The sequence below is a fragment of the Acidiphilium sp. AL genome (assembly GCF_025499445.1).
GTDB lineage: Bacteria > Pseudomonadota > Alphaproteobacteria > Acetobacterales > Acetobacteraceae > Acidiphilium > Acidiphilium iwatense.
The window spans coordinates 113,267-225,540 of the sequence record NZ_JAIMBZ010000003.1 but is presented as its reverse complement, the minus strand read 5'-3'; the positions used below and the strand labels follow the sequence as shown (position 1 = coordinate 225,540).

The 112,274-nt window shown below is 63.9% G+C and carries 107 protein-coding genes and 1 pseudogene (2 of these 108 running past the window's edge); 42 read left to right on the top strand and 66 right to left on the bottom strand.

Annotated features, from left to right (window positions below):
* A protein-coding gene (locus tag AiwAL_RS04015) for a penicillin-binding protein activator (RefSeq protein WP_235703088.1) crosses the window boundary here: on the bottom strand, positions 1–762 show its 5' portion. 537 nt of this gene lie to the left of the window's left edge; only the first 762 of its 1,299 coding nucleotides appear in the window; it begins with the start codon at positions 760–762; its stop codon lies beyond the left edge, outside the window.
* Between AiwAL_RS04015 and rsmI the strand changes: the two genes are divergently transcribed.
* Positions 747–1,646, top strand: coding sequence for a 16S rRNA (cytidine(1402)-2'-O)-methyltransferase (gene rsmI / locus AiwAL_RS04010; RefSeq protein WP_235703166.1), 900 nt, complete (start codon positions 747–749; stop codon positions 1,644–1,646). The genes AiwAL_RS04015 and rsmI overlap by 16 nt on opposite strands.
* On the opposite strand, the gene AiwAL_RS04005 is transcribed toward rsmI, so the two are convergent.
* Genes AiwAL_RS04005 through dapD form a run of 3 tightly spaced genes read right to left on the bottom strand, consistent with a single transcriptional unit; the run spans position 1,621 to position 4,180 of the window.
* The gene (locus AiwAL_RS04005) at positions 1,621–2,226 is read right to left on the bottom strand and encodes a hypothetical protein (protein WP_235703089.1); all 606 of its coding nucleotides are present in this window, start codon (positions 2,224–2,226) and stop codon (positions 1,621–1,623) included. The genes rsmI and AiwAL_RS04005 overlap by 26 nt on opposite strands.
* On the bottom strand, positions 2,223–3,344 hold the full coding sequence (gene dapE, locus AiwAL_RS04000; protein WP_262312162.1) for a succinyl-diaminopimelate desuccinylase: 1,122 nt from the start codon (positions 3,342–3,344) through the stop codon (positions 2,223–2,225). Before dapE ends, AiwAL_RS04005 begins: the two co-directional genes overlap by 4 nt.
* Positions 3,341–4,180 carry a 2,3,4,5-tetrahydropyridine-2,6-dicarboxylate N-succinyltransferase gene (gene dapD, locus AiwAL_RS03995; protein WP_235703091.1) on the bottom strand — a complete coding sequence of 280 codons (840 nt, stop codon included), beginning with the start codon at positions 4,178–4,180 and terminating at the stop codon, positions 3,341–3,343. The genes dapE and dapD overlap by 4 nt, the downstream gene beginning before the upstream one ends.
* Positions 4,181–4,289: 109 nt before the next feature.
* Between dapD and AiwAL_RS03990 the strand changes: the two genes are divergently transcribed.
* The gene (locus AiwAL_RS03990; protein ID WP_235703092.1) at positions 4,290–5,258 is read left to right on the top strand and encodes a hypothetical protein; all 969 of its coding nucleotides are present in this window, start codon (positions 4,290–4,292) and stop codon (positions 5,256–5,258) included.
* A 15-nt stretch (positions 5,259–5,273) separates the two neighbouring features.
* Here AiwAL_RS03990 and kch read toward each other — a convergent pair whose 3' ends face one another.
* From kch to AiwAL_RS03920, 14 genes are all read right to left on the bottom strand, one after another.
* Positions 5,274–6,512 carry a voltage-gated potassium channel protein gene (gene kch / locus AiwAL_RS03985; RefSeq protein WP_235703093.1) on the bottom strand — a complete coding sequence of 413 codons (1,239 nt, stop codon included), beginning with the start codon at positions 6,510–6,512 and terminating at the stop codon, positions 5,274–5,276.
* A gap of 80 nt (positions 6,513–6,592) precedes the next feature.
* Positions 6,593–6,832, bottom strand: a complete 240-nt coding sequence (gene purS / locus AiwAL_RS03980; protein WP_235703094.1) for a phosphoribosylformylglycinamidine synthase subunit PurS — start codon at positions 6,830–6,832, stop codon at positions 6,593–6,595.
* Positions 6,829–7,593, bottom strand: coding sequence for a phosphoribosylaminoimidazolesuccinocarboxamide synthase (purC, locus tag AiwAL_RS03975; RefSeq protein ID WP_235703095.1), 765 nt, complete (start codon positions 7,591–7,593; stop codon positions 6,829–6,831). Before purC ends, purS begins: the two co-directional genes overlap by 4 nt.
* Before the next feature lie 94 nt (positions 7,594–7,687).
* Complete coding sequence (locus AiwAL_RS03970) at positions 7,688–8,209, bottom strand: F0F1 ATP synthase subunit B (protein WP_235703096.1); 522 nt, start codon at positions 8,207–8,209, stop codon at positions 7,688–7,690.
* A 12-nt stretch (positions 8,210–8,221) separates the two neighbouring features.
* Entirely contained in the window at positions 8,222–8,785 is a 564-nt protein-coding gene (locus tag AiwAL_RS03965; protein ID WP_235703097.1) for a F0F1 ATP synthase subunit B, read from the bottom strand.
* Between the two features lie 28 nt (positions 8,786–8,813).
* Entirely contained in the window at positions 8,814–9,047 is a 234-nt protein-coding gene (locus tag AiwAL_RS03960) for a F0F1 ATP synthase subunit C (RefSeq protein ID WP_235703098.1), read from the bottom strand.
* 82 nt (positions 9,048–9,129) lie between these two features.
* Positions 9,130–9,885: a F0F1 ATP synthase subunit A gene (locus tag AiwAL_RS03955; protein WP_235703099.1), complete on the bottom strand. Its 756-nt coding sequence runs from the start codon at positions 9,883–9,885 to the stop codon at positions 9,130–9,132.
* A 14-nt stretch (positions 9,886–9,899) separates the two neighbouring features.
* Positions 9,900–10,220, bottom strand: coding sequence for an AtpZ/AtpI family protein (locus AiwAL_RS03950; protein WP_262312161.1), 321 nt, complete (start codon positions 10,218–10,220; stop codon positions 9,900–9,902).
* Between the two features lie 85 nt (positions 10,221–10,305).
* Positions 10,306–13,803 carry a chromosome segregation protein SMC gene (gene smc, locus AiwAL_RS03945; RefSeq protein WP_235703101.1) on the bottom strand — a complete coding sequence of 1,166 codons (3,498 nt, stop codon included), beginning with the start codon at positions 13,801–13,803 and terminating at the stop codon, positions 10,306–10,308.
* A gap of 7 nt (positions 13,804–13,810) precedes the next feature.
* On the bottom strand, positions 13,811–14,455 hold the full coding sequence (locus tag AiwAL_RS03940) for a DsbA family protein (RefSeq protein WP_262312160.1): 645 nt from the start codon (positions 14,453–14,455) through the stop codon (positions 13,811–13,813).
* A 189-nt stretch (positions 14,456–14,644) separates the two neighbouring features.
* Positions 14,645–15,748 (bottom strand): ABC transporter ATP-binding protein, encoded by a 1,104-nt coding sequence (locus AiwAL_RS03935; protein ID WP_235703103.1) that lies wholly within the window; start codon positions 15,746–15,748, stop codon positions 14,645–14,647.
* On the bottom strand, positions 15,748–16,584 hold the full coding sequence (gene ugpE, locus AiwAL_RS03930; protein WP_235703104.1) for a sn-glycerol-3-phosphate ABC transporter permease UgpE: 837 nt from the start codon (positions 16,582–16,584) through the stop codon (positions 15,748–15,750). The genes AiwAL_RS03935 and ugpE overlap by 1 nt, the downstream gene beginning before the upstream one ends.
* A complete protein-coding gene (locus AiwAL_RS03925) occupies positions 16,581–17,462 on the bottom strand; it encodes an ABC transporter permease subunit (protein WP_262312159.1) in 882 nt (293 codons plus the stop codon). Before AiwAL_RS03925 ends, ugpE begins: the two co-directional genes overlap by 4 nt.
* An 18-nt stretch (positions 17,463–17,480) precedes the next feature.
* Entirely contained in the window at positions 17,481–18,809 is a 1,329-nt protein-coding gene (locus AiwAL_RS03920) for an extracellular solute-binding protein (RefSeq protein WP_235703106.1), read from the bottom strand.
* A gap of 155 nt (positions 18,810–18,964) precedes the next feature.
* Here AiwAL_RS03920 and AiwAL_RS03915 point away from each other — a divergent pair, with 155 nt between their 5' ends.
* The 6 genes from AiwAL_RS03915 (at position 18,965) to msrA (ending at position 24,840) form a co-directional block, all read left to right on the top strand.
* Positions 18,965–19,480, top strand: coding sequence for an adenine phosphoribosyltransferase (locus AiwAL_RS03915; RefSeq protein WP_262312169.1), 516 nt, complete (start codon positions 18,965–18,967; stop codon positions 19,478–19,480).
* Entirely contained in the window at positions 19,481–20,575 is a 1,095-nt protein-coding gene (locus AiwAL_RS03910; protein ID WP_235703107.1) for a hypothetical protein, read from the top strand.
* A 35-nt stretch (positions 20,576–20,610) separates the two neighbouring features.
* Positions 20,611–22,014, top strand: a complete 1,404-nt coding sequence (radA, locus tag AiwAL_RS03905; protein ID WP_235703108.1) for a DNA repair protein RadA — start codon at positions 20,611–20,613, stop codon at positions 22,012–22,014.
* The gene (locus AiwAL_RS03900) at positions 22,011–22,577 is read left to right on the top strand and encodes a CvpA family protein (protein ID WP_235703109.1); all 567 of its coding nucleotides are present in this window, start codon (positions 22,011–22,013) and stop codon (positions 22,575–22,577) included. The genes radA and AiwAL_RS03900 overlap by 4 nt, the downstream gene beginning before the upstream one ends.
* A gap of 81 nt (positions 22,578–22,658) precedes the next feature.
* Complete coding sequence (gene purF / locus AiwAL_RS03895) at positions 22,659–24,140, top strand: amidophosphoribosyltransferase (RefSeq protein WP_235703110.1); 1,482 nt, start codon at positions 22,659–22,661, stop codon at positions 24,138–24,140.
* A 76-nt stretch (positions 24,141–24,216) separates the two neighbouring features.
* Positions 24,217–24,840 carry a peptide-methionine (S)-S-oxide reductase MsrA gene (gene msrA / locus AiwAL_RS03890; RefSeq protein ID WP_235703111.1) on the top strand — a complete coding sequence of 208 codons (624 nt, stop codon included), beginning with the start codon at positions 24,217–24,219 and terminating at the stop codon, positions 24,838–24,840.
* Positions 24,841–24,877: 37 nt separating this feature from the next.
* On the opposite strand, the gene AiwAL_RS03885 is transcribed toward msrA, so the two are convergent.
* Together AiwAL_RS03885 and AiwAL_RS03880 are read right to left on the bottom strand one after the other, a co-directional pair.
* Positions 24,878–25,135, bottom strand: a complete 258-nt coding sequence (locus AiwAL_RS03885; RefSeq protein ID WP_235703112.1) for a DUF1150 family protein — start codon at positions 25,133–25,135, stop codon at positions 24,878–24,880.
* A 5-nt stretch (positions 25,136–25,140) separates the two neighbouring features.
* On the bottom strand, positions 25,141–25,641 hold the full coding sequence (locus AiwAL_RS03880; protein WP_235703113.1) for an Hsp20 family protein: 501 nt from the start codon (positions 25,639–25,641) through the stop codon (positions 25,141–25,143).
* 126 nt (positions 25,642–25,767) lie between these two features.
* Between AiwAL_RS03880 and def the strand changes: the two genes are divergently transcribed.
* The 5 genes from def (at position 25,768) to AiwAL_RS03855 (ending at position 29,285) form a co-directional block, all read left to right on the top strand.
* A complete protein-coding gene (gene def, locus AiwAL_RS03875; RefSeq protein WP_235703114.1) occupies positions 25,768–26,328 on the top strand; it encodes a peptide deformylase in 561 nt (186 codons plus the stop codon).
* Positions 26,328–27,230 carry a methionyl-tRNA formyltransferase gene (fmt, locus tag AiwAL_RS03870; protein WP_235703115.1) on the top strand — a complete coding sequence of 301 codons (903 nt, stop codon included), beginning with the start codon at positions 26,328–26,330 and terminating at the stop codon, positions 27,228–27,230. Before def ends, fmt begins: the two co-directional genes overlap by 1 nt.
* Positions 27,227–27,997, top strand: a complete 771-nt coding sequence (gene truA, locus AiwAL_RS03865) for a tRNA pseudouridine(38-40) synthase TruA (RefSeq protein WP_235703116.1) — start codon at positions 27,227–27,229, stop codon at positions 27,995–27,997. The genes fmt and truA overlap by 4 nt, the downstream gene beginning before the upstream one ends.
* Positions 27,998–28,090: 93 nt before the next feature.
* Positions 28,091–28,630 carry a translation initiation factor IF-3 gene (infC, locus tag AiwAL_RS03860; protein WP_235703168.1) on the top strand — a complete coding sequence of 180 codons (540 nt, stop codon included), beginning with the start codon at positions 28,091–28,093 and terminating at the stop codon, positions 28,628–28,630.
* A gap of 13 nt (positions 28,631–28,643) precedes the next feature.
* On the top strand, positions 28,644–29,285 hold the full coding sequence (locus AiwAL_RS03855) for a hypothetical protein (protein ID WP_235703117.1): 642 nt from the start codon (positions 28,644–28,646) through the stop codon (positions 29,283–29,285).
* Here the strand turns inward: AiwAL_RS03855 and AiwAL_RS03850 are convergent.
* From AiwAL_RS03850 to AiwAL_RS03825, 6 genes are all read right to left on the bottom strand, one after another.
* Positions 29,263–30,069 carry an exodeoxyribonuclease III gene (locus tag AiwAL_RS03850; protein WP_235703118.1) on the bottom strand — a complete coding sequence of 269 codons (807 nt, stop codon included), beginning with the start codon at positions 30,067–30,069 and terminating at the stop codon, positions 29,263–29,265. The two genes, AiwAL_RS03855 and AiwAL_RS03850, sit on opposite strands and share 23 nt — an antisense overlap.
* Positions 30,066–30,749, bottom strand: a complete 684-nt coding sequence (locus AiwAL_RS03845; protein ID WP_262312158.1) for a fumarylacetoacetate hydrolase family protein — start codon at positions 30,747–30,749, stop codon at positions 30,066–30,068. Before AiwAL_RS03845 ends, AiwAL_RS03850 begins: the two co-directional genes overlap by 4 nt.
* A 16-nt stretch (positions 30,750–30,765) precedes the next feature.
* A complete protein-coding gene (locus tag AiwAL_RS03840) occupies positions 30,766–31,539 on the bottom strand; it encodes a gamma-glutamyl-gamma-aminobutyrate hydrolase family protein (RefSeq protein ID WP_262312157.1) in 774 nt (257 codons plus the stop codon).
* An 88-nt stretch (positions 31,540–31,627) separates the two neighbouring features.
* Positions 31,628–32,227 carry an outer membrane lipoprotein carrier protein LolA gene (locus AiwAL_RS03835; protein ID WP_235703121.1) on the bottom strand — a complete coding sequence of 200 codons (600 nt, stop codon included), beginning with the start codon at positions 32,225–32,227 and terminating at the stop codon, positions 31,628–31,630.
* Positions 32,228–32,269: 42 nt separating this feature from the next.
* Entirely contained in the window at positions 32,270–32,659 is a 390-nt protein-coding gene (locus tag AiwAL_RS03830; RefSeq protein WP_235703122.1) for a MarR family transcriptional regulator, read from the bottom strand.
* A gap of 215 nt (positions 32,660–32,874) precedes the next feature.
* A complete protein-coding gene (locus tag AiwAL_RS03825; RefSeq protein WP_235703123.1) occupies positions 32,875–34,263 on the bottom strand; it encodes a M17 family metallopeptidase in 1,389 nt (462 codons plus the stop codon).
* 120 nt (positions 34,264–34,383) lie between these two features.
* On the opposite strand from AiwAL_RS03825, the gene AiwAL_RS03820 reads away from it, so the two are divergent.
* On the top strand, positions 34,384–35,127 hold the full coding sequence (locus AiwAL_RS03820) for a DUF1223 domain-containing protein (RefSeq protein ID WP_235703124.1): 744 nt from the start codon (positions 34,384–34,386) through the stop codon (positions 35,125–35,127).
* 11 nt (positions 35,128–35,138) lie between these two features.
* On the opposite strand, the gene AiwAL_RS03815 is transcribed toward AiwAL_RS03820, so the two are convergent.
* Complete coding sequence (locus AiwAL_RS03815) at positions 35,139–35,801, bottom strand: TetR/AcrR family transcriptional regulator (protein WP_235703125.1); 663 nt, start codon at positions 35,799–35,801, stop codon at positions 35,139–35,141.
* 371 nt (positions 35,802–36,172) lie between these two features.
* On the opposite strand from AiwAL_RS03815, the gene uvrC reads away from it, so the two are divergent.
* Both uvrC and AiwAL_RS03805 read left to right on the top strand, forming a co-directional pair.
* Entirely contained in the window at positions 36,173–38,047 is a 1,875-nt protein-coding gene (uvrC, locus tag AiwAL_RS03810) for an excinuclease ABC subunit UvrC (RefSeq protein ID WP_262312156.1), read from the top strand.
* Between the two features lie 110 nt (positions 38,048–38,157).
* Positions 38,158–40,446: a Hint domain-containing protein gene (locus AiwAL_RS03805; protein WP_262312155.1), complete on the top strand. Its 2,289-nt coding sequence runs from the start codon at positions 38,158–38,160 to the stop codon at positions 40,444–40,446.
* Here AiwAL_RS03805 and AiwAL_RS03800 read toward each other — a convergent pair.
* The 5 genes from AiwAL_RS03800 to rfaD are packed head-to-tail and all read right to left on the bottom strand — an operon-like array spanning position 40,367 to position 44,817.
* Positions 40,367–41,299, bottom strand: coding sequence for a hypothetical protein (locus tag AiwAL_RS03800; RefSeq protein WP_262312154.1), 933 nt, complete (start codon positions 41,297–41,299; stop codon positions 40,367–40,369). The genes AiwAL_RS03805 and AiwAL_RS03800 overlap by 80 nt on opposite strands.
* Positions 41,296–42,045, bottom strand: a complete 750-nt coding sequence (gene pgeF, locus AiwAL_RS03795) for a peptidoglycan editing factor PgeF (RefSeq protein WP_262312153.1) — start codon at positions 42,043–42,045, stop codon at positions 41,296–41,298. Before pgeF ends, AiwAL_RS03800 begins: the two co-directional genes overlap by 4 nt.
* A complete protein-coding gene (locus tag AiwAL_RS03790) occupies positions 42,042–42,992 on the bottom strand; it encodes a class I SAM-dependent methyltransferase (protein ID WP_262312152.1) in 951 nt (316 codons plus the stop codon). Before AiwAL_RS03790 ends, pgeF begins: the two co-directional genes overlap by 4 nt.
* 20 nt (positions 42,993–43,012) lie before the next feature.
* Entirely contained in the window at positions 43,013–43,840 is an 828-nt protein-coding gene (gene lgt, locus AiwAL_RS03785) for a prolipoprotein diacylglyceryl transferase (RefSeq protein WP_235703131.1), read from the bottom strand.
* Positions 43,837–44,817: an ADP-glyceromanno-heptose 6-epimerase gene (gene rfaD, locus AiwAL_RS03780; protein ID WP_262312151.1), complete on the bottom strand. Its 981-nt coding sequence runs from the start codon at positions 44,815–44,817 to the stop codon at positions 43,837–43,839. Before rfaD ends, lgt begins: the two co-directional genes overlap by 4 nt.
* A gap of 54 nt (positions 44,818–44,871) precedes the next feature.
* On the opposite strand from rfaD, the gene AiwAL_RS03775 reads away from it, so the two are divergent.
* On the top strand, positions 44,872–45,198 hold the full coding sequence (locus AiwAL_RS03775) for an accessory factor UbiK family protein (protein ID WP_235703133.1): 327 nt from the start codon (positions 44,872–44,874) through the stop codon (positions 45,196–45,198).
* Here the strand turns inward: AiwAL_RS03775 and AiwAL_RS03770 are convergent.
* The 8 genes and pseudogenes from AiwAL_RS03770 to AiwAL_RS03735 all read right to left on the bottom strand — a co-directional run bounded on the left by AiwAL_RS03770 (position 45,189) and on the right by AiwAL_RS03735 (position 51,017).
* Entirely contained in the window at positions 45,189–45,779 is a 591-nt protein-coding gene (locus AiwAL_RS03770; protein ID WP_262312150.1) for a nucleoside triphosphate pyrophosphatase, read from the bottom strand. The two genes, AiwAL_RS03775 and AiwAL_RS03770, sit on opposite strands and share 10 nt — an antisense overlap.
* 4 nt (positions 45,780–45,783) lie before the next feature.
* Positions 45,784–46,791 carry a zinc-binding alcohol dehydrogenase family protein gene (locus AiwAL_RS03765; protein WP_235703134.1) on the bottom strand — a complete coding sequence of 336 codons (1,008 nt, stop codon included), beginning with the start codon at positions 46,789–46,791 and terminating at the stop codon, positions 45,784–45,786.
* A gap of 50 nt (positions 46,792–46,841) precedes the next feature.
* On the bottom strand, positions 46,842–47,585 hold the full coding sequence (locus AiwAL_RS03760; RefSeq protein WP_262312149.1) for a M48 family metallopeptidase: 744 nt from the start codon (positions 47,583–47,585) through the stop codon (positions 46,842–46,844).
* The gene (locus AiwAL_RS03755; RefSeq protein ID WP_235703136.1) at positions 47,549–48,019 is read right to left on the bottom strand and encodes a YcgN family cysteine cluster protein; all 471 of its coding nucleotides are present in this window, start codon (positions 48,017–48,019) and stop codon (positions 47,549–47,551) included. The genes AiwAL_RS03760 and AiwAL_RS03755 overlap by 37 nt, the downstream gene beginning before the upstream one ends.
* 38 nt (positions 48,020–48,057) lie before the next feature.
* A complete protein-coding gene (locus AiwAL_RS03750) occupies positions 48,058–48,786 on the bottom strand; it encodes a lipid-binding SYLF domain-containing protein (protein WP_235703137.1) in 729 nt (242 codons plus the stop codon).
* A 56-nt stretch (positions 48,787–48,842) separates the two neighbouring features.
* Complete coding sequence (locus AiwAL_RS03745; protein WP_235703138.1) at positions 48,843–49,469, bottom strand: histidine phosphatase family protein; 627 nt, start codon at positions 49,467–49,469, stop codon at positions 48,843–48,845.
* 15 nt (positions 49,470–49,484) lie between these two features.
* Positions 49,485–50,288, bottom strand: coding sequence for an ABC transporter permease (locus AiwAL_RS03740; protein ID WP_235703139.1), 804 nt, complete (start codon positions 50,286–50,288; stop codon positions 49,485–49,487).
* A pseudogene (locus tag AiwAL_RS03735) lies at positions 50,285–51,017 on the bottom strand (ABC transporter ATP-binding protein). Before AiwAL_RS03735 ends, AiwAL_RS03740 begins: the two are co-directional and overlap by 4 nt.
* A gap of 121 nt (positions 51,018–51,138) precedes the next feature.
* Between AiwAL_RS03735 and AiwAL_RS03730 the strand changes: the two are divergent.
* Positions 51,139–54,555, top strand: coding sequence for an FAD-dependent oxidoreductase (locus tag AiwAL_RS03730; protein ID WP_262312168.1), 3,417 nt, complete (start codon positions 51,139–51,141; stop codon positions 54,553–54,555).
* Positions 54,556–54,578: 23 nt separating this feature from the next.
* On the opposite strand, the gene AiwAL_RS03725 is transcribed toward AiwAL_RS03730, so the two are convergent.
* The 9 genes from AiwAL_RS03725 to AiwAL_RS03685 form a co-directional block, all read right to left on the bottom strand.
* Positions 54,579–55,697 (bottom strand): acyl-CoA dehydrogenase family protein, encoded by a 1,119-nt coding sequence (locus AiwAL_RS03725; RefSeq protein WP_235703141.1) that lies wholly within the window; start codon positions 55,695–55,697, stop codon positions 54,579–54,581.
* 11 nt (positions 55,698–55,708) lie between these two features.
* Positions 55,709–56,920: a pimeloyl-CoA dehydrogenase large subunit gene (pimC, locus tag AiwAL_RS03720; protein WP_235703142.1), complete on the bottom strand. Its 1,212-nt coding sequence runs from the start codon at positions 56,918–56,920 to the stop codon at positions 55,709–55,711.
* Positions 56,921–56,930: 10 nt separating this feature from the next.
* Positions 56,931–58,112, bottom strand: coding sequence for an acetyl-CoA C-acyltransferase (locus tag AiwAL_RS03715; protein WP_262312148.1), 1,182 nt, complete (start codon positions 58,110–58,112; stop codon positions 56,931–56,933).
* 9 nt (positions 58,113–58,121) lie between these two features.
* Positions 58,122–59,813, bottom strand: coding sequence for an AMP-binding protein (locus AiwAL_RS03710; protein ID WP_262312147.1), 1,692 nt, complete (start codon positions 59,811–59,813; stop codon positions 58,122–58,124).
* Entirely contained in the window at positions 59,810–61,915 is a 2,106-nt protein-coding gene (locus AiwAL_RS03705; protein ID WP_262312146.1) for a 3-hydroxyacyl-CoA dehydrogenase NAD-binding domain-containing protein, read from the bottom strand. Before AiwAL_RS03705 ends, AiwAL_RS03710 begins: the two co-directional genes overlap by 4 nt.
* A 196-nt stretch (positions 61,916–62,111) precedes the next feature.
* The gene (locus AiwAL_RS03700; protein WP_235703146.1) at positions 62,112–62,912 is read right to left on the bottom strand and encodes an ABC transporter substrate-binding protein; all 801 of its coding nucleotides are present in this window, start codon (positions 62,910–62,912) and stop codon (positions 62,112–62,114) included.
* Positions 62,913–62,914: 2 nt separating this feature from the next.
* Entirely contained in the window at positions 62,915–63,289 is a 375-nt protein-coding gene (locus AiwAL_RS03695; protein ID WP_262312145.1) for a gamma-glutamylcyclotransferase family protein, read from the bottom strand.
* 9 nt (positions 63,290–63,298) lie between these two features.
* Complete coding sequence (locus AiwAL_RS03690; protein WP_235703148.1) at positions 63,299–64,666, bottom strand: tetratricopeptide repeat protein; 1,368 nt, start codon at positions 64,664–64,666, stop codon at positions 63,299–63,301.
* Complete coding sequence (locus AiwAL_RS03685) at positions 64,663–66,525, bottom strand: tetratricopeptide repeat-containing sulfotransferase family protein (protein ID WP_262312144.1); 1,863 nt, start codon at positions 66,523–66,525, stop codon at positions 64,663–64,665. The genes AiwAL_RS03690 and AiwAL_RS03685 overlap by 4 nt, the downstream gene beginning before the upstream one ends.
* A gap of 214 nt (positions 66,526–66,739) precedes the next feature.
* Here AiwAL_RS03685 and mbfA point away from each other — a divergent pair, with 214 nt between their 5' ends.
* The 4 genes from mbfA to AiwAL_RS03665 all read left to right on the top strand — a co-directional run bounded on the left by mbfA (position 66,740) and on the right by AiwAL_RS03665 (position 70,528).
* A complete protein-coding gene (gene mbfA, locus AiwAL_RS03680; protein ID WP_235703150.1) occupies positions 66,740–67,696 on the top strand; it encodes an iron exporter MbfA in 957 nt (318 codons plus the stop codon).
* A 31-nt stretch (positions 67,697–67,727) separates the two neighbouring features.
* Positions 67,728–68,684: a nitronate monooxygenase family protein gene (locus AiwAL_RS03675; protein ID WP_235703151.1), complete on the top strand. Its 957-nt coding sequence runs from the start codon at positions 67,728–67,730 to the stop codon at positions 68,682–68,684.
* A 24-nt stretch (positions 68,685–68,708) separates the two neighbouring features.
* Entirely contained in the window at positions 68,709–69,449 is a 741-nt protein-coding gene (locus AiwAL_RS03670) for an AraC family transcriptional regulator (protein WP_235703152.1), read from the top strand.
* A 71-nt stretch (positions 69,450–69,520) separates the two neighbouring features.
* A complete protein-coding gene (locus tag AiwAL_RS03665; protein ID WP_262312143.1) occupies positions 69,521–70,528 on the top strand; it encodes a DMT family transporter in 1,008 nt (335 codons plus the stop codon).
* A 17-nt stretch (positions 70,529–70,545) separates the two neighbouring features.
* Here the strand turns inward: AiwAL_RS03665 and AiwAL_RS03660 are convergent, their stop codons facing one another.
* Both AiwAL_RS03660 and AiwAL_RS03655 read right to left on the bottom strand, forming a co-directional pair.
* Positions 70,546–71,211 (bottom strand): glutathione S-transferase, encoded by a 666-nt coding sequence (locus AiwAL_RS03660; RefSeq protein WP_262312142.1) that lies wholly within the window; start codon positions 71,209–71,211, stop codon positions 70,546–70,548.
* A 10-nt stretch (positions 71,212–71,221) separates the two neighbouring features.
* On the bottom strand, positions 71,222–72,043 hold the full coding sequence (locus AiwAL_RS03655) for a folate-binding protein YgfZ (protein ID WP_262312141.1): 822 nt from the start codon (positions 72,041–72,043) through the stop codon (positions 71,222–71,224).
* A 57-nt stretch (positions 72,044–72,100) separates the two neighbouring features.
* Between AiwAL_RS03655 and AiwAL_RS03650 the strand changes: the two genes are divergently transcribed.
* Genes AiwAL_RS03650 through AiwAL_RS03635 form a run of 4 tightly spaced genes read left to right on the top strand, consistent with a single transcriptional unit; the run spans position 72,101 to position 77,092 of the window.
* Positions 72,101–72,997 (top strand): glycosyltransferase family 9 protein, encoded by an 897-nt coding sequence (locus tag AiwAL_RS03650; protein WP_235703156.1) that lies wholly within the window; start codon positions 72,101–72,103, stop codon positions 72,995–72,997.
* A 14-nt stretch (positions 72,998–73,011) separates the two neighbouring features.
* Entirely contained in the window at positions 73,012–74,019 is a 1,008-nt protein-coding gene (locus AiwAL_RS03645; RefSeq protein WP_262312140.1) for a glycosyltransferase, read from the top strand.
* Complete coding sequence (gene asnB, locus AiwAL_RS03640) at positions 74,019–75,761, top strand: asparagine synthase (glutamine-hydrolyzing) (protein WP_262312167.1); 1,743 nt, start codon at positions 74,019–74,021, stop codon at positions 75,759–75,761. The genes AiwAL_RS03645 and asnB overlap by 1 nt, the downstream gene beginning before the upstream one ends.
* A 2-nt stretch (positions 75,762–75,763) precedes the next feature.
* Complete coding sequence (locus AiwAL_RS03635) at positions 75,764–77,092, top strand: dihydroorotase (RefSeq protein WP_262312139.1); 1,329 nt, start codon at positions 75,764–75,766, stop codon at positions 77,090–77,092.
* Here the strand turns inward: AiwAL_RS03635 and AiwAL_RS03630 are convergent.
* Together AiwAL_RS03630 and AiwAL_RS03625 are read right to left on the bottom strand one after the other, a co-directional pair.
* Positions 77,089–78,261 (bottom strand): pyridoxal phosphate-dependent aminotransferase, encoded by a 1,173-nt coding sequence (locus tag AiwAL_RS03630; RefSeq protein WP_262312138.1) that lies wholly within the window; start codon positions 78,259–78,261, stop codon positions 77,089–77,091. The two genes, AiwAL_RS03635 and AiwAL_RS03630, sit on opposite strands and share 4 nt — an antisense overlap.
* Positions 78,262–79,632 (bottom strand): gamma-glutamyltransferase family protein, encoded by a 1,371-nt coding sequence (locus AiwAL_RS03625; RefSeq protein WP_262312137.1) that lies wholly within the window; start codon positions 79,630–79,632, stop codon positions 78,262–78,264. It abuts the gene before it with no gap.
* Between the two features lie 431 nt (positions 79,633–80,063).
* Here AiwAL_RS03625 and AiwAL_RS03620 point away from each other — a divergent pair, with 431 nt between their 5' ends.
* From AiwAL_RS03620 to lpdA, 9 genes are all read left to right on the top strand, one after another.
* On the top strand, positions 80,064–81,482 hold the full coding sequence (locus AiwAL_RS03620; RefSeq protein WP_262312136.1) for a cytochrome ubiquinol oxidase subunit I: 1,419 nt from the start codon (positions 80,064–80,066) through the stop codon (positions 81,480–81,482).
* Positions 81,483–81,489: 7 nt separating this feature from the next.
* Positions 81,490–82,518 (top strand): cytochrome d ubiquinol oxidase subunit II, encoded by a 1,029-nt coding sequence (cydB, locus tag AiwAL_RS03615; RefSeq protein ID WP_262312135.1) that lies wholly within the window; start codon positions 81,490–81,492, stop codon positions 82,516–82,518.
* The gene (locus AiwAL_RS03610; RefSeq protein ID WP_235703163.1) at positions 82,502–82,651 is read left to right on the top strand and encodes a DUF2474 family protein; all 150 of its coding nucleotides are present in this window, start codon (positions 82,502–82,504) and stop codon (positions 82,649–82,651) included. The genes cydB and AiwAL_RS03610 overlap by 17 nt, the downstream gene beginning before the upstream one ends.
* A 51-nt stretch (positions 82,652–82,702) precedes the next feature.
* A complete protein-coding gene (zapE, locus tag AiwAL_RS03605; RefSeq protein ID WP_235703164.1) occupies positions 82,703–83,854 on the top strand; it encodes a cell division protein ZapE in 1,152 nt (383 codons plus the stop codon).
* Between the two features lie 146 nt (positions 83,855–84,000).
* On the top strand, positions 84,001–85,197 hold the full coding sequence (gene sucC / locus AiwAL_RS03600) for an ADP-forming succinate--CoA ligase subunit beta (RefSeq protein WP_235706271.1): 1,197 nt from the start codon (positions 84,001–84,003) through the stop codon (positions 85,195–85,197).
* Positions 85,197–86,072, top strand: a complete 876-nt coding sequence (sucD, locus tag AiwAL_RS03595; protein ID WP_262312134.1) for a succinate--CoA ligase subunit alpha — start codon at positions 85,197–85,199, stop codon at positions 86,070–86,072. Before sucC ends, sucD begins: the two co-directional genes overlap by 1 nt.
* A gap of 306 nt (positions 86,073–86,378) precedes the next feature.
* Positions 86,379–89,234 carry a 2-oxoglutarate dehydrogenase E1 component gene (locus AiwAL_RS03590; protein ID WP_262312133.1) on the top strand — a complete coding sequence of 952 codons (2,856 nt, stop codon included), beginning with the start codon at positions 86,379–86,381 and terminating at the stop codon, positions 89,232–89,234.
* 24 nt (positions 89,235–89,258) lie between these two features.
* Positions 89,259–90,533, top strand: coding sequence for a 2-oxoglutarate dehydrogenase complex dihydrolipoyllysine-residue succinyltransferase (gene odhB, locus AiwAL_RS03585; protein WP_235703172.1), 1,275 nt, complete (start codon positions 89,259–89,261; stop codon positions 90,531–90,533).
* A gap of 10 nt (positions 90,534–90,543) precedes the next feature.
* The gene (gene lpdA, locus AiwAL_RS03580; protein WP_235703173.1) at positions 90,544–91,935 is read left to right on the top strand and encodes a dihydrolipoyl dehydrogenase; all 1,392 of its coding nucleotides are present in this window, start codon (positions 90,544–90,546) and stop codon (positions 91,933–91,935) included.
* 3 nt (positions 91,936–91,938) lie between these two features.
* Here the strand turns inward: lpdA and AiwAL_RS03575 are convergent, their stop codons facing one another.
* The 4 genes from AiwAL_RS03575 to AiwAL_RS03560 are packed head-to-tail and all read right to left on the bottom strand — an operon-like array spanning position 91,939 to position 97,217.
* Positions 91,939–92,661, bottom strand: coding sequence for a metallophosphoesterase (locus tag AiwAL_RS03575; RefSeq protein WP_235703174.1), 723 nt, complete (start codon positions 92,659–92,661; stop codon positions 91,939–91,941).
* Positions 92,658–94,070 (bottom strand): deoxyribodipyrimidine photo-lyase, encoded by a 1,413-nt coding sequence (locus AiwAL_RS03570; protein WP_235703175.1) that lies wholly within the window; start codon positions 94,068–94,070, stop codon positions 92,658–92,660. The genes AiwAL_RS03575 and AiwAL_RS03570 overlap by 4 nt, the downstream gene beginning before the upstream one ends.
* Complete coding sequence (gene pdeM / locus AiwAL_RS03565) at positions 94,070–94,738, bottom strand: ligase-associated DNA damage response endonuclease PdeM (protein ID WP_235703176.1); 669 nt, start codon at positions 94,736–94,738, stop codon at positions 94,070–94,072. The genes AiwAL_RS03570 and pdeM overlap by 1 nt, the downstream gene beginning before the upstream one ends.
* 28 nt (positions 94,739–94,766) lie before the next feature.
* Positions 94,767–97,217 carry a ligase-associated DNA damage response DEXH box helicase gene (locus AiwAL_RS03560; RefSeq protein WP_235703177.1) on the bottom strand — a complete coding sequence of 817 codons (2,451 nt, stop codon included), beginning with the start codon at positions 97,215–97,217 and terminating at the stop codon, positions 94,767–94,769.
* A 55-nt stretch (positions 97,218–97,272) separates the two neighbouring features.
* On the opposite strand from AiwAL_RS03560, the gene AiwAL_RS03555 reads away from it, so the two are divergent.
* Together AiwAL_RS03555 and AiwAL_RS03550 are read left to right on the top strand one after the other, a co-directional pair.
* The gene (locus AiwAL_RS03555) at positions 97,273–98,289 is read left to right on the top strand and encodes a ligase-associated DNA damage response exonuclease (protein ID WP_235703178.1); all 1,017 of its coding nucleotides are present in this window, start codon (positions 97,273–97,275) and stop codon (positions 98,287–98,289) included.
* The gene (locus AiwAL_RS03550) at positions 98,286–99,872 is read left to right on the top strand and encodes a cisplatin damage response ATP-dependent DNA ligase (protein WP_235703179.1); all 1,587 of its coding nucleotides are present in this window, start codon (positions 98,286–98,288) and stop codon (positions 99,870–99,872) included. Before AiwAL_RS03555 ends, AiwAL_RS03550 begins: the two co-directional genes overlap by 4 nt.
* A gap of 19 nt (positions 99,873–99,891) precedes the next feature.
* Here the strand turns inward: AiwAL_RS03550 and AiwAL_RS03545 are convergent, their stop codons facing one another.
* From AiwAL_RS03545 to AiwAL_RS03535, 3 genes are read right to left on the bottom strand one after another with little or no spacing between them, the layout of a single operon-like run.
* Positions 99,892–101,034 carry a 5-(carboxyamino)imidazole ribonucleotide synthase gene (locus AiwAL_RS03545; protein ID WP_235703180.1) on the bottom strand — a complete coding sequence of 381 codons (1,143 nt, stop codon included), beginning with the start codon at positions 101,032–101,034 and terminating at the stop codon, positions 99,892–99,894.
* A complete protein-coding gene (gene purE, locus AiwAL_RS03540) occupies positions 101,031–101,540 on the bottom strand; it encodes a 5-(carboxyamino)imidazole ribonucleotide mutase (protein WP_235703181.1) in 510 nt (169 codons plus the stop codon). The genes AiwAL_RS03545 and purE overlap by 4 nt, the downstream gene beginning before the upstream one ends.
* Complete coding sequence (locus AiwAL_RS03535; RefSeq protein WP_235703182.1) at positions 101,537–101,740, bottom strand: YdcH family protein; 204 nt, start codon at positions 101,738–101,740, stop codon at positions 101,537–101,539. Before AiwAL_RS03535 ends, purE begins: the two co-directional genes overlap by 4 nt.
* A 202-nt stretch (positions 101,741–101,942) precedes the next feature.
* On the opposite strand from AiwAL_RS03535, the gene AiwAL_RS03530 reads away from it, so the two are divergent.
* Positions 101,943–102,113: a YdcH family protein gene (locus AiwAL_RS03530; RefSeq protein WP_235703183.1), complete on the top strand. Its 171-nt coding sequence runs from the start codon at positions 101,943–101,945 to the stop codon at positions 102,111–102,113.
* Between the two features lie 51 nt (positions 102,114–102,164).
* Here the strand turns inward: AiwAL_RS03530 and AiwAL_RS03525 are convergent, their stop codons facing one another.
* Entirely contained in the window at positions 102,165–102,752 is a 588-nt protein-coding gene (locus AiwAL_RS03525; protein WP_408851181.1) for a DUF1013 domain-containing protein, read from the bottom strand.
* Between the two features lie 186 nt (positions 102,753–102,938).
* Between AiwAL_RS03525 and moaA the strand changes: the two genes are divergently transcribed.
* Entirely contained in the window at positions 102,939–103,925 is a 987-nt protein-coding gene (gene moaA / locus AiwAL_RS03520) for a GTP 3',8-cyclase MoaA (RefSeq protein WP_235703185.1), read from the top strand.
* Between the two features lie 162 nt (positions 103,926–104,087).
* On the opposite strand, the gene AiwAL_RS03515 is transcribed toward moaA, so the two are convergent.
* The 5 genes from AiwAL_RS03515 to miaB form a co-directional block, all read right to left on the bottom strand.
* The gene (locus AiwAL_RS03515) at positions 104,088–104,786 is read right to left on the bottom strand and encodes a hypothetical protein (protein ID WP_262312131.1); all 699 of its coding nucleotides are present in this window, start codon (positions 104,784–104,786) and stop codon (positions 104,088–104,090) included.
* Positions 104,787–105,026: 240 nt separating this feature from the next.
* Entirely contained in the window at positions 105,027–105,881 is an 855-nt protein-coding gene (locus AiwAL_RS03510; RefSeq protein ID WP_262312130.1) for a hemolysin family protein, read from the bottom strand.
* The gene (gene ybeY / locus AiwAL_RS03505; protein WP_262312129.1) at positions 105,878–106,360 is read right to left on the bottom strand and encodes an rRNA maturation RNase YbeY; all 483 of its coding nucleotides are present in this window, start codon (positions 106,358–106,360) and stop codon (positions 105,878–105,880) included. Before ybeY ends, AiwAL_RS03510 begins: the two co-directional genes overlap by 4 nt.
* Positions 106,360–107,349 (bottom strand): PhoH family protein, encoded by a 990-nt coding sequence (locus AiwAL_RS03500; protein ID WP_408851212.1) that lies wholly within the window; start codon positions 107,347–107,349, stop codon positions 106,360–106,362. The genes ybeY and AiwAL_RS03500 overlap by 1 nt, the downstream gene beginning before the upstream one ends.
* Positions 107,350–107,354: 5 nt before the next feature.
* A complete protein-coding gene (miaB, locus tag AiwAL_RS03495) occupies positions 107,355–108,725 on the bottom strand; it encodes a tRNA (N6-isopentenyl adenosine(37)-C2)-methylthiotransferase MiaB (protein ID WP_262312127.1) in 1,371 nt (456 codons plus the stop codon).
* 180 nt (positions 108,726–108,905) lie between these two features.
* On the opposite strand from miaB, the gene AiwAL_RS03490 reads away from it, so the two are divergent.
* From AiwAL_RS03490 to AiwAL_RS03480, 3 genes are all read left to right on the top strand, one after another.
* Complete coding sequence (locus tag AiwAL_RS03490) at positions 108,906–109,682, top strand: IclR family transcriptional regulator (protein ID WP_235703191.1); 777 nt, start codon at positions 108,906–108,908, stop codon at positions 109,680–109,682.
* A gap of 3 nt (positions 109,683–109,685) precedes the next feature.
* Entirely contained in the window at positions 109,686–110,852 is a 1,167-nt protein-coding gene (locus AiwAL_RS03485; RefSeq protein WP_262312126.1) for an acyl-CoA dehydrogenase family protein, read from the top strand.
* Positions 110,853–110,914: 62 nt separating this feature from the next.
* Positions 110,915–112,274, top strand: partial view of an MFS transporter gene (locus AiwAL_RS03480; RefSeq protein WP_262312125.1) — the 5' portion only. It continues 20 nt past the right edge of the window; only the first 1,360 of its 1,380 coding nucleotides appear in the window; it begins with the start codon at positions 110,915–110,917; its stop codon lies beyond the right edge, outside the window.

Here is a 112,274-nt window from a genome sequence, read left to right as displayed (position 1 = left end):
CCCGGCTTCGGTATCCTGATCGCGCGCCGCGCGGATTTTCGCCTCGATGCTCGCCCCCCTGCTGTCGAAGGCGGAGACGCTGCGCACCGTCTGAGTCAGGCTCGCGAAGGAATGGCCGAAGTAACCGATCTGCGGCGAGGGGCCGCCGAGCGCGTTCACCTTGGCCCGCAGCGCGCTCGCCATCATCCGGCCAAAGGCGTTGTCGGGAAGGATCGCGGCGGTGCGGGTGCGGCCATGATCGGCGGCATAGGCAACGACGCGCCGGACCTGCTGTCCCGGCGAGACGCCGAGCGGCCAAACGCCGGGAGCGCCGACCGTCTCGTCATTGGTGAAGGCAAGTACGTTGACATTGGCGGCGCGCGCGATCGGCGCGACCGCCTGGGTGTCGCCGGCGGTGAGCGGCCCGAGGATCAGCCCATCGCCCGCTGCGATCGCCGCCTGCGCCGCGGCGGCGGCGCCCTGCGGCGTTCCGCCGGTGTCACGCACGTCGAGAGGCGGCGCGCCGGGTGCGGCGAAAGCGAGTTTGACCGATTGTTCGAGCGACTGGCCGATCGGCGCCAGCGGCCCCGACAGTGGCACCAGAAGAGCGACCGGGCCGCTGGTCTTGCCGATATTCGGTATTTCGGCGGACGGTCCCATGCCACCGATCGGGCCGAGACCCGGCAGGCTCGGCATCGGCTCCGAACAGGAGGACAGGAACAGCGATGAGGCGAGCACGGTTGCCAGGGTGAGCGTCAGAGGCGTTAATACGCGGCGTGACATCTGAAACTCCTATACAAACAGCCGAGTCCGTAGCGGATCGCCAGCCCGCCCTTGTGCTGGTTTCCACGCCGATCGGCAACCTCGGCGATATGACACCGCGCGCGGTCGCGGCGCTGCGGGATGCCGATACCATATTGTGCGAGGACACGCGCGTTACAGGGATCTTGCTTGCCGTTCATGGACTGTCGGCACGGTTGCAACCGCTGCACGACCATAACGAGCAGGACCGGATCGCTCCCCTGATCGAGGCGATGCGCGCCGGGCGGCGGTTTGCCCTGGTCAGCGACGCCGGCGCACCGCTGATCGCCGATCCGGGGTATCGGCTGGTGCGCGCGGCGATCGAGGCGAAGCTCGATATCAGTGCGATTCCCGGCCCGAACGCGGCGGTGATGGCGCTCGCCTTGTCCGGCCTGCCGCCGCATCCGTTCCTGTTCGGCGGGTTCCTGCCGCCGCGCTCGGCGGCTCGCCGGTCGGCGCTGCAACGGCTCGCCGATGCCGAGCGAGCGGGGCTGAATGCGACGCTGATTTTCTATGAGGCGCCGCATCGCCTGGCGGCGTCGCTGGCCGATTGCGCCGCCGTGCTCGGCGACCGGCCGGCGGCGGTCGCGCGGGAATTGACCAAGCGCTTCGAGGAGGTCCGGCGCGGCGGCTTGGCCGAACTCACCGCGAATTATCGCGATGTGGCGCCGCGCGGCGAGATCACCCTGGTGATCGGGCCGGCGCCGGATCATGTCGCATCCGACGAGGATCTCGATCGCGCGTTGACCGAGGCGCTTGACACGATGAGCATCAAGGATGCCGCCGCCGAGGTAGCGCGGCGGCTCGGTCTGCCGCGCAAACAGGTCTACGCGCGCGCGCTCAGCCTGCGGGCGACGTCAGGATGAGGCGAAGCAGGCCCGGATGGAGTGCGTAGGGCAGGCCGTAGACGACCCCGATCGCGACGTTCATGGCGATCAGCAGGCTCAAGGCACGCCAGACCGAGAGGCGCAGGCCGGCGCGCAGGATGAACCACTGGTACCAGAACATGTAGAGGACGATGAGGCCGATCGTGACGGCCGTTGCGGCCGGTTGCGGCAATCCGACACTCACCAGACCGCCGCTCAGCACGACTCCGGCAAGGATCAGCGGGAAGATCAGCCAGATCGACCAGTTCAAGGCGGTGCTCGTCATCAGCCAGGTGGCGCCCTGTCCGGTCCGGCGTGCACTCCATTCGGTGATCACCGGCTGGATCAGCACCCCGCATATCCGGGAGAGGAAGATGACCGCGGCGAGTATCCAATGCCCATTGATTCCGATCAGCGCCGAGCCGACGATCGGAAATGCCAGCAAAGGCGCGATCGACGCGGAAAACGCCGTCGTGGTATTGCCGAATTCGCGGATGCCCCCGGCATCGCCGCGGGCGAGGCGGTACAGACCGCGAAGGACATTGCCTTGCATCCGGGCGCGCCCGCGGTTGCCGCTCATCCGAAAACCTCGTCGAGGATCATGCCATAGACGTGAGCGAGATCGCGCAATTCCGCAACGGGCACGGATTCGTCGGTCCGGTGCATGGTGCGGCCGATCAGGCCGAATTCGGCAACCGGACAATAGGCCGCGATGAAGCGCGCATCGGAGGTGCCGCCGCTGGTGTCGAGCTTCGGCTCGATGCCGGTGGCCCGCCGGATCGCGGCGCTTAGCGTCTGGGTGAACGGGCCGGGTTCGGCCAGGAACGCCTCGCCGCCGATGGTGATGGCGCAGTCGGAATCGGGCGCAAAGCGATGGATCGTCTCGGTGATCCAGGTGCCGAGACCAGCGCCGGTATGACGGTCGTTGAACCTTATGTTCAGCGCGGCGCGCGCTTCGTCGGGGATGACATTGCCGACGCGGTTGCCGACATCGACGCTGGTGATTTGCAGGCTGGAAGGCTCGAACCAGGCGGTGCCGGTATCGAGTGGGGTTGCCCGAAGCGCATCAAGTGCGGGGATCAGCCGGTGCAGCGGATTGTCGGCGAGATGCGGATAGGCGACATGGCCCTGAGTGCCGCGCACCAGGATGCGCGCCGAAACCGAACCGCGCCGGCCGATTTTGACCGTATCGCCGAGAGTTGCCCGGCAGGTCGGTTCGCCGACCAGGCAGGCATCCGGCATCGTGGCGGTTTCGGCAAGTCGATCGAGAATGCGCCGCGTTCCGTCGATCGCATCGCCCTCCTCGTCGCCGGTGATCAGCATGGAGAGCGTACCGAACCGGCCGCCGCGCTCACGCCGCGCGGCGAGCGCGGCGATGAAGGCGGCGATCGCACCCTTCATATCGACCGCGCCCCGGCCGAACAGCACGCCGGCCTGTACTATCCCGGCGAAGGGGTCGCATCGCCAGCCCTCGCCGGGTGGCACCACGTCGGTATGGCCGGCGAAGGCAAAATGCGGCGCACCGGCGCCGTATCGCGCGACGAGATTGTCAACCGCGCCGTGCCGCGATGTTTCGATAGCGAAACCGAGACGATCGAGCGCGTCTGCGATCACGCTCTGCGCCCCCGCATCCTCCGGCGTGACCGACGGGCAGCGGATCAGCGCCTGGGCGAGCGGCAGCGGGTCGGTCAGGGTCACGCGCGCAGCAGCTCGTTGATCGCGGTTTTCGACCGGGTCTGGGCATCGACCCGCTTGACGATCACCGCGCAGGCCAGCGACGGGCCGGGCGATCCATCGGGGAGGGGTTTGCCCGGCATGCTGCCCGGCACCACGACGGAATAGGCCGGAACGCGCCCGTACAGAACCTCGCCGGTCGTGCGATCGACGATCCGGGTCGAGGCGCCGAGAAACACGCCCATCGACAGCACCGCGCCGCGCTCGACGATCACGCCTTCGGCGACCTCGGACCGAGCGCCGATGAAGCAGTCATCCTCGATAATCACCGGATTGGCCTGGAGCGGTTCGAGCACGCCGCCCAATCCGACGCCGCCGCTGATATGGCAGTTGCGGCCCACCTGCGCGCAGGAGCCGACGGTGGACCAGGTGTCGATCATGGTGTCTTCGCCGATTCGCGCGCCGACATTGACGAAGCACGGCATCAGCACCACGCCGCGCGCGATATGGGCGGAATGGCGGACAACGGCGCCAGGCACCGCCCGAATCCCTGCTTCGGCGAAGCGCGCAGCGGTCCAATCAGTGAATTTCATCGCCACCTTGTCGAATACCGGCGCGCCGCCGGGGCCCGGCAGCGCCACGTTTTGCATCAGGCGAAACGACAGCAAAATCGCCTGCTTGACCCATTGATGGACCACCCACCCCTGCGGCCCCGGCTCGGCGACCCGAAGATCGCCCCGGTCGAGCAAGGCAAGGGTCTGATTCACGGCGTCGCGCTCGGGGCCTGCCTGCTCCGGCTTCAGCGCATCGCGGCGCTGCCAGGCTGTCGCAATAGCCGATTCCAGGGAGGCATGATCCATCGATGGCGGTTCCGTGCTTGTTGATGCGGGCCGGACCATGAGGAGGCGCGCGAGGGCTGTCAACGGTCCGGTAACCAGCCATTTACTTCTCTGTGCCAGAACCGAGAGCATGAAGGATCATGAGAGCTCGCTTGGCAGATCCCCCGGTTTTGCTGCCGAATCTTTGGTCGGGGTTGAGGCGCGTTGCGGAACATTGGGCCGGCTGCTCGACAGTCTGACCGGTTTGCCCGATGCAGTGACGGCAAGTGCCGCCGCCTGTGCCCTGGTGGCGAGCGAACTCGCCGATGCCGGCATGGTTCTGGCATTTCGTCGGAACAAGGGAGCAAAGCGCCCCGATATCGTTCTCGCCGATTATCCGGCCGGGATCGGACTTGCCGATATCGCCGGCGCGGAAACCATGTCGGCGGCGGTTCCGCTGCGCGAGCATGATTCGGGAGATGCGGGAACCGCAATCCTGATCGCCTGGCGCAGCCGGGGTGATCGGCGGTTCAGTGCGGAGGAGCGGGAACTGCTCGTTCATGTCGCGCCGAAATTCGCGCCTCTGTGCGCCCGGCTGGTCGCGGATCGAGGCCAGCCGCGAACCGGCATTCTCGACCCGGAAACCGGGGTCTGGTCGTTGCCGCCATTTCTCGAACAGGCCGCCCGGCGATTCGACCGGCTCGATGTCGAGGATAGCGTCGGCACCATGTTCGCGTTCGGGTGGGTACGGTGCGATGGCTTGGCGGCTCCCGAGGCATCCTCCATCGTGGTGCGCAACTCGGTTGCCTGTCTTCAGGAGATGCTGAGGCCGGCCGATCTGATCGGCCGCATCGGGCCAACCAGGATCGGCGCATGGTGCGACGGCATCGATCATCTGATCGCCGCCGAACGCGGCGACCGGATCGTGACGAAGCTGGACGCACTGCTCTCCGGTTCGAGCCGTCACGCCGCGATTGGGATCGCCACGCGCTGGCCGCAATCGGGAGACGATCCGGCGACATTGCTTGCCCGTGCCCGGATCGGCCTCGAACAGGCGCGGCTTGCGGCGGCAACCCAGGCAAAGCCCGCCGTCCGCATCTGGCAATCTTCCGATCGTTGAGCCGAAGATGTGATTTCAGCCGCTCGCGGGTCTCACATCGAGGAACCGGCTCAACAGCCAATCGCCGTCGATCTTTTCCTCGGTCAAGGCCATTGCGAGAACCTCGCTGCCGAAAACCGGCGCCGCTAAAATCATATCGGGGCGCACCCTGCGGACCCGCTCAAGGTTTTTTCGCGTGCTGACGGCGGCGACCTTCTTCGCATCAGTACCCATTTCGTGAACCGCGAGAATAACGAAGGCGTTTTCCGAATCGTCGTCGGACAGGGCGAGGATCGCGCGTGCGTGCACGCCGCCCGCTTCGCGCAGCGTGTCGAGTTCGGTGGGGTCGCCGACGATGGTTTCGGCGTCGCCGAAACTTGCATCTTCATCCTCCACGATAACCAGCACGGCCTCGCCGCGCTGGCGCAGCTCGCGCACCGTGTTGCGCGCGAGCACGCCGTTGCCGCTGATGATGAAGTGATTGACCCGCTTCATTTTCCGTCTCCGTGGACCGATCGTTCTGTTGATCCGGCTTTGCAGGACCGGACCGATGACCGCAGTGAGCGCGGTAGCAAAGACGGTGAGCCCGAGGATGATCAAGGAGATGACGAACAGGCGGGCCTCGCCGCTCTTGGGCAGGATGTCGCCGTAACCGACGGTGGACATCGTAACGATTGTGAAATAGAATGCGTCCGGCAGATTGGTGATCGGCGGCGCGAAGCCCGCGCCGAGCAGATACGAGCCCAGCACGCCGTAAATCATCAGCACCAGAACCGAGGTGAGGGCGAACAAGGTGCCGGCCGCGAGCGACGAGCGCCGGAAGGCATCCCGTGCCAGCATCAACGCGACGAGCAGGACACAAATGTAGATCGTCTCGTAGGTCAGGATCGACCCTGAGGTATGGGCGATCGTGAGGATGAGCTGGGCGAGGGTGATTCCCAACGCCGAAAGCCAGGCAATGCGCGAACGCCCGAGCAGGCCGATGGCAATCAGGATTTGCAGGGCACCGACCAAGACCGTCGGCACGCCGGAGAGGATCAGGCGCGGAACGTGCCCCGCGATGGGCTGCAGCGCGTGAAACAGATCGCCGAGCTTGAGGTGCAGATATTCGGCCGCGTAACGCCGGATCGTCGGCAGGATGGCGAATATCCCGGCCCCTCCGACCGCCAGTGCGAGAGGCACCTGGGGAAACCAGAGATCCATTCTGAATCGCCGGTACCAGCGATGGTAGATCAGCCCGATTCGAGGGAATATCGCCCACAGAGTTTCACCCATGCGGCGTGACCGTCTGGCGATGCGCTCGGCCTGTCATGGCCGAAACATAAGCATCATCGGACGGAGCGACAATCAGGCGGTCAGGGCAGGCTGACCTCGAAGCGCTCGATCACGGTATTGGCAAGCAGCCTGCGCGCCATCGCCTCGGCGGTCGCACGTGCGGCAGACGCCTCGGTTTCCGCGAGTTCGATCTCGATCACCTTGCCGACGCGCACCTCGCCGACACCGGCAAAGCCGAGCCCTTCGAGCGCGTGGCCGATCGCCTTGCCCTGTGGGTCCAGAACGCCTTGCTTGAGGGTGACGGTGACGATCGCTTTCACTGCATGATCTCCGGGCCCTTCATGTCGCGCGTCCCCGCCTCGGGCAGGATGCCAAGGCGTTTGGCGACTTCCTGATAGGCTTCCTCGACCCGGCCGAGATCGCGCCGGAAGCGGTCCTTGTCCATCTTCTCGTTGGTCTTGGTGTCCCAGAGGCGGCAATTGTCGGGGCTGATCTCGTCGGCGAGGACGATTCGCATGTCCTCGTTCTCCCAGAGCCGGCCGAACTCGACCTTGAAATCGACCAGCATGATCCCGACGCCGAGGAACAGACCGGTCAGGAAGTCGTTGATTCTCAAAGTCAGATGGACGATGTCGTCCATGTCCTGCGGGCTCGCCCAGCCGAAAGCGCTGATATGCTCCTCGGCGACCATCGGGTCGTTCAGGGCGTCGTTCTTGTAATAATATTCGATGATGCTGCGGGGCAGGCGGGTGCCTTCGGCGATGCCGAGCCTCGTGCTCATGCTGCCCGCCGCGACGTTGCGCACCACGACCTCGATCGGGATGATTTCGACCTCGCGGATCAACTGCTCGCGCATGTTGAGGCGGCGGACGAAATGCGTCGGGATGCCGATTTCGGCGAGGCGCTGCATCAGGAATTCGCTGATCCGGTTGTTGAGTACGCCCTTGCCGGTGATCACGCCTTTCTTCTGGGCGTTGAACGCGGTTGCGTCATCCTTGAAATACTGCACCAGGGTGCCGGGCTCGGGGCCTTCGAACAGGATTTTTGCTTTGCCTTCGTAGAGCTGTCGGCGGCGAGCCATGGCTGAACCTCATGCGTCGGCGGAGGAGGATGGGATCGATGGCCTCCGGGCGGTTGGATATATCAATCCGCGCCGGTTCGCGCCATGGGCGCGATCAGGCGGCCTGTTTTCTGAGCGCGGCGGGAAGCTGCGCGATCGCCTGATCGATCAGAGGCGCATCGCGCGATTCGTCGATCGTCTCGCCAAGCAGCTTTTCCGCGGCCCGGCTGGCGAGCGATGCCGCCGCCTCGCGCACCTCGGCCACCGCGGCGTTTTCGGCGGCGGCGATCCGCTCGAGAGCCATCTGTTCGCGCCGCTTCGCCGCCGCCGCGGCATCGGCCAGCAACTCCTCCGCGAGCCGCTCGGCTTCGCGGCCGGCGAGGGCAAGCATGTCCTTGGCCTGGGCAAGTGCCGCTTCACGCCGCGCTTCGGCATCCCTGAGAATCACCTCGGCTTCCCCGCGCAAGCGCGCCGCCTCGTCAAGCTCGCGCCGGATGGCGGCGCTGCGTTGATCCAGCATGGTGACGACGGCGCCGACGATCTTGCGGCCGAAAAAACCCAGAAAGATCAGAACCGCGATGGTGACCCAGAAGGTTCCCTTGTCCCAGACGATACCGTGCAGGGCGGCATATTCCATGGCGTAATTCCTCTATCCCTGGGCCGAGGCCAGGGCGCGGTCGAGCCGTTCAGGGTCGGCCGGTTTGCCGGCGAGGCGAAGGATCAGGCTGGAGGCGACTTCTCGCGCGACGGGGGCGAGGGCTGCCATGGCCTGCTTCCGCGTGGCGTCGATCTCGGCTTCGGCGCGGGCGAGTTCGGCATCGAGGCGCTGGTTCAGGCGGTCCGACTGCGCGCGTGCGCGTGCCTTGGCGGTGCCGACCGCCTCGGCGATCGCCGCCTGGCTTTCCTCCCGCGCATTGCGGATCGCGAGATTGAGTTCGGCGACCGCGTGTTCGGCCTCGGCCTTGGCATGGCGGGCAACATCGAGGTCGGATTTGATGCGGTTCTGCCGATCCTCGATGACGCTGCCGAGTTGCGGCAGCGCCCAGCGCGAGAGCAGAAAATAGAGAACGATCATGATGATCGCCATCCACACCACCTGCGCGCCGGTCAGCGGGTTGGCGAAGTCCATCTGCGGCATCTGACCGTCGGCCGACGCCAGTGCCGGGGTCGCTGCGAGGGCAAAAGCGGCGAAGATGATCGTCAATCGGCGCATCGTGCGCTGTATCCTTATCCCGGCCGAATCAGGTGAACAGGATGATCAGCGCGATGACCAGCGCGTAGAGCGCCACCGCTTCGGTTAGCGCGAAGCCCAGCAGAACATCGCGGAACATCTTGTCGCGCGCTGCGGGGTTGCGGCCGACGGCACCGACGAATGAGCCGAACAGGTTGCCGATACCCACACCGGCGCCGGCGACTCCGATGGTGGCGAGGCCGGCACCGATGTCACGGGCGAGCAGGATGGAGTTGATAGCCATGAGGCGATTTCCTTTCAGCGTTCAGCGGTATTATGGCCGGTTCGGCCGGTAAAGCGCAACGGATCAACCCGACGAAACATCATCAGTGCAGATGGATCGCGTCGTGTAGGTAAAGGCAGGTCAGAACGGCGAACACATAGGCCTGCAGGAAGGCGACCAGGAATTCCAGCGCCGTCAGGGCGATATTGAGACCGAGCGGAATGATGGCGGCGACCACGCCCACGGCGCCGAGGCTCGCCACCAGCATGATCATGAAACCGGCGAACACTTCCCACATCACATGGCCTGCGGTGATGTTCGCGAACAGACGAACCGACAGCGAAATGGGCCGGGACAGGAACGAGACGATCTCGATCGGGATGAGCAGGGGCAGAAGCCAGCCCGGTACGCCGGGCGGCGAAAAGAATTTCAGGAACCCGATGCCGTGATACCAGAACCCGACGAGGGTGGAGAGCAGGAACACGAAAATGGCGAGCGCGCCGGTGATCGCGATATGGCTGGTGAAGGCGAAGAAATATGGAAAAAGACCAAGAAGATTGCCGACCAGGATGAAGCTGAACAGCATGAAGACGAACGGGAAAAACCTGCGCCCTTCCTCGCCGATCGTGTCGACCACCATCTGATGGACGAATTCGTAGCTCATCTCGGCCAGGCCCTGCATCCGGCCGGGAACCACGGCGCGGCGGCGCAGCGCCATGAAGCACAGAAGGGTAATGATCGCGGCGGCGAGCAGCATCATCTGGTTCGAATTGGTGAATTCGATCATCCGGCCGACCGGACCGAATGCGGTGGTGAGCTGGAACTGGCCCAGCGCGTCGATCGCCGATTTTTGCGTCATAGCGTCTCCTCCGGTCAGTCCTTCTTGGCCGGTCCCATCACCCGGATCACGTTACGCAGCCCCGCGGCGGCCCCGATGGGAACAAAGCCGATCATGAACCAGGGTGAACTATGGAACAGCCGATCGAGCCCATAACCGATCGCCACGGCGACGACCAGGGACGCCACCATTTCGGCACCCAGCCGCATCGCCAGACTGAACGGGTTAGGGCCATCCGCCTGCGGTTCCGCCACCGGCTTGGGCTTGTCGAGCCCGGCCCGGTTGCGCGCCGCGGCAAGACGCTGATCGAACGTGGTCCGATCATCATGTCCCTTAGCCGGATCGTCATCCATCATCACACCCCAACGCCCGCCTCGAAAGACGGCGAGGGGTTGCTACCGGCGCCGGTGGTTCAAGTCAACATATCGCGATCCCGGAATTCTACTCCGCGGCGAGGACGCGCGGGGGATCGACCATCGCTGCGGCCGCGCCCAGATCGACCGATAGCAGCCGCGAAACACCCCGCTCCTGCATGGTTACGCCATAGAGTCGGTCCATCCGCGCCATGGTCAGGTGATGATGGGTGACGACCAGAAAGCGCGTGCCGGTATCGCGGACCATATCGTCCAGCAAGGTGCAGAATCGGCCCACGTTGGCGTCGTCGAGCGGCGCATCCACCTCGTCGAGCACCGAGATCGGCGCCGGATTGCAGCGGAATACGCCGAAAATCAGCGACAGGGCGGTCAGCGCCTGCTCGCCGCCCGACAGAAGCGACAAAGTGGCCAGTTTCTTGCCGGGCGGTTCGGCGAAAATCTCGAGCCCGGCCTCGAGCGGGTCGTCCGAGCCGGTGAGGGCGAGATGGGCCCGCCCGCCGCCGAACATCCGGGTGAACAATGCCTGGAAATGCCGGTCGATCTCGGTGAACACGATGGAAAGCCGCTCGCGACCCTCGCGGTTGAGATGCCCGATCGAACCGCGCAGCTTGGCGATGGCGGTAGCGATTTCATCGCGGTCGCGCTCGATCGCGGCGATCCGGGCCTCGATCTCCGCGACCTCGATTTCGGCGCGCAGATTGACCGGCCCCATCTCGTCGCGCTCTTTGGTCAGGCGTTCGAAGCGCTTGCGGGCACGCTCGGCCAGTTCCGCCGTCGCCTCGGCGATCGGCGGCAGGGCGGCCTCGACTCCGAGACGTTCGAGAATCCGCTCGGCGACGGTTCCCCAGGCGTGATTGGCCTCTCTCACGACGGATTCGGCGCCGATCAGGGTTTCGCGCGCACGGGCGAATTGCTGCTCGGCCCGGCGAGCGGCATCGGCGGATTGCCGGCTTTGCGCTTCGGCCGAGGCGAGGGCGGACGCAGCCTCGCGATGGACCGCTTCGGCTTGGCGAAGCGATGCCTGGGCGCTATCGCGCGCTTCCGATCCGCCTGCTTCGAGCGTCAGGATTTCGAGCGCCGTGCGCGCTTCGTGCAAGCGCGCCGCCAGATCGGTGGTGCGAAAACCGGCATCCCTGGCGCGTTCGGTCCAATCCGCGCGTTCCCGGACGACCACGCCGAGCCGTTTGTCGAGTTGTTCGGCTTCGACGCGGAGGTGCTGGACCTGCTGGCGCGCCGCGGCGTCCTGCCGGCGGGCCTCGCCGAGTGCCAAACGCGCCTGCTCGACTGCCTGGCGGATCGTCCCGGCGTCGGCCAGACCGGCCAGATCGGCTTCGGCTTCCGCCAGAGTCTTTCGCGCATCCGCGAGTTCGGCTTCGAGCCGGGTGCGATCCTCCGAGCAAGTGGCTTCGCGTGTCGCCAGACGCTCGGCGTCGGTTGCGAGGCGGCTCGCAGCCTCGGTGCGGATACGTGCCTCGGTTCGGGCCCGATCCACACGGGACTCGGCTGTCTTGCGCCGCGCCCGAGCGTCGTCCTCAGATTTGCGGGCAGCCAATTCCGCCTGTTCGGCCGCGATGCGATCGGCCTTGGCGCGTTCCGCCGCGTCGCGCGCGTGATCGACCTCGCGGCGCAGCACCGCCAGCCGGTTGCGCTGGGCCAGCCGTATCGCCGCTTCGGTCGGAGCGCCGGCACGGGTGACGAAACCGTCCCAGCGCCAGACCGCGCCGTCGCTCGCCACAAGGCTTTGCCCCGGCGTTAGCTGAGTTTGCAGCGCATCCCCGTCGGCACCTTCGGGCAGAAGAAGAATATGGTCGAGGGCGCGGCGCAGCTCATCCGGCGCCTCGATCCGCTCCGACAGGCAATGCAGCGTGCTGGCAGCGTCGATCGCCGGCAGGGAGCGCCAGAACCGTGCTGCCGTGGACTTGGTGCCGGCGGCCAGTTCCTCGCGCAGCACGGCACCGAGCGCCGTTTCCATCCCTTCGGGAACGTCGATGCTGTCGAGAATCGGGTCGTCGTCCCGGCCGAATTTTTGCGCCAGAATAGCGGCCAATGCGTCGGCTTCGGCCAGGAGCCGCGAGTGAGCCGCCTCGGTGGCGAGTGCGGTACTGCGCACATCCGCAGTTTTCGCCGATGCGGCCAGCCGGGCTGCCTCGGCGTGACGGATGGTATTCTGAGCCTCTTCCAGCGATGTTTCGGCGCTTTGGCGTTCGGCCTCGGCCGCCTCGCGTTCGGCTTCGGCGGCGGCCAGCCGGTCGGGCGGGATCAGGGCGGCGCGGGCGCGTTCGTGAGCCTGTACGGCTTCGGTCGCTCGGTTATGCGCCTGGGTTGCCCGGTTCCGTGCATCCTTCAGGCGCAGATTGATCGCATCCTGCACCGCGCCAAGGCGGGCGGCCATCTCCGTTGCCTGTTGCGCATTCTGTTCCGCGTGTTCCATCGCCTCGGAGCCGCGTGCGGCGGCGTCGAGTGCCGCCGCCAGATTACCGGGAGCAGCGGCGCGTTCGGTTTCGAGCCGTTCGCGTTCGTCGGTCAGGCGTGCGATCGCGGCGGTCGCGTCGGCACCGAGACGTCCGGCGTGATCGTGATCGCGGATCAACGAGGCAAGCCGGCTTTCCGCCTCGGTGCGGGCCGCCTCCGCGCGGACGATTTCGGCTTCGACCTGTTCGGCCTGGATTCGGGCACGTTCGAGCCCGGTGCGCGCCTCGGCCTCCTGCGCGCGAAGCGCCGGCAAAGCCCCGCTTTGCTCGCCTTCATCGGCCAGCGCCGAATTGCATTCCGTCTGAGCGGCGGCAACGGCGGCTTCGGCCTCGGTCAAGGCGGTTTGCGCCCGGCTCCGCGCCTGTTCGGCGATCTGTTTCTCGATGGCAAGATATTCCGCCTCGGCGTCGCGGATCGCTCCCGAAAGATTGCGATAACGATTAGCCTGGCGGGCTTGCTTGCGAAGCTCGGCGAGGCGGGATTCCTGCTGGCCGCGCAGATCCGCGGCACGGGTGAGGTTTTGTTCCGCCGCGCGCAGTTTCAGTTCGGCCTCATGCCGGCGCGAATGCAAGCCGGTGATGCCGGCCGCTTCCTCGAGAACGGCGCGGCGCTCTTCGGGGCGCGCGTTGACCAGGGCGGAGATCTTCCCCTGGCTGATCAGCGCCGAACTGCGGGCGCCCGAGGCAAGATCGGCGAACAAGGTCGCCACATCGCGCGCCCGTGTCTCGCGCCCGTTCACCCGATAGAGGCTGCCGGAGCCGCGCTCGATCTTGCGGGAGATTTCGAGCTCCGGTTCGGCTTGAAAGGGCGCTGGGGCAAGACCCGCGGTTTCGGTGAGGATAACCGCGACCTCGGCAAGGCTGCGCGCCGGCCTCGCCATGGTGCCGGCGAAGATGACGTCGTCCATCTCGCCGCCGCGCAGCGATTTCGCGCTGGCCTCGCCCATCGCCCAGCGCAGCGCATCGACGACGTTGGATTTACCGCACCCGTTCGGCCCGACAATTCCGGTCAGGCCGGGGAGAATGTCGATCGTGGTGGCATCGGCGAAGCTCTTGAAACCGGCGATGCGCAGTCGGGCGAAGCGTGCGGGCAAATCCGGCCTATGCCTGCTTGATCATTTTCGAGAACTGGCGGAAATCCATGGCTCCCTCGTGTTTGCGGCCATCGACAATGAAGCTGGGGGTGGCGTTGACGTGATATTTCGTCTCGGCGCGTTTCTGTTCGTTCAGGATGAACGTTCTGAGCTTGGCATTGGCGATCGCCGCGTCGAACGAAGCGCGGTCCATGCCGGCAAGGGCGGCGTAGCGGAACAGCGCGTCCTGATATTGTTTTTTGGTTTTCAGATCGGAATTGAAGGCCCATTGATCCTGGCTCGCGAACAGCGCCGAGATGAACGGGTAATATTCGTGCGGCGGCAGGCTGCGGGCGACCTGGGCGGCCATCAACGCCACTGCATCAAGGGGAAAGTCTTTGAAAATATAGTAAAGTTTTCCAGTTTTCACATATACCGAAACAACTTTCGGCAGGACGCGCGTGGCGAAAAAGGCGCAATGCGGACAGGTCAGCGAAAAATATTCGATTACCGTTGCCGGCGCGGTGGATTTGCCGAGGCTGCGAACCCCGAACGGCTGCTTTGCGGCCGGGGTTTGCGTCGTGTCGGCGGCGAAGGCAGACATCGGGTCCAGGCCGGTCGCGAGACCCAATCCACCCACTACCCCTAGTAGCGTACGACGGTCGATTTGCATTTTTACCTCTATATATAGTGTAGCCGAAAGATTCGGCCGCGTCGAGCCAAAACCGTTCGCCGATTCACCCGACTGGTTCGCGGGAATGCCGCATCTCATATCCAACTCCGGGGAACCTGACGAGGCCGTTTGGCCTGAAGCACCGTCACATCGGCGTATGCGGGCGCATGAAAGCCGAAAAGGATTTGTTCATGGCATTGCCGGGGCGGAGAGGGCCGGCGTGAGCGGTTCAAGCCGTTTGCCGGACTCGGCATCGAAAACGTGGAGATAATGTGCGGGCAGGGAGATTTTGATGGTCTCGGCCGCCGGTGCCGGGCCAGCGACGCGGAGCATGAACTCCGATCCATCGGCGAGCCGGCCGTGGATCAGGGTCTCGGAACCGAGCGGCTCGATGAGTTCCACGGTCAGGGGCATGGCATCGGCGCCGGTCGAAAGCAGCGCGTGCTGCGGCCGGATACCGATGGTGATTCGGGTGTCGTCGGCTCCGGCTCTGGCGCCATCGGGGAGATCGACAGTCGGACCGGCATCGAGGCGGGCGGCAGTGCCGCCTGCGATCAGGGTCGCGGAACAAAAATTCATCGCGGGCTCACCGATGAAGCTCGCGACGTAACGATCCGCTGGTTTGTCGAACACTGCAGTAGGAGCGCCGATCTGTGCGGCGCGGCCTTCATGCATCACGATCAGCCGGTCCGCGAGGGTCATCGCCTCGATCTGGTCGTGGGTGACATAGAGACTGGTCACTTTGAGGCGTTTTTGCAGCTTGCGGATATCGGCGCGCACCTGGACGCGCAATTTAGCATCGAGATTGGATAACGGCTCGTCGAACAGAAACAGTTTGGGTTCGCGCACGATCGCCCGCCCCATCGCGACGCGCTGGCGCTGGCCGCCCGACAACTCGCGCGGCTTGCGCCCGAGCAGCGCGGAAAGCCCGAGCGTGTCGGCCGCCTCCTCGATCTTCCGGGCGATTTCGGGACGCTTCATGCCCTTGAGCTTCAGCCCATAGGCCATGTTGTCGAACACGCTCATATGCGGATAGAGCGCGTAGTTCTGAAACACCATGGCAATGTCGCGGCGCGCGGGATCGCGCCCTGTGATGTCCACGCCGTCGAGCAGGATGCGTCCGGCGCTGGGTTCCTCCAACCCGGCGACGAGGCGCAGAAGGGTCGATTTGCCGCAGCCGGACGCGCCGACGATGACCAGCATCTCACCGTCGGTCAGCGCGAGATCCACGCCGTGAAGCACGGTTGTCTTGCCGAATCGCTTGGCGAGGCCTTGAAGTTCCAGCGTAGCCATTATTTGTCCGCTTCGGTGAGGCCGCGCACGAACCAGCGCTGCATCGCGATCACGACCAGAACCGGCGGGATGAGGGCGAGGATGGTGGCTGCCATGACGAAATTCCATTGCGGCAGGGCTTCGGGGTTGATCATCTGCACGATGCCGAGCACGATGGTGTCGAGCCGACCATTGGTCGCGACCAGCAGCGGCCACAGATACTGATTCCAGCCATAGATGAACAGGATCACGAACAGGGCGGCGAGATTGGCGCCCGACACCGGAAGCAGAATGTCGAAGAAGAAGCGCATCGGGCCGGCGCCGTCGAGCTTGGCGGCTTCGACCAATTCGTCGGGGATGGTGAGGAAGACCTGGCGAAACAGCAATGTCGCGGTTGCCGAGGCGATTAGTGGCATGGTCAGGCCGGTGAAGGTGTTGATCAGATGAAAATCCGACATCACCGAATAGGTCGGAATGATCCGAACCTCGACGGGCAGCATCAGGGTGATGAAGATCAGCCAGAACGCAAGCATGCGGAACGGGAAGCGGAAAAACGCGATGGCGAAGGCAGATAGCGCGGAAATCGCGATTTTCCCGATCGCGATGCCCAGCGCCATGCCGAAACTGACCAGCAGCATGTGCCAGACCGGCACGCCGCCTTTCGCCGCATTGCCGAGGCCGAGGGCCTGGACGAACACGACCAGGCCGGACAGGCGCGGGATCAGAGAGATGTCACCGCGATTGATCGCCGCCGCCGATTGGGTGGCGCCCGCGAAGGTGACCCAGATCGGGAAGATGAAGATCAGAACGCCCATCAGCAGGATCGCGTGGGCGAGATAATCGGGCTTGCGAGTCACGAGACTGCCCGCTTGCCGGTGTAGCGGAACTGGATCGAGGTGAGGCCGACGATGATCGCCATCAGGATCACCGATTGCGCGGCGGAACCGCCGAGGTCGAGATTGATCACCCCGTCGCGATAGACTTTGACGACGAGCGTTTCGGTCGCGGTGCCGGGACCGCCCGCAGTGAGTGCGAAGATCAATGCGAAAGTGTCGAACGCCGCGTAAACGAAATTCACGATGATCAGAAAGAACGTCGTCGGTGTCAGGAGCGGCCAGATCATGGTGCGGAACCGGTGGAAACCGCGTGCGCCGTCCAGCGTCGCGGCCTCGATCACCGAGCGCGGCACCGATTGCAGCCCGGCGACGTAGAAGATGAAGTTATAGCTCACCTGCTTCCACGCGGCGATCAGGATGATCAGCAGGAATGCCTGGCCGCCATTGGTCGCGTAGTCGAAATCGATACCGAGACGGCCGAGCAGGTTGGTGATCAGGCCGATCTGCGGCTGGAGCAGGAAAACGAAAATCACCGAGGCGATTGCCGGCGCGATCGCGTAGGGCCAGATCAGCAGCGTGCGGTAGATCGCCCGGCCCTTGATCGCGCGATCCGCGAAAACAGCGAGGACGAGCCCGGCCGCCATCGCCAGAACCGTGACCGCGACGCAAAAAACGCCGGTTCGGATCATCGCGTGCTGATAAAGATTCGAGCGTGCGAGATGGAGGAAATTGGCGAATCCGACGAAACTGGTGTGCAGCCCGAACGCATCGGTCGCGCGCACGCTTTCGGCAAAGGCTTTATAGGCCGGCAGGATGAAAAACAGGATCGTGATGGCAAGCTGGGGCAGCACGAGAACGGCCGGCAGAAGCCGGCCGTTGAACAAAGTACGCCGTTCCATTGCCGATCCTGGCGACGATCAGGCGTGGGCGGTCCGGGCGAACCGATCGACCATCGCCTGAGCGCGGCGCTGCGCCCGCGCCAGGGCGGTATGCGCCGAAGCGCCGTTCTGGATCGCCCGCTCCCATTCCTCTTCGATGATCACACGGATTTCCGGCATGCCGCCGAGCCTGATACCGCGCGAATATTTGGTCACCTGGCTACGGGTCAGCTGTTTGACTGCGATATCGGTGCCCGGATTCGCCGCATAAAAGCCTTGCTTGGTGATCAGCGCATTGCCCGCTTCGGTGACCGGCACATAGCCGGTCGCCTCGGCCCAGCCGGCATCGTTCTTCGGCGTGCTGATGAAGCGGAAGAATTCAGCGACGGCGTGGTATTCGGTCTTGCTGCGATGCGGCGCGGTCATCGCCCAGAAGGCGGCGCCCCCGATGATCGAGTTGATCGGTTTCTTGATGACGGAAGGATGGTAGGGAAGATAGGTATCGGAGAATTTGAATTTCGCGCTCTGCTTGAGCTGGCCGTAGATCGAGGATGAATCGAAGGTGATGGCGGCCTTGCCGGCATAGAAGATCGGGCTCGGTGCGCCGTCGCGGCCTTCGTATTTGAACAGGCCTTCCTTTTGCATCGAGAGCAGCGTGCCGAGATTCTTCACGAAGGGCGCGGAATCGATCATCAGTTTCGGCTTAGGACCGCCGAACCCGTCGTTCAGGGTCGCGTATTCGACGTTATGGATCGCGGCGAACTGCTCGAAATGCACCCAGGTCGGCCAGGAGGTCATGACCGGGATTTCCGCCGCTCCCCTGGCCTTGACCGCGCGCGCGGCCTTGATCACGTCGCCCCAGGTGGCGAGCGGGGTTTTCGGATCGAGCCCGGCTTTTTCGAAAGCGTCTTCGTTGATCCACATCACCGCGGTCGAGGAATTGAACGGGGCGGCGCCCATCCGGCCATCGTTCAGACTGTAATAGCCGCGAACGGCGGGGATATAGGTCGCGGGCTCGATGGCGACGCCGGTCATCTCGGCCAGCTTCCATACATCGACCACGGCGCGGCCGGCGGCGAGCATGTCGGCGGTGCCGACATCGAACACCTGAGCGATCGAGGGCGCCTTGCCGGCACGCCACGCGGCGATGGTCGCGGTCAGCACCTCGGGGTAGGAACCTTTATAGACCGCCTCGACCTGTGCCGCCGACTGGCTTTTGTTGAAAGCATCGACGATGGATTGCAGCTTCTGGCCAAGCGCGCCACTCATTGCGTGCCAGAGGGTGATTGTGGTGGGTGCTGTGGCGCGGGCCGTGGCGGCGACCATGGCGGTCGCGGGTGCGGCGGCGATCAATGTGCGGCGTTTCATTGTGAATTCCCCTCGATTCGTTTGAGATGCGCCGCTTAGCGCGGCTTGATGACACACGGATGACATATCAGTTAAGGAGGCATGACAATAGGGGGTTCGGCGGTCGTATGCCGCCGCTGGTTTGCCACCCGCGCCGGCTCGGCTATACGAGCCCGATGAATCTGAAAGACCATATACGCGGCGTCCCGGATTTTCCGAAGCCCGGAATCCTGTTCTACGACATCTCGACATTGTTGCGGAACGCCGATGCGTGGCAGGTCGCGATGGGGCGGCTGGCCAAGCTGGTGCGCGCCCATCATCCCGATATTCTCGCCGGGGTCGAAAGCCGAGGGTTTCTGCTGGCCGCGCCGCTTGCGCTCAAGCTCGGATGCGGGTTCATTATGCTGCGCAAGCGCGGCAAGCTGCCGGGACCGATCGTCGCGCTCGACTATGATCTCGAATACGGCACAGATCGGATCGAGATTCAGGCGGACGCGATTCAGCCGGGCCAGCGCGCGGTCGTGGTCGATGATCTGCTCGCGACCGGCGGCACCATGGCGGCCGGGATAGCATTGCTGAGAAAGGTTGGCGCCGAAGTGCCGGCGGCGGCCGCGCTGATCGAACTTGAATTCCTCAAGGGACGAGACAGGCTCGATGTGCCGTTCGAAGCGCTGGTCACCTACGATAAATAGATGTCCGCCGGGTCTGGCCTGATGCGGCGGCGGGCGCTTCTGCGGGTGATCGGCGCGGGCCTCGCCGGGTCGGCGATGGTTCGGCCGGGCTTTGCCGGAAGCCCGGCCATCATCGCCGACCAGGATGGCGGATCGAGAGCCCGATATAACATCCTGGTTGGCGGCCCGCACGGCGGCCGGATGGATCGCTGGGCCAGGGCGTCGGCGCTGGGGATGCGGACGGCTCTGTCGGCGCACGCGCCGATCCAGTTGCGTACGGTCGGCGGCCAGGACGGTGTGACCGGAGCGAACCGGCTGCAAACGCTGGTAGTGCCGAACGGGCAGACTGCCGCGATATTGCCGGGGGAGGCGTCCATCGCCTTTTTGGCTGGCGATCCGCGCGTGCATTTCCAGCCGGGCGACTGGATACAAGTGATGGCCGGATTGAGCGCGGCCCTGCTGATCCTGCGCGGCGGGCTGGGTCGTCTGTCCGAATCGGCGCCGATCCGGCTTGCCGCCGCCTCGCCCGAAAGCCCCGATCTCGCGGCACTCCTGGCCTTCCAGCGCCTTGGTGCCAGCGTAGTGCCCATCTTCGGTCTGCGGGGTGCCGCCGCCGTTGCGCGTGCCTTTGCGGCGGGCGAGGCCGATGCGGTCCTGCTGACCGGCGAAGAGATTCCCGCCGATGCGGCGCCGTTGGCCGCTGAAGGCGGCATCCCGGTCGGCACGCTGGGGATTGCCGGCGAATCGGGCGATATCGTGCGCGATCCTCTGTTTCCACATTTGCCGACGATTCATGAGATCGCCGATAATCGCGGCGCGCCCGGCTTGTCGCAACCGTTGGATCAAGCCTATCGCGCCGTTGCCGCCGCCAGCCGGATCGATTTCATGCTTGTCCTGCCGCATCTGACGACATCGGCCAAAGTGGCGATCTGGCGCCAGGCCGCCGTCGCGGCGGTTGCCTCGCCGGCCTTGCAGTCGGCGGCGGCGGCAAGCGCAATCAGCCTCACGGCCGATGGCGGTGCAGCGTCGGCGCTTGCCCCGCTCGATCTGCCATCGGGCGCGCTGCTCGCCTTGCGCGAATTCATGTTCCAGCGCCTCGGATGGCGCCCGTCGTGATGCGTGAGCGTCAGCCTGTCTTGGCGGAGCGCTGATTGGCCCGCGCCGCTCTACGTTTCGTCTGCTCCTCATGCGGTGCGGCGGTTCCGAAATGGACCGGCCGCTGCGAGGCATGCGGCGAATGGAACACGCTCGAGCCGGAAACGCCGGCGCCCGGAGTGACATCCCGCCGGGCCGGACGTTCGGCCGGACGCGGAGTCGATTTCGTCGGCCTGGCGGGAGAAACGCCGCTTCCTGAACGGGTTCCGCTTGGAATCGCCGAATTCGACCGGGTGTTGGGCGGCGGCATGGTGCCGGCTTCGGCGATCCTGGTCGGCGGCGACCCCGGCATCGGCAAATCGACATTGCTGCTTCAGGCCGCCGCGAGGCTGGCGGGTGCGGGAAAGCGGGTTCTTTATATCTCGGGCGAGGAATCGGTCGCGCAGATCCGGCTGCGCGCCGAACGGCTGGGGTTGCGCGGTGCCCCTGTCAACCTCGCCTCGGCAACCGTCCTTGCCGATATCCTGGCGGCCCTCGATGCGGAACGGGACGTGGCGATGGTCGTGATCGACAGTATCCAGACGATCTGGGACGAGACGGTCGAATCAGCTCCCGGCACCGTCACCCAGGTGCGCGCCAACGCGTTCGCCCTGATCCGTGCGGCCAAAACGCAAGGTTTCGCATTGATGCTGGTGGGGCACGTCACCAAGGAGGGAGCGCTCGCCGGACCGCGCGTGATGGAGCACATGGTCGATGTCGTGCTGCATTTCGAAGGCGATCGCGGGCATCAGTTCAGGATTTTGCGTGGTGCGAAGAATCGCTTCGGTGCGACCGACGAGATCGGCGTTTTCGAGATGACCGGGCGCGGCCTTGCGGAAGTCGCCAATCCGTCGGCGCTGTTTCTTGCCGAGCGGCACGGGAATGTCGCCGGCAGCGCGGTCTTTGCCGGGTTGGAGGGATCACGTCCGGTTCTGATGGAGGTTCAGGCGCTGCTCGCCGCCAATCCCGGCGGATCGGCGCGGCGTTCGGTGATCGGCTGGGATCAGGGCAGGCTGTCGATGCTGCTCGCCGTGCTGGACGCGCGCTGCGGTGTGAAACTCTCGGCGCAGGATGTTTATTTAAATATCGCGGGCGGATTGCGCGTTTCCGAACCGGCGGCGGATCTTGCGGTGGCGGCGGCGCTGGTTTCGGCGGCGACCGGAGTGCCGACCGATCCCGAGACGGTCTTTTTCGGCGAGATCGGGTTGTCCGGCGAGTTGCGTCAGGTCGCACAGGCCGAATTGCGGCTCAAGGAAGCGGCAAAGCTCGGTTTCGCGCGCGCGGCTTTGCCTCGGCGGGTTGCGGGAGGGACGCGCCGCATCGCGGCACCCGACGGGATTGCGCTTGCGGAATACGGCCATCTCAGCGACCTGGTCGCGGCGACGGCAGGTCGGGTGCCGATGGAGGAGGATGAACGATGACCTGGGTGGACATTGCCGCGCTCGGCATCATTCTGCTATCCGGCCTTCTTGCCTTGGCGCGCGGGTTCGTGCGGGAGGTTCTCGGCATATTGGCATGGATCGGTGCGGGGATGGCCGCGTTAGAATTCTATCCCGATATCGAGCCGCAACTGGCGGGCTTCATCCATCAGCCGAAGCTGATCCTGCCGTTGTCGATCGGGCTTGTGTTCATCGTCGTGCTGATCGTTCTGTCGATCATCAGTACCTGGCTCGGCTCGATGGTGCGGGACTCCGTTCTGTCGGGCCTCGATCGCACGCTCGGGCTTGCGTTCGGGTTGGTGCGCGGGGCGGTGATCGTCTGCCTCTGCTATATCGGCCTGTCGATCTTCCTCCAGCCATCGGAATGGCCGGCGGGCATTACCAAGGCGAAATTGCTACCTTATGCCGCGGGTGGTTCGGTATGGCTCGTCGATTTTCTGCCACCGGCCTATCGTCCGCATATCGACAGGCGGCCCAAGGCTGCGTCGTTGCCGCCACCCGCAACGCCGCCTGCTTCCCAGGGGGCGGCCAATGGCTCGCAGTAGGTCCTGCCATGTCCGCATATCCTCGACAGGACAGGGGCGGCGCATTAGATCAAAGTCTCCTGTCGTAAAGGACATGGTGGCGTGACCCAGCCTGATATTTCGCCGATCGCTTTCGATGACGACAAGTTCCACGAGGAATGCGGCGTCATCGGCGTGTGGAACGTGACCGATGCCGCGGCGATCACGGCGCTCGGGTTGCACGCGCTTCAGCATCGCGGCCAGGAAGCGACCGGGATCGTCACCCATGACGGGGTCCGGTTTCATGCCCATAAAGGGCTCGGCCTGGTGGGCGATAATTACAGCGACGCCAAGGTCATGGCCGGGCTGCCGGGCACCAGGGCGATCGGGCACAACCGCTACGCGACCACGGGAGCGACGCTGCTTCGCAACGTCCAGCCACTCTTCGCCGATTTCGAATTCGGCGGGCTTGCGGTCGGGCATAACGGCAACCTGACCAATGCACACACGCTGAAGCAGGCGCTGGTGCGGCGCGGCTGCCTGTTCCAGTCCACGACCGATTCGGAAGTCTTCGTTCATCTTATCGCGATCAGCCTGTATGCGACTGTGCTCGACCGGCTGATCGACGCGCTGAAGCAGGTCACCGGCGCCTATTCCCTGGTCGCATTGACCAACGACATGCTGATCGGCGTGCGTGATCCGCTCGGTGTGCGGCCGCTCATCCTGGGCCGGATCAACGGTGCGGACGGGGCCAATCCCGGCTGGGTGCTCGCGTCTGAAAGCTGCGCGCTCGACATGGTCGGCGCCGAATTCGTGCGCGATATCGAGCCCGGCGAAATTGTCGCGATCGATCGGGCCGGAATTCGCAGCCTCAAGCCCTTCGCGCCGCAGAAGCCGCGCTTTTGTGTGTTCGAATATATCTATTTCGCCCGCCCGGATTCCATGATGGAGGGCAGTTCGGTCTATGCGGCGCGCAAGCGGATTGGTCGTGAACTGGCTCGTGAATCGCCGATCGAGGCCGACCTGATCGTGCCGGTGCCGGATTCGGGCGTGCCCGCCGCGATGGGATTCGCCGAGCAAAGCGGCGTGCCGTTCGAACTCGGCATCATCCGCAACCATTATGTCGGGCGCACCTTCATCGAACCGACCGACCAGATCCGGCATCTTGGGGTCCGGCTCAAGCATTCGGCAAATCGAGCCATTCTGGAAGGCAAACGGGTCGTGCTGGTCGATGATTCGATCGTGCGCGGCACGACATCGCAGAAAATCGTGGAGATGGTGCGCGGGGCCGGCGCGCACGAGGTGCATCTCAGAATCTCGTCGCCTCCCACCACCCATTCCTGCTTTTACGGCATCGATACGCCCGAGCGGGGCAAGCTGCTCGCCGCGCGCAACAGCGTCGCGGAGATGGCCAAGCTGATCGGCGCCGACAGCCTCGCTTTCGTATCGATGGAGGGCCTCTATCGCGCGCTTGGGCGCCCAGGGCGCGATCCCAAATCGCCGGCCTATTGCGATGCATGCTTCAGCGGCGACTATCCGATTCCCCTGACCGATCATGCCGAACCGCGCGAGACGCAGCTATCGCTGCTGGCCGAACTGGCGTAGCGGTGCTCGGGAGAGCCCTGCAAAATCGTTCCTGCCGCGCTATATCCCGGTGATGTTCAACAAAGCCAAGACCATCATGCCGTCCGCCGCCGAGGCCTTGCCCGGCCGGGCGGCAGCAATGCCGGTTCCCGAGTTCCATTACGTCAGTGGCGCCCGAATGGAAGAGCCTTATCCGAGCGGTTCGGAAATGGCTCTGTTCGGACTCGGATGTTTCTGGGGTGCCGAGCGCAAATTCTGGCAGACGCCGGGTGTTCTCGTTACCGCCGTCGGTTATGCCGGCGGGTTCACGCCTAATCCCACCTATGAGGAGGTCTGTTCAGGCCGGACCGGCCACGCCGAAATGGTGTTGGTCGTGTTCGATCCGTCGGTCATTGGTTACGAGGCATTGCTGAAGATTTTCTGGGAAAACCACGATCCCACCCAGGGCATGCGCCAGGGCGGTGATATCGGCACCCAATATCGCTCCACGATCTACACGTTCAGCGATTCCCAGCTCCAGGCGGCGCGGGACTCACGGGTTGCTTACCAGCGGCGCCTTTCCGATTCGGGATTTGGCACAATCACGACCGAAATAAGCCCCGCCCCGCCGTTCTCCTTCGCGGAGGAGTATCACCAGCAATATCTAGCGAAGAACCCAAACGGGTATTGCGGTCTTGGCGGTACCGGTGTGTCCTGCCCGATCGGATTGACCGCGTCGTAAGACGACGAGCCGTCGCAGGCTCGTCGTCGATGGTCGGTCAATGCACCGAAACTGGCGCCATTTCGTTCTGGACGATTGCCGCCCGCGCCAGATTGCCGTCGCTTGCGATGGCGATCGGCGTTCCGTTTGCCGCGAAAACCCCAAAGGCGGGGCCGTTCTGGGTCATGATCGGGCGGACATAGGCAATCTGCTCAAGGCCGAGTTCGGCCAGTTGAGCTTCGGTCATGTTGTGAGGATCGAAAAACGCCCTGAACGGAAACGCTTCGGTCGAGCCGTCATGGGTCTTGATGTTCATCGTCGTTACTCCTGTTCTCCGTCACGCTCGAACATCCGCGTCTTCAGCGTGTCGCCGTCCAGCGACCGCGCGGGACCGAACCCGCCTTGCGCGTTGGCGCCTTTCTTGATGGCAATGGTGCGAATTTTCGCCTCGGGCAGCGGTCGGACGAGATCGATGTGAAGCAGCCCATTATCGAGCCATGCCCCTTTAACCTCGATTCCCTCGGCCAGAACGAAAGCGCGCTGGAATTGCCGCGCCGCGATACCCCGGTGAAGAAAAATCCGTCCCTGAATGTCGTCGCTTTGTCGGCCCCGGATGACAAGCTGATTGTCTTCCTGGGTGATTTGCAGGTCGTCCATGGTGAATCCGGCGACGGCGACGGTGATTCGCAGGCTGGTCGTGCTGAGCTGTTCGATATTGTAGGGCGGATAGCCTTCCGATGATGTCTTGGCGGCACGCTCGATCACCTGTTCGAGATGATCGAACCCGAGAAACAGTGGCGATGTAAAAACCCGTGTTGTCATAGCCTCCTCCTTTCGAGCGAGACAAACGAAGCCCATAAGGCACTCCGGTAATCAGGATTTGGGCATAAATATCCGATTTTGCAAGCGCCGATTGATCGTGTGGCGGGGCAGGGGTAAATCGCGCGCATGAGTGAACGCAACGAACCGCGGAGCGATGATATTCCGCCGATCCTGATCGTCCCCGACAAGAGGCTGCGGATGAAGGCACGGAAGATCGTCCCGGCCGACCGCGCCGAGGCGGCCCGGATCATCCCCGGCATGTTCGCGGCCATGTATAAGGCTCCCGGCATTGGGCTTGCGGCAACCCAGATCGGCGTTCCGCTCAGGCTCGTGGTGCTCGACCTTGGACCGGACGGGGAGCCGGTGCCGCTGGTGCTGATCAACCCGGAAATTACCCATGAAAGCGTCGAACAGGTTACGCGCGAGGAAGGCTGTCTGTCATTGCCGGGCCAATACGCCGATGTGACACGCCCGGCACGGATCACCGCCAGTTTCGAGGATCTGGAGGGCAAGCGTCATACGATCGACGCCGACGGATTGCTCGCCGCCTGCATCCAACACGAGATCGACCATCTCGACGGTATCCTGTTCGTCGATCATCTCTCCGCACTCAAACGCAATATCCTGCTCCGCAAGCTCGCGAAGGAGCAGCGCGAAAAAGCCGATACCGGCAAGCGCGCTCTCTGATGAGGCTCGCGTTCATGGGCTCGCCGGATTTCGCCGTCCCGGCGCTGGAGGCGTTGCACGGCGCGGGCTATGACTTGGTTGCAGCCTATTGCCAGCCACCAAGGCCGGCCGGGCGCGGCCATCGGCTTGCCAAGTGCGCCGTTCATGTCGCGGCGGAGCGGTTCGGCATTCCGGTGCGCAACCCGACGCGGTTGCGCCACAATGCGGACGAACTAGCCTATTTTCAATCGCTTGGCCTGGATGTCGCGGTGGTCGCCGCCTATGGCCTGATCCTGCCTGCGGATTTTCTCGACACGCCGAAGCGTGGCTGCCTCAACATTCACGCAAGTCTGCTGCCGCACTGGCGCGGCGCGGCACCGATCCATGCGGCGATCCTCGCGGGCGAAGCCGAGACCGGCATCACCATCATGCAAATGGATCAAGGTCTGGATACTGGCCCGATCCTGCTCACCGAATCCGTGACAATCGGCTCGGCGGAAACGACAGCCACATTGCACGATCGTCTGGCCGCACTTGGCGCACGGCTGATCCTGCGCGCACTTGCCGAAACACCGGCACCGCGGCCGCAGCCCGAACCGGCGACCTATGCGCCCAAATTATCCCGCATGGATGCGCTGATCGATTGGGCAGCACCGGCGGATGCCATCGAACGGCGAGTTCGTGCCTTTACGCCCTGGCCGGGGACCGAGACGCGCCTGGAGGGCAAAACCCTCAAGATTCTGGCAGTCGAACCTGCAGAGGGGTGCGGCGATCCGGGGACGGTGCTCGATGACCGGCTGACCGTTGCCTGCGGGAGGGGTACGTTGCGACCCACCATGGTTCAGCGAGCGGGCCGCGCCGCGATGCCGACGGAGGCATTCCTCCGCGGCTATAAAGTACCGCCGGGAACTAAGCTGGGATGACCCTCTGGGCGTTGAAGCTGGAATATGACGGCAGGGGATTCGTCGGTTGGCAACGGCAGGTCAATGGATTGTCGGTGCAGGAAGTACTCGAACAGGCGGCATCCCGCCTATGTAATGGAGTCGTGCCGGCGAGCGTGATAGCGGGACGAACCGATGCCGGGGTTCATGCCGCCGCACAGGTCGCCCGGATCGACCTGCCCGACGGGCTGACCGCAAGGGCGGTGCGCGAGGCGCTGAATTTCCACATGAAGCCGCATCCGATCGTCGTGCTCGCGGTGGCCCCGCCGCCGAATGCCGATTGGAACCCGCGATTTTCCGCGATCGGCCGGGATTATCGCTACCTGATCCTGAACCGAGCCGCGCGTCCGGCGCTGGAGGCCGGTTTGGTATGGCACGTGAAGCAGGTACTCGATGCCGATGCCATGCATCGTGCCGCCCAGTCGCTGCTGGGCCGGCATGATTTTACCAGTTTTCGCGCGGCCGCGTGCCAAGCCCCATCGCCATTGCGCACTCTCGACCGGCTCGATGTGCAGCGGGTCGGTAATCGCGTCATCATCGATGCGTCGGCGCGCAGCTTCCTGCATCACCAGGTTCGCAATATGGTTGGCACGTTGAAACTGGTGGGCGAGGGGCGTTGGCCGGAAACCAGGGTTGCGGCCGCGCTTGCCGCATGCGACCGCTCCGCCGCGGGCCCCACTGCGCCGCCGGACGGCCTGACCTTGATGGAAGTTCGTTACCCGCGAGACCCGTTCGGTACCCAGCAATGAGGCCGGGTGGGCTTGTTCTGTTGCTTCCGCTCGCCGATATCGTCTAGAGCTTCCAACATAAAATTGATTCCGAAACCACCACAGGAGAGCGACATAGCCAGACTACCTGCTCCGCCGACCCCGCCTAGCCGCGAAGGGCCGCGCGTCAATGAGGATATTCGTGTGCCGCAGGTCCGATTGATCGACCAGGACGGCGAAATGATGGGTGTTTTGAGCACCAGGGAAGCGCAACGCCGCGCCACCGAGGTTGGTCTCGACCTCGTCGAAATCAGCCCGAACGCCGACCCGCCGGTCTGCAAGCTGCTCGATTACGGCAAGTTCAAATACGAGCAGCAGAAAAAGAAGAACGAAGCGCGCAAAAAGCAGAAAGTGATCGAGATCAAGGAGATCAAGGTTCGCCCGAATATCGACGAGAACGATTATCAGGTGAAGCTGCGTGCCATGAAGAGCTTCATCGGCGAGGGCGACAAGGTCAAGGTGACGCTTCGGTTCCGCGGCCGGGAAATGGCGCATCAGGAGCTTGGCGTGAAGGTTCTCGAACGGATTCGCGTCGATATGGAAATCGATACCAAGGTCGAGCAGATGCCGAAAATGGAGAACCGGCAGATGGTCATGGTGCTCAGCCCTCGCTGAGCATTTCCGTCAGGTGACGATCGGGTTTGTCACGGGATTGGCTGCCGAGGCGCGCCTGCTTGCAGGCGTGTCGCGGTTTGTCGGCATTGGTGGCGGCACGCCGGAAGGTGCTGCCACGGAAGCGGAACGCCTGATCGGTCTGGGAGCGGCCGGGCTGATCAGTTTCGGTCTGGCGGGCGGCCTTGATCCTGCTTTGCCGCCGGGGTTTCTTCTGGTTCCGCAACGGATCGTCGAGCAGGACTCCACGTACGAATGCGACCCGAGATTGATCGAAAAGATCGGCGGAGTCACGGTGGGATTGCTCCTGGGCGGCGATGCCGTCGCGGCGACGATCGCCGCAAAGGCGGCATTGTTCGGCGGAACAGGGGCTTCGGCAATCGACCTTGAATCCGGTGCCATCGCTCGGGTAGCTCGGGCGCACGGCGTTCCGTTCGCCGTGCTGCGCGCCGTCGCCGATCCGGCATGGCGCGATCTGCCCGCAGCGGCGATCATTGCCCTTGACCATGCGGGACGGATTGCCATCGGCCGGATTGCCTTGAGCATCGCGCGACAACCAGGCCAGTTGCCGGCTCTCATGACCTTGGCGCGCGACGCGGCAAAAGCGCGCAGCACCTTGCTCGAGCGGGTCAGGGTCAGATTTTCAACGTCACCGTGACGGGGACGTGATCGGACCCGCGGGGCCAATCGCGCGCATCCTTATGGATGGTGTAGCTCTGCAACGCGGATTCGAGGTCTTGGGAAACCCAGACGTGATCGAGCCGCCGTCCGCGGTCGGAGGCCCGCCAGTCGCGGTTCCGGTAGGACCACCACGTATAGAGTTTCCGGTCGGGTGGGACGAAGTGCCGGACGGCGTCGACGAATCCCTGGGCGCGCCAGGCATTCAGCCCCTCGGTTTCGGGCGGGGTGTGGCTGACGACATCGAGTAACTGCTTATGACTCCAGACGTCGTTTTCCAAGGGCGCGATGTTCAGATCGCCGACTAGGATGGAGCGGCTGGGCGGCGCTTCCGCGAAATGAGCGCGCGCTTCGGCAATGAAGTCCAGCTTGTGGCCGTATTTCGGATTGGCGTCGCGATCCGGGATGTCGCCGCCGGCCGGGACATAGAAATTATGCAGCAGGATCGGCACCTTGCCGGTTTCGACATAGGCAGCAAGATGCCGGCAATCGGATTTCAGGCACCAGTCCGGGGTATCCTCGACCGGCGACAGCTTCAGGCGGGAAAAGACCGCGACGCCGTTATAGCCCTTCATGCCCCGATGCAGCACATGGGGCAGGCCCAGCCGTTCGCCCAGATCAGCGGGAAACAACGGATCTGGGACCTTGGTTTCCTGCAGACAGATGATGTCCGGCTTGGCGTCGTTTACCAGAAGAGGCAGCAGATCCTGGCGCAGGCGAACGGAATTGATGTTCCACGTGGAGATTGTGAGCGTGGCGTTCATTCCACCCGAAAGGCGAAGCCGCCAATTCCCTCGATATCGGCCGCGAGGGAATCGCCGCGCTCCACGGCACCGACGCCCTCGGGCGTTCCGGTAAAAATCAGATCGCCCGGCTTCAGGATGACCAGATTGGAGAGGAATGCGATGATATCGGGCACCGGCCATATCATGTCGGCAAGGTTGCCGTCCTGGCGCAGCTTCCCGTTTATGGTGAGCGAGACGCGGCCGGAAGCCGGATGCCCGATTCGTGCCGCCGGGGTGATCGTGCCGATTGGAGCCGATTCGTCGAAACCCTTGCTCATGTCCCAGGGTCGGCGCAAGGATTTAGCTTCGTCCTGCATATCGCGCCGGGTCAGATCGACGCCGGCGGCATACCCGTAGACATGATCGAGTGCGCTGGCCACGGGAATGGCCGCGCCGCCGTGGCTGATCGCGATGACCAGTTCGACCTCGTGGTGCAGCGATCGCGTCGCGGGGGGGAAGGCGACCATTGCCTGTGTCACCAGCGCGTCGGCCGGTTTGGTGAAGAAGAACGGCGGCTCGCGATCGGGATCGGCGCCCATTTCCCTGGCATGGGCCGCATAGTTGCGTCCGACGCAAAACACCCGGCGGACCGGAAATAATCCTCCGCCCGCCACGGGAACGGTCGAAACCGGCGGCGGTTCGATTACGAAATCAGCCATTCATCCCCCAAACATTCTATGCGGCCGCGACTTTTCGTTCCAGGTTGCGAACCGCCTCGCCGAAACTTTTAAAAATACGATGCGACGCGACATCCTTATCGAAATCGTATTCGGGATGCCACTGCACGCCGAGCAGATAACCGGCTCCGGTCCCGCTGACCGCTTCGATCGTACCGTCGATTGCCCGAGCTTCGACCAACAGGCCGGAAGCAAGGCGATCGATGCCTTGATTATGAAGGGAATTCACCGGGAGCGAGTCTGTCCCGACCAATCGTTCGAGTGCGCCGCCGGGAACGAGGATGACGCGATGCGCTTTTCCCGTGCGAACCGGCGCATGGGGCTGCATCGGCGTCGAGTGGTCGATTCGGCCGGGAAGATCCTGGAGTCTCTGGTGCAGCGTGCCGCCCAGCGCGACGTTCAACTCCTGCAACCCGCGACAGATCGCGAGAACCGGCATCCCGCGTTCGATCGCCCCGCGCACCAAAGGCAGCGTGACATGGTCCCGTTCGGGGTCTTCGGGTGCGTCCTCCGGCGGCTGCGGCGGTCCGCCATAAAAGACGGCGGCGACATTGCTGCGGCTGCCGGTGAGAATCAGCCCATCGAGACGATCGAGCAACGTCGCGACATCCGCATGCGCGCCATTCGCCGGGATCAGCAAGGGAATTCCGCCAACCACCTCATCGACCGCCCGAACATAGGTGTCGGATGCCGCATGATTGATCATGCCGAAGACGCCAAACAGTTTTCGGCAACAGGAAATGCCGATCAACCGCGACGATCTGATTGTCATGATGGTTTCGTCGCAAATCCCGCCGATTTTGTCAGCCCTTTTTGATGTCGCGGCTGTGTTGCGGCAGGTGGGGAGGACGGGATTTCAATCAATTATGCGAGAATCCCTGGACATATTCGAAATCCTTGTCGGGAAACGGCTTGGTGGCGTGAAGATCGTACAGGCTGACCTGGGTGATCTGCCCCTGAGCGTCGGTAACCCGCCACTGGCGGAGTTCGAGAGGATCGGTGGAGAAAACCAGCGTTATATGACCTTGTGCCGCCTTGCCGGTGCGGATCAGCGTTACCTGAATTTCGCCGGGCGGCTGGGCAACCCGTGTCACGGTCACGGGCCCGGACAGTTGCACGGTCTTGGCGAGCAGAATTCCCAGAGGTGTCGATGACAGCGGAATATTGGTCGTCTGATTCAATTGCGGGTCATGATAGACGAGCAAGCCGAATCCCGCGACCAGCAGTTGCGGGTTCGGTTTGTCATATTGGAACCGCATCTTTCCGGGGCGTTGGACGATGGCCTTCCCCGTCCTTACCGATCCGTCGGGGCCGACCTGCATGAAGCGAGCTGTGATCGTTTTCAATCCGTTGAGATAAGCGGAAACCTGGGCCAACAGGGCCTGTGATCCGGTCACCGCCGGAGTGGCGCTGACACCATCCTGCATAGTCCCGATCAGACAAAGTCCGGCGATCATCATGCCGGCGGCGAATCGCCGGGCGGCCGATTTAAGGATCACGCTTCAGCCCGCGGCCGCCGGCCGGCGAGCGGAGATATCCCCATGCTGCTTCCCGTTGGCCACCAGTTCATTCATGACCGTCCTGATCTCGCGAAGAAACGCCGTGCCTTTGGTGGTGCGCTGTACCAGGACGCTGCGGCGGTCCGACGGATCCACTTTTCTCCGCGCAAGATCGAGATCGGACAATCGATCGAGCGCGCGCGTGATCGCCGGCTTCGAGACGTTCAATTGACCGGCCAAGCCCCGGACCGTGTGGGCGCCGTCATTCAAATAGCAGGTCAGGAACACACCCAGTTGCCGGGCGGACAGATCAACCCCGTCCCGGCGCACCAGAGCGACAATGGTATCGCGAAGGATGCCGACCAGTTCGTCCGAAGTCATTTGCGTCGCCATAAAACACTCCTCTGTGATCCGTAGGCCGCCGATTTCATCGAAATGACCGGCGGATTTCCGAACTTCCGCGTGGGTGCGATCGTGGTCGCCTCATTGCCGCTTCGGAGCGACCGCCCCTCCATCAGGTATGAGACTTTGAAGGGGCGAACAAGACATTAAAACATGAAAACATTGCAACTCCGTTGCAAGACCCTCGGCCCCAATTTTGGCACAATCTAATCATTGCGAAGAGTGCAAAATGTTTCGATTGCCGTGAAGGCCGCGCGCAAACCTTGCGCCTCGCCGCCTTCGGGCCGGCCTGGCCGCGTTTGGTCGTTCCAGGCGTAAGTGTCGATATGCGCCCAAGGGATGGATTGTGGCACGAAACGTTCGAGAAAAAGCGCTGCGACAATCGCGCCGGCGAAGGGCTTCTGACTTACCGTGTTCAGGTCGGCGACGTTGCTGTCGAGCCAGGGCGCGTAATCCGCCCAGAGCGGCAGGCGCCAGAGCGGATCGCGAGCGCCGGTACCGGCGGCGATCAGCGCATTGGCGATCCCGTCGTCATTGGCGAACAACGCCGGAAGCTCGGGTCCGAGAGCGACGCGCGCGGCTCCGGTCAAGGTGGCGAAGTCGATCAGCCAGTCAGGTTTATCAGCGGCGGCATCGGCCAGGAGATCGGCCAGCACCAACCGGCCTTCCGCGTCGGTATTGCCGACTTCCACGGTCAAACCGGCCCGTGTATGCAGCACGTCGAGCGGCCGCATGGCTTGGCCCGATATACTGTTCTCGACGCAGCCGATCCGAACGTCGAGCCGAACCGGCAGATTTCTCGTCATGATCGCCTGTGCGAGGCCGAGCGCGATTGCCGCACCGCCCATGTCCTTTTTCATGCGGAGCATCGCAGCACTTGGCTTGATGTCGTAACCGCCGGTATCGAAGCAGACTCCTTTGCCGCAGAGCGAAATCAGCGGCAGGGCAGCGTTGTCCCGCCAGGAGAAGCGAAGCATCTGCGCCGCTCTCGACGAACCTGCCCCGACCGCGGCGAGGGCGGGATAACCCGCCTGCAAATCCGTTCCGGTCACGCGCTGAATGCGTCCGCCACATCGCGCAGCCAAGTCGGCAGCCGTATCGGCGAGTTCCGCCGGCCCAAGCAGGTTGGCCGGTGTGTTGATGAGGTCGCGGGCAAAGCAAATTGCTTCGGCAAGCGCTATCGATCGTCCCTCCGAGGGCGGCGTCACGATCCGCGCCGGGGTTTCCGTTCGGGGTTTCAGGCGGTCGAACCGGTAGGCTCCCATCGCCGCGCCAAGAATGGCCAAGTCGAGATCGTAATCGCCCGGCATCAGGCGCCAGATTGTCGCGGGGGGCAGTTGCGTCGCCAAACCGCCGAACGCCGCGGGTGAGCGATCTTCTCCAAGGCCGAGAATGGCACAAGCCAAGCCGTTTGCACCCGGAAGAATTACAACACTTTGTGCTTCGGCCTTGAAATGCTGTGCGCGGATGAACGCGACGGCGGAAGGATCATGGCTTGCCAGGAATGCATCGAGCCCCGCCGGGCGAACCGGATAGAGGGGTAAGGCGTCGTCGTCGGTTACGTCGAGTCCTGCCAGATGTGTCGCATGAGCCATTGATCGGTCCTTCGTCGGTATGGCTGCCAGGATTGTCCGTCGGCGCTCATGGCGCAAGCGTGATCGCGCGTCCCTGCTTTGTGTCTTGTGTTTACCCCGAACCCGCCGTTTCTTCGCGGCATGAGGCGCGCGTCAATCCTGGTTGCCGGATATGTTTGCCTGGCTGTCGCGCCGTGGCCGGCGTTTACGGCTATCGCCGCGGCACGGCCTGCTGCGAAGACCGTCCATTTCGTCGAATTCTATACCAGCGATGCATGTTCCAACTGCCTGCCGGCGGATAAGGCGGTTGCGGCCTCGGCCGGACGGCCCGGCCTTGTTCTCCTGAGTTTTCACGTGCCTTATTGGAACTATCTGGGCTGGGACGACAGGCTCGGCCTGCAGGCCGCTGTGGCGCGCCAGGAAGCCTATGCCCATCATTGGCGCTGGTCCGACATCTTTACCCCGCAGGTCATCGTCAATGGCCGGATCAGCGGAACCGGAAAATCGCCGGCCGACCTCGATCAGTTGATTGCCTCGGCGCAACCAATTCGCCGACTCAGCATCAGGCCGGGCAAAAACAGTCTCAAGGTTGCTTTGCCCAAACTGTCCGGTGCGAACGGCTCCACCGTCTGGATCGCGGTTTTCGATCCCATGCGCATCGTCGCCGTGAGCCGTGGCGAGAATGCCGGCCATAGACTCGATGAGGTCGATGTCGTCCGCGACATCATGCCGATCGCCCATGTCGGCAAAATGCCCGATACTCTGTCAGTGGCGAGCGATGTGCTCGAACGCCATCGAGGGATCGCGGTTTTCCTGGAGCGGGGGCGAGGCGGCCCGGTGATCGCCGCGGGTGCGCTTGTATTGCCGTCCCGGCGTGTTCCGTAGGTCGCTGAGGTCTAATCGGGCAGGTCGGATGGAAGAGCGTCGATCATGCTCGCCTGGAGATAGAATTGGATGTTGCGCGCAAGCCATGCCTTGAAGTGGTTGAGTTGCGCCGTATGGTTTGCCGGGCTGGTCGTGCCCAGCAACTGAGCGCCGAAGATCGCATTGCCCATTGCGATCGTCGTCACCATGAAGGCAAGCATGCGGGAATCCTCGGGATCGGGTAATGCGCCGCCGACCCGCTCGGCATAGATCAGACGGCCGCCATGGATGAGATCGACGATATCCGACAACGCGCGGCTCATGGAACCCGGCGGATTATCGGCGTCCGCTCCGAGCCACGCGACGCGTTGCGCCAACCCGCCGTCGAAGGCGCTGAAGACATTGTCGAGAACCTGATCGATAAGTTCCCGGCGCGGCGACGTCGCCTGATCCAGCACGGCATGCATCGCCGATTTAAGCTGGCTGATGGTTCTGGCGTTCAATGCGTTGAGCAGGCCTTCGCGGCTGCCGAAATGGTGGAGGATGACCGGATGCGACAAACCGATATCGGCTGCGATGTCCTGCAGCCGGAGACCGCCTGGGCCGGAGCGTGCCAGCCTTGCTTCGGCCGCGTCCAGGATGACCCGTTTTGCGTCGTCCGCGTTGCGGCGCGTCCGTTTTCTGGTAGCTGTCATGTCCTTGAACAGACGTAATCGTGATCCGAAGTCAATCGAAATGTGTATATGTCACAACGACCGCATGATTGCTTCCCGGTTCCCGAACTTCCGTCTGACGCACCGGGGGAGACAGGATGGTTTGGCGGCAAAGTTGTCCACCTGCCAGAATATCGCGCTAAAACAGGCCGCTAGGTAACGGATCTGTCATGATAATGACATATTCTCATTTAGACAAATCAAGAATATCAACGACTTATTGTGTATTTTCAAAATTTCGAGCTATTTGAAAAGGTTGCGATGGACAGACGCAAATTTTCCGTTTCCAGAAGGTTACGCACAGAATTATCCACAACCCGCCGAAATGACCGTTTTGCCAAGTTCCTGCCGTGATGTCTGACCTGGATTCCATTGGCCCTGGCGTGATCGAGGCGGCGTTGACGACGCTGCCCTCCGGTCCGGGCGTGTATCGGATGCTCGATGCGGCCGGGGAAGCTCTCTATGTCGGTAAGGCGCGCAGCCTGAAAAAGCGGGTGGCCGCTTATACCCAGCCGGCGCGGCTTCCCGAGCGCTTGCGCCGCATGGTCGCCGAGACCGCGAGTCTCGAGGTGGTCACCACCCACACCGAGCCCGAGGCGCTTCTGCTCGAAGCCAATCTAATCAAGCGGCTGAAGCCGCGATATAATATTCTGCTTCGCGACGACAAATCATACCCCTGGCTTCTGCTGACCGAGGATCATCCGTTTCCCCAGATCACCAAGCACCGCGGCGCGCAGACCCGCAAGGGCAGCTATTGGGGTCCGTTCGCCTCGGCATGGTCGGTCAACCAGACGATCCAGGCTCTACAGCGCGTGTTCCTGTTGCGCACCTGCGCGGATACCGTATTCGCCACCCGGACTCGCCCCTGCCTGTTGCACCAGATCAAGCGTTGTTCCGCGCCCTGTGTCGGCCGGATTTCGCCCGAGGACTATGCCTCTCTGGTTGGTCAGGCGCGTGCGTTTCTCTCCGGCCGCTCGGGAACGGTGCAACGCGACCTTGCGGCCGAGATGGAAACTGCCTCCGCCGCACTGGAGTTCGAGCGCGCAGCCGCGATCCGCGATCGCATCCGGGGGCTGACCCACATCCAGGGTTCCGATGTGATCAATCCGGGAAGCATCGCGGATGCCGATATCATCGCGATCCATCAGGCGGCAGGCCAGTCCTGCGTTCAGGTGTTCTTCATTCGCGGTGGACGCAACAACGGCAATCGCAGCTTTTTCCCGGCACAGGCACGCGGGGAGCAGGCCGCCGACGTGCTGGGTGCGTTCATCAGCCAGTTCTACGATGACAAGACGCCACCCCCGTCGATTTTGTTGAGTCATAGTGTGACTGAATCGTCCCTGATCGGCGAGGCTCTCTCGTTGAAAGCTGGCCGGAAGGTCGAATTGGCGGTGCCCGCGCGCGGCGAGAAGCATGATGTCGTGCTTCACGCCGAAATCAATGCTCGAGAGGCGCTGGAACGGAAACTGGCCGAATCGGCGGGTCAAGCGAAACTGCTGGCGGCGACGGCCGAGATATTCGGTCTGGATCAATCTCCCATGCGAATCGAGGTGTACGACAACTCCCACATCATGGGGACGAGCGCCTATGGCGTGATGATCGTGGCCGGTCCCGACGGGCTGGCCAAATCGGCCTACCGGAAATTCACGATCAAGGGATCACTCACGCCCGGCGACGATTTCGCGATGATGCGCGAAGTGCTAACCCGGCGCTTCTCCCGCGCAATCGCCGAAGACCCTGACCGCAGCGAAGGCACATGGCCCGATCTGGTGCTGATCGATGGCGGTGCCGGCCAGTTATCGGCGGCGCAGTCGGTGCTCGACGATCTCGGCGTTCAAAATATTCCGCTGGTGGCGATCGCCAAAGGGCCGGATCGGGATGCCGGGCGAGAATGGTTTCATCTTGCCGGACGTTCGCCCTTCCAGTTGCCGGAGCGCGATCCGGTGCTCTATTTCCTGCAGCGCCTGCGCGACGAGGCGCATCGCTTCGCGATCGCGACCCATCGATCCGGGCGCAGCAAGAAAATCACCAGAAGCGAACTTGACGAAATTCCGGGGATCGGTGCCTCCCGCAAGCGTGCCTTGCTCAATCATTTCGGTTCAGTGCGCGGCGTGAAACAAGCCGGATTGCGGGACCTGGAGGCGGTTATCGGTATTAATCGGGCCGTAGCACGGATGATTTATGCTCATTTCAACCCAGGCACTCACATTGATCAGCCATCCTTATGATCGGGAAAATTCATGAGACATGAAAATTTCACGTGACACAACTTAAGATTTAATTAAAATACATCCTCTGGTTGTTGGTTTGCATAACCCAGCCGATTTGAGGAGCCGTCATGTCCAGCACGATCAGTGGAACCCTCCGAAACGGGGTGATTCTAGAAGCACCGAGCTACGCCAGTCCGACAACGATCATCGGGACGATCGACGCGTCCGGCGGAAACGCCGTTTCGGCCCTCTCGGACTGGGATATTGCAATCACCGGCAGCATAACCGCATCGACCGGTGATGGCATTTTTCTCAAGGACGGCGGCTTCATCGATAATTCGGGGGTGATCGACGCCGCATCCTCATATGCGGTCTTTGCCGCGGCACAGACGGACAGTCTGATAAACAGCGGTTCGATCTATGGCGGCAGAGCCGGCGTGCTGATGGTGAATGCCACGGTCAATCTCGACAACCGTGTCTCGGGCACGATCGATGGCGGGACGCTGGGAGTCAAATTCACCGGGGCCGGTACGGTGAACAGCACGTTGCTCAATGCGGGACTGATCGAAAGCGCGGCGGGCACGGGCGTCAGGTTGACGGAAGCTTCTGGCGTTAATTCCACGGGAGGCGTCGTCAGCGGAAGTTCCGTCGGGATTTATGTCGGCGCTCTATCGACCGTCATGAATGCTGGTACTGTTGCCGGCGGCACAGGTATTCTGGTTGGCGGGACGGGAGTCACGGTTGTGGACTCCGGGACGATTTCCGCATCCGTCGGCAATGCGATTTCATTTGCCTCCAATGCAGCTTCGCCTGCCGCTCCCGATTTTCTCACATTGCTGCCGGGCGCGGTCCTCATCGGAACCGCGAGCGGCGGCGGCGTCGCCGATGTGGTGTTCGCCGGCACGACACCCGGAACCTTTGCGAATGTCGGTCGAGAATTGACGGGATTTCCGACGATTTCGATTGCGCCCGGAGCTGAGTGGGCATTTTCCGGGATGTCCACCATGCTCGGCAACGTGACGTTCGAGAATGACGGCACGCTGATTCAAAGCGCAGGCGATATCCTCACGATCGATTCCACGATCAATGGCACCGGAACGATCGAACTGGACGCAACGACCCTCGCGACCGGCAATACGGTCGGCTCCGGCGAGGTTTTCGATTTCCTGACCGGATTCTCGACGCTTTTGCTGTCCGGGAGTCATGTTTTTTCCGGCACCATCGCCGGTTTCCAGGCTGGCGACACGATCGAATTGACCGGCTTCGGGGTTGATGCATCAATTACCGGCACCTTGATCGGCGATGTCATGACTTTGTCGGGCGGGATCGATCCGGCGATGATCACCTTCGCATCGAATCCTGGTTCGCTCGATGTCGTGCCGATTCTGGGTGGGGGGGCAACGAAATCCTATGAAATCGTCGCACCCTGTTTTCGGGCCGGCACAAGATTGTTGACCCCGGACGGGCAGCGTCCGGTGGAGAGTCTGCGGAAGGGCGACCTACTTGTGACCCATGGCGGTGCTGTCCGGCCAATCATCTGGCATGGACAGCGCCGGATCGATTGTCGCAAACATCCCAGGCCGGAAACGGTCTGGCCGATCCTGATCGAACTCGATGCCTTCGGGCCCGGTTTTCCTTCGCGCGATCTCCATCTTTCGCCCGATCACGCGCTCTATTGCGACGGCGCTTTGATTCCGGTGCAATTCCTGATCAACGGAGTCTCGATTCGTCAGATCGCCGTGCCGAACGTAACCTATCATCATGTCGAGTTGGCGGATCATGACGTGGTCTGGGCGGAGACGCTGCCGGCCGAGACCTATCTCGATTGCGGCAATCGCCATAACTTCGTCCGCCAGGGCAAAGCCATCACGCTGTTCCCGGAATTCGAGCAACCCGAATGGGATGTGAAACGGGCTTTTGCGCCCTTGGTAACGCAAGGTCCCACGCTGGCCATGGTGCGGGCGCGCCTTCACGATCGGCTGGAAGCGCGGGGCTTCAGATGTGTTGCAAGCCAATTCCAGGTTTTTGCCGATCAGCAGCCATTATCGTCCGCAAACTCAGGGAGCGGCCGACACGTCGTGCGCCTGCCAACGGGCGCTACGAATCTCGTCATCGGTTCGGCTGCGTCCAGCCCGGCGGAAACCGACCCGGCGGCGCAGGACCGGAGACGCCTCGGCATCGCCATCACTGGTGTTCTCGTCGACGGTCTTCCGGTTCACGAGGCAGATCCGCGCTTCGGTACCGGATTTTATCCGCCCGAGCGGTCAGGCCGGCGATGGTTTCGCTGGACTGACGGTTCCGCGTCTTTCGGTGTTAGCGGGGTTCGGGAATTGTCGTTCACGGTTCAGGCCGCATCGATGATTTGGCAGGCGTCGCCGGATGAGAATCGGAGGCGATCCGTTTCGGGATTGCGTTGACGATCACCTGCTTCAAACCAAGGGCCGCCTGCTGAGCTGCTGCCATCGCAACGTCGCCCCAATAAGGTGTCATCTGCGATGGCTTCAGATCGTGCAATTGGCTGACCTTGCCAATGAATTCGCCGCTTTGGCCGCGAACGATCCAGTCGAGTTCGACGATATCGACTCCGCCTCTTTCTTGCGAATGCGTGCTGGGAGACGCCTTGACGGTGCCGTTGACGATGAAATCGGCGTCATGTTTGTTGGCAACCATAACAATGCCGAGTTGCGGCAGATCGCGCTGAAGATTGATCGCCAGTGCGTGATCGCCATCCCCCGGCGCGCCGCCGACGCCGGCGAACAGCACGCGCGGCGGCCGGTTCTCGAGCGATAGCGGGTTGCTCTGCTGCACGCTCGCGTTGATCGCGCTGAGTTGCGTGGCGAGTTCCGGCGCGGCGGATTCGGCGGCGACCTTCAAAACGGCGGGATCGCCATTGGCCCAGGCCTGCTCCGCCACGGGCGCGCTGGTTGCGTGTCCATAGATTTTGCCGGTGGGGCCGACGATCGAGAAAGCCGGGACGACCTGGCTTTGAACGATCCTTGCCTGCGCGATCAAACGCCAGTCGGCCTTGCCGGCTGGACGGGCAAGGCTGGGCACGTCCCGTTTTACCAAGGCTTGCGCGAGGTCGGTTGCATAAAGCCGTGCCGCGTTGTCGCCCAGCAACGCATCGCGCGGCGGCGGAACGATCAGAACCGGCGGCGGCGGCACCGAGAGCAGAGCTCCTTCCGGGCCGGGCCTGCCGAGAAACGGCTGGGGCAAGGTGCCGCAACCGGCGAGCAGAAGAGGGATGAACAGGATAACGCGATGTTTCATGGAGCTCTCATGATGATCGAGATCTGGAGCCCGCCCGGACCTTCCGCGCGGAGGGTCCGGCGCCGATGGGAGAAGAAACGTGCCTCATCGGCATAGGTGTCGTGCGGCAGAATACTGGTCTCGACCCTGGCCGCGGCGAGTCGCTCGGCGCAGTAGCCGGGAAGATCGAAAAACCAATGGTTAGGGCGGCCGGAGACAAAGAATTTTCGATCAGACTTATCCCGTCCGACCACCGCGTCGCGCAAATCCTCGCCGACTTCGTAGCTTGCCTGATGGATGCACGGGCCGATGATGGCGGTGATATCGTTGGCGCCCAGGGCGCGCATCGCATCGGCAGTGGCTTCCAGCACGCCGGCAACCGCCCCGCGCCAGCCGGCATGAGCGGCTCCCACGATATGCGATCTGGCATCCGCGAACAGCACCGGCGCGCAATCGCCCGTGATGATGCCCAGCGCGATGCCCAGCCGGTCCGTCACCATGGCGTCCGCTTCGACCCCGTCGCCCGATGTCCATGGCGTGCGTGCGGTCACGACGCGGGGGCCGTGAACCTGTTTGAGGCCAAGCAGATTCGAAGGCATGGCGCCGATCGCCAGGGCGGCGCGGGAGCGGTTTTCAGCCACGTGTGCGGCATCGTCCTGACCGAAAAGTCCGCAATTCAGGCTGGAATAGACGCCCTGCGATACGCCGCCCTCGCGGGTGAAGAATCCATGCGGCGCGGCAAGCGCGCCTCGGAAATAGGGGGTCATGCTGAAAAACCAGGTGGAATTCGCATACTGGGGTGGCGGATCGCGAGCGTCTTGAACAGGCTGCCCATCGCCTCGGCGGAAGTTAGGCGACGGGTCGCCGCGAGGAGCCGCACCGCCATTTCCGGCGATGCGGCGCGTCCGAGCTGCGCCGTGCGCTCATGAATGCCAAGGGCGGCCAGGAAAGCGCCCTGCGCAATCGGTCCCGACACGGAGCAACCCGCTTCTGTGGCAGCAATGGCGAGCCGGGCGAAATCGACATGGGCGGTCAGGTCGGCGGTGCCCGGTTCGGCAAGTGGATCGGCCGGAACGCCGGCACGAATCGCCTGCAAGCTTTCGCCCGGCCCTCCCTGTGCCGATCCGTAATCGACGATCAGCGCAACACCGCCCATCCGCGCGATCCGCGCGGCGAGAGCGGCGACGAATTCTTCGGCAGCTTCGCCATATTCATGAACCACGCCGCATTCATTGGCAGGAAAGCTGGCATCGGCCGGGACTTCGATGAACCGGCCGTTTTCGATATGGCGCTCGGTCCAGCCGGTCTCCCGCCGAACGAACTGGCGAATCGGCAGGGCATCGAGGAATTCATTAGCAATCAGAATGATCGGGCCGTCCGGCAGGCCGGACAGATCGGAATGGATCGTGGCATCGGGCAGGGCGGTCGCCAATTCCCCGATCAGGCGCGGCGATGTCTCGATCAGATGCGGCGACATGGCCTCGGCGAAATCGGGCAGGGCGCGGCGGATCGCGCGCAGCGCATCCCGCATCAAGGTTCCGCGGCCGGGGCCTGCTTCGGCGAGAACGATCCGCCCCGGCGATCCCATCATCTGCCAGACCAGCCCCGCCCACAGGCCGAGCAATTCACCGAATATCTGCGATATCTCGGGTGATGTGGCGAAATCGGCGAACGGATCACGCGTTGCGTAATAGGCGGCATTGGCTCGCGCCATGAAGCGATCCAGCCGTTCGATCACGCGGCGAGGACGGTCTGACGGCGCGAGACGCGTTTGGCGCGCCAGATCATGACGGCGCCGAGCGCGATCATGGGAATCGACAATAACTGTCCCATCGTCAGTCCGAACATCAGATAGCCAAGGAACCAGTCGGGCTGGCGGAAACATTCCGCCGTGGTTCGCGCAATTCCATAGCCGAGCACGAAAATTCCGGCGAGGTAGCCCGGCTGGCTTCTGACCCGCTCGCTCCGCGAAGCGGCGAACAGCACGATGAATAAAACGAGCCCTTCCAGACTCGCCTCGATCAGCTCCGACGGGTAGCGCGGCACGTCCGAACCGGATTGAGGATAGATCATGCGGAATGGGAACCAGGTGGGTGCCGGCCGGCCCCACAACTCGCCATTGATGAAATTGGCGATGCGGCCGAGAAACAGGCCGATCGGCACCGGTACGGCGACACGATCGGCGAAGCGCCATGGATCAAGCCCCTGGCGATGGCAGTAGATTAGAATCGCAACCGCGACGCCGATCATCCCGCCATGGAAACTCATTCCGCCATCCCAGACCGCGTAGGTGCGGTTCAGGTGATCGAGGAAATACACCGGCTGATAAAACAGGATGTAGCCGAGCCGGCCGCCGAGAACGACCCCGAGCGTCGCCCAGGACAGGAAATCATCCACCTGCTCATGGGTTGCGACGGCCGGTCTTTCCCGCACCAGGCGGCGCATCAGCCGCCAGCCAAGGACCAGCGCCGTGATATAGGCGAGGGCGTAATAATGAATAGCGAACGGCCCGAATTTCACCAGGATCGGATCAAAATGCGGCCAAGTATAGACATGATTCATCGATATGGGTCCGATTGCTTCAGAAATTCCGTGACATAGCGGGTAACGCCGTCTTCCAGCGTGGTGAAGCGATGTTCGAAGCCGGCGTCGCGCAACCTGTCCATATTCGCCTGGGTGAAAGATTGGTATTGACCGGCGAGGCGTTCCGGCATCGGCACGAACTCGATCCGCTCGGGCACGCCATTGGCGGCACACACCGCGCGGGCGAGATCGGCATAGCTGCGCGCCGTGCCGGTACCGAGGTTGAACAGCCCCGAAACGCCCGGATGGTCAAGCAGAAACAGCAGTGCCGCGACCACGTCGTCGACCCAGATGAAATCCCGCGCCTGGGCGCCATCGGTCAGATCGGGCCGATCGGACCGGAACAGGGTCGCGGGACGGCCAGCGGCGATTTCGTCGTGCTTGACCTTCACGACCGAGATCATCGCGCCCTTGTGATATTCGTTCGGGCCATAGACGTTGAAGAACTTGAGGCCCGCCCATTGCGGCGGGCGCGGCCGGCTGGAAGCGCATTCCCCGGCAACCCACAGGTCGAAGGCATGTTTCGACCACCCATAGAGGTTCAGAGGGCGCAGCCGGCGCAAGGCGGCGTGGTCGAACGCATCGTCGAAGCCCGCAGAGCCATCGCCGTAAGTCGAGGCCGACGACGCATAGATCAGCGGCACGTTGTGCACAGCACACCAATGCCAGAGATGCTGGCTCAGCGTCACATTGCTGTGCCAGACCAGATCGCCGTCGGTTGCGGTGGTTTCGCTGATCGCGCCGAGATGCACGATCGCCTGCAGCGGCGGATCGGACCCGAGATAATCGGCGATGCGATCGGGCCCGATCAGCCGAGCGGGGGGATGCTTGCGGAGGTTGCGCCACTTCCCTGTTTCGCGCAGGCGATCGGCGATCGTGACCTCCACCATCCGCTCATGCAGCGCCGCATGCAGATTCGACCCGATGAAACCGGCTCCGCCCGTGACCAATATCATGCCGGGGCTTATAGTCGGGGACCGCCGATCCGTCATCACTGGGAGAGATTCATCATGACCGAACGACCGAGATTTTTCGACGATCTGGCGGGGGTGGCGGGCGGTGCATTGTCCGCATTCAGCGGTTTGCGCGACGAGATGGCCGCACTGATCCGCGCTCGGATCGACGAGGCAATCCGTAAGCTCGATGTCGTGCGCCGCGAGGAATTCGAGGCGATGGCCGAATTGGCCGCCAAGGCGCGGGCCGAGACCGAATTGCTGGCCGCCCGCGTTGCCGCATTGGAGGCGATGATGGTTCCAGCAGCGCCGCGGGGTGTCGAACCGCTTCCGCCACAATCGAATCCGGCCCCGGAATTACCGCCGGAGACCGATCACGGTTGAATTTCGCCCGCTTGTCGTAAAAAGCCGAGCAGGGGCAACAGCGGCAGGCCGAGAATCGTGAAGAAATCCCCCTCGATCCGGTCGAACAACTGAATACCGAGCCCTTCCAGCCGATAGGCTCCGACCGAGCCGAGCAGGGCTTCGCCTTCACTGGCCAGATAATCGGCGATGAACGCATCCGAAACCGCTCGCATCGAAAGGCGCGGCGCTTCCGCGTGATGCCAGATTACCGCGCCGCCTCGCATGCAGACCACGGCGGTTTCCAGGCGATGCGACCGGCCGCGCAGGCGGTGGATATGAACACCGGCCTGCGCAACGTCGCGTGGCTTGTCGAACCACTCACCCTCGCAATCCAGAACCTGGTCTGCGCCGATGACCAGGGCCTCGGGCCGGCGGGCGGACATGCGCGAGGCCTTCGTCTCGGCGAGCATCAGGGCCAGTTCGCCTGCTTTCAGCCTGTCCGCCTTGGCCGATTCCTTCATGCCGGCCTCGTCGATCATTGCCGGCGCGGTCTCGATCGGCACGCCTGCGCGCAGAAGCATGTCGCGCCGCGTCGCCGAGGCGCTGGCCAGCACGATCACGAAATCAGAACCCCTCCAGCACGATCTTTCCATGGGTGTGGCCGGATTCGATCGCCGCATGGGCGCGGCGCAGATTTGCCGCGTTGATCGACCCGTAATTCTCAGTCAGCGTGGTGCGCAGAACGCCTTGATCGATCAGCCGGCTGACCGCCTGAAGGATTTGGTGCTGCTCGTTCATCCGCGGCGTCTGGTGCAGGGACCGCGCAAACATCGATTCGGTGTGGATCGAGGCGGATTTGTTGAACAGCTCATGAAGATCGAGCGGCGGTGTGGTCTCGATCAGACCGATATGACCTTCGGGAGCCAAGGTCCGGCAAAGGGCGCGCCAATGGCTTTCGACATGGTTGGTACAGAAAATATACGCCGGCGGCGCGACCTCGCAGGCCAGGATCTGGGCGGCGATGTCGCGATGATGATCGATGACGTGGTGCGCACCGAGCGCGGAACACCATGCCCGAGTCTCCGGCCGGGACGCCGTGGCGACCACCGTAAGCCCGGTCAGATGGGCAGCGAGCTGGATCGCCATCGACCCCACGCCGCCGCCGCCGCCAACGATGAGAAGCGTGTCGCCACGGGTCCGGTCGCGCGGGATGGCAAACCGATCGAACAGCATCTCCCATGATGTCAGCGTGGTCAGCGGCAGTGCCGCCGCCTCGGCGAAGGAGAGGGATCTCGGTTTGCGGGCGATGAGACGTTCGTCGACGATCTGGTATTGTGCATTGCTCCCGGAACGATCGACCGCGCCGGCGTAATAGACCTCGTCCCCGACGCCGAACTGGGTCACGCTCGAGCCGACCTGACGCACGATTCCGGCCGCGTCGAAGCCGAGAATCCGGGGTTCGCCCAGGGGTTCGTTGCGGCGCCTGATCTTGGTATCGACCGGGTTGACCGCAACCGCGCGCACTTCGACGAGAACGTCGTGGCGCCGCGGGGTCGGCTCGGGCAGATCGACGTCCACCAGAGACTCTTCTGCCGTGATCGGAAGGGAATGGGTAAAGGCGACCGCTTTCATGAGGGGATTTTTTTCTCGCTATTTCAGGGTGGGACGGATGTGGGCCGGGTTCAGGAAATTCGCAACAAACCGGGGCCGTGGGTACTGAGCCAACTGGTCGCGGCGGCGCGATACGGCGTGAGGCGATTGGTCAAGTCCCAGAAGGCGGACCCGTGGTTCAAATAGCGAAGATGCGCGACCTCATGAGCGATCACATAATCCTGAACGAAATCCGGGGCCATGATCAATCGCCACGAGAACATCAGCGTGCCATCCGGCGCGCAACTTCCCCAGCGGGATGTCGTATCCTTCACCCGGACCCGGCGGGGCCGAACTCCGATCTTCGCGGCCGTCTCGTGGGCACGCTGGGAAAACCGCTCATGGGCGAATTCGCGCAGCGCATCGCGCACGCGGCGGGCCAGGAACTCCTTCTGCCCGGTGACCCGGATGATCGACGCCGCGATAACCGTCCCGCCACGCATGACAGGATCATGGATGATGGTCCGGGGCGTCCCGCAAACCGGGATCATTTCTCCGTCGGCAAGCCGCATCGGCGCGGGCAGTGCGGCGAGCTTGGCCGCCACCCAGTCCTCATGCCCCCGCAGAAGTGCCAGTCCGGCACGTCTCGAGCCGCGCGGCGGGAGAGTGATCACGATTTCGCCACCCTGAGGATCGATTTTCAGGGCGACGCGCCGGGCGCGCTGGCTGCGCCGCCATCGCACCGAGGCGGCGCGTCCACCAATGATGACCGATTCTTCGTGGAGGTCGAAATTCGGGCTCATCGAGTTCGCCGCCGGGGCCAGCGCGAGGGCCATTCCACCACATGGTGCTCCAGCGGCCCCGCGTCGCGTTCGCTCACCGCGCGGCCGGCGATCGAGGCCCCGGCCCGGTGCGTGCTCCGGCGATCGCCGGTGACGAGGGGATGCCAGTCGGGCAGGTCGCGCCCCTCCGCGATCAGGCGATAGGCGCAGGAGGGCGGCAGCCAGTCGATTTCGGCGAGGGAACCAGGCGTGAGGGCGACGCAGTCGGGAACCTCACGCCTGCGATTCGGATAGTCGCGGCACCGGCACGATGCCAGGTCGAGCATCCGGCAGGCGACATTGGTGAATTCGAGGCTGCCGGTATCCTCGTCGCGCAATTTGTGCAGGCAGCAGCGCCCGCACCCGTCGCATAAGGACTCCCATTCAGCCTCGTTCATCTCATCGAGACGCTTCTTTTGCCAGAACGGTGCGTCGACAGATTGCGGCATGAGCGCAATCTATCGCGCCGGTTCAAGCTCGCAAAGAACTATCCGCCAAATTTGGCCAGCATCGCCCGCAACGGATTCGCACCTGCATTATTGACAGACATGTTTACAACAATTTGCCTGGGGTCGATGAGCTGGCCATAATATTGCTGATCCAGCGCTGCATCGTTCGAGAACACTGATCCGGACAACGAAATGCCGCCATAAAGCCCGCGCGCCTTGGAAAAGGTGACAATATCCGCGCCCAGCGCGGTGCCGGTCGAACCGCCGACGCCCGCACCGATCGTCGCCACCGAAATTCCCGCATCGGCGCCAACCTTGAACTGGCTGTTCAGGAAGGCGTTGAGCGCGGTATCGTTCATCAGCAACATCACGACCTCGGCGTCCTGCACGCCGATCTGCAGTCCGAAGCTGCCGCTGCCCATGCTGTAGAAGGCCGGGTCGGACCACGAACCGCTGGCCGCGCGGGATACCAGGACGCAATCGCCGCCTTCGCCGCCGATGAAGAAGCCGGCCTTGAAGATCCGTGGGCAGACCACGACCGCCTTGGCCCGGCGAAGGAATTGCGTGGCTTGGTTGGCCTGGGCCGAGCCGTTGCCAAGCATGGTCTCGACGGTCAGGGTGGAGCGATCCACCAATTCCTGGGCGCCGTTCGAACTATTGCCATTGTTGGCGCACGCCGCCAACGGAGCCGCAAGCAAAATGGCGGCGATGCCCAGATTCCTGATTTTCAATGCCGAATGATTCCTTCGCCCATTCTTTTCAGCCATCGAGAACCTCCGCTTTGTTGCTTGCACAATTTATTTGGTCCATGAATTCAATTGATTCAAATGGATATTTGTTCATTCAGCGACACGAATCGCCAGGCGTGACGGTGGCGCTCGATCCGGGTGATCGACAGATTATCCACTGCCAGGCTGAGCGCCTGGTGTGCGCTTAAATCGAGCGCATGGGCAATCGCTGCGCGAATCGCTCCGCCATGGGAAATCGCAATGATGTTCCGTCCGGCGTGAACCTTGGCCAGACGTTCCAGGGCATCGCCGACCCGATCGCGCATGGCGGCGAATGTTTCGCCGTCCGGTGGTTCTTCGTCGCCGCCCACCGGCCAGAACGGATGCTGGCTCGGCCGATTGACGAAATCGCGCATCGGCAGTCCCTGCCACGCGCCGAAATCCTGCTCGATCAGTGCCGGTTCGACATCGGTGCTGATCGCGCCGTATCCGGCCTCCATGATGGAATCGGCGGTCAGGCGCGTGCGCGAGAGCGGCGTGACCAGCCAGACGGCATCGCGCGGCAACCGGGCTGCGATCGCAGCATAACGCGGTGCGTCGGCTGCCCTGGTCGCGGCACAAAGCGGCACGTCCAGCGTGCCGTAGAGGATCGAGAGGGATTCAGGAGCAACCAAGGCGTGGCGGATGAGCCAGAACCGCGTCGTCGTATCGGGATCGTACATGGATTACAGAAATCCCTATTCGCCGATGGAAATCAATGCGCCGTTGACCCGCGCGGCGCGGAACTGCGCTGCAAAAACCAGGGTCGCTCCGACCATCCAGATGAGGTTGAGGCAAAAGGCAGCCGCGAGCTGCGGCCAGTTCATGGCGTTATGGTATAAAACCGAGCGCATTCCGCCAAATATATGTGATGCAGGCAATATCTGGGCGACTGGCCGCAGCCAGACCGGAAGCACCGAAACGGGGTAGAACACGCAGGCAATCGGCGTGACGCCGAAAGCCAGCGTCCATGCCAGGGCCTCCGCCGAAGCGCCATAGCGGAACAGCAGGGCGATGACACCCAGCGACATCCACCATCCCATCAGTAAAAGATTGAGAAAAAATAGCAGTAGAGCGGGGCCGAGCGCGAACAGGTTGAAGGCATAGAGCAGAAAGGCGATCGCGGTCGCCGGCGCAAGGCCGATCACCGTGCGCATGACCGAGACCCCCAACAGGGCAAAGATCAGCTCCCGTGGGCGCAGCGGGCTGACGAACACGTGACCGAGATTGCGCGACCAGATTTCCTCCAGGAACGAAATCGTGACCCCCATCTGCGCGCGCAGTGCGACTTCCCAGAGCAGCACGCCGCCGATCAGCGCGCCTCCCGCCTTCACCGGCATGCTGGTCTGGCCATGGATCACGAATTGCGCGGTAAAGCCCCAGATCAGCAATTCCAGGGTCGGCCAATAGGCGAGTTCCAGCAGCCGTGGCCAGGATCGGCGATACAGGCAGAGATGCCGGTATATCAGCCCCCAGACCCGGCGGAGTCCGGGCGCGCTCACGCCGCTTTCCCGGCACGGGCGATGGCGAGAAACACCTGTTCCAGATCGTCCCGTCCATAGCGGGCGATCAACGCATCCGGCGCGCCGCGATCGACGATTTTTCCCTGCTTCATCATCAGCACGTCCGAACACAGTCGTTCGACCTCGGCCATGTTGTGCGAGGCGAGCAGGATCGCCGCGCCGCTTTCCGCGCGATAGGCTTCGAGCCGGCCGCGCACGTAATCCGCGGTATCGGGATCGAGGCTTGCGGTTGGTTCGTCAAGCAGCAGAAGCTCGGGCCGGTTGATGAGTGCCTTGGCCAGGGCGACACGGGTTTTCTGACCGGCCGAAAGGGCACCAGCGCGGCGCTTGAGCAGGGTTTCGAGATCGAACTCATGCGCGAGTTCGGCGATCCGGTGCCTGAGCTTCGGCACATTATAGAGATGACCGTAAACGGCGAGGTTTTCCGCAACCGTCAGGCGCATCGGCAGCGCCACATAGGGCGACGAATAGTTCATGCGCGCCAGCGCCGCGAACCGATCGCGCGCCATGTCGTGCCCAAGCGCTTCGATATCTACCGGAATCGGGCACCAAAATGCCGAGAAGCATGGAAATCGTGGTGGTTTTGCCGGCGCCGTTGCCGCCCAGCAGACCCACGGTCGCCCCGCGCGGAACCGTGAAGCCGATTCCGTCCACCGCCGTGACCGTTCCGAACCGCTTGGTTAATCGCTCGACCTTGATGGCACTCATGGCTTGCGCATAGCTTCCTGTGCGCCTTATGCCAATCTGACCCGTGAGGCAGCGCTTGTCCGCGAGGTGCGCGCTGTGGCAAGTCTTTCCGATGACCCAGACGGATAATGCTCGATCGGTGATGGTAGAATCAGGGACTCTGGCCGACCGGACCGCGCTGGTCCAGCTTGATCGTGACTTCGTGAAACGGCTGGAAATCGCCGATCCTTCGCTTCACGCCGCGCTGATGAGCGCGCGGGCCATTCCCGACCACCTCGAACGCAAGGCCGAGGCGGAACTGGTCATTGCGCTCGCGCCGCACCTTGAAGCCATGCTGGGCGAAATGTTCGGCATCGAGGACGAAATCGCGACGATCCGGGCGGTCACGGAGGCACGCGCGCCGGTTCATACGGTCAAGCGCAATTTCGTCCAGCGTCAGGCGGTGAAGTCCTATCCCGATCCCGCCGGGTTCGACGGTCCCGGCTTGCAGGCGGCGCTACAGGCTCACGGAATCACGCCATTTACCGAAACTAATTTCGCCAGGGCCGTGCTCGATTGGGAAGCGGCGGGCGATGCCGACGCGCTCGATCTCGCCAGGCGCTATGCCGCATGGGCGACTCTGACCGGGGATGGGCGTGCCGCCCACGCGGATGACGTGCTGTTCCGCACCCCGCATCGGATCGATCCGGCGCATCTGGTGCCAGTCGAAACAATCGAGCGGGACGGGGTGACCATGCTTCGCCTGCCCGAAGCCGGATGGCGCGCACGCGACGGATTCACCCTCACCGACGCCGGCATGACCACCGCGCAGGCGCTCGATCAGATGAATTACTGCATCTGGTGCCATGCCCAGGGCAAGGATAGCTGCTCGCAGGGGCTGAAGGATCGCAAGACCGGCGCATTCCAGTCCTCGCCGTTCGGCGTTTCGCTCGCCGGCTGCCCGCTGGAAGAGCGGATCAGCGAAATGCACCAGTTGCGTGCCGAAGGCATGCTGCTCGGCGCCTTCGCGACCATCATCATCGACAATCCGATGGTCGCGGCCACCGGTCACCGGATTTGCAACGACTGCATGAAGGCGTGCATCTATCAGAAACAGGAACCGGTCGATATCCCGCAGGCCGAAAGCAACATTCTGCGCGATGTGCTGGCTTTGTCCTGGGGTTTCGAGATCTACGCGCTGCTGACCCGGTGGAATCCGCTCGATATTCGTCGGCCGGTCGAGAAACCCGACACCGGCCGCTCGGCCCTGATCGTCGGACTCGGGCCGGCCGGATTTACCCTCGCGCATCATCTGCTCAACGACGGCCATCGCGTCGTCGCGGTAGATGGTCTGAAGATTGAGCCTCTGCCGTTCGATCCGGCAACGCCGATCCGCGATGCCGCCACGCTGTTCGAAAACCTGGACGACCGGGTGATGGCCGGATTCGGCGGCGTGGCGGAATACGGCATCACCGTGCGCTGGGACAAGAACTACCTGAAACTGATCCGCATCCTGTTGGAACGCCGCCAGCGTTTCGCCGCGTTCGGCGGCGTGCGGTTCGGCGGCGGCGGCACGCTGTCGCTCGACGATGCCTGGGCGATGGGCTTCGACCACATCGCGTTGAGCATGGGCGCCGGTCGACCGACCGTGCTCGACATTCCGAATGGCCTGGCGCGCGGCGTGCGCCAGGCATCCGACTTCCTGATGGCGCTGCAACTGACCGGGGCCGCGAAACCCTCCTCGATCGCCAATCTGCAATTGCGCCTGCCGGTCGTCGTGGTGGGCGGCGGCCTCACGGCAATCGATACAGCGACCGAAAGCCTCGCCTATTACGTCCGTCAGGTCGAGAAATTCGCGCTGCGGTACCGAATCCTCGCCGCCGAACGCGGTGCGGAACGCGTGCGCGCCGGCTGGTCCGCCGAGGATACCGAAATCGCCGAGGAATTCCTCGCACACGCCGACGCGCTGGCCGAAGAGCGTGCTGCGGCGGAACGCGAGGGCCGCGCGCCGCGTTTCGCGCCGATGCTCGACGGTTGGGGCGGTGCGACCATCGCCTATCGCCGCCGGTTGACCGATGCGCCGAGCTACACGCTCAACCACGAGGAAGTCGCGAAGGCGATGGAAGAGGGTGTGCGGTTCGCCGAAGGGCTGGCGCCGGTTGCCGTCGAGATCGACGATTTCGGCCACGCCACGGGATTGCGGCTGCGCGGGGCGGCGGGCGAAACCGTGCTGCCGGCACGCGCCATCCTGGTCGCGGCCGGCACCCAGCCCAACACGGTGCTCGCGCGCGAGGACGGCCGGATCAAGCTGGAAGGGCGTTATTTCCAGGCGATCGATGCGGCGGGCAATCCGGTGATTCCCGAACGCGCCGCGGCCAAGCCACATGAGACGCATGTGCTGATCCATCGCGCGCCGGATGGCCGGATGATCAGTTTTTTCGGCGATCTTCACCCGTCGTTTTTCGGCAATGTCGTGCGGGCGATGGGCAGTGCCAAGCGCGGCTACCCGATCGTCTCGGCGCTGATGAACGCACGGGCTCCCGCTACCGACGAGGATATTCTTGCCGTCGCGCGCGATGGGTTGCGGGCCACGGTCCATGCGGTGAACCGCCTGACCCCGATGATCGTCGAAGTCGTCGTGCGCGCGCCGGCGGCTTCTCGCGCGTTCCGGCCCGGCCAGTTCTTCCGGTTGCAGAATTTCGAAACCCTTGCTCCCACGCTGGACGAACCGGGTCTCCGTACCGTTCTGGCGATGGAAGGCTTGGCGATGACCGGCGCCGGCGCCGATCCCGCCGCCGGACTCGTCTCGATCATCGCGTTGGAAATGGGCGGATCGTCCGATCTCTGTGCGCAGCTCCGTCCGGGCGAACCCGTCGTGCTGATGGGACCGACCGGAACGCCCACCGAGATCCTGCCGGATTCCACTGTCGCCCTGGTGGGCGGCGGGCTCGGCAATGCGGTGCTGGTTTCGATCGGCGCTGCCTTGCGCGCAGCCGGATCGCGCGTGCTGTATTTCGCCGGCTACAAGAAACTTGCCGATCGCTATCGGGTCGAGGAGATCGAGCGTGCGGCCGATACGATCGTCTGGTGCTGCGACGAGGCACCGGGATTTATTCCAAACCGGAAGCAGGATCGCGCTTTCGTCGGCAACATCGTTCAGGCGATGGTCGCATACGGAAGCGACGCCCTCGGCGAGCAGGGTGTTCCACTCGCCGACTGCCACCATGTCATCGCGATCGGCTCGGACCGGATGATGCAAGCCGTCGGTGCGGCCCGGCACGGGATTCTGGCACCCTACCTCGCGCCGCATCATTCGGCGATCGGTTCGATCAACTCGCCGATGCAGTGCATGATGAAGGAAGTCTGCGCCCAGTGCCTGCAACTCCAGGCCGATCCGGTCACCGGCGCGCGCCGCGTCGTATTTTCCTGCTTCAATCAGGATCAGGCGCTGGATTCGGTCGATTTCGGCGTTCTCGCCGACCGGCTCGGGCAAAATCGGCTTGCGGAAAAACTCACCGCCCAGTGGATCGACCGCGCATTGCGCCGCCTTCAGGCGAGACCGGCCATCGCCGCCGAGTAGGCGCAAGATGGCCGAGGTGCCTGTTAAGCCGCAAGCCGCCGCAAATGATGATCCGCGTCGCCGAATTGCAGGTCGATCATGGTCAACCGCTTGAACAAATGCCCCGCCTTGTATTCCATGGTCATGCCGATGCCGCCATGGAGCTGGATCGCCTGCTGGCCGACGAAACGCGCGGCTTTGCCGATGGCGGATTTCGCCATCGCCATGGCTTCGCCACGTTCTTTCGCATCATCGCTCGCCGCCGACAACGCCGCGAAAATCGCCATGCTGCGCGCCTGTTCGGCGGCGACATACATATCCACCGCACGGTGCTGCAACGCCTGAAACACCGAAATCGCCACGCCGAACTGCTTGCGGGTTTTCATGTAATCGACGGTCATCGCGATCAGCGCTTCCATCACTCCCACCGCCTCGGCACAAACGGCGGCGATCGCCTCATCCGCCGCGCGTTCCAGTACCGGGAGATTGCCCACCCGCCTTGAGGCCGGTACCCGCACATTGGCAAGCGACACTTCCGCGCCGTGCAGCCCATCCTGCATCGCATAGCCGCGCCGCGACACCCCTTCCGCCTTGGCGTCGACCAGAAACAGCGCGATACCGTCACGGTCCCGCCGTGCGCCCGACATCCGCGCACTGACGATCAGATAATCCGCCGAATTCCCGCCGATCACCACGGTCTTATCGCCTTCGATCACGTAACCGTCGCCGTCGCGCCGCGCGGTGGTGGTGACATCGTTCAGATCATAGCGTGATTGCCGCTCGGTATGTGCAACCGCGATTATCGCCTCGCCGGCGGCGATTTTCGGAATGATCTCATCCTTGACCGCATCGGAAGCGCCATGGCGCAGAATTGCCCCGGCAAACACCACGCTCGGCAGATAGGGCTCCAGCGCAAGGTTTTTGCCGATTTCCTCCATGACAATCATGGTCTCGACCGGCCCGCCGCCAAACCCGCCGTGTTTTTCGTCGAACGGCAGCGCCAGCAATCCCACCTCGGCATATTCCGTCCAGATCGCGCGGTCGAATCCATCGGGCTGCTTCGCGTAGCCGTTGCGCTTCTCGAAATCGCCGTAGCGATTGGCGAAAAGTTTTGCAACGCTGTCGCGCAGCAGGCGCTGTTCGTCGGTGAAATCGAAATCCATTTTCTAGCTCCTCAAAATCCAAGTATCGCTTTTGCAATGATATTCCGCTGAATCTCGTTCGATCCGCCATAGATCGAAATTTTCCGCCAGTTGAAATAGGTCGGCGCCGCGTAGGCCGCGTCGTCTGGCCCGATCGGGGTGGCATTGCCGTCATCCTCCGCATCGGTCGAACGCTGATACGGCATCGCCAGCGGTCCCACCACATCCATCAGCAGTTCTGTCGTTGCCTGCTGAATTTCCGACCCCTTGATTTTCAGGATCGACGATTTGGGATCGGGCGCGCCATGCTTGCCGCTCTTGCGCGCCTCGGCCAGGACGCGCAACTGGGTGATTTCCAGCGCCTTCAGATCGATCTCGATTCCAGCCAGCTTTTCGCGAAACCACGGCGCGTCGAGCAGGCGCGCATCGCCCGCGCGCTCCTTTGCCGCCAGCTCCCGCACACGCCGCAGGCGCTGCTTGGAAACGCCCACCCGCGCGATGCTGGTCCGTTCGTTGCCGAGCAGGAACTTGGCATAATCCCACCCCTTGTTTTCCTCGCCGACCAGATTCTCTGCCGGCACCTTCACCTCGTCGAACCAGACTTCGTTGACCTCATGCCCGCCATCGATCAACTGGATCGGCCGCACGGTAATCCCCGGCGTTTTCATATCGACAAGAATGAAGGAAATTCCTTCCTGCTTCTTCGCCGCCTGCGGATTGGTGCGTGCGAGCACGAAAATCCAATCGGCATATTGCGCGAGCGTGGTCCAGGTTTTCTGGCCGTTGATGACGTAGAAATCGCCCTCGCGCCGGGCCGTGGTTTTCAGTCCCGCCAGATCGGAACCAGCACCCGGCTCGGAAAATCCCTGGCACCACCAGATATCCAGATTGGCGGTTCCCGGCAAAAACGTCTTTTTCTGTTCATCGCTGCCGAAGGTGGCGATCACCGGCCCGACCATGGAGACGTTGAACGGCAAAGGCTGGGGCGCCGGTGCCGATTGCAACTCGTCGATCAGGATATATTCATGCACCGGGCTCCAATTCTGCCCGCCCCAGGCACGCGGCCAATGCGGCACCGCCCAGCCTTTCGCGTTCAGCTTGCGTTGCCAGTCGACGATATCCTGCTTGCCAATCTCGCGGCCTTCGATCATCCGCTGCTGCACGTCGCGCGGCAGATTATCGCGAATGAACGCGCGAACCTCGTCGCGAAAGGCGAGTTCTTCAGATGAAAAACTGAGTTCCATGATCTGATCCTCAAACGATCTCGAACAACCCGGCAGCGCCCTGACCACCGCCGATGCACATTGTGACCACCACGTATTTCGCGCCCCGGCGCTTGCCTTCGATCAATGCATGGCCGGTCATCCGCGCTCCGCTCATGCCATAGGGATGACCGATTGAAATTGATCCGCCGTCGACATTCAACTTTTCGTGCGGAATCCCCAAGCGGTCCCGGCAATAAACCACCTGGCTGGCGAAAGCCTCGTTCAGCTCCCACAGATCGATATCTTCGATCTTCAAGCCTTGGCGTTTGAGCAAACGCGGGATTGCAAACACCGGCCCGATACCCATTTCATCGGGCTCGCAGCCGGCAACCGCAAAACCGCGAAACACGCCCAGCAGCGGCAGCCCACGTTTCCCCGCTTCCTTGTCCGACATGACGACGCAGGCCGAGGCGCCATCGGACAATTGGCTCGCGTTGCCGGCAGTGATGAACTTGTCCTCGCCACGGACCGGCTTGAGTTTGGCGAGCCCTTCGAGAGTCGTGTCGGGCCGGTTGCCCTCATCCTGACGAAGCGTTACTTCCTCGTGGGTGATCGCCTTGGTCTCCTTGTTCTCCACAGCTTTCGTCGTGGTCACCGGCACGATCTCGGCGTCGAACCGTCCCGCCTGCTGGCCGGCGGCGGTGCGGCGCTGGCTTTCCAGCGCATATTCGTCCTGCATCGCGCGGGTCACGTCGTAGCGTGCGGCGACGATGTCGGCGGTTTCGATCATCGGCATGTAGATGTCGGGCTTGTGCTCGCGCAGCCAGGGATCGATGCTGCGCTCGCCGCCGATCGGGTTCGATGTCTGGCTGATACATTCAAGACCGCCAGCAAGGACCACCGGCACGCCTTCGACGACGATTTCATGCGCCGCGAGCGCGATCGCCTGCAGACCCGACGAGCAGAACCGATTGACCGTCATTGCCGCCGCATCGACCGAAATTCCCGCGCGCACGGCGGCAAGGCGTGCGATATTGCCGCCGGTGGTGCCTTCGGGTGTCGCACAGCCCATGACCACGTCCTCGATTTCGCGCGGGTCGAGCTGCGCGCGCTCCATCGCGTGGCGCATCGCGTGGGCACCGAGGGTCGGGCCCGGCGTGATGTTGAACGCGCCGCGAAACGCCTTGCCGATCGGCGTGCGGGCGGTTGAGACGATGACGGCTTCGACCATGGGATTTTCCTAACTGACGGCGCGTTTATAGGTGCTCTTCGCGGCCTCCTCGGCGGCAAGCTCCTTGCGTGAGAATTTGCCCACCGAGGTTTTCGGGAGCGCGTCGCGGAATTCCAGCGCGGCCGGCATTTCGTGCTTGCCAAGCTTGTCGGCGAGAAAATCGCGGAGCGATTCAAAAGTGAATTCAGGGGCATCAGGCTTCAAGCTCACGAAAGCTTTGGCCGACTGCCCGCGATAATCATCGGGGATGCCGACCACGATGACCTCCGCGACATCCGGGTGTTCATAGATCGCGGATTCGATGACGGTCGGATAGACGTTGAACCCGCCGGACAGGATCATGTCTTTCTTGCGATCGACCAGGAACACCATGCCATCGTCGTCGATCCAGCCGATATCGCCGGTCAGGAAATGCCCGTCGGCGAAACTGCGCGCGGTTTCCTCGGGATTGTTCCAGTAGCCCTTGAACACGTTGGGCGCTTTGATGCGGATTTCGCCGGTTTCGCCATAGGGCAGAATGCGGGAGGGATCGTCGAGCGAAACCACATCCAGCTCGATCCCCGGCAGCGGCATTCCCGCCGAGCCGAGCTTGAAAATACCGTCGAGCAGATTGCCGGTTCCGGCCGAGGCGGTCTCGGTCATGCCCCAGCCGCCGCCGAGCCGCATTCCCGTCAAACGCTCAAAACGCTGGCCGATTTCCACCGGCAGGGGGGCGCCGCCGGAACCCACCAGTTTCAACGACGAGAGGTCGCGTCTATCGAGATCGGCGATATTGGCGAGCGCGATCCACATCGTCGGCACGCCGGGGAAATAGCTCGCCTTGTTGACTTCGATGTCGCGCAAAGTGGTCTCGGGGTCGAATTTCAGCCGAAGCAGCAATTCGCTGCCGCGCGAAAGCTGCAACAACAACAGCACGACCAGCGCATAGATGTGAAACAGCGGCAGCATGCAGATCGCGCGCAGTCTTTCGCCCGGCACGAAGCGTCCCTGGCCGTCGATGAACGCCTGATAGATCGCGACCGAGGCACGCAAGGTCGCGTGCGTATGCATCGCCCCTTTCGGAAGTCCCGTGGTGCCGCCGGTATATTGCAGAAGCGCCAGATCATCGGAATCGATGTCTGGAAGTAATGTATCCGAAATGCGCCCGGCTTCCCGCAGCGCCTGTATCGTGATGATGCGTGAATCATTCGTAGGAATCGGCGGATGCGGCATGCCCGGAATCGGCCCGAATTGTGCATCGTCGCCGACGATGATCCGGTCGATATGGCCGGTGTCGAGCAGTTTCCGCGCCATGCCGAGCATCGGTCCGATATTGGTACAAACCAGGGTGCGGGCACCGGAATCATGCAGTTTATGGACAAGTTCGCGTTCGGCATCGAGTGGCGAGAGATGCACCACGACCAGCCCCGCCGTGAGTGCGCCAAAAAAACTGAACGGATGCCCCGGCGAGTTCGGCAGATAGAGCGCGATACGGTCACCGCGCCGCAACCCGAGCGTGATCAACCCTTTGGCAACTTCATCGATCGCAACGCCAAGGAGCGAAAAGCTGATCTTGTGGCCGCGATAGTCCAGCGCCGGCTCCGGGCCGTAGGTTTCAATGGTCCGCGCGATCATCGCCGGAATGGTCTCGCGCGGAATCGTAACGTCCCAGGCAAGACCCGGAGGATAGTTCCGCTCCCAGGGGAACGGACGCCGGCTCATTCGGCCGCTACCTTCGCCGCCTTGCCGAAATCGGCAAATCCCTTGCTTTCGCCGGCAAGCTGCCGCAGCAATGCGGACGGTGCGAGTCCGGCATCGCCGGTGGCCTTGGCATAATGGTCAAGCCGTTCGGCGATCTTGCTCAATCCCACAAGATCGGCGTGGAAACATGGCCCGCCGCGCCACACCGGCCAGCCATAGCCATAGACCCAGACGACATCGATATCGGAGGGACGGATCGCGATGCCTTCCTCCAGGATGCGCGCGGCTTCGTTGATCATCGGATAGGTCATGCGTTCGAGAATTTCATCGTCGTCGATCTGACGCCGCATTATCCCAAGCCGAGCGGCGGTCTCGACGATGAGGGTTTCGACCTCGGGGTCCGGCGCCGGCGTGCGGCTACCGTTTTCATAAATATAGTAGCCGCGCCCGGTCTTCTGGCCGAAGCGGCCCTGTTCGCACAACGCATCCGAGATCGGCGCGGTGACGCCGCGATGCTTGCGGATGCGCCAGCCGACATCGAGTCCGGCCAGGTCGCCCATCGCGAACGGTCCCATCGGGAAGCCGAACCTGGTCACCACGGCATCGATTTGCTGCGGCAACGCGCCCTCCAGCATCAGCCGCTCGCATTCGGTGGTGCGGCGCGCCAGCATCCGGTTGCCGACGAAGCCGTCGCAATTGCCGACCACCACGGGCACCTTGCCCATGGTCTTGCCGATGCCGATGGCCGTCGCGATCGCCTGATGCGAGGTGGCCTTGCCGCGCACGATTTCCAGCAATTTCATCACATTGGCGGGCGAAAAGAAATGCATCCCCAGCACGTCGGCGGGCCGCTTTGTCGATTGCGCGATCGCATCGACATCGAGGGTAGAGGTGTTGGTGGCAAGCAGTGCACCTTGCCGGGCATGGGCATCGAGTTTCTCGAAAATCCGTTTTTTCAGGTCCATATCCTCGAATACCGCCTCGATGACGATATCCGCCTCGGCGATGCGTGCCCAATCGGTCGTGCCGGAAAACAGCGCCATGCGCGTTTCGGTGGCGCCTTCCGGCAGTGCGCCGCGCTTGACCGACACGTCATAGGTCTGGCGCACCCGGTCGAGCCCGCGGGTGAGAGCCTGCTCGTCGGTTTCGATGATGGTGACGGGAATGCCGGCATTGGCGAAATTCATCGCGATGCCGCCGCCCATGGTGCCGCCGCCGATCACCACGGCGCGGGAGATTTTCGCGGCTTTCACTTCGGGGAGCATTCCGGGGATTTTCTGCGCCTCGCGTTCGGCGAAGAAAACGTGGCGCTGCGCGCGCGACTGGTCACCCATCACCAGTTTCATGAACATGCCGCGTTCGGCGGCCAGCCCGTCCTCGAACGGAAGGGTGAAAGCGTTGCGCACCGATTGCACGCAGGCGGCGGGCGCCTCGACGCCCGCAAGACGTTTGGTGGCCTCGCTCGCGGCCTTGTCGAAGCTGGACGGATCGGCCTTCGCGGCGGTGATTTTTTCGCTCCGGTCGCGGACTCGGACCAGTTTGCGGCCATCCGTCAGCATGGTTTTTGCGAAGTCGATGGCGCCAGGAATCGGGTCGGCGACGATCGCGTCGATCAGCCCGTCGGCATGGGCGGCTTTGGCGCCGATCATTTTGCCTGAAACGATGGCGGCGACGGCTTTTTCCGGGCCGATCAGGCGCGGCAGGCGCTGGGTGCCCCCGGCGCCGGGGAGCAGGCCGAGCTTGACTTCGGGCAGACCCATTTTCGCATCCGCCGTCGCGACCCGGAAATGACAGCCGAGCGAGAGTTCCAGCCCGCCGCCGAGCGTCGTGCCGAACAGGGCGGCGACGATGGGTTTGGTGGAATTGTCGAACCGCTCGATCACCTCGTGAAGGCCGGGATCGCGCGGCGGTTTGCCGAATTCGGTGATGTCCGCGCCGGCCGAGAAGGTGCGGCCCTTGCAGCCGAGAACGATGGCTTTGACCGCGCTGTCGGCTTCGGCGCGATCGAGGGCGGCGATCAGGCCATGGCGGACCGCATGGCCGAGTGCGTTGACCGGGGGATTGTCGATCGCGATTACCGCGATACCATCGATTACATCATAATGAACCGCCGGATTGCTCATGTTTCCTCCTCGCGCGCCGGGCCAGGAGCCGGCACCATTCGTTAATCCTTTATCGCTTGCGACCGATTGGGGCGCAAGCCCCCACGGCAGGCAGCATAAACTAAATATACGTTAATAATTTTAACGTTTGTTTCACGTGAAACAAAAAATCTGTTTCGAGACTATCCATGTTGATATTATATCGAAATTGATATTATTATGATTGCGGCCCCGATCCCATGATGGTTTTGACAAACCACGCAGCGATTGCGGGTCGGCGGGTGGGGGTTGATGTTATGAGAGGCTTGGAGGGCGCGGCGGAATTGACATAGGCAATCAATTTTTCGGCGGCCGCGCGGTGCTGGCCGGTCAGGGTTTTGGCCATGACGATCGTGGTCTGGATAGCGTAGGCCGGTCGCGGAACAATCACGCGGAGAGATTTGTCGATTGTCCCGGCATAGATGGCTGCCGCGTCGGGTCGAACGATGGCGAGCTGGATCGCACCGCTGCGCAGGGCGGCGAGGGTCGCGCGATCGGTGGCGTAGATGTGCAGGCCGTTCCGTTGCAGGGTTGCGATGAATCCCTTGCCTGCGGGCCAGCCGCCTGCACTGTCCAGCATGGCGGCGAGCACCGGATAATCGCTGACCGAGACAGAAGGGTCCGCCATGCCGATCGTGCCGCGATAGGCAGGTGCCGAGAGATCGGCCCAGCGCGCGGGCGGCGGGAAGGTTGTCGTGCCCGGCACGACGAAGACGGCGGCGGGTTGACCGGCGAACTGAGGCGAGATCGGTCTGCCGGCGGTATTGACCCAGGCGAGGGACCAGCGCGGGTGACCCCGCTCGGCCGTGACGAGACGGACCGGAATCCCGGTCTTGCGGGTGAAGGATTTTACGATGGCGGGTGCGCCGCGAAGCGGGGAATAAAAAACGAGGCCGGACTTGGTGGTGCCTGGCAGGAGCAAAAATATCGCGAACGCCACGACGACCAGCCCGACAGCCAGGGCGATAAGCTTGCGCATGGTCAGAAAGCCTTTGAACGCAGGGTCATCGATTTATCGTCGGTACTGGGTCGCCACGGAACCCGGCTCGCGGCGTCGCCGATGAAGCAATGGGCCATGCAACGGCGACTGCCGATCGCAACCCGGATCAGGATAAGCCGGTAGCGCACGCTTTCATAGGCTTTGAGATGGGCGAGCATCGCGGCATCCACCTCGATCACGACGCCGTCGATCACCGCGCCGCGCGCCCGGCGCAGCGTGGGGTAGGACGCAAGGCGCAGTCGGACCCGCGCACGGCCTTCGAGCCGCGCGGCTTGCGGCACGATTTTCAGGGGTTTGCCCGCGCAAGGACCGAGTGCGGCCGGATCGGTCAATGTGCCATAGAAAAACAGGCGCATCGGGCGGATCTAGATATCCGCGACGAGACGTTCCACCACGCCGGACCAGTCATAGGCGCGCTGCTGGCGATATAACCTGATCGATGGGTACCAGGGCGTGTCGTCGCGCCCGAGCAGCCAGCGCCAGTCCGGCGCATGCGGCAGGATGAGCGAGGTCGGGCGCCCCGACGCGCCAGCCAGATGAGCGACCGAGGTATCGATGGTGACCAGCAGGTCAAGACTTTGCAGGATCGCCAGCGTATCGGTGAAATCGACGATGCTGGGGCCGAGATTGACCAGCGGGGCCGGGCCGAAATAGCCGCCGACCTCGTCGATCCGGTCGCCTTTCTGCACGGTGACGATGGCGAGATCGGGCCGGGCGAACAAAGGCGCGAACTGGCTGAGCTTGACGGTCCGTTTGCGGTCGTTCTTGTGGGTCGGCCTGCCGGCCCAGACCAGACCGACGCGGCGTTTGCCGCGCGGGGTGAGAGCGTCGAGCCGCTGCTTCCAGCCGGCGATCTTGGCCGGATCGGGGTGCAGATAGGGGATCGGCGTCGGGATCGTGTCGAGGGTCGTGCCGGCCAGGCGCGGCAGGCCGGAAAGCGGGATATAGGCATCGAACTCGCCGGTCGCTTCCCAGCGCGTCACGATGCGGCCGATTCCCGGAATTTGCCGCAGGATCGGCACCAGATCGCCGCTGCAGGCGAGCACGGGCTTGGGCGCGCGTTCGGCGACCCAGGGAATATAGCGGCCGAACTGGATACAGTCGCCGAAACCCTGATCGGCGACCAGCAGCAGACGGCCTCCGGGCACGGGCGATCCGTCCCACTGCGGCTTGTCGGTCTTGGGCAACATGCCCTCGGCCTGTTTGAGCTTGAAGCGCCATTCGTAGCTTTCCCAGCCCTCGGCCAGCCGGCCGCCGAGGAGAAGCACTTCCGCGCGCTCGAAATGCGCTTCGGGAAATTCGGCATCGAGTTCGAGCGCCCGGTCGGCGGCGGCCAGCGCGTCGTCCAGCTCAAGCCGTTCGTAACGGATCAGCGCGTGATTGAAATGCGCGCGGCTATCCTCCGGGGCGAGTTCCACGGCGCGCTGGGCCATGCGCAGTGCATCGTCCAGCCTGCCGGCGCCGCGATAAATCTCGCACATGTTGCGCGGATAGATCGCGACGGTGGGCGATAGCGCGAGGGATTTTTCCATCCGCTCGATCGCTACAGGAATCCGGCCGCGCCGATAGGCGACGATGCCCGACAGATGCAGGACGTGCGGGTGCTCGGGTGCGGCGCGCAGCACCCGTTCGGCGAGATCCTCGGCTTCCTCGAGCTTGCCGTCCCGCTCGAAGGCGCTGATTTCGCTCAGCACCTCGCCGAGCGTGACCTTGACGCCCTGAACGCCGCTCATGCCGCGATCCTCTCGGGGGCGGCGTAGCCGAGACGCTCGATCCAGGGCGCCAGAATCGGCATCGCCTCGTCGAACACCGCGCCGAAGCCGCGATGGCGGTACAGGCCGCGCCGGTGCGGCTTCTGCTGAAGTACCCGGTGAGCCGGCGCGCGCGGCACCGCACGCGGCGGGGCGGCGAGCAGCGTCGCCGGATCGGCGGCGACGGCGAGGAAATCCAGCACCTGACCGAGGGCCGCCGCCGGGTCGCGCACCATGTCTTCGTAGCGGATCGGCAGGTAGCGCAGGGTGGTCTGGCCGCGCACCTGGGCGATCGCCTGCATCTGGGCGTCGTAGAGCCGGGCGAGGCTGGCCAGCGTGACCCCGGCATTGCCCTCGTACAGCTTGTCCTGCGCGAAGCCGGACAGCACGACATCGAGCGGATGGCGCAGCACATGGATCACCGGCGCGTCGGGGAACAGGGCGGCGGCGAAGCCGATCAGCCAGGGCAGCTCGGCGCCGCGATCGGTGACGAACCGCGAGTCAGCGCCGATCGTGGCGCTGCCGCGCAGCGTGGCGAGGTAGCGCTGCGCGAGCATGGGCAGGGCGTCGCGCTGTTCGCCCGCCGTGGTTTCGACCAGGGCCTCGGGAAATTTCTTCTCCGGGCCGCCGAGGCCAGCGATCAGGGCGGGCAGCAGCCGGGCGAGATCGGGCAGCGGGCCGCGCGTATCGGCGGGATCAATTCCCGGCATCTGGATCAGCATCTGTTCCAGCAGCGAGGTTCCCGAACGCGGTGTGCCGAGCAGAAAAACGGGTGCCGGCGCACCGGCGATCGGCGCCGGACGCGGCAGGGCGGAAAGCCGATCGGAGATGAAGGTGGTTTTGACCTGGGCGAGTCGGGCTTCGATCGGGGCCGGATCGAACTGCCGGCCGGCGCGCTCGCGCTGGAAGGTTCTGGCGGCCTGATAGGCGGCGAAGGCGTCGTCGAACCGGCCGAGCCGCTCCAGCGCCTGACCCTTGGCGGCGAACTCGGTGGCGACCAGGCTCTGCGGCGCGATCGACGCCGCGACGGCCTCGATCCGAGCCAGGGCATCGGCCGGATCGTCGCGATGCAGCCGGACCAGGACACCGAGCAGGGCGATCATCCGGTCCGCCGGCGCGAGCGCCGCCGCCTCGGCCAGCAGGGCTTCCGCCTCGTCGAGGCGCAGGCGCGCCGCCTGGACCTGGGCGTACCCCGCCAGACCGCGCGGATTGTCCCGCTTGAGGGCGAAGGCCGCTTCGTAGAGCGAGGCGGCTTCGTCGAGCCGGCCTTGCTGTTTCATGTTCCAGGCAAGGTTGCCGATCAGCGCCGGGTCGCGCTGATCGGCGAAGCCGAGCGCCATGCGGTAATGCCGTTCGCCTGCTTGGAGTTTGCCGGTCTCGGTGAAGATGATGCCGAGCAAATGGTTCACCGTCGGATCGCGCGGCGCGAGCTGTAAGGCAAGGCGGGCCGGCGTCTCCGCTTCGGCGTGGCGGCCCTGATTGACCAGGAGTTGCGCGTGCTGGACATGCGCGAGCACCGCCGGCGGATCGAGCGAGGCGATGCGCTTGATCAGCGCCTCGGCCGCGGCGAGGCGGCCTTCCGCGCGGCGGAGTTCGAAGAGCAGGCGCAGCGCGTCGCGATGATGTGGCGCGAGATCGAGGATTTGCAGGACATGGCGCTCGGCTTCCCGGTTGCGGCCCTCGGTGCGGGCGGTGCGCGCCTTTTCCATCAAGGGATCGAGCACCGCGTGGTTCGCGGGGTCGGGTAGGCCAGCGGGATCGAGGCCACAGCAGCGCACCCGCCTCAATCCCGAAAAGCAGGGGCACGATGTCTTGTCGAACAGGGGCATTGTTGCGCTCATGACGCGGAATCATGCAGGGTTTACGAGTTGGTGCAAGTGCAGGGATTGTCCGGGTTGTGCGACGATGGATCGCGCCCGCGGGTGACGTGCGAATGCACGCCGTCGCGCGACTCTCCGCGCGACGACAGCGTCTTGTCGGGGCACCTAATTGCAAATAAATATCAAATAAAACCAAAATCTTGACCAATGCCGGCCGCCGCGCCATTTCGGGGCCATGCGCAATTTCTCGGAACTTTCGGAACGCGAAATCCTGGCCCTCGCGATCGGCGCGGAGGAGGAGGATGGCCGCATCTATACCGACATCGCGGAAAGCCTGCACGCGGACTATCCGGCATCCGCCAAGGTATTCTTCGAGATGGCCGCGGAGGAGAGCGAACACCGGCGCTGCCTGATCGACATGTTTCAGGAGAAATTCGGCGATCATATCCCACTGATCCGCCGCCACGACGTGCGCGGCTTCCTGCATCGCAAGACCGTGTGGCAATTGCCCAAGCCGAGCATCAGGGATGTCCGCAAGCTTGCCGAAAGCATGGAAGCCGAGACCGCGAATTTCTACCGTCTGGCGGCGAGCCGGACCTCGGATGTCGCGATCCGCAAGCTGCTCGGCGATCTGGCCGAGGCCGAGCAGGGCCACGGGCGGATCGCCGACCGGCTGACCGAGGAAAACCTGCCCGAGACGGTGCGCAGCAAGGAGGATGCCTCGGCCGAGCGCAACTTCGTGCTCCGCTATGTCCAGCCGGGCCTTGCCGGGCTGATGGATGGTTCGGTTTCGACCCTTGCTCCGGTTTTCGCCGCCGCTTTCGCCACCGGCAAGCCGTGGGAAGCGTTCATCGTCGGCATAGCCGCATCGCTGGGGGCTGGGATTTCAATGGCTTTCGCCGAGGCCTTGTCGGATGATGGCAGCCTGACCGGGCGGGGCTCGCCGGTGATTCGCGGGGTGATTACCGGGGCGATGACCACGCTCGGCGGACTCGGTCATACGCTGCCGTTTTTGATCCCGAATTTCTGGACCGCGATGAGCGTGGCCTTTGCCGTGGTGGTGGTCGAACTCGGCGTGATTTCGTGGATCAGGACGCGCTATATGGAGACGCCGCCGCTACAGGCGGCGCTGCAGGTGGCGCTGGGAGGGGCGATCGTATTCGGGGTGGGCATTCTGATCGGCACCAGTTGACGCATAGGGAAAGGGTCGGCAGAAGCATTGCATGACCGTTCCATCCGTCCTGCGCAACCGCCTCGCGATTCCGGCGATCGGCTCGCCGCTGTTCATCGTTTCCAACCCGAAGCTGGTGATCGCCCAATGCACCAGCGGTATCGTCGGTTCGTTTCCGGCGCTGAACGCGCGGCCGGAAACCATGCTGGACGAATGGCTGGCCGAAATCACCGAGGCGCTCGCCGCCTGGGACGCGGCGCATCCCGAGACGCCATCGGCGCCATTCGCGGTGAACCAGATCGTGCATCGCTCGAACGCGCGGCTGGAGCACGATCTGGCGCTGTGCGTGAAGTACAAGGCGCCGCTGGTGATCACCTCGCTCGGTGCGCGACCCGAGGTGAACGCGGCGGTGCATTCCTATGGCGGCATCGTGATGCACGACATCATCAATGATTTCTTCGCGCATAAGGCGATCGAGAAGGGCGCGGATGGGTTGGTCGCGGTTGCCGCCGGGGCGGGCGGTCATGCCGGGGTGATTTCGCCGTTCGCGCTGATCCAGGAGATCCGCTCGTGGTTCGACGGGCCGGTGGCGTTGTCGGGCGCGATCGCCACCGGGCGGGCGGTTCTGGCGGCGGAGGCGATGGGGGCGGATTTCGCCTATATCGGCTCGGCGTTCATCGCGACCGAGGAGGCCAATGCCTCGGCCTCCTACAAGCAGGCGATCGTCGATGGCAGCGCCGGGGACATCGTCTATACCAATCTGTTCACCGGGGTGCATGGCAATTATTTGCGGCCCAGCGTGGTCGCCGCCGGGCTCGACCCGGATAATCTGCCGGCCAGCGATGCCTCGGCGATGAATTTCCACGACGGCGCCAAGGCAAAAGCGTGGAAGGATATCTGGGGTTCCGGCCAGGGGATCGGCGCGGTGGATGCGGTGGTGCCGGCTCGGGTGCGGATCGAGCGGCTGATCGCCGAATATCGCGCGGCGAAGGCGGCGCTCGCGGCGTGACCTCCAAAATTTCACGGGTGCCCGATGACGGTTTCGATTCGGCGTTATGAGCGGCTTCCGGGGCAGCATATCCATTCTTTCGATCAGATCGTCCTGCCGTTTGCCGGAACCATGGACATCGAGATTGGCTCTCGCGGTGGTAAGGTGGATGCTGGGCATGGTGCGCTGATCGCCGCCGGCCAGCGCCACGTGTTTCATGCCGAACCGGGCGACCGTTTCATCGTTGTCGATATGGACGATATCGCCATTGTGCCGGAGCGCGGCGCCTTCTTCCCGATACCATCCGCGATCGCGCATCTTCTGGGATATGTCCGGGCAAGACAGGACAATTCGGCTCAACATTCCGATCTTCACGTTCCGTTGCCCGATATGTTCGCTCGCCCATGGGCAACCCTGCTGGTCGATGCGCTGTTCGGTCTCGAAACCAGCCCGGTGGATTCGGGCGGCCGAGCCATCGCACGCGCGTTCAAATTCATGCGCGCCAACCTCGAGAAGCGTTGCACCACGGCGGAGATCGCGGCGGCAGCGGGACTCGGCGAACGACGACTCCATGCCCTGTTCCACGCCCGGTTCGGCTCGACGCCGCGCGAAGAATTGATGAGGCTGCGGCTCGATTTTGCGCGGGCCTTGTTGTGTTCGACATCATTGCCGATCGCAGAGATTGCCGTGATGTCCGGCCACGCCGATCAGAGCGCTCTGACGCGCCGGATGCGCGATGTTCGGGGCATTACACCCGCTGTCGCGCGTCGAATTGCCTCAGCCTGATTTGTCGATTCGCGTCGTTTTTGGACAGCATCGGACAAGACGTGTCTGCGTGAGTGGCTTAAGCGGTCGCCATGACGATCCGAAGCTTCAATCCGGTCAATTCCGAACGCTCAAAGGCGACGGCGATCGGCGGGCTGGCGATCCTGTTGTGGTCCACCTTGGCGCTGCTTGCGGCGAGCACGCGGGGGATTCCGCCGTTCGAAACGCTGGTGCTGAGTTTCGGCGTCGCTTTCGCGGCCGGCATGGTTGTGCTTGTGGTGCGCCGAAGGCTGGGGCGGCTGCGCCAGCCGGTGCGGGCCTGGGCGCTCGGGTTCGCCGGCATTTTCACCTATCACGCGCTGTATTTCACCGCGCTCGACCATGCGCCGGCGGCGCAGGCGAGCTTGATCTGTTATCTCTGGCCGCTATTGATCGTCGTGTTCGCGGCTTTTCTGCCGGGAGGGCGGCTGCACGCGCGCCATGTCGCCGGGGCGGCGCTGGGGCTGGCGGGCACGGTGCTGATATTGCTTAGTGGCACCGGGCTTGCGGGCAATGGATCGGCGCTGGGTTATGGCTGTGCGTTCGCGGCGGCTTTTGTCTGGGCGGGATATTCGGTCGCGAATCAGCGGATCAGGGCGGTGCCGAGCGAATTGATCGCCGGGATATGCGGCGCCGTGGCGTTCGCCGCGCTGCTGGTTCATCTCGCGGTGGAGCAAACGGTCATTCCGAGCACGGGTCAGGCGGTCGCGATGATTGCCCTCGGGGTGGGGCCGGTCGGGCTTGCTTTTTTTTTCTGGGACCACGCGACCAAGCGCGGCGACCTCGCGCTGCTCGGCACGCTGTCCTATGCAGCACCGCTGCTATCGACCGCGCTGCTGGTCGCGGTCGGGCGGACGCCATTGAGCGTGACGATTATCGGGGCGGCAGCGTTGATCGTCGGCGGCGCGGGGATTTCGGTGGGATTCAGACGCCCAAAAGTCTGTTTGGAAACTCGCTCCGGCGAGTCAGTCGGTGATGTCTCGCGAGCACCGGAGCGGAGCGCACTTGAGTGCGTGAGCGCCGGAGCGCAGCGAAACGCCGCTGAATGGCCGCCGGAGTAGAGTTTGCAAATAGCCTTTCAGGCGTAAGGGTAGGGTCCGCCTTTCGCCAGCGCCCGCTGATAGGCCGGACGGGCATGCGCCGCCGCCAGGAACGCGTTGATCCGGGGGAAATTGCCGCGCAAGGCGCCGCGCGCGTTCGCCGCTTCGACCGGAAAGCTCATCATGATGTCGGCGCCGGTCAGGTCGTTGCCGGCGAACCAGGTGGAGTTGGCCAGCGCGTCCTCCCAGTAGCGGATATGGGTTGCGATATTGGGGTCGAGATATTTGTCGCCGACCTGCCTGCCGACCATGCGCAGGAGCGGGCGTGCGAAAAACGGGCCCTGTTTCGGCATTTCGGTGAAGATCAGCTTCATGACCAGAAAGGGCATCGCGGACCCTTCGGCATAGTGCAGCCAGTAGGAATAGCGGCGGCGATCGTCGGTGCCGGTGGGCGGGATCAGGCGGCCTTCGCCGTATTTTTCGATGAGGTATTCGACGATCGCGCCGGTTTCGGCGATCGTGGTGTCGCCGTCGGTGATCACCGGGGATTTGCCGAGCGGATGCACCGCGCGCAGGCTGGCCGGCGCGAGCATTGTCTTTGGGTCGCGGTTGTAGCGCTTCACCTCGTATTCCAGGCCGAGTTCCTCGAGCAGCCAGAGGATGCGCTGGGAACGCGAGGCTTCCAGATGATGGACGACGATCATGCTTGCGCTTTCATGCCTGGGCAGGCTCGGGGAGGGTTAACCAATAGGGCATATCAGGTTTGACCATGATCGGGCCTGCTTGCAAGGGCAAATCGAGGCAATCGAGCCGGAGCATGGCGAGACCGCGCAACCCAAGGCGGCCGCGCAACGCGCCGGCGTCGCGATCCCCGGTGGTGATGGGCGTGCCGGGCGATGGTAGATCGGTGCTGCCATTCACCGGGATGAGCCGGCGTTTGACCAGGCCGCGATAGCGGGTGCGGGCGGTCAGTTCCTGGCCCATGTAGCAGCCTTTGTCCCAGTCGATGCCGTGAAGTTCGTCGAAACCGGCTTCCATCAGCAGGGTTTTTTCGGGTTCGAGATCGGCGTGGTCGGGTAGGCCGAGGGCGAGGCGGTGGGCGAGGTAGGCGGTGGCATCGAGCGCGTCGGGGAGCCTGGTTCGGGCAAGGATTCGGGTTCCGGCGGTGTCGAGCCGTGGGTCGGGAGCGGTGATGGCGTCTGGGATGGTGGCTGAGCCGTTCCAGGCGGCATGGACGGCGAAATCGGCGGAGCGATCCGCGACGGTCACCTTGCTGCGCAGCCTGAAGCGGCCGAGGCGCTTGATCAGGTCGGGGATGGCTTCGCGCGCGGTGTCGAGCAGGAGCGAGTCCGCTGTGGCGAGAATGAAGAATTCGGCGAGGTAGCGGCCCTGCGGGGTGAGCAAAGCGGACCAGACGGTGCGGCCGGGGACGGCTTTGGTGACGTCGTTGGAGACCAGCCCTTGCAGGAAGGTGATGCGGTCGGGGCCTTCGATTGCGATGACGCCGCGATGGGGGAGAAAAGCCGTTTTTGTCATGATTGAAATGTGGCCCCTTGGCCGGCGCGCGGCAAGTCGTGCTAGACGCCGCATTACATGCGGATATTGTTCATCACCTCCTCGCGCCTGGGCGACGCCGTGATCTCCTCGGGTGTGATCGAGCGGATCAGGCTTGCGCATCCCGAGGCGCGACTGACTGTTGCCTGCGGCGCGGCTTCTGCCGGCGTGTTTGCCAGCCTGCCGGGGCTGGAACGGTTGATCGTGTTCGAAAAACAGAGCCTGGACCGGCACTGGTTTTCGTTATGGGCCGAGGTGGTGCGCCATTGGTGGCATTTGATCGTCGATTTCCGGGGATCGGCGCTGTCGCTCCTTTTGCCGGCAGGGCGGCGGGTGATCGTGCGCGGCGGGCGGCGTCCGGGCCGGCGCTATGTCCAGATCGGCGTGGCGCTCGGTTTCGATCCGGCGCCTCTGCCGGTGGCGTGGACCGCGCCGGAGGATCGGGCGCGGGCGGCGATCCTGTTGCCGGAGGGCGGGACGGTGCTTGGATTGGGACCGACGGCGAACTGGGACGGCAAGATCTGGCCGGCGGAGCGATTTGGCGACCTGGCGCGGCGGCTTGGGGTTCCGCGCATTGCCATATTTGGTGGTCCGGGTTCTGACGAGCGCGCCCGTGCGGCGCCCGTGCTTGCGGCGCTGCCGGATGCGATCGACCTTGTGGGTGCGGTCAGCGTGCCGGAGGCGGCCGCGTGCCTCGCCCGCTGCGCGCTGTTCGTGGGCAATGATTCCGGGCTGATGCATCTCGCGGCGGCGGCAGGGACGCCGACGTTGGGGTTGTTCGGCCGGTCGCGCGCATCGGAATATGCGCCGGCGGGTGTGCGTGCGTCGTTTGTTGCCGCGCCGGGGCCGGAAGGTGAAGCGCCAATGGACGGCTTGGCTGTGGATCAGGTGGTCGCCACGGCGCGGGCGCTGCTCGGCACGACGGTGCCGGCGTGAGGATTGCCCATTTGATGGCGGGAGCCGCGCAGGGTGGTGCCGAACTGTTCTTCGAGCGTATGACGATCGCGCTGGCGCAATCGGGCGAAGCGGTGCTGCCGGTGATCCGGCCGGATCCTGATCGGGTCGCGCGGCTGCGGGCGGCGCGATTGTCGCCGGTGGGGTTGCGATTCGGCGGCCTGCTCGATGTGTTGACCCGGCCGCGTGCCGCGCGGGTTTTGCGGGAATTCCGGGCGGATGTCGCGATCGCCTGGATGAGCCGGGCGGCGTATCATGCGCCGCGCGGGGATTGGGCGCTGATCGGGCGTCTGGGCGGGTATTACGATCTCGAATATTTCCGGCGCTGCGATCATTTGGTGGGTAATACGCGCGACATCGTGCGCTGGGTGGGTGCGCAGGGCTGGCCGCGCGGACGGGTGCATTATCTGCCGAATTTCGTGGTGGATTTTGCCGGGGTGATGCCGGCGAATCGTGGCGGTTTGGGCGTGCCGGAGGGTGCGGCGCTGATTCTTGCGTTAGGCCGACTACACGCGGTGAAAGGATTCGACACGCTAATCCGCGCGATGGCGCGGCTTACGGATGCGCATCTGGTGATCGCCGGCGAAGGGCCGGAACGCGCGGCGTTGGAGTCGTTGATTGCAAGCCTTGGATTGCGCGACCGGGTGCATCTGGCCGGCTGGCGGAGCGATATCGGGGCATTGCTGAAAGCGGCCGATATATTTGTGTCATCGTCACGTCACGAGCCGCTTGGTAACATGGTGTTGGAGGCGTTTTCCGCGTCGGTTCCGGTGGTTGCCGCCGCCGCCGAAGGGCCGCGCGAGATCATCCGCGATGGAGTCGATGGCGTGCTGGCGCCGATCGGCGATGACGCGGCGTTAGCAGCGGCGATGGCCGGCGTTCTGGGCGATCGCGGTCGCGCGGCAGTGCTCGCGCAGGCGGGACGGGCGCGGTTCGAGATTGAGTTTGATCAAGCGGTTGTGGTTGCCGCGTGGCGGGATTTTTTGCGGACGGTGAAGCGCTGATGTGCGGGATTGCCGGCATCGCGCTGAAGCCGGGGGCACGGGTCGGCCCGGAGATTCTTGCGGCGCTGGTGCGCGCGCTTGCCCATCGCGGACCGGACGGATCGGGCGTGCATGTCAGCGAACGGGCGGCGCTGGTACAGACGCGGCTCGCCATTATCGATCTCGCGACCGGCGATCAGCCGCTGTTCGGTGCGGATGCCGCGCTGATCGGCAATGGCGAAATCTACAACAATCTGGAATTGCGGGCAGAGATGGCCGATAGGCCGTTTCGGACCGGCAGCGACTGCGAGCCGCCGCTGTTTCTCGCGCGCGCGGAGCCTGATGTCACGCCGCGCCTGCGCGGGATGTTTTCGCTCGCGATCGACGATGCGATGCGCGGAACCGTCACGCTCGCGCGCGATCCGTTCGGAATCAAGCCGCTCTATACCGCGCAAACGTCGTTCGGGGCAGCGTTTGCTTCGGAACCGCAGGCGCTGATCGAGGCGGGGCTGGTGGCGCGGATGATCGATGCGGAAAAACTCGTCGAATTGCTGCAATTGCAGTTCGTCACCGGTTCCGCGACGGTGTTTTCGGAGATTACGCGACTGCTTCCGGGCGAGACGCTGACGCTTCGGGAAGGCGCGATCGAGCGACGGCTGCGCCATGATCCGATCGAGCCCGGCGAGGCGCCGCGTGACGAGGATGCGGCGATTGCAGCACTCGACCGCGTGCTCGAAGACAGCGTGGAGATGCATCAGCGCAGCGACGTACCGTATGGCATGTTTCTGTCGGGCGGCATCGACAGTGCGACGATTCTGGCGCTGATGGCGCGGCTGAACGACGCGAAGGTTCTGGCGTTTACCGCGGGGTTCGACAGTTCATCGGTTGCCGACGAGCGCGATACGGCGGAAACCAGTGCGCGCGCGGTGGGGGCGCGGCATGAGCGCATCGAGATCGGCGAGGCGATGATGTGGCGGCATCTGCCCGAAATTGTTGGATGTATGGACGATCCGGCGGCGGATTATGCGATCATTCCGAGCTGGTTTCTGGCGCGCCGCGCGAGAGAAGCGGTGAAGGTGGTGTTGTCGGGCGAAGGTGGTGACGAGATGTTCGCCGGCTATGGGCGGTATCGGGTGGCGGCGCGGCCCTGGCCGTTTGCGAAGCGGATGCGCGCGCGGGGCGGTTTCGACGGGTTGGACGTGTTGCGCGACGGGGGAGCGGTTTGGCGCGCGGGACTCGATCGGGCGCGGAATGTGACTCATGGGTCGAAGCTTGTTCGTGCGCAGCGTGAGGATATCGCCGAATGGCTGCCGAACGATCTGCTGCTGAAGCTCGATCGCTGCCTGATGGCGCATGGCGTCGAGGGACGCACGCCGTTTCTCGATCGCGAAGTCGCGCGGTTCGCGTTTTCGCTCCCGGATGGGCTGCGGGCGCGCAGGGGATTCGGAAAATACGTGCTCAGGAAATGGCTGGAGAAAAACCTGCCGGAAGCGCGGCCCTTCGCACGCAAGCAGGGGTTCGATGTGCCTGTGGCGGCCTGGATCGCGGCGCAGGGTTCGCGGCTGGGTGAATTGGTCGCACGGGCGCCGATCGTCGAGCAATTGGCGAAACCCGAGCGGGTGCGCGCAATCTTCGCGCGTGCCGATGACAGGCGCGCGGGAGTTGCGTGCTGGCGGCTGCTGTTTCTGGCGCTTTGGTACGCGCGGCACGGGTTTGGTCGCGCGGTTGACGGCGATGTGTTTGATGTTCTGACGGAGCGATAGGGATGGCGGAACGTTATGATCTGATCGTCGAGAACGGTATGTTTCTCCTGCCCTGGGGCGAGGCCGAAGCGCGAATCGGCGTGCGGGGCGGTCGTGTCGTGACGCTGGATGCGCGGGGCGAGGCGGAACGGACAATCGATGCTGGCGGGTTGCATGTGCTGCCCGGATTGATCGACCCGCACGTGCATTTTCGCGATTCCGGCGTGGCTGAATTGCCCGATGTCGAGACGCTGGAGACCGGCACGCGCGGCGCCGTGCTCGGCGGCATTACGGCGATTTTCGACATGCCGAACACCAGAACGCCCGCGACCGACGCGGCGAGCATCGCGGCGAAACGCGAGTCCGTCGCGGGACGGGCGTGGTGCGATGTCGGGCTTTATGTCGGTGCGACCAAACAGAATGCCGAGCAACTTGGCGGACTGGAAGCCGAGCCGGGCGTTTGCGCGATCAAGGTGTTTGCAGGCTCTTCGACGGGCAATTTGCTGGTGGAGGACGATGCCTCGATCGAGCGCGTGATGCGCAGCGGGCGTCGGCGCATCGCGTTTCATTCGGAGGACGAGTTCCGCTTGCAGGAGCGGCGCAAACTGTTTTCGCTCGGCCAACCCTATTCGAAACACGCCGAATGGCGCGACCCGGAATGTGCCGCACTCGGCACAAGGCGGATCATGGCGCTGGCGCGCAAGACCGGCCGACCGGCACATATTCTGCATGTTTCGACCGCGGAGGAGCTGGATTATCTGCGAGATTTCCGGGATGTCGCGAGCGTGGAAGTGTTGGTCAATCATCTGACCCAAGTGGCGCCCGACGCCTATGATCGGTTGGGCGCTTACGCGGTGATGAACCCGCCGATCCGCGAGGCGCGCCATGCGGAGGCGGCGTGGCGGGCGATTGCCGACGGGTTGGTCGATACGATCGGATCGGACCATGCACCGCATCCGCGATCGGCAAAGGAAAAACCGTGGCCGGAGACCGCAGCGGGGCTGACGGGGGTGCAGACCCTGGTGCCGGTGATGCTCGATCAGGTGCATCGCGGCAGGTTGTCGCTGGCGCGGCTGGTGGATTTGATGGCCGCCGGCCCGGCGCGGATTTACGGCGCGGTGGGCAAGGGGCGGATCGCCGCGGGCTATGATGCCGATTTCACCATCGTCGATCTCAAACAACGGCGCGTTATCGAACAAGCGTGGCTCGCGAGCCCGTGCGGCTGGTCGCCCTTTGTTGGCGAGCGGGTGGCTGGATGGCCGGTGATGACGGTTGTTCGCGGTTTGGTGGCGATGCGCGAGGATGAGATTCTGGGGGCGCCGTCCGGCCGTCCGTTGACATTCCGAAACTAACTAGTCGTTAATTTTCGACCTAATAGCCGGCTTGCGGCTTCGGCGATATCGGCCTCGGTCGCGCAATAGGAGAAGCGGACGAAGTTTCCGCCGCGCGCGGGATCGAAATCATGGCCCGGCGTTGCCGCAATATGCAATTCATTGAGGAGAGCACGGCAGAAATCCGAACTGCCTTGGCCGGTATGGGCGATGTCGGCATAGAGGTAGAAGGCGCCGTCGGCCGGCGAGAGTTTGGTGAATCCAGCGCTCGGCAGGGCATCGAGCAGCAGGGCACGGGAGCGCGCATAGCTATCGCGCCTTGCGCTGAGTTCCGCATGGCAGTCGAATGCCGCGATGGCGGCAATTTGCGAGACATGCGGCGCGCAGATGAACATGTTCTGGGCGAGGCATTCGACCGGACGCATCAGGTCTTCGGGCAAAACCATCCAGCCAATGCGCCAGCCGGTCATCGAAAAATACTTCGAAAACGAGTTGATCACGATGGCCGATGGGCTGAAGCTGGCGGCCGAGGCTGACGGTTTCCCATAGGTCAGGCCGTGATAGATCTCGTCGCTGATCAGCCTGATGCCGCCATCGTGGCAATAGCGGGCGAGGGCCGCCAGGTCGTCGGGGGCTAACATCGAGCCGGTGGGATTCGCCGGCGAGGCGACCAGCACTCCTGCCGGTTTCGGATCGAGCGCTTCGAGCATTGCCACGGTCGGCTGGAATCCGGTCGCTTCGGTGGCGGGCAGCAGGATGGGTTTCAGGCCGAGTGCCACCATGATGTTGAGGTAGGGCGGGTAGCAGGGGGTCGCCAGTGCGATGGTATCGCCGGGATCGAAGGCGGCGAGAAAGGCGAGCGGAAATCCGGCCGAGGCGCCGGCCACCACGGCGATGCGCGCGGCCGGAAGATCGAGGCCATACCAATCGGCGTAATGCGCGGCGATTCGAGCACGCAGAAGCGGCAGGCCAAACGCCTCAGTGTAGCCGAGCGAGTCGGTTCCGGTCATCGCGGTTGCCACCGCCGCCCGCACGCCTTCGGGTGCGCCGGAGCCGGGCTGGCCGACCTCCATGCGGATGACGCGGTGATTGGCGGCGCCGGGCGATGCGGCGAGAGCATTCGCCGCCGCGATCACGTCCATCACCAGGAACGGGGGGACGCGTGCGCCGGAGCCGGTTTTCAGCACCATTCAGCGCGAGCCGACGGCAAGGCCGAAACCGCGCGGATCGGCCGCACCCGCGCAGGATTTCGGCGCACCGGGCATCAGGCCGGCGCAGGCGATGACATTGGCGCGACCGGGTGCCGGCACCGGGCTTGGCATCGGCACGCTCGAATGCAGTGCATTATAGAGCCCGGCGGCAACCGCCATCGGCGCACCTTGCTGGCCGGAGCCGGTCGCGATCGCCCGGAAGTTTCCGCCGCGCGTGGCAAGCCCGGCCGCGAGCAGTGGCGGGGTGATCCGCGCCGGCGAGGCGGCGAGCAGAATGCCGGTGCCGGGTGCGATTCGTCCGGTGCCGAACAGATTGTTCATCGTCGTGGCACAGCCGACCACGCCGCCTTTATGATCGAGGGCAGCGAACCCGGCCGAGGCGGGCAGGGCGCCAAGCGAAGCGCCGTGGCGCGCCGCCTGTGCCGCGGCGAGCGCACGGCCGGCGGCGACATCCATCGCTTGCGGATTCTGCGCGAGCGACTCGATGCCGGTGGCGGCGCCGAGTCCGCCCGCCGTCGGCAGGAAGGACAAGGAATAGCCGAGGCGATCGATCGTGACCGGGGTGACATAGCGCGGCTTGATCGCGCGGAGATCGGCGAGGGTGAGGCCACCGCCGGCCCGATCGGCGGCATCGATGAATTTCGCGGCGAATTGACCATGGTAGAAGCCGAATACGCCAGCCGATTGCAGCCGGGTGAGCGTGGTCGCGAGATCGGGCTGGCGCAGGGTTTCCCCCGCCTGCAGCATCTGGCCCGAGGCGGTTGTGAAGACGCTGCGCGACGCTGGATTGGCAAGGAGGGCGGAGCCGACGACTGAAAGATCGGCCGCGAGCGCGCGTGAGACTGCGACACCGCCGCCTGCCATGGCTTCCGCAGGGGCGAGATCGGTAGACAGTGGCAGACGGCCATAGCGCGCCTGCATGGCGATCAAACCGCGCGCGAGTTGCGGCACCGCGGCGGGGCGGGATGCGCCCGACGTGGCACCGGACGGCTGGCCGGGTTGGAACAGCAGCGACGTGATGTGCCCGGTGCCGCCGTCATTTTTGGGAAGGTCGATCAGACAGGCGCCGCCGCCGCCGAGGCCGGCGCGTGAAGGCAGGGTAACGGCGAGGGCGAATCCGGCTGCCGTTGCAGCATCGGCCGCGTTGCCGCCTTCGTTCAGGATATGTTTCGCCGCGAGCGCCGCTTCCGGGACCGGGGCGACGGCGAATCCCACCGCCGGCTTTTGTGGCGCGGGTTCGCCGAGCCCTTTCTGGCTGCCGCCGAACAGCGCGTGCGATACGCCGCAGCCGGTGAGGAGCACTCCGAGTGCGAGCGGTGCCGTGCGGCGCAGTATGGACAAGTTTGCCATCCCCATGGTTGCGGAAGCCAGATCGACCGACAGGCCATAACCGCCTTCGGCAAGGCGGGCAATAAAGCGGGGCCGATCACACTTGGTTGAGCGCCGGAATTTCGCACATAGCACCCGGATTGTTCTATTGAGCCATGCAGGATTGACGGCGCTGAAGCCTCTATCCGGTCTTGCCGGTGGCAGGGTCAGCGTCCTATCGAGAGCGCGTTCAGGGTTTTGATGCAGTGCAGCGTGCCGAGGCAGGCTGTGCCGGACACCGAGGGCTAGTGTGGCGATTCTGAAATTCCTACTCAGTTGTGGCGGCGATTTTAGGAATTTCAGAATCATAGCCGCGCTGGAAGTGCTTGATTTTTCTAGTGTTCTATCGTTGCGGAAATTCGTAGAACGCTTTTGGCAATGCAAACGGATTTCCGCAACGGAACACTAGAGCCATGCAGTCGGCCATCACGTCACCCCTCGCGCTCAATCTCGCGCGATCCCAGTTCGGGTTCACCATCGCGTTCCACATCATGTTTCCCGCTTTTTCGATCGGGCTGGCGAGCTATCTCGCAGTGCTCGAACTGATGTGGCTGAAGACGCAAAACCAGGTCTATCTCGACGCCTATAAATACTGGCTTAAGATTTTCGCCGTAGTATTCGCCATCGGCGTGGTTTCGGGGCTGGTGATGGCATATGAGGTAGGGGCAAACTGGAGCGGCTATTCCAACAAGGCGGGACCGATCCTGGGGCCGCTGCTGGCTTATGAAACGCTGACCGCATTTTTCCTCGAGGCCGGGTTTCTCGGGATCATGCTGTTCGGCCTGAAGCGGGTGGGACCGAGGCTGCATTTTGCCGCGACGGCGCTGGTGTCGATTGGAACGCTGATTTCGGCCTCGTGGATTCTGTCGGCCAATTCCTGGATGCAGACGCCGCAGGGCTACACGATCGGGCCGCACGGCGTGTTCGTGCCGGTCAATTGGTGGAAGATCATCTTCAACCCGACCTTTCCCTATGAATGGCTGCACATGGTGACGGCGGCCTATCTGGCGACCGCCTTCGCGGTGGGCGCGGTGGGTGCGTTTCATCTGCTGCGGCACAAGGATAATCCGGTCAGCCGGCTGATGCTGTCGATGGCGATGTGGATGGCGGCGATCGTCGCGCCGATCCAGGGATTGATCGGCGATTCGGCTGGCCGAGAGGTCTGGAAATCCCAACCGGCGAAACTCGCCGCGATGGAGGGCGACTTCCATACCAGGGCGGGCCAGGCGCTGCATCTGTTCGGCTGGCCGGATCGGGCGCTCGGCATGCTGCTATACGATCTCAAGGTGCCTGATCTGGGTTCGCTGATCATCACCCACTCGATGCATGGCACGGTGCAAGGGCTCGATGCGTTCCCCGAGAAAAACTGGCCGGTTCTGGTGACTACCTTCTGGGGGTTTCGCATCATGGTCGGGCTGTGGGCGGTGATGGTTGCGGTGGGGCTGTACAGCCTGTGGCTGCGCTATCGCCGGCGGCTGTACGAGGCGCGGCGGTTTCACCGGATCGTGGCATCGTGCGGGCCGATCGGCTTTATCACCATCATCGCGGGCTGGACCGTGACCGAGACCGGGCGCCAGCCCTGGACGGTCTATGGCGTGCTGCGCACGGCGCAGAGCGTGTCGCCGCTGAGTGTGGGCGAGGTATTGTGGTCGTTCGGCATCATCATCGTGTTGTATTGCGTCGTGTTCGGCACCGGCATCCGCTACATCCTGGCAATGATGGCGCGTGAGCCGCAGACCGGCGAGCCGGAGCCGAGCGGCGACAAGCCGCTGCGTACCTACGGGCCGCAGGGGCTGCACGACCCCGACGCGACCGTCAATTCGGCGGAGTGACGGACCCATGCTGAACGTTCATACGCTGCCGATCATCTGGGGCTGCATCATGGCCTTCGTGATCTTCGCATATGTCACATTGGACGGATTCGACCTCGGCGTGGGTATTCTGTTCGGGGTGGAACCGATGCGCGAGGACCGGGACGTGATGGTCAATTCCATAGCGCCGGTCTGGGACGGCAACGAGACATGGCTGGTGCTTGGCGGATCGGGGCTCTACGGGGCGTTTCCGGTCGCCTACAGCGTGATTTTGCCCTCGGTTTATCTGCTCGTGATCACCATGTTGATGGGGTTGATCCTGCGTGGCGTGTCGTTCGAATTCCGCTTCCGCGCGACCACTGAACGCCAGCGGCATTTATGGGATTACGGGTTTTTCGGCGGTTCGGTGGTGGCGGCGTTCTGCCAGGGGGTTATTCTCGGCGGCGTGCTGCAGGGAACCCGGATCGCGCATCAGCAATTCGCCGGCGGGACGTTCGACTGGCTGTCGGGATTCTCGATCTTTACCGGGATTGCCGTCGTGCTGGGATATGCGCTGCTGGGAGCGACCTGGCTGGTTTGGCGCACCGAGGGCGAGTTGCAGCGCCGGGTCCGGCGGCACGCGAAGGTACTCGGCATCGTGATGCTGGCGCTGATCCTGGTGGTGAGCCTGTGGACGCCGACCCTGGACCCGTCCTTCGCGCATCGCTGGTTCAGCTTTCCGGGGATTTTCATCACCGGGCTGGCGCCGCTCGCGGTGATCGCCCTCGGTTATGCGTTTTTCCGCACGCTCGCGCGCGATACCGAGGCGCATCACGACAAGACGCCGTTTCTTTGCGCGCTCGGGATGTTTTTCGTGAGTTTCCTGGGGCTCGGCTATTCGCTTTATCCGAATATCGTGCCGCCCACACTGACGATCTGGCAGGCGGCATCGCCGGTCAGTTCGCAGATTTTCCTTCTGGTGGGCGCCGTGGTGATGATCCCGATCATCATCGGCTATAATATATTCGCCTATTCCATATTCCACGGGAAGGTCGAGGCCGGTGCCCATTATCATTGACGCATGGCTCGACCGTGCGCTGCGCGATCATCCGGTTCTGCGCAGATGGGTGTGGTTCGTCCTCATCTATGCGGTGAGCGTGGCGGTTTTCGCGGCGGTCGCTTTTGGCTTGAACGCGCTGGTGCCGGGTTGAGCCTGCGCGCAATGTTGTGTCGCGGCGTGGATTGCGCTACCGGCGCGCTCCATGCTCGATGACGTGAAAGAAGGGTCCGGCGTGGGAATCATGTCCGCTTACCGGGCGCGGATCGAGACCGGCGCGATCCTGATGGACTCCGCGCAACGGCGGGCGGTGGAGCGGCTGCAGGAACTCTGGACCCGGCTGCGCGGCTACGACCCGCAGCCCAGAACGACGCCGAACGGCTGGCTCGGCCGCCTGCTGAACAAGAAACGGGTCGACGAAGTGCCGGTGGACTATCCGAACGGCCTCTATCTCGTGGGCGAGGTCGGGCGCGGCAAATCCATGCTCATGGACATGTTTTTCGACGCCGCCGAGGTTCCGCGCAAGCGCCGCGTGCATTTTCATGAATTCATTCAGGAATGCCACCAGCGCCTGCATCGCATCAATCAAGGCGAGGCGGAGGACGCGATCGCCGTGCTGGCGGCCAAGATCGCCGCCGAGGCTTCGTTGCTTTGCTTCGACGAATTCCAGATCCACGATATCGGCGATGCCATGTTGCTGGGCCGACTGTTCGAGGCGCTGTTCGCGCGAGCGGTGGTGATCGTCGCCACCTCGAACACGCTGCCCGACAATCTTTACAGGAACAAGCCGGGCTATGAGAGTTTCAAGCCCTTTATCGCGCTGCTGAAACGCCACCTCGACGTGCTGGTGCTTGATGGCGGACGCGATTACCGGCGCGAGCGGGTGCATGGCGTGCTGAATTGGCATGTGCCCGCCGACGGCAACGCCGAGCGCGCGCTGGACGACGTGTTCGCCCGGCTGACCGGCGGAGCGACGCCGCAGCGAACCGCCCTGACCGTGTTCGGCCGCAAGCTCGTGGTGCCCTATGCGGCCAATGGAGTGGCCCGGTTCGATTTTTCGGCGCTCTGCGCCCAGGCGTTGGGGGCGGGCGACTATCTGGCGTTGGCGACGCATTACGATACAGTTCTGATCGATGCGGTGCCGCTGCTTTCGCCGGAGAATTTCGACGAGGCGCGGCGGTTCATCACCCTGATCGACGCGCTCTATGAACATCGGGTGAAACTCTACACCTCGGCCGCCGCCGAGCCGGCGGCACTCTATACCTCAGGCACGGGGGCCGCGATTTTCGAACGAACGGTCTCGCGGCTTGAGGAGATGCGCAGCGAGGCGTATTTCGCGTTGGCCCACTTAACTTAGGAGATGACAGTGGCGCCGTTTCCATGCGGTTGCGTGGTGCAAAACGATAGTCTAGGTCCGCGCCGGCAGGTGAAGCGTATCGCGGATAATATCGAAATCACAATATTTTCGGATGACAGGCCAATGACGACCGTACGGGGAATCAGATGAACATACATGAGTATCAGGCGAAGGAATTGCTGAGATCGTATGGGGTTTCGGTATTGGGGGGCAGTGTTGCGTGGAGCGGGGAGGAGGCTGCTTTTGCGGCTGGGAAGCTGCCTGGTCCGGTTTATGTTGTGAAGTCGCAGATCCATGCGGGTGGGCGTGGTGCGGGTCATTTCAAGGACGATCCTGCCGGTAAAGGCGGGGTTCGCTTGGCGCGGAGTGCGGCGGAGGTTCGCGCGGCGGCGGAGGCGATGCTGGGGCATGTTCTGGTGACCAAGCAGACGGGTGCGGCGGGGCGGGTGGTTCGGCGGGTGTATGTCGAGGCTGGGTGCGACATCAAGCGCGAGCTGTATTTGTCGTTGCTGGTGGATCGTGGGGCGTCGCGGATCGTGATCATGGCGTCGACCGAGGGGGGGATGGAGATCGAGGAGGTCGCTGAGCATCATCCCGAGAAGATATTGCGGGTTTCGGTTGATCCGGCGACCGGGGTTTCCGGGTTTCATGCGCGCAAGCTGGGTTTCGGGCTGGGGCTGGAGGGCAAGCAGATCGGTGCCTTCGCGACGTTTGTGGAGGCGATGTACCGGGCGTTCGTTGGGCTGGACTGCGCGATCGTCGAGATCAACCCGCTGGTGGTGACCGGTTCGGGGGATGTGGTGGCGCTGGATGCGAAGGTGAGCTTCGACGACAACGCGCTGTATCGGCATCCTGATCTGGAGAAGCTGCGTGACGAGGCGGAGGAGGACCCGAAGGAGCTGGAGGCGGCGAAGCACAGCCTGAGCTATGTGGCGCTGGAGGGCTCGATCGGCTGCATGGTGAACGGGGCCGGGCTGGCGATGGCGACGATGGACATCATCAAGCTGTATGGGGCGGCGCCGGCGAATTTTCTGGATGTTGGCGGCGGCGCGACCAAGGAGCGGGTGACGGCGGCGTTCAAGATCATCCTGTCGGACCCGAACGTGGAAGGGATACTGGTGAATATTTTCGGCGGGATCATGCGCTGCGACGTGATTGCCGAAGGGGTGGTGGCGGCGGCGCGGGAGGTGTCGCTGTCGGTGCCGCTGGTGGTTCGTCTGGAAGGGACCAACGTCCAGTTGGGCAAGGACATTCTGTCGAAATCCGGGCTGCCGATCATCGCGGCGGACAATCTGGCGGATGCGGCGCAGAAGATCGTGGCCGCCGTGAAGGAGGCCGCGTGATGGCGATACTGGTCAATGCCGCGACGAAGGTGATTACCCAGGGGTTCACCGGGGCGCAGGGGACGTTTCATTCCGAGCAGGCGATCGCCTACGGCACCAAGGTGGTGGGCGGGGTGACGCCGGGCAAGGGCGGGACGCGGCATCTGGATCTGCCGGTGTTCGACACGGTGGCGGAGGCGCGGGAACGGACCGGGGCGGATGCGAGCGCGATCTATGTGCCGCCGCCCTTCGCGGCGGATGCGATCCTGGAGGCGATCGATGCCGGGGTTCCGCTGATCGTGTGCATCACCGAGGGGATACCGGTGCTGGACATGGTTCGGGTGAAGCGGGCGCTGGCGGGTTCGGCGTCGATCCTGGTGGGGCCGAACTGCCCTGGGGTGATCACGCCGGATGCGTGCAAGATCGGGATCATGCCGGGGCATATTCACCGGCGGGGCAAGATCGGGATCGTGTCGCGCTCGGGGACGCTGACCTACGAGGCGGTGGCGCAGACCACGGCGGCGGGTCTGGGGCAGTCGAGCTGTGTGGGGATTGGCGGCGATCCGGTGAAGGGCCTGGATTTCATTGAGGTTCTGGAGCTGTTTCTGGGTGATGATGAGACCGAGGCGGTGATCATGATCGGCGAGATTGGCGGGCAGAGCGAGATCGAGGCGGCGGAGTTTCTGGCCAAACACAGGGTGAAGAAGCCGGTGGTCGGCTTCATCGCCGGGGTGACCGCGCCGCCGGGACGGCGGATGGGCCATGCCGGGGCGGTGATTTCCGGCGGGCGCGACACCGCCCAGGCGAAAATCGAGGCGATGAAATCCGCCGGAATCCATGTCGCCGACAGCCCAGCATCCCTCGGATCAACCATGGTGAAGGCGCTGCGCGCCTAGAGCGTGATGACTTACAGTCGATCACGCTCTAGTTTTTGTTTGAGCGAGCAATTTCATGGCTTTGCGGATCGCTTCGCGATTCCGCTTAAAGCCATATTGCTCTAGCGCAGCGAGTTGAAACAGTGGTCGTATCGGGCCGGGCACTGACGGGATGGATGTTCATGCAAGATGAGCATTCCAGCCCGGTGCCGATACGGTGCAATTGCTTAGGTGATTGCACTATGTCTCTCGCATCGATTTTAACACTCGACCGGGCACTTCCGGGCAGACGATCAGGTGGCCTCGTGCGGCCGGAGGATTTCTGACATGGCTGGTGTGGATATTCTGGCGACGGCGATGAATGGCGGCAACGCCGCTTTCATCGCCAATCTGTATGCGAAATGGGTGACCGCGCCCGACAGCGTTGACCCCGATTTCGCATCCCTGTTCGCGACGCTGGGCGACGAGACGAAGGCGGTGCTGACCGATGCGCTGGGCGCTTCCTGGGCACCGCGCCCAACCGCATTCGCCCCGGCGGAGATTGGTGTGCCGCAACCGGCGCCGATCGACTCCGCCGACAGCCGCAAGGCGACGATCGATTCGATCCGTGCGCTGATGCTGATCCGCGCTTATCGCGTGCGCGGCCATCTCGAAGCCGATCTCGATCCGCTTGGTCTCAAACGGGTCGGTCATCACCCGGAACTCGACCCGAAAACCTATGGCTTCACCGATGCCGATCTGAACCGGCCGATCTTCATCGACAAGGTGCTCGGCCGCGAGACGGCGACACTGCGCGAGATCATCGCGATTTTGCGCGAGAGCTACTGCGGCAAGATCGGCGTCGAGTTCATGCATATCCAGGACCCCGAGCAGAAAGCCTGGATGCAGCGCCGCATCGAGGGTGCGCCCTGGCGCGACTCGTTTTCGAAGGAGCAGAAACGCGAGGTGCTTCAGCACCTGACCGAAGCCGAAGGGTTCGAGGTGTTCTGCCAGCGCCGCTATGTCGGTACCAAGCGGTTCGGCCTGGAAGGCGGCGAAAGCACCATCCCGGCGCTGCATGAAATCATCGAGACGGCGGCGCGCGACGGGGTGGGGGAAATCGCGATCGGGATGCCGCATCGCGGCCGGCTGAACACCTTGGCGAATATCGTCAAGAAACCGTTCACCGCGCTGTTTTCCGAATTTGGTGGCGAGAGCTTCAAGCCGGATGCGGTTCAGGGTTCGGGTGACGTGAAGTATCACCTCGGCACCTCGACCGATCTGTCGATCGACGGGAATCAGGTGCACCTGTCGCTGCAGCCCAACCCGTCGCATCTCGAAGCGGTCGATCCGGTGGTGGTCGGCAAGGTGCGCGCGCGCCAGGATATGGCGAGCGACACGCGCAGCCGCCGCTCCGTCATGGCCATCCTGATGCATGGCGACGCGGCGTTTGCCGGCCAGGGCCTGGTTTACGAGACGCTCGCGATGAGCCAGCTCATCGGCTATCGCACCGGCGGAACGATCCATATCGTGGTGAACAACCAGATCGGGTTTACCACGGTGCCGGCCCATGCCTATTCGGGGCTCTATTGCACCGATGTCGCGAAATCGGTGCAGTCGCCGATTCTGCATGTCAATGGCGACGATCCCGAAGCCGTCGTGTTCGTGGCGCGGCTCGCCACCGAGTTCCGTATGCAATTCGCCGTCGATGTGGTGATCGATCTGGTTTGCTATCGCCGGCACGGCCATAACGAGACCGACGAGCCGGCCTTCACCCAGCCGCTGATGTATCAGGCGATCCGGGCGCGCAAGACGACCCGCACGCTCTATGCCGAGCGCCTCGTCGCCGAGGGTGCGCTGACGAATGCCGAATCCGACGCGATGTATCAGGATTTCGTCGCGACCCTCGAAGACGCCTACAAGGCGGCGGGCGGTTATAAGCCGAACAAGGCGGATTGGCTGGAAGGCCATTGGGCGGGACTGAATTCGTCGCGCGATGAGGATGGTGAAACCGAGGAACCGACCGCGATCGGGCTCGACGAACTGCGCGAGATCGGTGCCGCCTTGTCGCGTTCGCCGGATGATTTCGATATCAATCCGAAAATCGCCCGCCAGCTCGACGCCAAACGCGAGATGATCGAGAGCGGCGAGGGGATCGACTGGGCAACCGGCGAGGCCCTGGCCTTCGGCTCGCTGCTTCTCGAAGGCCACCGGGTCCGGCTGTCCGGCGAGGATTGTCAGCGCGGCACGTTCAGTCAGCGGCATGCCGTGCTGGTCGATCAGACTAACCAGCACGAATATGTACCGCTCAACAATATTCGCGACAATCAGGCGAAGATCGAGATTTTCAACTCGCTGCTGTCGGAAGCCGGCGTGCTCGGCTTCGAATACGGCTACTCGGTCGCCGATCCGCGCACGCTGGTTTTGTGGGAAGGCCAGTTCGGCGATTTCGCCAATGGCGCGCAGGTAATCATCGATCAGTTCATCGCCGCCGGCGAGAGCAAGTGGCTGCGCATGTCGGGCCTCACGCTGCTTCTGCCGCATGGTTATGAGGGACAGGGACCGGAGCATTCCTCGGCGCGGCTCGAGCGGTATCTGCAGCTCTGTGCCGAGAACAACATGACGGTGTGCAACATCACCACGCCCGCCAATTATTTTCATGCGCTGCGCCGCCAGCTCAAGCGGAATTTCCGCAAACCGCTGGTCATCATGACGCCGAAATCGCTGCTCCGGCACAAGCTCGCGGTCTCTACGCTCGACGAGATGAGCAACGGTTCCACGTTCCGCACGGTGATCCCCGAAATCGACCCGATCGGCCCGAGCGAGCAGGTCAGGCGCGTGGTGATCTGCTCGGGCAAGGTCTATTACGATCTGCTCGCCGAGCGGCGCGATCGCGCGATGACCGACGTTGCCATCGTGCGGCTCGAACAGTTCTTTCCGTTCCCGAAAAAGGCCCTCAAATCCGCGATCGAGATGTATAGCAAGGCCGAGATCGTGTGGTGCCAGGAAGAGCCGGAGAATATGGGCGGCTGGCAGTTCGTCGATCGCCGGATCGAGCACGTTCTGGGTTGCATGGGTTCGGCGATGACGGCCTCCCGGCCCGTTTATGTCGGCCGCAAGCCAGCGGCGAGCCCGGCGACCGGACTCGCCAAAACCCATGCCGCCGAGCAGGCGGCACTGGTCAAGGAAGCGCTCGGCGTTTGATAGGCTGACAGGAAAGGCGACACGATGTCCACCGAAATCAAGGTTCCGACTCTGGGCGAAAGCGTGACGACGGCGACCGTCGCGCGCTGGATGAAGAAGGCAGGAGAGCGGGTCGAGCGCGACGAGCCGGTCGTCGAGTTGGAGACCGACAAAGTCACGGTAGAGGTCAATGCCCCTGAATCCGGCACGATCGAAGCGATCGCGGCCGATGAGGGGGCCGAGGTCGAAGTCGGCGCGCTGCTCGGAACCATCGGTGCGGGCAATGGCAAAGCCGGGGCGCCGGCGAAAACCGAGACAAAAGCGGAGCCGAGACAGGACGCAAAGGCTGATGCGAAGACCGACGCCGCGAAGCCAGGCGCCAACCCGCCGAGCGGGGTGAACCCTCCACCGCCGCCGTCCGGTCCGGTCTCGCGCGGCGATCACGCGCCGCTGCCGGCGGCACAGAAGATGATGACCGAACAAAAAATTGCCGCCGGGCAGGTGGGCGATGGATCGGGCAAGGATGGCCGCATCACCAAGGGCGACGTGATCGCGTTTCTCGAAAAGCCGGCCGAGAAGCCCGCGCCAGCCGCGGCGAAGGCACCGCGCGCCGAGGATCCTCGCGAGGAGCGGGTGAAGATGACCCGGCTGCGCCGCACCATCGCCACGCGCCTCAAGGAAGCGCAGAATAACGCGGCGATGCTCACCACCTTCAACGAGGTGGATATGAGTGCGGTGATGACACTGCGCAGCGAATACAAGGACGCGTTCGAGAAGAAGCATAAGGGCGTGCGTCTCGGCTTCATGAGCTTCTTCGTGAAGGCCTGCGTCGCCGCCCTGCGCGAATTCCCGGCAGTCAACGCGGAGATCGATGGCGACGACATCGTCTATCGGAATTTTGTCAATATGGGCATCGCGGTCAGCAGCCCGAACGGGCTGGTGGTTCCCGTGCTGCGCGACGCCGACCGGATGAGCTTTCCAGAGATCGAAGCGGCGATCGGCGATTTCGGCAAGCGGGCGCGCGACGGCGCGTTGAAGCTGGACGAACTTTCCGGCGGCACGTTCTCGATCACCAATGGAGGCGTATTCGGTTCGCTGATGTCCACGCCGATCCTCAACCCGCCGCAATCGGCGATCCTCGGGATGCACAAGATCCAGGACCGGCCGATGGCGATCGCCGGCAAGATCGAGATTCGGCCGATGATGTATCTTGCGGTCTCCTACGATCATCGGATCATCGACGGGCGCGAAGCGGTCTCGTTCCTGGTGCGCGTGAAGGAGAACATCGAAGATCCGCGTCGCCTGATGCTCGAGATCTGAGGAGCCGTCCATGAGCGAACAATTCGACGTCATCGTCATCGGCGGCGGTCCGGGCGGCTATGTCTGCGCGATCCGTGCGGCGCAACTCGGCATGAAGGTCGCCTGCGTGGAAAAGCGCGCGACGCTCGGTGGCACCTGCCTCAATGTCGGGTGCATTCCATCGAAGGCGCTGCTGCAATCCTCGGAAAACTATCACGCGCTGCTGCATGGCTTCGCGCAGCACGGGGTGATGGCGAAGGAAGCGTCGTTCGATCTGGCGCGTATGATGGGTCACAAAACCGATGTGGTGACCGCGAATGTGAAGGGCGTCGAATTCTTGTTCCGCAAGAACAAAGTCACCTGGATCAAGGGTTCGGCTTCCTTCAAATCTGCCGATACCGTCACGGTCGATGGCAAGGAGTATCAGGCAAAACACATCGTTATCGCGACGGGAAGCGAAAGTATGCCGCTTCCCGGCGTCGAGATCGACGAGAAGACGATCGTGACATCGACCGGCGCGATTGCGCTGGAATCGGTGCCGAAGCATCTGGTGGTGATCGGCGGGGGTTATATCGGCCTCGAACTTGGCAGTGTCTGGCGGCGGCTCGGTGCCGAGGTGACGGTGGTGGAGTTCCTCGACCGGCTTGTGCCGACGATGGATGGCGAGATCGCAACGGCGTTCCAGAGGATTCTTGCCAAGCTGGGCATGAAGTTCAAACTCGGCACCAAGGTGACCGAAGCGAAGAAGACCAAGTCCGGCGTTTCGCTGACGCTGGAACCGGCCAAGGGTGGTGCGGCGGAAACGCTGGAAGCCGATGCCGTGCTGGTCGCGATCGGGCGACGCGCCCTTACCGAAGGGCTTGGTCTCGACGTGGTCGGTGTGGCGATGGATGAGCGCGGCAGGGTCAAGACCGATGGTCATTTCTCAACCAACGTCAAAGGCATCTACGCGATCGGCGACGTGATCGACGGGCCGATGCTTGCGCACAAGGCCGAGGAAGAAGGCGTCGCTCTCGCCGAAATCCTTGCCGGGCAGGCGGGTCATGTGAATTACGGCGCGATCCCCGGCGTGGTCTATACGTGGCCCGAGGTCGCGTCGGTCGGCAAGACCGAGGAAGATTTGAAAGCCGAACGCGTGGAATACAAGGTTGGCAAATTCCCGTTCACCGCCAACGGCCGCGCCCGTGCGATGGGCGACACCGACGGATTCGTGAAACTGCTCTCGGACAAGAAGACTGACAAACTGCTTGGCGCCCATATCATCGGGCCGGATGCCGGCACGATCATCGCCGAACTGGTATTGGCGATCGAATTCGGCGCTTCGGCCGAGGATGTGGCGCGCACCAGCCACGCGCATCCGAGCCTGAACGAGGCGGTGAAGGAAGCGGCGCTCGCGGTGGAGGGCCGCGCGATTCATATCTAATCGTTAGTCGTCGGAAGAATCTGATCTTGCGTCCCGAAGACTAACGACCGGCGACCGAAGACTGATATCGATCCACGACAGATGACCACCCTTGCCGGCGCCGGTGTCGAGAAAGATCGCGCTCCCGCCTGCTGGATTGTTGAGGGTGAACGGCCTGCCGTTGGTGCTGCGCTGGTCGTGGCCGCAATAGACGGTCATTCCTGAAGGGATGGTCTCGATCCAAGCGAGCAGACGCTCGGGTTTGCCGGCGCCGGTCGTGCGTCCGGTCGTCTGGCCGTAGAGCGCGCGGGCGAGCAGTTTGCCGGGCCGCCCGGCGGGGAAGGGCGGCGGCTGGCTCGTCAGCATCGCCGGATGGAAGCCGCCATGGACGAACATCGCTTTCGCCGTCGCGATCCAGGCCGGGGCGCGGGTAATTTCGTGAAGGGCGCGGCTTGCCGTTGCCGTATCAAGTGACGTCAAGGTTGTCGCGAGCGCCGGTCCGCGCTGCACCGCATCGCCTCGCAACGCGCGCGCCAGCTTGAAATCGTGATTGCCGAGGAGAAAAATCCCGCGGCCTTCATCGATCAGACGAAACATGATGTGCAAAACGCCCGGCGTGTCCATCCCGTCATCGACCAGATCGCCGAGCTGGACGATGAATCGGTCGGTTGCGACGGCGGCGGCAAAACCGTGCGAATCGCCATGAACGTCGCCGACGATGCGGAGCGGAACGCCGTGCGGGATCATCCCTTGCCCCCGATTTCCTTGAATGCAGCCAGCGCGCGGTTGCGGCCGCTCTTAAGGTCGACGATCGGGCGCGGATAGGTCTTGCCGAGCGTCACCCCGGCCTCGCGCAGAACGTCTTCCGGCGCTTCCCAGGGGTTCTGGATGAACTTGTCCGGCAGTTGCGCGAGTTCGGGCATGAATTCGCGGACATAGGCGCCGTCCGGGTCGAATTTCCAGCCTTGCAGCACCGGGTTGAACACACGGAAATACGGTGCCGCGTCGGTGCCGCATCCGGCCACCCATTGCCAGGAGGCGGCGTTGTTGGCGGCATCGGCATCGACCAGGCAATCCCAGAACCAGGCAGCGCCCTCCTGCCAGGGGATCAGCAGGTGCTTGACCAGGAAGGAGGCGGTGACCATCCGCATCCGGTTGTGCATCCAGCCGGTCTGCCAGAGCTGGCGCATTCCGGCATCGACGATCGGGATGCCGGTTCGCCCGTGCTGCCAGGCGCGCAATTCCGCCGGCGCGCGGCGCCAGGGGAATGAAGCGTATTCCGCCCGCAGCGGCTCGACCGCCAGCTTCGGGTTGTGCCAGAGCAGGTAGCCGGCGAATTCCCGCCAGAGCAGTTCCTTCAGATAAGTCTGTTTGCCGCTGCCATCGGGTTTCGCCGCCGACGCCTCGCGCCAGACCGCGTCGATCGAAATCTCACCCCAATGCAGATGCGGTGATAGGCGCGAGGTGCCGGAGCGGTCCGGCCGGTCGCGCTCGCGCGCATAGGCGGCGAGATCGTCCTCCAGGAAATCACCCAGCCGCGCCCAAGCGCCGGCTTCGCCGGGTGTCCAGGCCCCGCGCAAGCCGTCGGCCCAGTCGGGCTGGGTTGGCAGCAGCCCCCAATCCTCCAGCCGCTCGCTCTCGACGCGCCCACCCCCCGCCAGGCGATCCGGCGGGGCGATCGGCGAGCGCGGATGGACGGCATCGAAGGCGGCGCGGGAGAACGGGGTATAGACACGGTACGGGTCGCCGGACCGGCTCGCGATATGCTCCGGCGACAGCAACAGGGCCGAACGCTGACGGTGAAACGGGATATCGAGGCGCGCCAGCGCTTCCGCTGCCGCGCGGTCGCTTTCGCGCAGCCAGGGCTCATGCGCCTGGCCGGCATGCACCGAAACCGCCCCGATCTTCCGTGCCAGCGCTGGGACGATCTTCGTCGCATCGCCCCGCCGCACTACTAGATGGCCGCCACGCCCGGCGATATCGTCCCGCAGCGACGCCAGCGAATGATGCAGCCACCAGAGCGAGGCGCCGCCCAATTTCGCCACCGGATCGAGTACGTAAAGCGGCACCACCTCCCCTTCGTCGAGCGCGGCCGCGAGGGCGGGATTGTCGGCGAGGCGGAGATCGTTCCGAAGCCAGAGCAGCGCCTTCGCCATCAGCTCGCCTTCGCCGCATGGGCGAGCGGAAAGGTGTAGATCCGGTCCCGGCTTAGCAGGAAGACTTGGCCGCCACGCGGAAACAGTGCGCGGATAGGAGGCGAGGTCACATCGAGCCCGCCGGCATAGGCGCCGAAGGCAGGCAGCAGGATGCGATGCGCATCCGCCACGAAACAGGGCCGCGCAATTGCGGCACCCCGCGTCGCGATTCGTGCCTTCGGGTGGAAATGTCCTGAAAATTCGATTTCGCCGGGTGCGAGTCGCGATGCTTCGTGGCGGAAGGTGAAATTTTTCTCGCGCAGCTCGATCATGGCGGACTCGGCAGGGTCGTGATTGCCCGCGATCCAGATGAATTTTTGTTCCGATTCAAGGCGCGCGAGGCGGCCGGCGTCGTCCGGGGCCATGCGCGCCAGGCCGAGCGGGTCGTGAAATGAATCCCCGAGCGCAATCACCCGTTCGGGTGCGTAGCGGCTCAGCAGAAGGGTAAGCCGGTCGAGCGTCGTCCGGCTGTCATAGGGCGGCAGCAACGATCCGCGCGTGGCGAGGGACGAGGCTTTTTCAAGATGCAGGTCGGCGACGATGATGGTTCGGCTTGCCGGCCAGACCACGGCGCCGGAAGGATCGAGCAGGAAGCGCTCGCTTGCGCGATGGATTGGGGCGGCGATCATGCAGCCGTCAATTCCATATCGGGCGGGTTCACGCCATGGCGCCGGCATCGCCCATGGCCTCGGCGATGAGGGCTTCGGCTTCTTCCAGCAACGCGTCTTCGCCGCCGCCGCCGTGCACCTGCTCGCGGCCGACCTCCAGCAGGACGGGAACGGCCAGTGGCGAGACGCGGCCAAGCCTGCGATGGTGGATGCGCCCCCGCGCGCGGGCGAGCATTCCGGCGATGCGCGCGAGATCGACCAGGCCATGCGCGGCGTCGGCGCGGGTCGCGCGCAGCAGAATATGGTCGGGTTCGTGTTTGCGCAGGACATCGTAGATCAGATCGGTGTTGACCGTGACCTGTCTACGGCTGCGCTCGCCGCCCGGATGCATCCGTTCGATCAGCCCGGCGATCACCGCGACATTCCGAAAACTGCGCTTGAGCATGGAACTCTCGGCCATCCAGGCTTCCAGGTCGTCGCCAAGCATGTCCTCCTCGAACAGGCGGGGGATGTTCCGGGGCTCACGGGCGCACCAACAGCCGAGCACGTAATCGGTGGCGACGAAGCCGAGTGGCTGGTCGCCGAACCGCTCCAGCCGGCGGGTGAGCAACATGCCGAGCGCCTGATGCGCCTGCCGCCCCTCGAAGCAATAGGCGACCAGATACCACCGCCCGCCGCGCGGGAAGGTTTCGACCAGGAGGTCGTCGGGCGCGGGCAGGCTGGAGCGTGTGGCCTGGAGTTCGAGCCATTCGCGCACCGGCTCGGGGAAGCGATGCCAGGTTTCGGGGCTGTGCAGGATCGCGCGGACGCGATCGGCGAGGTTGGTCGTCAACGGCATCCGCCCACCTTCATAGGCGGGGATTTTCGGGTCGCCCTCGCCGCCGTCGGCCGCCATGACGGTGGTTTCGCGGATGCCGAGGAAGCGCAGGCGTCGCCCGGCGAACAGGAAGGTGTCGCCTGGGGAGAGCATCGAGACGAAATATTCCTCGATCTCGCCGAGCGTGATGCCGCCGAAGCCGCGCCGGCCGCCGAGGCGGACCTTCAGCGTCGGCGCCTCGACGATGGTGCCGATATTCATGCGGAATTGCCGCTGGATGCGGGCGTTGCGGACATGGATGTTGCCGTCGGCGTCGCGGAACAGTTTGCGGTAGCGCTCATACACCGAAAGCGCGTAGCCGCCGTCCTCGACAAAGCGCAGCACGTCGTCGAAATCCTTGCGGGGGAGATCGGCGTAGGGTGCCGCGGCGCGGATTTCGGCGAACAGATCATCGGGTTTGAACGGGGCGGCGCAGGCGCAGCCGAGAATGTGCTGGGCCAGAACGTCGAGCGCGCCGGGACGGGGTGGATCGCCGTCCAGCGCGCCGGCGGCGACGCCCTCGATCGCGGCTTCGCATTCCAGCACCTCGAAGCGGTTGGCGGGAACCAGCAAAGCGCGCGAGGCTTCGTCCATCCGGTGATTGGCGCGGCCGAGCCGCTGCATCAGGCGGGAAATGCCTTTCGGCGCACCGACCTGGATCACCTGATCGACCCCGGCCCAGTCGATGCCGAGATCGAGCGAGGAGGTCGCGACCACGGCGCGCAGCCGGCCGGACGCCATCGCGGCCTCGACCTTGCGGCGCTGCGCGATGTCGAGGCTGCCGTGATGCAGGGCAATCGGTAGGGTTTCGGCGTTGTGCCGCCACAGCGCCTCGAACATCAACTCGGCCTGGGCGCGGGTGTTGACGAAAACGATGGTCATGCCGGCACTGGCGATGCGGCGCAGGATCGCTTCCGCCGCCATCAGCCCCATATGGCCGGACCAGGGTAGATCGCCGGGGGCGATCAGCATGGCCACCTCGGGAGCGGTGCCGGGTTCGCCGGTGATCATGCGGGTCGCGCGATCATGGCCGCCGGGTGAGAGCCACGCGCGCATCGCTTCGGGATGGGCGATCGTGGCGGACAGGCCGATGCGGCGGGCGTCAGGGGCGAGTCTGGTGAGGCGCGCGAGGCCGAGGGCGAGTTGGTCACCCCGTTTGGTACCGGCGAGGGCGTGGATTTCGTCGAGAACGATCATCCGAAGCTCGGCAAAATTTTTCTTCGCGTCCGGCAGGGAGAGAAGCAACGCGAGACTTTCGGGCGTGGTGAGCAGCAGATGCGGCGGGTCGATGCGTTGCCGGGCGCGGCGATTGGCCGGGGTGTCGCCGGTGCGGGTCTCGACGCGGACCGGCAGGCCCATCTCGGTGATCGGGGCGGTCAAGTTGCGCGCGATATCGGTCGCCAGTGCCTTCAGTGGGCTGACATAGAGCGTGTGCAGCCGGGGCGTGGGGTCGTTGCCCAGGGCGATCAGGCTGGGCAGAAATCCGGCCAGCGTCTTGCCGCCGCCGGTGGGGGCGATCAGCAGAACGTCGTCGCCGGCGCGGACGGCATTCAGGACGGCAAGCTGGTGGGCGCGGGGCGACCAGTTCTTCGCACCGAACCAGGCGGCGAAGGCTGGAGGCAGGGCGTTCGAGCTGTCGGGCACGCGGGCAGAATGAGGGGGGCTGGCGGTTTGCGCAATCGGAAGCCATGTTTCGGCGATGACGCCGCACCCTGAAACCTGGCTGCAGCCGCGCCCCGAAGGGCTCTATTGCATTCCGGGCGATTTTTTCATCGACCCGGTGCGTGCCGTCGAGCGAGCGGTGATCACCCATGGCCATTCGGATCACGCGAGGCCGGGGCACGCCCATGTGCTGGCCAGTGCCGAAACGCTCGCGATCATGCGCGCCCGGATGGGCGATGACAGAGCGGGGGCGACCCAGCAAGCGGCGGCGATCGGGGAGGTTTTGCGGATCGGCGAGGTCGGCGTGAAGCTGGTGCCGGCGGGGCATGTGCTGGGGTCCTGCCAGGTGGTGATGGAGTATCGGGGCAGCCGCGCAGTGGTTTCGGGCGACTACAAGCGCCGGGCGGACCCGACCTGTGCGCCGTTCGTGCCGGTGATTTGCGATGTGTTCGTGACCGAGGCAACGTTCGGACTGCCGGTGTTCCGTCATCCCGAAACCTCGAAAGAGATCAGCAAGTTGCTGCATTCGAAGGAGATTTTCCCGGACCGGCCACATCTGGTCGGCTGCTACGGGCTGGGCAAGTGCCAGCGGCTGATCGCGCTGCTGCGGGAGGCTGGGTATGGCGCGCCGATTTATCTGCACGGGGCATTGGTAAAACTTTGCGAGCTTTATGAGGCGCTCGGCGTGCGGCTTGGAGATTTGCAGCCGGCGACGATGGCGGACAAGGATGCGCTGACGGGAGCGATCGTGCTGGCGCCGCCCTCCGCAGTGGCGGATCGCTGGGCGCGGCGGCTGGATGACCCGGTGGTGGCGTTCGCCTCGGGTTGGATGCGGGTGCGCCAGCGCGCCAAGGCGAGCGGGGTGGAATTGCCGCTGATCATTTCCGACCATGCGGATTGGGACGAGTTGCTGGCGACGGTCGAGGATGTGCAGGCGCCGGAAATCTGGGTGACGCATGGCGCGGAGAGCGCGCTGATCCGCCAGCTTGGCCTGATGGGGCGGCGCGGCCGGGCGCTCAGCCTGATCGGTTACGACGATGAGGAAGAATCTTGAAGCCGTTCGCCGATTTGCTGGAGCGGCTGATCTATACCCAGGGGCGCAACGCGAAGATTCTGCTCCTGGCCGATTATTTCGCGCATCGGCCTGACCCCGAGCGCGGTTTCGCGCTTGCGGCGATCGCCGGCAAGCTCGATTTTCCGGGAGCCAAGCCGGCGGTGCTGCGCGGATTGGCGGAGGCGCGATCCGATCCAGAATTGTTCGTGATGTCCTATGATTATGTCGGGGATCTGGCGGAAACGATCGCGCTGATCTGGCCGCGCGCACAGGTTTTGGCACCGCCTGAATTGCCGGAGGTGGTCGCGGTGCTGCGCGGGGTGCCGAAAGGGGAGATTCCAGGAATCATAGCCGGGTGGCTGGATGCCAGCGATGTTTCGACCCGGATCGCGCTGATCAAGCTGATGACCGGCGGATTGCGGGTCGGGGCGTCGCTGCGGCTTGCCAAGCTGGCGCTGGCGGAGCGGTTCGGTGTGGAGGTCGGTGCGATCGAGGAGGTGTGGCACGGGCTTGAGCCGCCCTATGGGCCGTTATTCGACTGGCTGGAGGGTCGCGCATCACGGCCTGAGCCGGGGCGGAAGCCGGTGTTCCGCCCGCCGATGCTCGCGCACCCGATCGAGGATGCGGATCGGGCTTCGCTGGATTGGGGCGCGTATCGGGCTGAGTGGAAATGGGACGGCATAAGGGTGCAACTGGTCGCCACACCGGCCGGAAAGCGGCTCTATTCGCGCGGAGCCGACGATATTTCGGCGGCTTTTCCTGAAATCCTCGCGGCGACGGATTTTCATGCCGTGCTCGACGGCGAGTTGCTGGTGATCCGCGACGGGGTGGTGGCGCCGTTCGCCGATTTGCAGCAGCGGCTGAACCGGAAGTCGGTGGCCGCGAAATTGCGCGCGGATTATCCGGTCGCGGTGCGGCTTTACGATATTCTGTTCGACGGCCCCGAGGATTTGCGGGCGCTGCCGTTCGATGCGCGGCGCGCGCGGCTGGAGGATTGGTTCGCGCGAGTAAGGCCGGCACGAATGGATCTGTCGCCGCAGATTGCGTTCGCGGGTGAGGCGGAACTGATGGCGCTCCGCGCCGGGGCGCGGGATTCGGGCATCGAGGGGCTGATGCTCAAGCGCGGCGATTCGCCGTATCTCGCGGGCCGGCCGAAGGGGCCGTGGTGGAAGTGGAAGCGCGATCCGCTCAGCCTCGATTGCGTGCTGATGTATGCACAGCGCGGCCACGGCAAGCGTTCGTCCTTCTATTCGGATTACACGTTCGGAGTCTGGACCGAGGAAGGAACGCTGGTGCCGATCGGCAAGGCATATTCAGGATATACGGATGCGGAGCTGTTAGTGCTGGACCGGTGGATACGGGCGCATACGGTTGCGACCTATGGGCCGGTGCGAGAGGTGGAGCAAAAAATTGTGTTCGAGGTGGGGTTCGATTCCGCGCAGCGATCCAGCCGGCACAAATCGGGAATTGCCCTTCGTTTTCCACGGATTTTGCGGCTGCGCCCCGACAAACCGGCGGCGGAGGCGGATACGCTGGCGACCGCGGTGCGACTGGTAGGGGAAACGGCGGAAAAGCAAAGGTAAGGAGGTAATACCCCCGACCTTACTCCTCCACCGATGTGCCAAGCGGCCCCAGCGCGGCGGCGATGCCGAATTCGCCGGGCAGAGCGCCGTGCGGGAACAGGGTGGTGACGTGGCCGAGCTTGCGGCCAGCCCGGGCGGTGGTTTTGCCGTAATGGTGGGGAATCAGTTCGCGGGTCGCGACGATTTTCGGCCAGAGGGCGATATCCTTCGGGCCGATCAGGTTTTTCATCACCGCGTCGGAATGGCGGATCGCCTGCGGCAAAGGCAGCCCGGCGACCGCGCGGATATGCAGATCGAACTGAGAGGCAGGGCAGGCGTCGATCGTCCAGTGGCCGGAATTATGCGGCCGGGGCGCGATTTCGTTGGCGAGAACGGCGCCGTCGCGGCCGATGAAGAATTCGACGGCCATCAGCCCGACCAGGCCGATATGCCCGGCGATGCGCAGCGCCATGGCCTGGGCGTCGGCGCGGATTTCGGGATCGAACGGGGCGGGCGCGACGGTAAGGTCGAGAATATGGTCGCGGTGGCGGTTTTCCACCGTGTCGAAGGCGGTGATCGTGCCGTCCGCGCCGCGCGCGACGATGACCGAGCATTCGGCGGCGAAATCGATGAAGCCTTCGAGGATCAGCGGCTTGGGGTCGAGCAGCGCAAAAGCGAGTTCGGCTTCGGCGGCGGATTGGATCAGCGCCTGGCCCTTGCCGTCATAGCCGAGGCGGGTGGTTTTCAGCACGGCGGGCAGGCCGATGCGGGTGATGGCGGCGCGCAGTTCGGCGAGGGTTTCGACCGAGGCCCAGGGCGCGGTGCGCACGCCGGCCTGATTCAGGAAGGATTTTTCGGCGATCCGGTCCTGGCTGATGCGCAAAATGTCTGGACCGGGGCGCACCGGCTTGCGTTCGGCGAGAAGGTCGAGCCCTTCGGCGGAGACGTTTTCGAACTCGAAGGTGATGACGTCCACGGCGTCGGCGAAGCGGATCAGCGCGGCTCGGTCTTCATAATCGGCGAGGGTAGTCGTGGCGGCGACCTGGGACGCCGGCGCATCGGGTTCGGGGGTAAGGATATGGCAGCGATAGCCGAGGCTGGCGGCGGCCATCGCCGACATGCGGCCGAGCTGACCGCCGCCGACGATGCCGATGGTCGCGTTGGGGTGGAGCGGGAATTTCATGAGCCTTCGTGCGGGTCCTCGGGTGCGTCCGGCACGCTCGCGGTCTGCGCGGCGCGCCAGGATTCGAGCCGTGCCGCGAGCGCCGGGTCGGTAAGGGCGAGCATGGCGGCCGCGAACAAAGCCGCGTTGATCGCTCCCGACTTGCCGATGGCGAAAGTGGCGACCGGCACGCCGCCGGGCATCTGGACGATGGAATGGAGGCTGTCCACGCCGCGCAGGGCAGCACTTTCCACCGGCACGCCGAGGACGGGCAGGGTGGTGAGCGAGGCGACCATGCCGGGCAGATGGGCTGCTCCGCCGGCGCCGGCGATGATCGCGCGCAGGCCGTGCTCGCGCGCCGATTTCGCATAGGCCACCATGCGCTCCGGCGTGCGATGCGCGGAGACCACACGGGCCTCGAACGGAATGTCGAGGGTTTGGAGGATGTCGGCGGCATGGCGCATCGTGGGCCAGTCCGAGCGGCTGCCCATGATAACGCCGATCAACGGCGCGGTATCGGCCTTCATGCGATGTTGTCTGGGATCAGCCGGCTTTCCAGCCGCAGGATCTGATCGCGCAACATCAGCTTGCGCTTCTTGAGCCGTTGCACCTGTAACTGGTCGATCGCGGCCTGGTCGCCGAGCCGTGCGATGACGGTATCGAGATCGCGATGTTCGCTGCGCAGCCCATGCAATTGCCGCAGCAGATTATCCTTGTCGGTCAGCATGCCCGGCTCTCTACCACATTTCCGGCCCGCGCGTCCCGCGCTGCTTTGCCGGTTCGGCCAATCCATGTTCCGCGTTGCGGATGGCTTGCATAAAAGTTTGATGACATCCCGCATCGGCGAGGTCTAGACTCGGCAATGGCGCCGTCCGAACGGTGCCGGAATGCTTCGATCGAAGGTTCCCATGATCGGAAAGGAATCGATAATGAGCCTGCAAGCTAGGATCGAGTCGTTGAAGGTTCGCCATGCCGGGCTGGAAGCCCGCATTTCCGAGGAAGATAGCCGTCCTCGCCCCGATGACGACCAGCTTGCCCGGCTCAAATTGGAAAAACTCCGCTTGAAGGAAGAGTTGGAGCGACTCAAAACGAACGCATAGAGGCCGGACGACATGCCATGCCTGGGCCGGCGAACCGGCCCAGGGGAGTGATCAGGCCGCTTCGTCCTCGGAATGATGATGGTGCGGCGGCGGCGGCGGTACCGGGTGGCCTTCGCGCTCGGCGCGGGCATTCGCGGCGCTTACCGCGTCGTTCAGATCGGATTGCTTGCAGAGGCCGAGGATCACCGGGTCGCGCGGCTTGATATTGGCGCTGTTCCAGTGGCTGCGCTCGCGCACCTTCTGGATGGTTTCCTTCGTGGTACCAAGCAGTTTGACGATCTGAGCGTCCTGAACCAGCGGATAGTTGCGCAGCATGAAGGCGATGGCGTCCGGCCGGTCGATCCGCTTGGCGACGGGGGTATAGCGGGAGCCCTTGCCGCGCTTCGGGCCAGGCAGGGCGGTTTCCAGCACCTTCAGCCGTGCCGAGGGATCGGCCTCGCAACGCTTGATGTCCTCGGCGGTCGTCTGCTTGTTGGCGACCGGATCGTAGCCGACGATTCCCTGCGCCACCTCGCCATCCGCGATCGCCTGGATCTCGAGCGGGTGCATGCCGCAGAAATCGGCGATCTGTTCGAAGGTCAAAGCGGTCTTTTCGATCAGCCACACGGCGGTGGCTTTCGGCATCAGGGGCAAAGTCATCGTCATACCTCAGGAACAGCGGCAAACGGCCAAGGCCAAGCCTCGGCGCAGCCGAAAACAATATATATTCCTCCCGATATGGTGCAGAGTTGTCGTCGCGGTCAAGCTATTCCGCGCCGCTATCATTGCAGGGCGCCCCCGCGCGCGCCTCTTGCGCTAATGGCCATAGAGGTAAACATTACCCTCATGATCGATCCGTTCGGGCGTTCCATCACCTATCTGCGGGTTTCGGTGACCGACCGATGCGACTTCCGCTGCGTCTATTGCATGGCGGAGGATATGACGTTCCTGCCGAAGAGCGACCTGCTCTCGCTGGAGGAGCTGGAGCGGCTTGCGGGGGTGTTTGTCGGGCTCGGGGTGCGCAAATTGCGCCTGACCGGGGGCGAGCCGCTGGTGCGGCGCGGGGTGATGGCGCTGATCAACCGGTTGGGATTGCGGCTGGGCCACGGGCTCGACGAGCTCACCCTGACCACCAATGGCAGCCAGTTGGGGCGGTTCGCGGAAGAACTGGTGGCGGCCGGGGTGCGGCGGATCAACGTGAGCGTCGATACGCTGGACGCCGATAAATTCGCCGCGATCACCCGCTGGGGACGCCTGCCGCAGGTGCTCGACGGCGTGATGGCGGCCAAGGCGGCGGGGCTCAAGGTCAAGATCAACACCGTTGCACTCAAGGACGTGAACGAGGGCGAATTCGATGCGATGCTCGCATGGTGCGGACAGCACGGGTTCGATCTGTGCCTGATCGAGACCATGCCGCTCGGCGAGATCGACGGCGACCGGTTGGAGCAGTATCTGCCGCTGTCGGTGGTGCGGACCCGGCTGGCGCGGAATTGGACCCTGAGGCCTACCGATTATGCGACCGGCGGCCCGGCGCGGTATTTCGACGTGGCGGAGACCGGCACGCGGCTCGGCTTCATCACGCCGCTGACCCATAATTTCTGCGAGGGCTGCAACCGGGTGCGGCTGACCTGCACCGGCACGCTCTATATGTGCCTCGGCCAGAATGACGCGGCCGATCTGCGCGCGGTGCTGCGCAGCAGCGACGACGATGCGGTGCTGCGGGACGCAATCGTCGCCGCGATCGCTCGCAAGCCGAAAGGGCATGATTTCGTGATCGACCGCGAGCACAACCGGCCGGCCCTGGCGCGGCACATGAGCGTGACGGGGGGTTAGGCAGAGCTCGGCTGCTTCTGAAGTTCCTATGTATTTGCGGTGGCGATTTTAGGAACTTCAGAACCATCAACCACACTAGAATCAAACGTTTGCTAGTGTCCTTTCGATTCGGAAGTTCGTAAAACGCCTTTATCAGCAACAACGAACTTCCGAATCGGAACACTAGCCGCTAACGTGGAGCCGGGCGCGCGGCGGCACGAGGTCGGATCGGGTATTGCGCCAGACGGCACGGGCATTGAACAGGAAAACGAGCAGAAAGCTCGCGATCATACCGAGACAGCCCAAGAATACCGCGATCCTGAACCCGCTCGTGATCGCGTCGAACAGGTGATGCGGGGCGCCGAGGGGACGATAGATGAGGCTTTCGACGATGCCTTGGCCTGAAAGGATCGAGCCGAAAAGGAAGGGATTCGGCCGGATCGCATACCAGTGCGGATCTGGTGCGGCTGACCACCGGATATAGCCGTCGATATCGTTGAGCAACAAACAAAGATACACGATCGTAAATAAAATCACGCCGGTCAACGCCACGGCGATATGCCGGCGGGTCGATGCCGCGCTCGGGTTTCGTCTCAACACCGGGTTTGACGCGAGGGTTATCCGCACCAGGGAATAGTTGAGCGATTTCATGTTCTTTGGCACGATCCGCCCGCAATGGATCAGCAGATAAAGGCCAAAGACGATTCCCGCCAGGATCGCCGAGCATCCGGCGGGACCGTAGAATCGGTCCGCCCGGAGCACCGCCAAAACCGGAAAGACGCGGCCGAAACCATGCTCCGTGACCGAACAGAGACCGCGAAACCAGGGAACCGCACGCGCCGCAATCGGCGCGAGGACGATAAGCGCCGGAAATATGACCATGCCGGGACGCATCCGTGAGAGAGTAGCGGGATCGCGGCGGTGCTACAAATCGCCCCTGACAATGACCTTTCAGCCCGATGATTATTGGTGTCAGCAGCGCGGTGGAGCGCCGAAACGACGCGCAGGTAATCCATTTTTCGCGACACCGGCCATTGAAGGAATGGATTGCTCGTGTAATGGGGGGGGCTGATTTGATCGAAGGGATCGTATTGTGGGGCGCTCGGCGTCGCATTGACGATTCTAAATTTCCGACTTTCCCAGTTTTCGTGCCCGAAGGCGGCGGATGCGGCGCGCGTCGGCGTCGAGGATCAGAAATTCGATGCCGGCGGAATGGGCGATGATTTCGCCGCGCGTCGGCACCCGGCCGGCGAGGGTAAAAACCAGTCCGCCGACGGTATCGAGATCGGCCTCGCGTTCTTCCTCGGTCAGGACCGGGCCGAATTTCGCCTCGAACTCCTCGATCGGCAGGCGCGCGTTGAGATCGACGCTGCCGTCGTCCCGCTCGATCAGCATCGGGCCTTCGATTTCGTCGTGCTCGTCGTCGATATCGCCGACGATGGTTTCGACCAGGTCTTCGATGGTGACCAGGCCATCGACGCCGCCATACTCGTCGATCACCAGAGCGAGATGGGTGCGCCGCTGGCGCATCTGCAGCAGAAGATCGAGCACCGGGATTTGCGGGGCGACCATCAGCGGCTTGCGCAGAATGGCGCGCAGCGAAAACCGATCGGACGGGCCGATATAGCCCATCACGTCCTTGATGTGGACCATGCCGAGCACATCGTCGAGATGTTCGCCGAACACCGGCATCCGCGAATGGCCCTCGCGGCGGATCTGGTCGATCGCCTGATCGAGCGTGACGTCGGCGCGCATCGCGACGATGTCGGCGCGGGGCACCATCACGTCGTCGGCGGTAATGCCGCGCAGCCGTAGCACGTTGGCGATCAGCGCGCGTTCCTGCCGGTCGAGCCCGGTGCCGCCGTCTTCGGTGTCGAGCTCGGCTTCGGCCTCCTCCATCAGCTCGCCGATCTGCTGGCGCAGATCGGGCTGTTCGCGCATTTTGTGCAGCAGCTTGGTGAACCAGCTCCCGCTCATGACTGGTGTTTCCACGGATTCGGCACGCCAAGACGAGCGAGAAGCCGGGCTTCCAGTCGCTCCATACGCCGGGCGTCGCCCGCGTGGTGATGATCCTCGCCGGCCAGATGCAGAGCGCCATGGACGATCAGATGCGCGAGATGATGGGCGGGGCGTCTGCCCGCCGCTCGCGCCTCGCGCAGCACGGTGCCGAGGGCGACGATGATTTCGGGCGGCGCCTCGTAGGTGAGCACGTTGGTCGGCTTGTTGCGGCCACGGTCGCGCGCGTTGAGGCGCTTCACCGTCGCATCGTTGGTGAGAACCACCGACGGCGCGTATCCCGCCGCGATCAGGGCGCGAGCGACCAGCCGTTCGGGTGCCGAGACGTAGCGCCGCCAAAGCGGCTCGGCAACGATTATCTCCCCCCGCGACGCCGCGGCGCCGAAGGGGAGCCTACTATAGGGTTCCTGCGGACTACAGGATTCTTGTGGAGGCTCCATCAGTTTTCGCGTTCGCGCTCCTGCTGCGCCGTCGTTCGCCGATCATAGGCCTCGACGATGCGGGCCACCAGCGGGTGACGCACCACGTCGTTCACGGTGAAGCGGGCGACGCCAATGCCCGAAACCCCTTCCAGCGTGTCGAGCGCGTCGGTGAGGCCGGAACGGCTTCCGGTCGGCAGGTCGATCTGCGAGAGATCGCCGGTGATGACCATGCGGGTACCTTCGCCCATGCGGGTGAGGAACATTTTCATCTGTACCGGCGTGGTGTTCTGCGCCTCGTCCAGGATGACGAAGGCATGGGCAAGCGTGCGGCCGCGCATGAAAGCGAGCGGGGCGATTTCGATTTCGCCCGAGGCCATGCGCCGCGTCATCTGGTCGCCGGGCAACAGGTCCTGCAGCGCGTCGTAAAGCGGGCGGAGATAGGGATCGACCTTTTCCTTCATGTCGCCGGGCAGGAAGCCGAGCCGCTCGCCGGCCTCGACCGCCGGGCGCGACAGCACGATGCGGTCGACCCGGCCGGAGATGAGCATGGCGACCGCCTGGGCGACCGCGAGATAGGTCTTGCCGGTGCCGGCCGGTCCGATCGCGAACACCATCTCGAAGCGGGAGAGCAGGTCGATATAGCTGGCCTGCCCTGGGCTGCGCGGGCCGACTGCACCCTTGCGGGTGCGGATTGCCGGCAGGTCGGACAGCGGCAGGCGGGGGTCGATCGTGGGATCGACCAGCCGTGCCGCCGCATCGACTTCCGCGACGCTGATCGCCTCGCCCTGCGACAGGCGCTGGTAGAGTGACGACAGCGCGATTTCCGCCGCCTCGACTCGACTCGGCTCGCCGGAAATCGACACGCGATTGCCCCGGCAGGCGAGGCGAACGCCAAGCCGTTGCTCGATTCGGGCGAGATTGCGATCGTGATCGCCTAGAAGAACCGACAACAAGCTGTTGTCGTTGAAGGTAAGAGTGCGGGAAAGCGAGGCTTGCGGTCCGGCGATCTGGCTCAAGCGGCGATTTGCTCCTGGTTGAGGGTGGCCATCAGGGAATTGGGGTTGGCGGAGGCGATTGTCACGGGGTGGATCGTTCCGGGAACAAGACTGGCGGTGTTGACGATCACCGGCTGCAGATAGGGTGAGCGCCCGGCCATCTGGCCGGGATGGCGGCCAGGGCCGGTGAACAGAACATCGAAGCGCCGGCCGATCTGCGCCCGATTGAAATCGTGCTGCTGTTCGCGCAACACCGCTTGAAGTTCCTGCAAGCGGCTGTTTTTCAAAGATTCTGGCACCTGATCGGGCGATTCGGCGGCGGGCGTGCCGGGACGCGGCGAGTATTTGAAGCTATAGGCGAGGGCGAAACCCGTCTCGCGCACCAGGTGCATGGTGGCGGCGAAATCGGCGTCGGTTTCGCCGGGGAAGCCCACGATGAAATCGCTCGACAGCGCGATATCCGGCCGCGCCGCGCGCAGATCGGCCACGATGCGGCGGAATAGATCCACGCCGTGTCGCCGGTTCATTGCCTGGAGGATGGCGTCGGAGCCCGACTGCACCGGCAGATGCAGGAACGGCATGAGTTTCGGATTGTCATGATGCGCGGCGATCAAGGCGGCATCCATATCGCGCGGGTGGGACGTGGTGTAGCGCAGCCGGGCGAGGCCGGGGATGTCGGCGAGTTCGGCGAGCAGGCGCGCTAGCGGCCATGTGCGCCCGTCGAGGCCGTCGCCGTGCCAGGCATTGACGTTCTGGCCGAGCAGGGCGATTTCGCGTGCCCCGCCGGCGACAAGGCGTTTTGCTTCGGCGAGGATGGCGGCGGCCGGACGGCTTTGCTCGGCACCGCGTGTATAGGGCACCACGCAGAAGGTGCAGAATTTGTCGCAGCCTTCCTGGATGGCGAGAAAAGCGATCGGGCCCTGCGAGGCCTGTTGCGCCGGCAGATGGTCGAATTTCTGTTCCGCTGGAAAATCGGTATCGACCACGGCGCGGCGCTTCGCCTCGACCTCGGCGATCAGTGCGGGCAGGCGATGATAGGCCTGCGAACCGACCACGACATCGACGTAGGGGGCGCGGGCGAGGATTTCCGCGCCTTCGGCCTGGGCGACGCAGCCGGCGACCGCGATCGTCATCGCTCCGCCGCGCGCGTCCTTGACCGCGCGCAGCCGGCCGAGTTCGGAAAACAGCTTTTCCGAGGCGCGCTCGCGGATATGGCAGGTGTTCAGGATCACCATGTCGGCGTCCGGCGTATCGACCGCGCGATAACCCAGCGGACGCAGCACGTCCGCCATGCGCGCGCTGTCATAGACGTTCATCTGACAGCCCCAGGTGACGATGTGCAGCGTGCGGAGGATCTGGGCAGTCGCGATCGGGGAGGTTTCGGTCATTCGCATTCATCCGGGCAGAGAGTTTGCCCGTGGATGTGCCGAGAAATCTGGCCGGTCAAGCGTTGGATGGATAATGCCACTCCCGAGTCCTTCGCGCCGATCATCGCGATCGTCGCCGTCTCCTGTCAAGAATTTTCCGAGCCTGCTTGACAGAAAATTCTAAATATTGAAAATAAATTCATGGATGTAAAAACAGCAGCCAGAACGATCGACCTTTTCGAGGCATTTGCCGAGCATCGCCGCCCGCTGACGTTGACGGAGCTTGCCAGGGCATTGGCGATTCCGGCCTCCAGCTGCCTCGGACTGGTGCGCACCCTCGCGGGCCGAGGGTATTTGTACGAAATCCAGCGGCGCAATGGTTTCTATCCAACCGGACGCCTTTATGCCCGCGCGAGCATCATCGCCGCGCATGACCCGCTGCTCGAACGGGTGCGCCCGACGCTCGAAGCACTGCGCGACGCCACCGCCGAATCCGTCGTGTTCGGCAAAATGAAGGAAACGCGGATTCTTTATCTGGACTACGTGCCCTCGCCGCAGAGCGTGCGCTATATCGCGGAGGCCGGCGACATGCGTCCGCCGCACGCCAATTCGCTCGGCAAGGCGATTCTGGGCGCAATGGACCGGGCGGACCGGCTTGCACTGCTGTCGAAAATCGACTGGCAGCGCTTCACATCGCGTACCGCGAAAGATCTGGCGGCGCTGGAGGCCGATCTCGACGCCTCGCGCGAGCGCGGCTGGTACGCGAATTTGGGCGAAAGCATCGCCGATCTCGGGGCTATCGCCTCACCCGTCCGGGTCGGCGGAGAGTGGTTCGCCGTTTCGGTCGTCGGGCCGCTCAATCGGATCGAAGCGTCGATCGTGCGCCATGCGCTTCACCTGTGTGCTGCCCGCGATGCGCTGGATGCGGTGTTCGGCGCCGATGGAGCGATGACGCTTCCTTCAGGCCCGGAGACATAGATCATGGATTTTGCCCTGACACCGGAACAGGAGGCGGTCCGCGACGCCGTTGCGCGCATCTGCGCTCGATTCAGTGACGATTACTGGCTGGAGCGCGACCGCGATGGCCGGTTTCCCGCCGAACTGCACGGAGCACTCGCCCAGGATGGCTGGCTCGGCATCTGCATGCCGGTGGCGCATGGCGGCGCCGGGCTCGGGATCACCGAGGCCGCCATCATGATGCAAGCGATCTCCCAATCCGGCGGGGGCATGACCGCCGCGTCTTCGGTGCACATGAATATCTTCGGGCTCAATCCCGTTGTGGTGTTCGGCACCGAAGAGCAGAAGCGCCGGATGCTGCCGCCGCTCATCGCCGGCAGGGAGCGCGCCTGCTTTGCCGTGACCGAGCCGAATACCGGCCTCGATACGACGCAGCTCAAGACACGTGCCGATCGCCGGGGCGACCGCTATGTCGTCAATGGCCAGAAAGTTTGGATTTCCACAGCGCAGGTCGCCGAAAAGGCGCTGATCCTGGCGCGGACCACGCCGCTGGAGGAGGTGCGCCGCCGGACCGACGGCTTGAGCCTGTTCTACACCACGCTCGATCGCAAACGGGTCACGGTGCGCGAGATCGAGAAAATGGGCCGCAAGGCGGTCGATTCCAACGAGGTGTTTTTCGACGGATTGGAAGTCCTAGTCGAGGACCGGATCGGCGAAGAGGGCAAGGGTTTCGAGTATATCCTGCACGGCCTCAACCCGGAGCGCATTCTGATCGCGGCCGAGGCGGTGGGGCTGGGTTTCGTCGCGCTGGAACGCGCGTCGCAATACGCGAAAGAGCGCGTGGTGTTCGGCCGGGCGATCGGCAGGAATCAGGCGATTCAGCATCCGCTCGCCGAATGCTGGATGGAGATCGAAGCCGCCCGGCTGATGATTTTCAACGCGGCGTGGCGTTACGACAAAGGCCTGTCCTGCGGGGCGCAGGCCAACGCGGCAAAATATCTGGCGGCGGAGGCCGGATTCAAGGCGTGCCAGCAGGCGGTCATGACCCATGGCGGCTTTGGTTATGCCAAGGAGTACCACGTGGAGCGCTATCTCCGCGAGGCGATGATCCCCCGGATCGCGCCGGTCAGCCCGCAGCTGATTCTCTGCTTCATCGCCGAAAAGGTGCTGGGCCTGCCGAAATCCTATTGACGGATGCTGCCACGATACCGGTCAGACCGAAACGGCAATGTCAGATAATGACGAGGAACTCCATGAAATCGAATAGCTATGATGCGGATGCTGAGCGGGAGCTGATCGCCCGTCTCGACCGGCTGCCTTTATGGCCCCATTCCAAGCTGGTTCTCTGGGTTGTTGGAATAGGTTACCTTATCGCGTTTTTCGACATAACCAACGTCGCGTTCGGCTTGCCGGTGTTCAGCAAGGTTCTGCACTTCACCGCCGGACAGCAGGCTATTCCGATCACAGCGAGTCTTATCGGTTACATTGCCGGTTCCTGGCTGAACAGCAATTTCGCCGACATGATCGGCCGGAAAGGCGGAATCATGACGGCGACGCTGCTGTTCACCGTCGGGTGCATCGGAACGGCTTTCGCGGTCGGTATCGTTTCGATGGTCGCGGGGCGGTTCATCACCGGCATGGGTATCGGCGCCGAAATCGCCGTTATTTCCGCTTACATCGGTGAAATGGCTCCGGCATCGGTGCGGGGCCGATACACGGGTCTTGCGAGCATGTTCGCGATGATCGGCCTGGGGATCGTTCCCGTGATTGCCCTGATGCTGGTGCCGAATTTTCCGTGGGGCTGGCGAGCCATGTTCTTGCTCGGCGCGCTTGGCGGCCTTACGCTGTTCGCGTTTCCCTGGATTCCCGAATCGCCGCGCTGGTTGCTGAGCAAGCGCCGGCTGGCGGAAGCCGCGGCAATCATCGATGCGGCCGAAGCCAGGGCCAAGGCGCGCATCGGCGATCAATTGCCTCCGCCCATCGAAGTGGCGGCCGAAGTGCATATGCTGGGCTTCCCGACCACGGCACTGTTCCGCGCGCCGTTCGTCGGTCGCGTGGTATTGCTGTTTCTGCTCTGGTTCATCTGGTATCTCGGCACTTATGCGTGGCTGGGGCTGGGGCCGACATTTTTCGTCGCCCGCGGCTATACGCTCGCCCACAGCATCGCATTCATGCTGACCAGTTCCATCGGCTATCCGCTGGGGTCGCTTCTTGCCACCGCCCTGGGTGATGCCTTCGAGCGCAAATATAGCATTCTCATTGGTATGCTGGTCTGGACCGCCGGTTTCGTGGTGATCGGCGTCACCGGCAGTTCGACGGTCATTTATGTCTCGGTGTTCCTGCTATCTGTGTCGAATGGCTTCTTCGTGCCATTGATGTATGCGCTGACGGCGGAGAGTTTTCCGACACGAGCACGGGCGACCGGCGTTTCGCTGACCGATGGAGCCGGACATCTGGGCGGTGCGATCGGCCCGATCATGGCGATTGCCATCTATTCGTGGGGCGGCAGTTCGGTGGGTTTCCTGGCGGTGTTTCTGTTCATGGCATTGACGGGCCTGGTCACGGCCATGATCCTGCCATTCACGATCAATGCCACCCGAAAATCGCTGGAAG

Excerpts from the sequence above, each read along its gene's own strand:
- AiwAL_RS03845 (WP_262312158.1), bottom strand. The coding sequence starts at position 30,749 with ATGGCTGATTTCGTAATCGAACCGCCGCCGGTTTCGACCGTTCCCGTG.
- truA (WP_235703116.1), top strand. The coding sequence starts at position 27,227 with ATGACCCTCTGGGCGTTGAAGCTGGAATATGACGGCAGGGGATTCGTC.
- asnB (WP_262312167.1), top strand. The coding sequence starts at position 74,019 with ATGTGCGGGATTGCCGGCATCGCGCTGAAGCCGGGGGCACGGGTCGGC.
- AiwAL_RS03920 (WP_235703106.1), bottom strand. The coding sequence starts at position 18,809 with ATGAAACGCCGCACATTGATCGCCGCCGCACCCGCGACCGCCATGGTC.
- AiwAL_RS03730 (WP_262312168.1), top strand. The coding sequence starts at position 51,139 with ATGGTAGAATCAGGGACTCTGGCCGACCGGACCGCGCTGGTCCAGCTT.
- purC (WP_235703095.1), bottom strand. The coding sequence starts at position 7,593 with ATGGCTCGCCGCCGACAGCTCTACGAAGGCAAAGCAAAAATCCTGTTC.
- AiwAL_RS03515 (WP_262312131.1), bottom strand. The coding sequence starts at position 104,786 with ATGGTCATATTTCCGGCGCTTATCGTCCTCGCGCCGATTGCGGCGCGT.
- sucD (WP_262312134.1), top strand. The coding sequence starts at position 85,197 with ATGGCGATACTGGTCAATGCCGCGACGAAGGTGATTACCCAGGGGTTC.
- AiwAL_RS03690 (WP_235703148.1), bottom strand. The coding sequence starts at position 64,666 with ATGAGCGGCGTTCAGGGCGTCAAGGTCACGCTCGGCGAGGTGCTGAGC.
- AiwAL_RS03765 (WP_235703134.1), bottom strand. The coding sequence starts at position 46,791 with ATGAAAGCGGTCGCCTTTACCCATTCCCTTCCGATCACGGCAGAAGAG.
- AiwAL_RS03555 (WP_235703178.1), top strand. The coding sequence starts at position 97,273 with ATGACGCCGCACCCTGAAACCTGGCTGCAGCCGCGCCCCGAAGGGCTC.
- kch (WP_235703093.1), bottom strand. The coding sequence starts at position 6,512 with ATGGGTGAAACTCTGTGGGCGATATTCCCTCGAATCGGGCTGATCTAC.
- AiwAL_RS03885 (WP_235703112.1), bottom strand. The coding sequence starts at position 25,135 with ATGAACATCAAGACCCATGACGGCTCGACCGAAGCGTTTCCGTTCAGG.
- AiwAL_RS03655 (WP_262312141.1), bottom strand. The coding sequence starts at position 72,043 with ATGACAAAAACGGCTTTTCTCCCCCATCGCGGCGTCATCGCAATCGAA.
- AiwAL_RS03650 (WP_235703156.1), top strand. The coding sequence starts at position 72,101 with ATGCGGATATTGTTCATCACCTCCTCGCGCCTGGGCGACGCCGTGATC.
- AiwAL_RS03960 (WP_235703098.1), bottom strand. The coding sequence starts at position 9,047 with ATGGCTATCAACTCCATCCTGCTCGCCCGTGACATCGGTGCCGGCCTC.
- msrA (WP_235703111.1), top strand. The coding sequence starts at position 24,217 with ATGCCGTCCGCCGCCGAGGCCTTGCCCGGCCGGGCGGCAGCAATGCCG.
- AiwAL_RS03630 (WP_262312138.1), bottom strand. The coding sequence starts at position 78,261 with ATGGTGCTGAAAACCGGCTCCGGCGCACGCGTCCCCCCGTTCCTGGTG.
- AiwAL_RS03850 (WP_235703118.1), bottom strand. The coding sequence starts at position 30,069 with ATGAACGCCACGCTCACAATCTCCACGTGGAACATCAATTCCGTTCGC.
- AiwAL_RS03660 (WP_262312142.1), bottom strand. The coding sequence starts at position 71,211 with ATGATCGTCGTCCATCATCTGGAAGCCTCGCGTTCCCAGCGCATCCTC.
- AiwAL_RS03935 (WP_235703103.1), bottom strand. The coding sequence starts at position 15,748 with ATGGCTACGCTGGAACTTCAAGGCCTCGCCAAGCGATTCGGCAAGACA.
- cydB (WP_262312135.1), top strand. The coding sequence starts at position 81,490 with ATGCTGAACGTTCATACGCTGCCGATCATCTGGGGCTGCATCATGGCC.
- AiwAL_RS03815 (WP_235703125.1), bottom strand. The coding sequence starts at position 35,801 with ATGACAGCTACCAGAAAACGGACGCGCCGCAACGCGGACGACGCAAAA.
- odhB (WP_235703172.1), top strand. The coding sequence starts at position 89,259 with ATGTCCACCGAAATCAAGGTTCCGACTCTGGGCGAAAGCGTGACGACG.
- AiwAL_RS03625 (WP_262312137.1), bottom strand. The coding sequence starts at position 79,632 with ATGGCAAACTTGTCCATACTGCGCCGCACGGCACCGCTCGCACTCGGA.
- AiwAL_RS03485 (WP_262312126.1), top strand. The coding sequence starts at position 109,686 with ATGGATTTTGCCCTGACACCGGAACAGGAGGCGGTCCGCGACGCCGTT.
- AiwAL_RS03685 (WP_262312144.1), bottom strand. The coding sequence starts at position 66,525 with ATGAGCGCAACAATGCCCCTGTTCGACAAGACATCGTGCCCCTGCTTT.
- AiwAL_RS03900 (WP_235703109.1), top strand. The coding sequence starts at position 22,011 with ATGACCTGGGTGGACATTGCCGCGCTCGGCATCATTCTGCTATCCGGC.
- AiwAL_RS03645 (WP_262312140.1), top strand. The coding sequence starts at position 73,012 with ATGGCGGGAGCCGCGCAGGGTGGTGCCGAACTGTTCTTCGAGCGTATG.
- AiwAL_RS04005 (WP_235703089.1), bottom strand. The coding sequence starts at position 2,226 with ATGAGCGGCAACCGCGGGCGCGCCCGGATGCAAGGCAATGTCCTTCGC.
- AiwAL_RS03790 (WP_262312152.1), bottom strand. The coding sequence starts at position 42,992 with ATGGCGCGAGCCAATGCCGCCTATTACGCAACGCGTGATCCGTTCGCC.
- AiwAL_RS03715 (WP_262312148.1), bottom strand. The coding sequence starts at position 58,112 with ATGGTCGAAGCCGTCATCGTCTCAACCGCCCGCACGCCGATCGGCAAG.
- AiwAL_RS03925 (WP_262312159.1), bottom strand. The coding sequence starts at position 17,462 with ATGGAACGGCGTACTTTGTTCAACGGCCGGCTTCTGCCGGCCGTTCTC.
- lpdA (WP_235703173.1), top strand. The coding sequence starts at position 90,544 with ATGAGCGAACAATTCGACGTCATCGTCATCGGCGGCGGTCCGGGCGGC.
- AiwAL_RS03545 (WP_235703180.1), bottom strand. The coding sequence starts at position 101,034 with ATGAAATTCCCGCTCCACCCCAACGCGACCATCGGCATCGTCGGCGGC.
- AiwAL_RS03965 (WP_235703097.1), bottom strand. The coding sequence starts at position 8,785 with ATGCGCCGATTGACGATCATCTTCGCCGCTTTTGCCCTCGCAGCGACC.
- AiwAL_RS03745 (WP_235703138.1), bottom strand. The coding sequence starts at position 49,469 with ATGTACGATCCCGATACGACGACGCGGTTCTGGCTCATCCGCCACGCC.
- AiwAL_RS03570 (WP_235703175.1), bottom strand. The coding sequence starts at position 94,070 with ATGGCGAAGGCGCTGCTCTGGCTTCGGAACGATCTCCGCCTCGCCGAC.
- AiwAL_RS03755 (WP_235703136.1), bottom strand. The coding sequence starts at position 48,019 with ATGCCGCAATCTGTCGACGCACCGTTCTGGCAAAAGAAGCGTCTCGAT.
- AiwAL_RS03760 (WP_262312149.1), bottom strand. The coding sequence starts at position 47,585 with ATGGCCCTCGCGCTGGCCCCGGCGGCGAACTCGATGAGCCCGAATTTC.
- AiwAL_RS03670 (WP_235703152.1), top strand. The coding sequence starts at position 68,709 with ATGACGGTTTCGATTCGGCGTTATGAGCGGCTTCCGGGGCAGCATATC.
- AiwAL_RS03990 (WP_235703092.1), top strand. The coding sequence starts at position 4,290 with ATGAAGGATCATGAGAGCTCGCTTGGCAGATCCCCCGGTTTTGCTGCC.
- purE (WP_235703181.1), bottom strand. The coding sequence starts at position 101,540 with ATGAAGGCCGATACCGCGCCGTTGATCGGCGTTATCATGGGCAGCCGC.
- AiwAL_RS03510 (WP_262312130.1), bottom strand. The coding sequence starts at position 105,881 with ATGAGCGGGAGCTGGTTCACCAAGCTGCTGCACAAAATGCGCGAACAG.
- pimC (WP_235703142.1), bottom strand. The coding sequence starts at position 56,920 with ATGGAACTCAGTTTTTCATCTGAAGAACTCGCCTTTCGCGACGAGGTT.
- uvrC (WP_262312156.1), top strand. The coding sequence starts at position 36,173 with ATGTCTGACCTGGATTCCATTGGCCCTGGCGTGATCGAGGCGGCGTTG.
- def (WP_235703114.1), top strand. The coding sequence starts at position 25,768 with ATGAGTGAACGCAACGAACCGCGGAGCGATGATATTCCGCCGATCCTG.
- AiwAL_RS03940 (WP_262312160.1), bottom strand. The coding sequence starts at position 14,455 with ATGCAAATCGACCGTCGTACGCTACTAGGGGTAGTGGGTGGATTGGGT.
- AiwAL_RS03955 (WP_235703099.1), bottom strand. The coding sequence starts at position 9,885 with ATGACGCAAAAATCGGCGATCGACGCGCTGGGCCAGTTCCAGCTCACC.
- fmt (WP_235703115.1), top strand. The coding sequence starts at position 26,328 with ATGAGGCTCGCGTTCATGGGCTCGCCGGATTTCGCCGTCCCGGCGCTG.
- AiwAL_RS03700 (WP_235703146.1), bottom strand. The coding sequence starts at position 62,912 with ATGCGCAAGCTTATCGCCCTGGCTGTCGGGCTGGTCGTCGTGGCGTTC.
- AiwAL_RS03490 (WP_235703191.1), top strand. The coding sequence starts at position 108,906 with ATGGATGTAAAAACAGCAGCCAGAACGATCGACCTTTTCGAGGCATTT.
- AiwAL_RS03665 (WP_262312143.1), top strand. The coding sequence starts at position 69,521 with ATGACGATCCGAAGCTTCAATCCGGTCAATTCCGAACGCTCAAAGGCG.
- dapD (WP_235703091.1), bottom strand. The coding sequence starts at position 4,180 with ATGGATCATGCCTCCCTGGAATCGGCTATTGCGACAGCCTGGCAGCGC.
- AiwAL_RS03830 (WP_235703122.1), bottom strand. The coding sequence starts at position 32,659 with ATGGCGACGCAAATGACTTCGGACGAACTGGTCGGCATCCTTCGCGAT.
- ybeY (WP_262312129.1), bottom strand. The coding sequence starts at position 106,360 with ATGGAGCCTCCACAAGAATCCTGTAGTCCGCAGGAACCCTATAGTAGG.
- zapE (WP_235703164.1), top strand. The coding sequence starts at position 82,703 with ATGCTCGATGACGTGAAAGAAGGGTCCGGCGTGGGAATCATGTCCGCT.
- mbfA (WP_235703150.1), top strand. The coding sequence starts at position 66,740 with ATGCGCAATTTCTCGGAACTTTCGGAACGCGAAATCCTGGCCCTCGCG.
- AiwAL_RS03835 (WP_235703121.1), bottom strand. The coding sequence starts at position 32,227 with ATGATGATCGCCGGACTTTGTCTGATCGGGACTATGCAGGATGGTGTC.
- pgeF (WP_262312153.1), bottom strand. The coding sequence starts at position 42,045 with ATGACCCCCTATTTCCGAGGCGCGCTTGCCGCGCCGCATGGATTCTTC.
- AiwAL_RS03705 (WP_262312146.1), bottom strand. The coding sequence starts at position 61,915 with ATGAGCAATCCGGCGGTTCATTATGATGTAATCGATGGTATCGCGGTA.
- AiwAL_RS03710 (WP_262312147.1), bottom strand. The coding sequence starts at position 59,813 with ATGAGCCGGCGTCCGTTCCCCTGGGAGCGGAACTATCCTCCGGGTCTT.
- pdeM (WP_235703176.1), bottom strand. The coding sequence starts at position 94,738 with ATGATCGCCGCCCCAATCCATCGCGCAAGCGAGCGCTTCCTGCTCGAT.
- AiwAL_RS03725 (WP_235703141.1), bottom strand. The coding sequence starts at position 55,697 with ATGGATTTCGATTTCACCGACGAACAGCGCCTGCTGCGCGACAGCGTT.
- AiwAL_RS03915 (WP_262312169.1), top strand. The coding sequence starts at position 18,965 with ATGAATCTGAAAGACCATATACGCGGCGTCCCGGATTTTCCGAAGCCC.
- AiwAL_RS03800 (WP_262312154.1), bottom strand. The coding sequence starts at position 41,299 with ATGAAACATCGCGTTATCCTGTTCATCCCTCTTCTGCTCGCCGGTTGC.
- AiwAL_RS03695 (WP_262312145.1), bottom strand. The coding sequence starts at position 63,289 with ATGCGCCTGTTTTTCTATGGCACATTGACCGATCCGGCCGCACTCGGT.
- AiwAL_RS03880 (WP_235703113.1), bottom strand. The coding sequence starts at position 25,641 with ATGACAACACGGGTTTTTACATCGCCACTGTTTCTCGGGTTCGATCAT.
- rfaD (WP_262312151.1), bottom strand. The coding sequence starts at position 44,817 with ATGATATTGGTCACGGGCGGAGCCGGTTTCATCGGGTCGAATCTGCAT.
- AiwAL_RS03675 (WP_235703151.1), top strand. The coding sequence starts at position 67,728 with ATGACCGTTCCATCCGTCCTGCGCAACCGCCTCGCGATTCCGGCGATC.
- AiwAL_RS03530 (WP_235703183.1), top strand. The coding sequence starts at position 101,943 with ATGAGCCTGCAAGCTAGGATCGAGTCGTTGAAGGTTCGCCATGCCGGG.
- AiwAL_RS03805 (WP_262312155.1), top strand. The coding sequence starts at position 38,158 with ATGTCCAGCACGATCAGTGGAACCCTCCGAAACGGGGTGATTCTAGAA.
- AiwAL_RS03590 (WP_262312133.1), top strand. The coding sequence starts at position 86,379 with ATGGCTGGTGTGGATATTCTGGCGACGGCGATGAATGGCGGCAACGCC.
- AiwAL_RS03820 (WP_235703124.1), top strand. The coding sequence starts at position 34,384 with ATGAGGCGCGCGTCAATCCTGGTTGCCGGATATGTTTGCCTGGCTGTC.
- AiwAL_RS03840 (WP_262312157.1), bottom strand. The coding sequence starts at position 31,539 with ATGACAATCAGATCGTCGCGGTTGATCGGCATTTCCTGTTGCCGAAAA.
- sucC (WP_235706271.1), top strand. The coding sequence starts at position 84,001 with ATGAACATACATGAGTATCAGGCGAAGGAATTGCTGAGATCGTATGGG.
- AiwAL_RS03535 (WP_235703182.1), bottom strand. The coding sequence starts at position 101,740 with ATGCTGACCGACAAGGATAATCTGCTGCGGCAATTGCATGGGCTGCGC.
- AiwAL_RS03525 (WP_408851181.1), bottom strand. The coding sequence starts at position 102,752 with ATGACTTTGCCCCTGATGCCGAAAGCCACCGCCGTGTGGCTGATCGAA.
- AiwAL_RS03910 (WP_235703107.1), top strand. The coding sequence starts at position 19,481 with ATGTCCGCCGGGTCTGGCCTGATGCGGCGGCGGGCGCTTCTGCGGGTG.
- AiwAL_RS03970 (WP_235703096.1), bottom strand. The coding sequence starts at position 8,209 with ATGGAATATGCCGCCCTGCACGGTATCGTCTGGGACAAGGGAACCTTC.
- AiwAL_RS03620 (WP_262312136.1), top strand. The coding sequence starts at position 80,064 with ATGCAGTCGGCCATCACGTCACCCCTCGCGCTCAATCTCGCGCGATCC.
- AiwAL_RS03775 (WP_235703133.1), top strand. The coding sequence starts at position 44,872 with ATGACCGAACGACCGAGATTTTTCGACGATCTGGCGGGGGTGGCGGGC.
- miaB (WP_262312127.1), bottom strand. The coding sequence starts at position 108,725 with ATGACCGAAACCTCCCCGATCGCGACTGCCCAGATCCTCCGCACGCTG.
- AiwAL_RS03635 (WP_262312139.1), top strand. The coding sequence starts at position 75,764 with ATGGCGGAACGTTATGATCTGATCGTCGAGAACGGTATGTTTCTCCTG.
- AiwAL_RS03750 (WP_235703137.1), bottom strand. The coding sequence starts at position 48,786 with ATGGCTGAAAAGAATGGGCGAAGGAATCATTCGGCATTGAAAATCAGG.
- AiwAL_RS03575 (WP_235703174.1), bottom strand. The coding sequence starts at position 92,661 with ATGATCCCGCACGGCGTTCCGCTCCGCATCGTCGGCGACGTTCATGGC.
- AiwAL_RS03825 (WP_235703123.1), bottom strand. The coding sequence starts at position 34,263 with ATGGCTCATGCGACACATCTGGCAGGACTCGACGTAACCGACGACGAC.
- moaA (WP_235703185.1), top strand. The coding sequence starts at position 102,939 with ATGATCGATCCGTTCGGGCGTTCCATCACCTATCTGCGGGTTTCGGTG.
- lgt (WP_235703131.1), bottom strand. The coding sequence starts at position 43,840 with ATGAATCATGTCTATACTTGGCCGCATTTTGATCCGATCCTGGTGAAA.
- AiwAL_RS03950 (WP_262312161.1), bottom strand. The coding sequence starts at position 10,220 with ATGATGGATGACGATCCGGCTAAGGGACATGATGATCGGACCACGTTC.